97 protein-coding genes and 1 pseudogene (2 of these 98 running past the window's edge) are annotated in these 115,343 nt (G+C 59.8%); 54 read left to right on the top strand and 44 right to left on the bottom strand.

Annotated elements, in window-relative coordinates:
* A protein-coding gene (locus tag GTU76_RS05450; protein ID WP_180698205.1) for a PAS domain-containing sensor histidine kinase crosses the window boundary here: on the top strand, positions 1-1,305 show its end. 1,434 nt of this gene lie to the left of the window's left edge; 1,305 of the gene's 2,739 nt are visible here — the last part of the coding sequence; its start codon lies beyond the left edge, outside the window; it ends in the stop codon at positions 1,303-1,305.
* On the opposite strand, the gene GTU76_RS05445 is transcribed toward GTU76_RS05450, so the two are convergent.
* From GTU76_RS05445 to GTU76_RS05425, 5 genes are all read right to left on the bottom strand, one after another.
* On the bottom strand, positions 1,302-3,296 hold the full coding sequence (locus GTU76_RS05445) for a TadG family pilus assembly protein (protein WP_016987399.1): 1,995 nt from the start codon (positions 3,294-3,296) through the stop codon (positions 1,302-1,304). The genes GTU76_RS05450 and GTU76_RS05445 overlap by 4 nt on opposite strands.
* A gap of 156 nt (positions 3,297-3,452) precedes the next feature.
* Complete coding sequence (locus GTU76_RS05440; protein WP_016987400.1) at positions 3,453-4,010, bottom strand: DUF4136 domain-containing protein; 558 nt, start codon at positions 4,008-4,010, stop codon at positions 3,453-3,455.
* 54 nt (positions 4,011-4,064) lie between these two features.
* Entirely contained in the window at positions 4,065-4,679 is a 615-nt protein-coding gene (locus GTU76_RS05435; protein WP_180698204.1) for a DUF4136 domain-containing protein, read from the bottom strand.
* Positions 4,680-4,691: 12 nt separating this feature from the next.
* Entirely contained in the window at positions 4,692-5,441 is a 750-nt protein-coding gene (locus GTU76_RS05430; protein WP_016987402.1) for a methyltransferase, read from the bottom strand.
* Complete coding sequence (locus GTU76_RS05425; protein ID WP_016987403.1) at positions 5,441-5,743, bottom strand: MazG-like family protein; 303 nt, start codon at positions 5,741-5,743, stop codon at positions 5,441-5,443. Before GTU76_RS05425 ends, GTU76_RS05430 begins: the two co-directional genes overlap by 1 nt.
* A gap of 244 nt (positions 5,744-5,987) precedes the next feature.
* Between GTU76_RS05425 and GTU76_RS05420 the strand changes: the two genes are divergently transcribed.
* Both GTU76_RS05420 and GTU76_RS05415 read left to right on the top strand, forming a co-directional pair.
* Positions 5,988-6,281, top strand: coding sequence for a hypothetical protein (locus tag GTU76_RS05420; protein ID WP_007914623.1), 294 nt, complete (start codon positions 5,988-5,990; stop codon positions 6,279-6,281).
* A 201-nt stretch (positions 6,282-6,482) separates the two neighbouring features.
* Positions 6,483-7,832, top strand: a complete 1,350-nt coding sequence (locus GTU76_RS05415; RefSeq protein ID WP_180698203.1) for an MATE family efflux transporter — start codon at positions 6,483-6,485, stop codon at positions 7,830-7,832.
* Here the strand turns inward: GTU76_RS05415 and GTU76_RS05410 are convergent.
* The 7 genes from GTU76_RS05410 to GTU76_RS05380 all read right to left on the bottom strand — a co-directional run bounded on the left by GTU76_RS05410 (position 7,826) and on the right by GTU76_RS05380 (position 15,413).
* Positions 7,826-8,701 carry an alpha/beta hydrolase gene (locus tag GTU76_RS05410; protein ID WP_180698202.1) on the bottom strand — a complete coding sequence of 292 codons (876 nt, stop codon included), beginning with the start codon at positions 8,699-8,701 and terminating at the stop codon, positions 7,826-7,828. The two genes, GTU76_RS05415 and GTU76_RS05410, sit on opposite strands and share 7 nt — an antisense overlap.
* Positions 8,702-8,718: 17 nt before the next feature.
* A complete protein-coding gene (locus GTU76_RS05405; RefSeq protein WP_016984931.1) occupies positions 8,719-9,513 on the bottom strand; it encodes a DUF4123 domain-containing protein in 795 nt (264 codons plus the stop codon).
* Complete coding sequence (locus GTU76_RS05400) at positions 9,510-10,859, bottom strand: type VI secretion system Vgr family protein (RefSeq protein ID WP_016984930.1); 1,350 nt, start codon at positions 10,857-10,859, stop codon at positions 9,510-9,512. The genes GTU76_RS05405 and GTU76_RS05400 overlap by 4 nt, the downstream gene beginning before the upstream one ends.
* A gap of 234 nt (positions 10,860-11,093) precedes the next feature.
* Positions 11,094-13,007 (bottom strand): arginine decarboxylase, encoded by a 1,914-nt coding sequence (gene speA, locus GTU76_RS05395; protein ID WP_007914615.1) that lies wholly within the window; start codon positions 13,005-13,007, stop codon positions 11,094-11,096.
* Between the two features lie 219 nt (positions 13,008-13,226).
* Positions 13,227-13,598: a translation initiation factor Sui1 gene (locus GTU76_RS05390; protein ID WP_016984929.1), complete on the bottom strand. Its 372-nt coding sequence runs from the start codon at positions 13,596-13,598 to the stop codon at positions 13,227-13,229.
* A 186-nt stretch (positions 13,599-13,784) separates the two neighbouring features.
* On the bottom strand, positions 13,785-14,342 hold the full coding sequence (locus GTU76_RS05385; RefSeq protein ID WP_016984928.1) for an NUDIX hydrolase: 558 nt from the start codon (positions 14,340-14,342) through the stop codon (positions 13,785-13,787).
* A gap of 3 nt (positions 14,343-14,345) precedes the next feature.
* A complete protein-coding gene (locus GTU76_RS05380; RefSeq protein ID WP_016984927.1) occupies positions 14,346-15,413 on the bottom strand; it encodes a DUF2333 family protein in 1,068 nt (355 codons plus the stop codon).
* 424 nt (positions 15,414-15,837) lie between these two features.
* Here GTU76_RS05380 and gcbA point away from each other — a divergent pair, with 424 nt between their 5' ends.
* The 13 genes from gcbA (at position 15,838) to GTU76_RS05315 (ending at position 32,674) form a co-directional block, all read left to right on the top strand.
* A complete protein-coding gene (gene gcbA, locus GTU76_RS05375) occupies positions 15,838-17,508 on the top strand; it encodes a diguanylate cyclase GcbA (protein WP_016984926.1) in 1,671 nt (556 codons plus the stop codon).
* A gap of 51 nt (positions 17,509-17,559) precedes the next feature.
* On the top strand, positions 17,560-19,506 hold the full coding sequence (locus GTU76_RS05370; RefSeq protein WP_180698201.1) for a methyl-accepting chemotaxis protein: 1,947 nt from the start codon (positions 17,560-17,562) through the stop codon (positions 19,504-19,506).
* Positions 19,507-19,747: 241 nt separating this feature from the next.
* Entirely contained in the window at positions 19,748-20,200 is a 453-nt protein-coding gene (gene aroQ / locus GTU76_RS05365; protein WP_007914604.1) for a type II 3-dehydroquinate dehydratase, read from the top strand.
* A gap of 48 nt (positions 20,201-20,248) precedes the next feature.
* Complete coding sequence (gene accB / locus GTU76_RS05360) at positions 20,249-20,710, top strand: acetyl-CoA carboxylase biotin carboxyl carrier protein (RefSeq protein ID WP_007914603.1); 462 nt, start codon at positions 20,249-20,251, stop codon at positions 20,708-20,710.
* A 17-nt stretch (positions 20,711-20,727) separates the two neighbouring features.
* On the top strand, positions 20,728-22,086 hold the full coding sequence (gene accC / locus GTU76_RS05355; protein ID WP_016984924.1) for an acetyl-CoA carboxylase biotin carboxylase subunit: 1,359 nt from the start codon (positions 20,728-20,730) through the stop codon (positions 22,084-22,086).
* Positions 22,087-22,266: 180 nt separating this feature from the next.
* Positions 22,267-23,145 (top strand): 50S ribosomal protein L11 methyltransferase, encoded by an 879-nt coding sequence (gene prmA, locus GTU76_RS05350; protein ID WP_016984923.1) that lies wholly within the window; start codon positions 22,267-22,269, stop codon positions 23,143-23,145.
* Positions 23,146-23,175: 30 nt separating this feature from the next.
* A complete protein-coding gene (locus GTU76_RS05345; RefSeq protein WP_180698200.1) occupies positions 23,176-24,444 on the top strand; it encodes a DUF3426 domain-containing protein in 1,269 nt (422 codons plus the stop codon).
* A gap of 185 nt (positions 24,445-24,629) precedes the next feature.
* Positions 24,630-25,640 (top strand): tRNA dihydrouridine synthase DusB, encoded by a 1,011-nt coding sequence (gene dusB, locus GTU76_RS05340; RefSeq protein ID WP_016984921.1) that lies wholly within the window; start codon positions 24,630-24,632, stop codon positions 25,638-25,640.
* The gene (gene fis / locus GTU76_RS05335) at positions 25,637-25,957 is read left to right on the top strand and encodes a DNA-binding transcriptional regulator Fis (protein WP_003221275.1); all 321 of its coding nucleotides are present in this window, start codon (positions 25,637-25,639) and stop codon (positions 25,955-25,957) included. Before dusB ends, fis begins: the two co-directional genes overlap by 4 nt.
* Before the next feature lie 83 nt (positions 25,958-26,040).
* Positions 26,041-27,648, top strand: a complete 1,608-nt coding sequence (purH, locus tag GTU76_RS05330) for a bifunctional phosphoribosylaminoimidazolecarboxamide formyltransferase/IMP cyclohydrolase (RefSeq protein WP_175553054.1) — start codon at positions 26,041-26,043, stop codon at positions 27,646-27,648.
* Positions 27,649-27,801: 153 nt separating this feature from the next.
* Positions 27,802-29,097 (top strand): phosphoribosylamine--glycine ligase, encoded by a 1,296-nt coding sequence (gene purD, locus GTU76_RS05325; protein WP_016984919.1) that lies wholly within the window; start codon positions 27,802-27,804, stop codon positions 29,095-29,097.
* Between the two features lie 99 nt (positions 29,098-29,196).
* Entirely contained in the window at positions 29,197-31,971 is a 2,775-nt protein-coding gene (locus tag GTU76_RS05320; protein WP_175553053.1) for a hybrid sensor histidine kinase/response regulator, read from the top strand.
* Between the two features lie 106 nt (positions 31,972-32,077).
* Complete coding sequence (locus GTU76_RS05315; RefSeq protein ID WP_016984918.1) at positions 32,078-32,674, top strand: MarC family protein; 597 nt, start codon at positions 32,078-32,080, stop codon at positions 32,672-32,674.
* 77 nt (positions 32,675-32,751) lie between these two features.
* On the opposite strand, the gene GTU76_RS05310 is transcribed toward GTU76_RS05315, so the two are convergent.
* From GTU76_RS05310 to GTU76_RS05270, 9 genes are all read right to left on the bottom strand, one after another.
* Positions 32,752-39,813: a TcdA/TcdB pore-forming domain-containing protein gene (locus tag GTU76_RS05310; RefSeq protein ID WP_180698199.1), complete on the bottom strand. Its 7,062-nt coding sequence runs from the start codon at positions 39,811-39,813 to the stop codon at positions 32,752-32,754.
* 274 nt (positions 39,814-40,087) lie between these two features.
* Positions 40,088-47,185 (bottom strand): TcdA/TcdB pore-forming domain-containing protein, encoded by a 7,098-nt coding sequence (locus tag GTU76_RS05305; protein WP_180698198.1) that lies wholly within the window; start codon positions 47,183-47,185, stop codon positions 40,088-40,090.
* Between the two features lie 305 nt (positions 47,186-47,490).
* Entirely contained in the window at positions 47,491-49,191 is a 1,701-nt protein-coding gene (gene cobJ, locus GTU76_RS05300) for a precorrin-3B C(17)-methyltransferase (RefSeq protein WP_180698197.1), read from the bottom strand.
* Positions 49,191-49,925: a precorrin-2 C(20)-methyltransferase gene (locus GTU76_RS05295; RefSeq protein WP_016984915.1), complete on the bottom strand. Its 735-nt coding sequence runs from the start codon at positions 49,923-49,925 to the stop codon at positions 49,191-49,193. Before GTU76_RS05295 ends, cobJ begins: the two co-directional genes overlap by 1 nt.
* Entirely contained in the window at positions 49,922-50,548 is a 627-nt protein-coding gene (locus tag GTU76_RS05290) for a precorrin-8X methylmutase (RefSeq protein WP_016984914.1), read from the bottom strand. Before GTU76_RS05290 ends, GTU76_RS05295 begins: the two co-directional genes overlap by 4 nt.
* Positions 50,541-51,839, bottom strand: a complete 1,299-nt coding sequence (gene cobG / locus GTU76_RS05285) for a precorrin-3B synthase (RefSeq protein WP_016984913.1) — start codon at positions 51,837-51,839, stop codon at positions 50,541-50,543. The genes GTU76_RS05290 and cobG overlap by 8 nt, the downstream gene beginning before the upstream one ends.
* A 156-nt stretch (positions 51,840-51,995) precedes the next feature.
* Entirely contained in the window at positions 51,996-52,655 is a 660-nt protein-coding gene (locus GTU76_RS05280; RefSeq protein ID WP_016984912.1) for a hypothetical protein, read from the bottom strand.
* Positions 52,656-52,706: 51 nt separating this feature from the next.
* A complete protein-coding gene (locus GTU76_RS05275; protein ID WP_016984911.1) occupies positions 52,707-53,525 on the bottom strand; it encodes a hypothetical protein in 819 nt (272 codons plus the stop codon).
* Between the two features lie 141 nt (positions 53,526-53,666).
* Positions 53,667-54,338: a hypothetical protein gene (locus tag GTU76_RS05270; protein WP_016984910.1), complete on the bottom strand. Its 672-nt coding sequence runs from the start codon at positions 54,336-54,338 to the stop codon at positions 53,667-53,669.
* A 238-nt stretch (positions 54,339-54,576) separates the two neighbouring features.
* Here GTU76_RS05270 and GTU76_RS05265 point away from each other — a divergent pair, with 238 nt between their 5' ends.
* The 21 genes from GTU76_RS05265 (at position 54,577) to ureC (ending at position 74,746) form a co-directional block, all read left to right on the top strand.
* Positions 54,577-55,788 (top strand): bifunctional cobalt-precorrin-7 (C(5))-methyltransferase/cobalt-precorrin-6B (C(15))-methyltransferase, encoded by a 1,212-nt coding sequence (locus GTU76_RS05265; RefSeq protein WP_016984909.1) that lies wholly within the window; start codon positions 54,577-54,579, stop codon positions 55,786-55,788.
* The gene (locus GTU76_RS05260) at positions 55,781-56,878 is read left to right on the top strand and encodes a cobalt-precorrin-5B (C(1))-methyltransferase (protein WP_180698196.1); all 1,098 of its coding nucleotides are present in this window, start codon (positions 55,781-55,783) and stop codon (positions 56,876-56,878) included. The genes GTU76_RS05265 and GTU76_RS05260 overlap by 8 nt, the downstream gene beginning before the upstream one ends.
* Positions 56,875-57,603: a cobalt-precorrin-6A reductase gene (locus GTU76_RS05255; RefSeq protein WP_180698195.1), complete on the top strand. Its 729-nt coding sequence runs from the start codon at positions 56,875-56,877 to the stop codon at positions 57,601-57,603. Before GTU76_RS05260 ends, GTU76_RS05255 begins: the two co-directional genes overlap by 4 nt.
* Positions 57,604-57,762: 159 nt before the next feature.
* The gene (locus GTU76_RS05250; protein ID WP_180698194.1) at positions 57,763-58,065 is read left to right on the top strand and encodes a type II toxin-antitoxin system RelE/ParE family toxin; all 303 of its coding nucleotides are present in this window, start codon (positions 57,763-57,765) and stop codon (positions 58,063-58,065) included.
* Between the two features lie 3 nt (positions 58,066-58,068).
* Positions 58,069-58,359, top strand: coding sequence for an addiction module antidote protein (locus tag GTU76_RS05245; RefSeq protein WP_007914567.1), 291 nt, complete (start codon positions 58,069-58,071; stop codon positions 58,357-58,359).
* A gap of 97 nt (positions 58,360-58,456) precedes the next feature.
* Positions 58,457-58,855: a DUF2946 domain-containing protein gene (locus tag GTU76_RS05240; RefSeq protein WP_016984904.1), complete on the top strand. Its 399-nt coding sequence runs from the start codon at positions 58,457-58,459 to the stop codon at positions 58,853-58,855.
* A gap of 48 nt (positions 58,856-58,903) precedes the next feature.
* Positions 58,904-59,383: a copper chaperone PCu(A)C gene (locus tag GTU76_RS05235; protein ID WP_175553044.1), complete on the top strand. Its 480-nt coding sequence runs from the start codon at positions 58,904-58,906 to the stop codon at positions 59,381-59,383.
* Positions 59,384-59,404: 21 nt separating this feature from the next.
* The gene (locus GTU76_RS05230; RefSeq protein WP_180698193.1) at positions 59,405-59,851 is read left to right on the top strand and encodes a DUF2946 domain-containing protein; all 447 of its coding nucleotides are present in this window, start codon (positions 59,405-59,407) and stop codon (positions 59,849-59,851) included.
* Positions 59,852-59,935: 84 nt separating this feature from the next.
* The gene (locus GTU76_RS05225) at positions 59,936-62,056 is read left to right on the top strand and encodes a TonB-dependent copper receptor (protein WP_180698192.1); all 2,121 of its coding nucleotides are present in this window, start codon (positions 59,936-59,938) and stop codon (positions 62,054-62,056) included.
* Between the two features lie 120 nt (positions 62,057-62,176).
* Positions 62,177-63,556 carry a PepSY-associated TM helix domain-containing protein gene (locus GTU76_RS05220; RefSeq protein WP_180698191.1) on the top strand — a complete coding sequence of 460 codons (1,380 nt, stop codon included), beginning with the start codon at positions 62,177-62,179 and terminating at the stop codon, positions 63,554-63,556.
* A gap of 254 nt (positions 63,557-63,810) precedes the next feature.
* Complete coding sequence (urtA, locus tag GTU76_RS05215; RefSeq protein WP_007914554.1) at positions 63,811-65,076, top strand: urea ABC transporter substrate-binding protein; 1,266 nt, start codon at positions 63,811-63,813, stop codon at positions 65,074-65,076.
* A gap of 368 nt (positions 65,077-65,444) precedes the next feature.
* Positions 65,445-66,947 (top strand): urea ABC transporter permease subunit UrtB, encoded by a 1,503-nt coding sequence (gene urtB / locus GTU76_RS05210; RefSeq protein ID WP_180698190.1) that lies wholly within the window; start codon positions 65,445-65,447, stop codon positions 66,945-66,947.
* Positions 66,947-68,026, top strand: coding sequence for an urea ABC transporter permease subunit UrtC (urtC, locus tag GTU76_RS05205; RefSeq protein WP_175553040.1), 1,080 nt, complete (start codon positions 66,947-66,949; stop codon positions 68,024-68,026). Before urtB ends, urtC begins: the two co-directional genes overlap by 1 nt.
* Positions 68,023-68,892: an urea ABC transporter ATP-binding protein UrtD gene (urtD, locus tag GTU76_RS05200; RefSeq protein WP_008078129.1), complete on the top strand. Its 870-nt coding sequence runs from the start codon at positions 68,023-68,025 to the stop codon at positions 68,890-68,892. The genes urtC and urtD overlap by 4 nt, the downstream gene beginning before the upstream one ends.
* Before the next feature lie 137 nt (positions 68,893-69,029).
* Positions 69,030-69,728 carry an urea ABC transporter ATP-binding subunit UrtE gene (gene urtE, locus GTU76_RS05195; protein WP_016984897.1) on the top strand — a complete coding sequence of 233 codons (699 nt, stop codon included), beginning with the start codon at positions 69,030-69,032 and terminating at the stop codon, positions 69,726-69,728.
* 43 nt (positions 69,729-69,771) lie between these two features.
* Entirely contained in the window at positions 69,772-70,611 is an 840-nt protein-coding gene (locus GTU76_RS05190) for an urease accessory protein UreD (RefSeq protein WP_180698189.1), read from the top strand.
* A 542-nt stretch (positions 70,612-71,153) separates the two neighbouring features.
* Positions 71,154-71,456: an urease subunit gamma gene (gene ureA / locus GTU76_RS05185; RefSeq protein ID WP_016984788.1), complete on the top strand. Its 303-nt coding sequence runs from the start codon at positions 71,154-71,156 to the stop codon at positions 71,454-71,456.
* A gap of 9 nt (positions 71,457-71,465) precedes the next feature.
* A complete protein-coding gene (locus GTU76_RS05180; RefSeq protein WP_016984789.1) occupies positions 71,466-71,999 on the top strand; it encodes a GNAT family N-acetyltransferase in 534 nt (177 codons plus the stop codon).
* 5 nt (positions 72,000-72,004) lie between these two features.
* Positions 72,005-72,538 (top strand): GNAT family N-acetyltransferase, encoded by a 534-nt coding sequence (locus tag GTU76_RS05175; RefSeq protein ID WP_016984790.1) that lies wholly within the window; start codon positions 72,005-72,007, stop codon positions 72,536-72,538.
* Positions 72,538-72,843, top strand: a complete 306-nt coding sequence (locus GTU76_RS05170; RefSeq protein WP_016984791.1) for an urease subunit beta — start codon at positions 72,538-72,540, stop codon at positions 72,841-72,843. Before GTU76_RS05175 ends, GTU76_RS05170 begins: the two co-directional genes overlap by 1 nt.
* A gap of 202 nt (positions 72,844-73,045) precedes the next feature.
* Positions 73,046-74,746, top strand: a complete 1,701-nt coding sequence (gene ureC / locus GTU76_RS05165) for an urease subunit alpha (protein WP_175553036.1) — start codon at positions 73,046-73,048, stop codon at positions 74,744-74,746.
* Positions 74,747-74,802: 56 nt separating this feature from the next.
* Here the strand turns inward: ureC and GTU76_RS05160 are convergent, their stop codons facing one another.
* Complete coding sequence (locus GTU76_RS05160) at positions 74,803-76,209, bottom strand: hypothetical protein (RefSeq protein ID WP_180698188.1); 1,407 nt, start codon at positions 76,207-76,209, stop codon at positions 74,803-74,805.
* Positions 76,210-76,533: 324 nt separating this feature from the next.
* Between GTU76_RS05160 and GTU76_RS05155 the strand changes: the two genes are divergently transcribed.
* Entirely contained in the window at positions 76,534-77,661 is a 1,128-nt protein-coding gene (locus tag GTU76_RS05155; protein ID WP_016984794.1) for a sensor histidine kinase, read from the top strand.
* A gap of 123 nt (positions 77,662-77,784) precedes the next feature.
* On the opposite strand, the gene GTU76_RS05150 is transcribed toward GTU76_RS05155, so the two are convergent.
* A complete protein-coding gene (locus GTU76_RS05150) occupies positions 77,785-78,090 on the bottom strand; it encodes a chaperone modulator CbpM (protein ID WP_016984795.1) in 306 nt (101 codons plus the stop codon).
* A gap of 23 nt (positions 78,091-78,113) precedes the next feature.
* Positions 78,114-79,064, bottom strand: a complete 951-nt coding sequence (locus tag GTU76_RS05145; RefSeq protein WP_016984796.1) for a DnaJ C-terminal domain-containing protein — start codon at positions 79,062-79,064, stop codon at positions 78,114-78,116.
* 292 nt (positions 79,065-79,356) lie between these two features.
* On the opposite strand from GTU76_RS05145, the gene GTU76_RS05140 reads away from it, so the two are divergent.
* Positions 79,357-80,631: an Hsp70 family protein gene (locus tag GTU76_RS05140; RefSeq protein WP_016984797.1), complete on the top strand. Its 1,275-nt coding sequence runs from the start codon at positions 79,357-79,359 to the stop codon at positions 80,629-80,631.
* Between the two features lie 135 nt (positions 80,632-80,766).
* Here GTU76_RS05140 and GTU76_RS05135 read toward each other — a convergent pair whose 3' ends face one another.
* The 3 genes from GTU76_RS05135 to GTU76_RS05125 form a co-directional block, all read right to left on the bottom strand.
* Positions 80,767-81,780, bottom strand: coding sequence for an AI-2E family transporter (locus GTU76_RS05135; protein WP_016984798.1), 1,014 nt, complete (start codon positions 81,778-81,780; stop codon positions 80,767-80,769).
* A gap of 321 nt (positions 81,781-82,101) precedes the next feature.
* Positions 82,102-82,407, bottom strand: a complete 306-nt coding sequence (locus tag GTU76_RS05130; RefSeq protein WP_007950613.1) for a PsiF family protein — start codon at positions 82,405-82,407, stop codon at positions 82,102-82,104.
* Positions 82,408-82,470: 63 nt separating this feature from the next.
* On the bottom strand, positions 82,471-83,265 hold the full coding sequence (locus GTU76_RS05125; RefSeq protein ID WP_016985402.1) for an AraC family transcriptional regulator: 795 nt from the start codon (positions 83,263-83,265) through the stop codon (positions 82,471-82,473).
* 96 nt (positions 83,266-83,361) lie between these two features.
* On the opposite strand from GTU76_RS05125, the gene GTU76_RS05120 reads away from it, so the two are divergent.
* Positions 83,362-84,249 (top strand): DMT family transporter, encoded by an 888-nt coding sequence (locus GTU76_RS05120; RefSeq protein ID WP_180698187.1) that lies wholly within the window; start codon positions 83,362-83,364, stop codon positions 84,247-84,249.
* Positions 84,250-84,378: 129 nt separating this feature from the next.
* Here GTU76_RS05120 and GTU76_RS05115 read toward each other — a convergent pair.
* The 3 genes and pseudogenes from GTU76_RS05115 to GTU76_RS05105 form a co-directional block, all read right to left on the bottom strand.
* Positions 84,379-85,257 (bottom strand): annotated as a pseudogene (locus GTU76_RS05115) (alpha/beta fold hydrolase).
* A 91-nt stretch (positions 85,258-85,348) separates the two neighbouring features.
* Complete coding sequence (locus GTU76_RS05110; protein ID WP_016985399.1) at positions 85,349-85,654, bottom strand: DMT family transporter; 306 nt, start codon at positions 85,652-85,654, stop codon at positions 85,349-85,351.
* A complete protein-coding gene (locus GTU76_RS05105) occupies positions 85,655-86,293 on the bottom strand; it encodes an FMN-dependent NADH-azoreductase (RefSeq protein ID WP_180698186.1) in 639 nt (212 codons plus the stop codon). It lies immediately after the preceding gene.
* A gap of 91 nt (positions 86,294-86,384) precedes the next feature.
* Here GTU76_RS05105 and GTU76_RS05100 point away from each other — a divergent pair, with 91 nt between their 5' ends.
* Both GTU76_RS05100 and GTU76_RS05095 read left to right on the top strand, forming a co-directional pair.
* Entirely contained in the window at positions 86,385-87,332 is a 948-nt protein-coding gene (locus GTU76_RS05100; RefSeq protein ID WP_425503628.1) for a LysR substrate-binding domain-containing protein, read from the top strand.
* Between the two features lie 90 nt (positions 87,333-87,422).
* Entirely contained in the window at positions 87,423-87,956 is a 534-nt protein-coding gene (locus GTU76_RS05095) for a ferritin-like domain-containing protein (protein ID WP_016985396.1), read from the top strand.
* Between the two features lie 117 nt (positions 87,957-88,073).
* Here the strand turns inward: GTU76_RS05095 and GTU76_RS05090 are convergent, their stop codons facing one another.
* On the bottom strand, positions 88,074-90,149 hold the full coding sequence (locus tag GTU76_RS05090; protein ID WP_180698184.1) for an AsmA family protein: 2,076 nt from the start codon (positions 90,147-90,149) through the stop codon (positions 88,074-88,076).
* Positions 90,150-90,534: 385 nt separating this feature from the next.
* Here GTU76_RS05090 and GTU76_RS05085 point away from each other — a divergent pair, with 385 nt between their 5' ends.
* From GTU76_RS05085 to GTU76_RS05055, 7 genes are all read left to right on the top strand, one after another.
* Entirely contained in the window at positions 90,535-90,957 is a 423-nt protein-coding gene (locus tag GTU76_RS05085) for a hypothetical protein (protein ID WP_016985394.1), read from the top strand.
* A gap of 168 nt (positions 90,958-91,125) precedes the next feature.
* Complete coding sequence (locus GTU76_RS05080; protein ID WP_175553028.1) at positions 91,126-91,758, top strand: TetR family transcriptional regulator; 633 nt, start codon at positions 91,126-91,128, stop codon at positions 91,756-91,758.
* Between the two features lie 301 nt (positions 91,759-92,059).
* Positions 92,060-92,560, top strand: coding sequence for an urease accessory protein UreE (gene ureE, locus GTU76_RS05075; protein ID WP_095121871.1), 501 nt, complete (start codon positions 92,060-92,062; stop codon positions 92,558-92,560).
* Complete coding sequence (locus tag GTU76_RS05070) at positions 92,557-93,231, top strand: urease accessory UreF family protein (RefSeq protein WP_180698183.1); 675 nt, start codon at positions 92,557-92,559, stop codon at positions 93,229-93,231. The genes ureE and GTU76_RS05070 overlap by 4 nt, the downstream gene beginning before the upstream one ends.
* Positions 93,232-93,243: 12 nt before the next feature.
* On the top strand, positions 93,244-93,858 hold the full coding sequence (gene ureG / locus GTU76_RS05065) for an urease accessory protein UreG (protein WP_007915910.1): 615 nt from the start codon (positions 93,244-93,246) through the stop codon (positions 93,856-93,858).
* Between the two features lie 27 nt (positions 93,859-93,885).
* A complete protein-coding gene (locus GTU76_RS05060) occupies positions 93,886-94,458 on the top strand; it encodes a HupE/UreJ family protein (protein ID WP_180698182.1) in 573 nt (190 codons plus the stop codon).
* A gap of 183 nt (positions 94,459-94,641) precedes the next feature.
* A complete protein-coding gene (locus GTU76_RS05055) occupies positions 94,642-95,775 on the top strand; it encodes an AGE family epimerase/isomerase (protein ID WP_180698181.1) in 1,134 nt (377 codons plus the stop codon).
* A 123-nt stretch (positions 95,776-95,898) separates the two neighbouring features.
* On the opposite strand, the gene GTU76_RS05050 is transcribed toward GTU76_RS05055, so the two are convergent.
* The 9 genes from GTU76_RS05050 to amaB all read right to left on the bottom strand — a co-directional run bounded on the left by GTU76_RS05050 (position 95,899) and on the right by amaB (position 107,061).
* A complete protein-coding gene (locus GTU76_RS05050) occupies positions 95,899-96,804 on the bottom strand; it encodes a cation diffusion facilitator family transporter (protein ID WP_180698180.1) in 906 nt (301 codons plus the stop codon).
* A 174-nt stretch (positions 96,805-96,978) separates the two neighbouring features.
* Entirely contained in the window at positions 96,979-97,743 is a 765-nt protein-coding gene (locus GTU76_RS05045) for an SDR family oxidoreductase (RefSeq protein WP_180698179.1), read from the bottom strand.
* Positions 97,744-98,583: 840 nt separating this feature from the next.
* Positions 98,584-99,300 (bottom strand): ABC transporter ATP-binding protein, encoded by a 717-nt coding sequence (locus GTU76_RS05040; RefSeq protein ID WP_016985386.1) that lies wholly within the window; start codon positions 99,298-99,300, stop codon positions 98,584-98,586.
* Complete coding sequence (locus GTU76_RS05035) at positions 99,297-100,169, bottom strand: ABC transporter ATP-binding protein (protein WP_016985385.1); 873 nt, start codon at positions 100,167-100,169, stop codon at positions 99,297-99,299. The genes GTU76_RS05040 and GTU76_RS05035 overlap by 4 nt, the downstream gene beginning before the upstream one ends.
* A complete protein-coding gene (gene livM / locus GTU76_RS05030; RefSeq protein ID WP_016985384.1) occupies positions 100,166-101,467 on the bottom strand; it encodes a high-affinity branched-chain amino acid ABC transporter permease LivM in 1,302 nt (433 codons plus the stop codon). The genes GTU76_RS05035 and livM overlap by 4 nt, the downstream gene beginning before the upstream one ends.
* Positions 101,468-101,470: 3 nt before the next feature.
* Positions 101,471-102,385 (bottom strand): ABC transporter permease subunit, encoded by a 915-nt coding sequence (locus GTU76_RS05025; RefSeq protein WP_016985383.1) that lies wholly within the window; start codon positions 102,383-102,385, stop codon positions 101,471-101,473.
* A gap of 237 nt (positions 102,386-102,622) precedes the next feature.
* Positions 102,623-103,756, bottom strand: coding sequence for an ABC transporter substrate-binding protein (locus GTU76_RS05020; RefSeq protein WP_007915892.1), 1,134 nt, complete (start codon positions 103,754-103,756; stop codon positions 102,623-102,625).
* Positions 103,757-104,124: 368 nt separating this feature from the next.
* A complete protein-coding gene (gene amaA / locus GTU76_RS05015; protein ID WP_016985382.1) occupies positions 104,125-105,408 on the bottom strand; it encodes an L-pipecolate oxidase in 1,284 nt (427 codons plus the stop codon).
* 162 nt (positions 105,409-105,570) lie between these two features.
* On the bottom strand, positions 105,571-107,061 hold the full coding sequence (gene amaB, locus GTU76_RS05010; protein WP_180698178.1) for an L-piperidine-6-carboxylate dehydrogenase: 1,491 nt from the start codon (positions 107,059-107,061) through the stop codon (positions 105,571-105,573).
* Between the two features lie 163 nt (positions 107,062-107,224).
* Between amaB and GTU76_RS05005 the strand changes: the two genes are divergently transcribed.
* The 3 genes from GTU76_RS05005 (at position 107,225) to nadE (ending at position 110,392) form a co-directional block, all read left to right on the top strand.
* Entirely contained in the window at positions 107,225-108,124 is a 900-nt protein-coding gene (locus tag GTU76_RS05005; RefSeq protein WP_180698177.1) for a LysR family transcriptional regulator, read from the top strand.
* Between the two features lie 212 nt (positions 108,125-108,336).
* Positions 108,337-109,560: a nicotinate phosphoribosyltransferase gene (pncB, locus tag GTU76_RS05000; protein WP_016985379.1), complete on the top strand. Its 1,224-nt coding sequence runs from the start codon at positions 108,337-108,339 to the stop codon at positions 109,558-109,560.
* Positions 109,561-109,564: 4 nt separating this feature from the next.
* A complete protein-coding gene (gene nadE / locus GTU76_RS04995; RefSeq protein WP_016985378.1) occupies positions 109,565-110,392 on the top strand; it encodes an ammonia-dependent NAD(+) synthetase in 828 nt (275 codons plus the stop codon).
* A gap of 54 nt (positions 110,393-110,446) precedes the next feature.
* Here nadE and GTU76_RS04990 read toward each other — a convergent pair whose 3' ends face one another.
* Both GTU76_RS04990 and azu read right to left on the bottom strand, forming a co-directional pair.
* Positions 110,447-111,883, bottom strand: coding sequence for a hypothetical protein (locus tag GTU76_RS04990; protein WP_180698176.1), 1,437 nt, complete (start codon positions 111,881-111,883; stop codon positions 110,447-110,449).
* A gap of 185 nt (positions 111,884-112,068) precedes the next feature.
* Positions 112,069-112,512, bottom strand: coding sequence for an azurin (azu, locus tag GTU76_RS04985; protein ID WP_180698175.1), 444 nt, complete (start codon positions 112,510-112,512; stop codon positions 112,069-112,071).
* A 340-nt stretch (positions 112,513-112,852) separates the two neighbouring features.
* Here azu and GTU76_RS04980 point away from each other — a divergent pair, with 340 nt between their 5' ends.
* Both GTU76_RS04980 and GTU76_RS04975 read left to right on the top strand, forming a co-directional pair.
* Positions 112,853-113,440 (top strand): cytokinin riboside 5'-monophosphate phosphoribohydrolase, encoded by a 588-nt coding sequence (locus GTU76_RS04980; RefSeq protein ID WP_180698174.1) that lies wholly within the window; start codon positions 112,853-112,855, stop codon positions 113,438-113,440.
* 68 nt (positions 113,441-113,508) lie between these two features.
* The gene (locus GTU76_RS04975) at positions 113,509-113,706 is read left to right on the top strand and encodes a hypothetical protein (protein WP_016985374.1); all 198 of its coding nucleotides are present in this window, start codon (positions 113,509-113,511) and stop codon (positions 113,704-113,706) included.
* A gap of 206 nt (positions 113,707-113,912) precedes the next feature.
* Here GTU76_RS04975 and GTU76_RS04970 read toward each other — a convergent pair whose 3' ends face one another.
* Together GTU76_RS04970 and GTU76_RS04965 are read right to left on the bottom strand one after the other, a co-directional pair.
* Positions 113,913-114,803 carry a transglutaminase family protein gene (locus tag GTU76_RS04970; RefSeq protein ID WP_180698173.1) on the bottom strand — a complete coding sequence of 297 codons (891 nt, stop codon included), beginning with the start codon at positions 114,801-114,803 and terminating at the stop codon, positions 113,913-113,915.
* Positions 114,803-115,343: the final stretch of a circularly permuted type 2 ATP-grasp protein gene (locus GTU76_RS04965; protein ID WP_180698172.1), read on the bottom strand. The gene runs 1,946 nt beyond the window's last position; 541 of the gene's 2,487 nt are visible here — the last part of the coding sequence; its start codon lies off the right edge, out of view; the stop codon is at positions 114,803-114,805. Before GTU76_RS04965 ends, GTU76_RS04970 begins: the two co-directional genes overlap by 1 nt.

The following is a 115,343-nucleotide window of genomic DNA, read 5'->3' as shown; positions in this document are numbered from 1 at the left end:
CCGGATGACCGCCCAGGCTATTTCGAACGCACCCGCCAGTTACTGCGCGAAGGCTCGGTGAGCGCACGCTATCGGGTACTCGATCGCCAAGGCCATGCGCACTGGCTGCTCGACGAGGCCAAGTTGCTGCGCAACGATCTCGGTCTGCCCGTGGAAGTGGTGGGGTTGTGGCTGGACGTCACCGAAGCGACCCTCGCCGCCGAGCAGGTCAAGGCCAGCGAGGAACGTTACCGGATGCTGGTGGAAGATTCGCCGGCGATGATTTGTCGCTATCGTCCCGACCTGACCCTGACCTTCGGCAACCGGCCACTGGCGGATTATCTGGAGTGTACGGCCGCGCAATTGCCCGGAGTGAATCTGGGCAGCTGGATGTCCGACGAACAGCGCCAGGCATTCGTTGAGCGCTTGGCGCAACTGACCCCGGAACAGCCGGTGAGCACTGCTGAAATCAATCTGCGCCTGCCCGGTCGCGAACATGCGTGGTGGGTCTGGTCGGATCGAGGGGTGTTCGATGAACACGGGTGCCTGCTTGAGGTGCAGGCGGTGGGCCGAGATAACACGCAGGTGCGGCGCTCCCAACAACAACTGACACAAAGCGCGAAAATGGCCACCCTCGGCGAGATGGCTACAGGTCTTGCCCATGAGATCAATCAACCGCTGAACGTGATGCGCATGGCCATCGTCAATGTGCTCAAACGCTTGGGCAATGGCGATGTGCAGATCGACTATCTGACCGACAAACTCAAACGCATTGACGCCCAGGTACAACGGGCCGCTCGGGTAGTGGATCACATGCGCGTGTTCGGCCGCCGCTCGGAAGTCGAACAGCATCCATTCAATCCTCTGGATGCGATCGAAGGCACCCTGTCGCTGTTGTCGGAAGGCCTGCGCGGCAAAGGCGTCGAGCTGCGAATCAAGGAAGCCTGTTTCCAGGTGCAGGTGCGCGGTTACGTCGATCAGCTCGAGCAAGTGCTGATCAACCTGATGGTCAATGCCCGCGATGCCTTGCTCGCCAGGCGCGAGGCCGATCGCGACTTTCAGCCGTGGATCGCCGTGCATGCCGAGTGCGATGAGCACGTGGTGCGGCTGTGGGTCGAGGACAACGGGGGCGGCATTGACCCTCGCCTGCTGGAGCGTATTTTCGAGCCATTCTTCACCACCAAACCGGTCGGTGTCGGCACCGGTCTGGGCTTGTCGGTGAGCTACGGCATCATCGACAACATGGGCGGGCGCCTGAGCGTGCGCAACGGCGAGGAGGGTGCGCGGTTCTGCATCGAACTGCCGATTGCGCTGAACGCCCCCTAGATCACCAGTGTCGGTTGGCCGGCTGGCCGGCAACTGAGATTGGCACCGACATCGACTTTGTTCAGCGTGATGCCGAGGAGGTTGAGCAAGCTGTCGAGAATCGGGTCAAGCACCGGACTGAGCAGGTTATCGATGACCACGCCCAGCGTGTTGTTGACGCTGGCCAGCACGTCGGCGGTCGTAGTCAGCAGGCCACCCAACAGGCTCGAACCGGTGGGTTTGTATGCCTGGACCTGAACGCCACTCAATGTGCCTTTGAGGCTGTTGACCACGCCTTGTGTACCGAAGCTGTAGGTCAGCGGCGTTTGCTTTATTTCCGGAGGCTGGTTGTAGGTGTGGATGTTCTGGGTACTGGCCACCGAGGTGTCGACCTTCACGCCAAGGCCACCGCCGTAGAACGGTTTGCGCGAGTTGAGATCGCAGGTCGCCGCACCCAGTCCCAACAAGGGAATAGTGCAGGTGATGACCCCGACATCGATCAGCGCCAACGGCTCTACCGTGACATCCGTTGCGGATGAAAAAGCATTGGCAGGATCGATTTTGCCGACCTTGAGCTTGACCAGCGAGGAGTTGGTCTGGGTAGTCAGGCTTCGGCTGGCGTCGCTCAGGCAGTTGAAATCCGTGACGTGACTATCGGCGGCAGCGGCCTCCAGGAGGATGTCGATGCGCGACGTCGGAAGAATCTGTAAATGGGTGCGCTGACAGGTACCGCCCAGCGTGCACAACAACGAGTTCAATGTGCCGGCGATGTTCAAGTGCAGCAGGTTGTTCAGGGTATCGGTCAGCCCGCCCACCAGCGGTGTACTGACAATGGCACTGGCGAGCCCGGCCACATTGGACAGCACCGGCAGGTTCAGTGAGATCAAGGTGCGCACCTGCGCGGTCTTCACGTAGATGCGGTTGGGCCCCATGGGGTCGGCCTTGGCCAGCACAGGGTTACCGAGTGCCGAGAGTTGCGGCGGCTCGATGACTCTGGTCTTGACCGAACCATTGACCAGCCCCGGAATATTCAGCGGCGCTGACACCACCAACGCGTTCTGACTGTTGGCCACTTGCACGACGGCTTCAAGCAACTGAAACACCTGGAGATTGGCATTCAACGCTGCGGACGTCGCCCCGGTCTGCAACTGCAGCAATTGTCCAAGCGCCACTTCGGTACTGCCGACCCCGGCCTTCAACCCGAGCAAACCGTCGACCGCCACACTGGTAGTGGTGCCGCCCTTGGTCAGCACGGTAATAGCGGTGTCGATCAGTTGGCCGATCTTGATGTTCTTGCCTAGCAGTTGGGTGTAGTTGCCGGCGTCCAGGCTGATATCGAGCGCCAGTTGATTGAGGTAACCAAGCAGGTTGATATTGGAGTCCACCAGCCCCTGCCATCCGGCGACGCTGAGATTCAGGTTGCCGCCGAGCATTCCCCCCCAGATCGCGTTAAGGGCCGCGGACTTACTCGCATCGATGGTGACCAGAGTGGTACCGATGGTCAATTGGGCCTGAGGCGGCAGTATGGTGGAGGCGCCGACGGCTGTAGCGCGCAGAAGCGTGGTGGGTGACACGCTGCCCGGCGAAAACATTGCGTAAAGCGCGGCGGCCACACTGGTCGGCACCACCCGGGTGGCAACCACGCTGATGGCTTCTTTCTTGCTGGCTTGGGCGCTGAACACACGCAGGTTGTCACCGCCGGTTTGTACGGTGCCGCAGGTCACCGTCAGAGTCGTGCCCTGCTCAACGGTAAAACTGTTGCGCGCCGCACTTGCCGTGGCGTAACTGTTGGCCGTGGCGTTGCCGCCGGGCAGGCAATCGCCACCGCGCGATATGGCCTCCAGCGCGGCGACATCGACCACCCGCTGCAAGCGCCGTTGCTCCATGTACAAACGACCGCTGTCGACCACCAGTACCATGCACACCAGCGCCAGGCCGAGAGTCAGCGCGGCCGTCAAGCCGATCGCCCCGCGCTGCCGGACCCGGCCATTGAATTGCGAACGAGGCGACATCGCGCACTCCTTTGCCGGCGCACTGCCGAGCGCAACCTCCATTGGTGGTTTTGAGTGTAGACGCGGCTAGTGGCAACGCGCCATTTGGTAAGCCATAAAACAACGATGGGAGCCAGCGTGCTGGCTCCCATCGTTGGAAAGTGAGTCGACTTTGATTCAGCGCGGTGGATAGTTGGTAAGGATGCGGGCGACGGTCTCACGAATGGCGTTGCTGCGATCTTCCGGATTGGGCCTGCTGGCGAGCATCTGTTCATCGCTGCCGCGCCACACCAGTTTGCCGTCCTTGCCGTCGATCAGGTCGATCTGGATAGTCGCGACCTTGTAGGTGATGTTGCGCGTTTCGTTGTACATCGGCGCGCCCCAATAACCGTTCCACGGGCCACCCCAACCGCCGCCGTAATTGGTCGTCACTTGCTGCTGACGATCCTCGACGATCAGGTAGGTCTGCACGTTCAGATCACCCTTGGCGCCCGCCGCCGCAGGACGCAACCCGCGTTGGTCGAGCTGATCGGCCACCGCCTGGCGGATGCGTTGCTCGGTCAGGTCGCTTTTGATCCGCGGATCATCGGGGCGATATTGCAGGGCGGGGTCTTTCCAGCTCCAACTGCGATAGGCGGCAAAATCGCGGCTGGCATCAAAGTCATGATTGACCTGATTGGCGGCGCAGGCGCTGAGCAGCGCGGCCATGGCCAGTAAAGCGAGACGGCGGAACATGGTTTTTCTCCGGTTGAAGACATGAACCTGCTAGAGCTTCTCATTTGCAGGAAGCTAACCGGGAGGATACGCCGACATGGCTTTTTCCACAGCCTCCCGAATCGAATCCGTGCGGTCAATCGGGCTGCCCTTGGCGCCGGTTTCCGCGCTGGCACTCCACACCGGTTGGCCCGTGCCGGCGTCAAACAGATCGACTTGCACCACCACGACCTGCTCGGAATAGGTGCGCACGACCGGCACGCTGTTGTACATGCCGTAGCCGCGTCCATAACGATCATAGCCACTGTATCCGCCGCCGTAGTAGCCGTAATCGTCCTGCACCTGACGCAAGCGGGTTTGCAGGCTCAGATGAGCACTGACCAACAGGTCGGCTGGGCGATTGTCGTGCAACGGGCGCAAGCCGCGCTGATCCAGGGCATTGCTCACCGCTTCGGCCACTTGCGCCGAGTCCGCCCACGCGGTGCCCGGCGGCAATTGCCCGTTGAGCCAGGCCCAACTGCGGTAGCGCCCGTAATCACGCGGCGGCGCCGGGTAAGCGCTGCGATCAAAGGTGTTGGCCGCTTGCGCCGGTGCTGGCGGCAATGGCCGCGACTGCGCCACATAAGGGTTGCTGCCCTGGCAGGCGGCCAACCCCAGACACATCAGCAATAACCCGGATTGAGCTTTCATGTCGCGCTCCGATCAGATCGGCCGGCAGATCCAGTGCAAGTAGCGCCCAAGCCCGGCGAAGCTTGGGTGACGGCGGTGAGCGAGCTCCATCTCGAGCAAATCCACAAGTTCGGCGCGGGCCTGGAATTCCACCGGCATGTAGTCGTGAAAAACCCGGATCCCACTCTGGCTTTCGACCTGCCACAGGCCGTCGAGTTGCGTTGCCAATTCGCGCGGATCGAGGGGCTGCTGCGGAGTCAGACTCTGCTTTTCACCGGCCATGTCGTTCTTGCGCATTTTCTTGAAATGGCCTTTGAGCAGATTGCGATAAATCAGCGCGTCGCGGTTATAGAACGCCAGCGACAGCCAGCCGCCGGGTTTGGTCAGTTGATGCAACACAGGCAGGATCGCGTGGGGTTCGGCGAGCCATTCCAGCACGGCGTGGCAGATCACCAGATCGTACGGCTCGGTGAGTTGCCCGAGCAGTTCCTGCCATGGCGCCTGAATGAATGTCGCGGTCTGCCCGGCTTCGGCGAAACGCTGGCGCGCGCCTTCGAGCATCGGTGCGGCCGGCTCGGTGAAGGTCACCTCGTGGCCGCGCTCGGCCAGCCACAGCGACATATGGCCGAGACCGCCGCCAATGTCGAGGACGCGTAACGGTCGATCCGGCAGCGCTTCTGCGAGGTCGGCCTGCAACACCGCGAGACGGATCGCACCTTTGGCGCCACCGTAGATTTTTTCGGCGAAGCGCGTCGCCAACTGATCGAAATGCCGGTCGCTCATCAGCTGAACCGCCGTTCGCTGTCGGCGAGCTTGGCGCGCACCACTTCATTCATGTCCAACCCCAACTCGCTGCACAGCAGCAACAGGTACAGGACGATATCGCCGACTTCCTGCCCGGCGTGGGCGAGTTTGTCCGGCGGCAACTGGCGCGACTGGTCTTCCGTCAGCCACTGGAAAATCTCCACCAGTTCGGACATCTCGACGCTGGCCGCCATGGCGAGGTTTTTCGGGCTGTGAAATTGCCGCCAGTCATTGCGGTCGCGGATGGCGTGCAGGCGTTCGGTCAGTTCAACAAGGTTCATCGGGTTCTCCTGAAGGCGTATAGCTTCGGGGGGATGCGCCCTGAAGGCAAGCGGCACCGATGATCTATTGTGGGAGCGAGCCTGCTCGCGAATGCGGTGTGTCATTCAACGTTGATTTGCCTGATACCACGCTTTCGCGAGCAGGCTCGCTCCCACACAGGATTGGTGCAAACCCACTATCATGCAGGGAACTCGGCCACCCGCGTTGTGGCCCAAGGCTCAGCTCATTCATCAGGATGCACACATGCAGGTAGAAAGCTTTTTCGAATGGCTCGGGCAGGCGCTCGGTTCAGTCATCCGTTTTATCGTCGACGGGCTCAGTGGGCTTTTCAATATTTTGAGCAATGCTGGCGGCAACTTCGTCGACGGGCTGGCCAAAACCCTGGGCATGGACACCTCGATCATCAGCATCATCGCGCTGATTGTCGGGCTGATGCTGTTGTGGTCAGCGATTCGGGCATTCATGAATGCGTCGATCATTGCCGGGATCATCTGGTTGTTGCTGGGGTTGTGGTTGCTTAGCTGGATTATTCACTAACCCTTCAAGAGCCCCTCACCCTAGCCCTCTCCCGGAGGGAGAGGGGACTGACCGGGGTGTTTTCGAGAAGTACGCCGACCTGAGATACCGAGTCGAACTCGGGATAGGAATTAAACCGAGATCGGCTCCCTCTCCCTCCGGGAGAGGGCTGGGGTGAGGGCAGCTTCTACCGTTACAATGCCGCTCCCCCAAGGAGCCCGCATGTCCACTCTGATCGCCGACTGGCGCGACCGCCCGACTCACCGCAAGGTCTGGGCGCTTGCCGCGCCGATGATTCTTTCCAATATTTCCGTACCGCTGGTGGCGCTGGTCGACAGCACCGTCATCGGCCATTTGCCCCACGCCCATCAATTGGGCGCGGTGGCGGTCGGCGCCAGCCTCTATACCTTTCTCGCCTGGGCCATGGGCTTTCTGCGCATGGGCACCACCGGATTTGCCGCGCAGGCCGCCGGGCGCAGCGACGGCGCGGCGTTGCGGCAGATTCTGTTGCAAGGCTTGCTGCTGGCGATGGGGCTGGCACTGCTGCTTGGCACGCTGGGTGTGCCGCTGAGCGCAATTGCCCTGCACTTCATGCAACCGTCGGCGGAGCTGGATCAACTCACTCGTGATTTTTTCCACACCCGGCTGTTCGGCCTGCCGGCCGCGCTGGCCAGCTATGCGCTGGTCGGCTGGTTCCTCGGCACGCAAAACGCCCGGGCGCCACTGGCGATTCTGCTGACCACCAACCTGATCAATATCGCCCTCAACCTGTGGTTCGTCATCGGCCTGGACTGGGGTGTGGTCGGATCGGCGCGGGCCTCGGTGATTGCCGAATGGAGCGGTGCCCTCCTCGGCCTGTGGCTGACCCGCAAGGCGCTGCGGGCCTATCCGGGGCACATTGTCTGGGTGACATTGAGGGTTTGGCAGAGCTGGCGCCCACTGCTGGCGGTCAACCGCGACATATTCATCCGCAGTCTGGCGCTGCAATCGGTATTTTTTCTGATCACCGTGCAAGGCGCGCGACTGGGTGACGCCACGGTTGCCGCCAATGCGCTATTGCTCAATGGTTTGCTGCTGACGGCCCATGCCCTGGACGGTCTGGCCCACGCCGTCGAGGCCTTGTGCGGGCACGCCATCGGTGCCCGTGATCGCCTGGGCTTGCGCCGATCACTGGTAGTCGCCGGTGGCTGGTCACTGATCGCGAGCCTCGGCTTTGCCCTGTTGTTTGTACTGTCCGGGCATTTGTTCATCGAGATGCAGACCAACATCCAGAGCGTGCGCGATACCGCGTTCACTTACCTGCCCTACCTTGCCGTTTTGCCATTGATTGCGGTCTGGAGCTACCTGCTCGACGGCCTGTTCATCGGCGCCACCCGCGCGCGGGAAATGCGCAACGGCATGCTCATGTCGGTGGTATTGCTCATGCCTTTTGCCTGGGCACTGCAAGGTCTGGGCAATCACGGTCTGTGGATAACCTTTCTTTTATTCATGGTGCTGCGTAGCCTGACCCTCGGAGCGCAAGCCTGGTGGCTCAAACGCAATGACGGCTGGTTCAGCGGCGCCGCTCACTGAGTCGGCGTGTGCTTGATGAAACCGACCACTTGATCGAGCACTGGCGCCAGTCCCCGCAGTGGCCTCGACAGCGTCGCCACCAACGTAATGTGACTGGGCCGCGAGTAGTAAAGATCCTGCACCGACACCCCGACCTCGCGCATTTTTCGCGCCAGGCCAGCGGTGTTGCGCGCCGGGTCGACCAGATCATCCGTGCTCGCGGCGATGAGCAGCGCGGGGGGCGCACCGCGACTGACGTGGTTGATCGGCTGTGATTGCGGCGGTGAAAGGGGCCAGAAGAACACTGGACGCACGTCAGGATTCTCGATCGGCAGAAAATCGTACGGCCCGGCCAGACCGATCCAGCCGCGCAGATCCTTGGGAGACATTCCGACCGCGCCAAGCAGATTGGCGTCCAGGGCCAGCATTGCCGCGTTGTATCCACCAGAGCTGTGCCCCATCAGATACATCCGTTGTGCATTGCCGGAAAACTCGCGAATGTGCGCTCGGGTCCAGGCCACCGCTCGCGCGCTGTCCTCAAGAAACAGCGGATAACGCACCTGCGGATATAACCGGTAGTCCGCCACCACCACGACAATCCCACGAGACGCCAGCGCCTCGCCGACAAAGGTGTAGTCGTCGCGCGACCCACTGTTCCAACTGCCGCCGTAGAAAAACACCACCACCGGCGCATCGGCCAATGCGTGACGCGGTACATAGACATCAAGCTTCTGCCGGGGATCGTCGCCATAAGCGATACCCGTGGTCTTGTCGTACGTTTGACTGGGGGTCAGCGCATTGAGCACTTTCACTGGCGAACAGGCGCTCAGCGCCAACAGTAGAAGAGCGCCGGGCATCAAGCAGAGCCCCTTGCGAAAAAAACCTGCCATAGGCGCCGAACCTCACTTCAAGTTTGATCACCGCGCCACTGACGTCGCACATGCTCAAGCCGCTCCTGCTGAGTCAAGCCCTCCGGTGGCGGCACCAGCACGGCTCGCGGATGCAGCAAGCGTAGCCATAACCAGGCGTCGAGCACCGTGCGATCACTGAATCCCAACGCCAGACCTTGTTGAACATGGGAGGCCATCGCCGTGTAGTCGGTTCCCAGCGATTGACACCAGCGCCAGATATGCTGCTCCAACAGACAGGTTTGCAGGCGTTCGCGCTGACGGCGAGTGAGGCTTTCCTCGACGCTCAGGGGCTCGACAGCCAGCCCCGGATTGCGCAACTGCTGCCAGCCCTGACTGCCGATCGCACGGTCGGCCCACGTCCCGCCGAACCAGCGCAACTGGCGGATCGGCCCGAGCCAGCGACTCAGGTCCGCGGCATCACAGGCATCGAAAAAATAGCTCGCGGTCTGACGGTTGTAATAACTGAGCAAAGCCCGATGACTCAGCCCGAAAGAAACCGTGAGCATGCACTGCAAATGACTCAGCAGATCCTGCGTCGACGCCTCGCTCGCGAGCAACAAACCCCGCCAGGTGTCCGGATCGCTGTAACACAACGACGCCAGTGCCGGACAACCGCGCAAGTCGACCAGCACCGGGCCGTATTCACAAACCGGTTCAAACTCAGTGCCGTCGAACAACCAGAACCGCTGCGCCTCGGCGAATCCCTGGCGCAAAATCGTCAATGCCCGCGTCGCATCCGGGCCATCGAGCAGCAACCACTGCGCTATCGGCTCGCGCGCCGCGCCACTCATGTTGCGCCGCTCTGTTCAAGCTTGGTCACTAGCCGACAACTGCACACGGCTTGCGCGCAGTGGCTGAAACTGCCGCCGCCGGGAATCAGGCACAACAGCAATAACGGTTCGCCAGAGGTCAGCAGTTGCTGCAAGCCTTGACTCACCAGCCTGTCCGGTAACGGTGGCTCATCGCGGATGTCCGCCCCAGCGACCGACGGCTGTAGCACGCCGCTGATCATCGGCTGATCCGGATCGCCTTCAAAGAAACTCACCACCACTTCGACACCCTCGCTCAGTGCCACCAACGGCGCGTCGACCAGGGCTGGTGCAAGTGGCAGCCAACAATGACTCGGCGCCGCCCCTTCGCCCTGATAAAGCCAGTCGAACTGCACCGCCACGGGCCTGAAGCAGTCGGGCTGCGGCTCATCCACCGTCACAACCCAGGCCCGTTGCAGGCTGTGCATGCGCAGTCGTGTCGGCAAAGTGGCCGGCAGGCACGACGGCAATTGCAGTGTTGCAAACAGACGGTTGGCATAAGGACGGTCGAGCGATGGATCAGCGCTGTGCTCGATACGGGTCAGCAACCAATGGCGATTGCACTCGGCAAAAGGGTGCCCGGCCAATCGCAGCCAATAACCGCTGCGTAACGCCGCGAGATGACTGCAGCCTTCGGCACTGTGTGCCGGCCTTGCGTCTGACGGTGCGGACTGCAAGGTTTCCTGAAATTGCCAATGGCGCACGCCGGGGGACACGTTGTGACTATCGGGCTCGTCCCGATACAGCACGGTGCCAGCCAAGGGCAACTGTGTCGGATCATCACCGAATACCAGGCAATGCCGGTCGGGCCCGTGTTCGAAAAAGTAGTGAATTCGCGCCTGTGCACACAAGCGCTGGAGCAGTTGCAGATCGGATTCGCGGTATTGCGTACAGAACGTGCGGACGGGGTAATCGCCGTGCAATTCGAAGCGGCGCTGAGCGCCGATAATTCCGTGTTCCCTGAGCACCTGTTCGATGATCTGTGGCACCGAACAGCCACTGAAGATGCGTTGGCTGATACGCAATTCGAGACAGCCAAGTTTCGGCCCCAGACGGATCCGGCACAACCTTGAACCGTGCCCGTGTTCGTGCTGGACGAGGCTCTGCAATTGCCCGTGTACGCCCTCCCCCGACGCCCCGAAACACAGGAACGCCGAACGGTAAAGCAGGTCGGCAAGGTCCAGTTGCGGATCGTCGATCAACACATCGATCTCGAATGCAAAGGGCTCGCTCAGGGCTTCGCTACCGGTAAAGGCCAGAACTTCAAAAGGGTCGGACAGGCCCGCTACATCGAGACGAAACGAGGGCTCGTTGGCTTGATCGAACATAAGCGGATCTCTACAGGAGGGGCGGTCGGGGATTCTCGCCGAGAGCCATGGCCGAGTAGAGTGCCGAAGTACAACTTAGGAAATGACCTACGCGAAAAGCAGACCGGATGACTTTGCTGGCCGGGATCGGCAAGCATTTCGCGAAGATTTTGGGATGTATCCCACCGAGTCATCTGAATTTTCCACAACTGGTGGGAACATTTCAGACAACTCGGTGAAGATCGCCACCTGACGTCAGGAAGACAGGTAGGAGGAGCGGGTCAGGCCCAGACGCAAGGCATCGAGAAATTGTGTGCGCTCGCTGGCACTGATGCGGGCACTGGCGCACTTGTCGCGGTAGTGAGTCATCAGTTCTTCCGGCGACAAGTGCACGTAACGCAGCATGTCTTCAATGGTGTCGTGGGTCTCGATGCCGGCGTGGTACACGCTGCCATCGGCGTTCTGGTAGATGTTCACCGAGTCGGTGTCACCGAACAGGTTGTGCATGTCGCCGAGGATCTCCTGATAGGCGCCGACCAGGAACACGCCCAGCAGGTAGTCTTCACCTTCATTCAAACCGTGGACCGGCAGGCTGGTTTCGATGCTCTGCTCGTCGACGTACTGGTTGATCTTGCCGTCGGAGTCGCAGGTCAGATCCTGCAGCACCGCGCGGCGCAGCGGCTCTTCGTCGAGACGGTGCAGCGGGATGATCGGCAGCACCTGATCGATCGCCCAGGTGTCCGGCAGGCTCTGGAACACCGAGAAGTTACAGATGTACTTGTCGGCCAGCTTGTCGTTGAGTTCGTCGAGCACCTGACGGTGCGAACGCTGGCGCGCTTTCAGCGAGTTGTGCAGGCGACGGCACACGGCGAAGTAGCATTGCTCGGCCAAGGCTTTTTCGGCGAGGGTCAGTTTGCCGTCGGCGTACTGCGCAGCCACGTCGCTCATGTAGTGAGTCGCGCGCCAGTAGGTCTCGGTGACCATTTCGATGTCGGTCGGGCCGAGCAGGTCAACCAGCCACTGCACGGTCTCCGGCAGCGCTTCCTTGTTTTCGATCTGCGGGATTTCGTCGTTGTGCTTCTCGACGTCGGTCACCTGCACCACCAGCATCGCGTGGTGCGCAGTCAGCGAACGGCCGCTTTCGGAGAAGATGTGCGGATGCGGCAGGGCCTGCGCGTCGCAGAACTCCTTGAGCATACCGACCACGACACCGGCGTAATCGTCCATGTCGTAGTTGATCGAGCTGGCGTTGCGCGAGTGCGTACCGTCGTAGTCGACACCCAGACCGCCACCAACGTCGATGTGATCGACCGGCAGACCGAGGTTACGCAGTTCGCCGTAGTAACGGATCGCTTCCTTGAAGCCGTGCTGATAGTCAGCCAGGTTGGCAATCTGCGAGCCCATGTGGAAGTGCAGCAGGCGGATACCCTGATCGAGACCGGCGGCGCGGAAGCGCTCGACCACCGACAGCAGTTGCGCTGCCGACAGACCAAATTTGGATTTCTCACCGCCAGTGTCGGCCCACTTCGACGAGGCCAGCGACGACAGACGTACGCGCAGACCGACCTGTGGCTTGACCTTGAGCGAAGCGGCTTCTTCGATCACCAGGCCGACTTCGGATTCTTTCTCGATCACGATGAAGACGTTGTGACCGAGCTTCTGACCCATCAGCGCCAGACGGATGAACTCGCGGTCCTTGTAACCGTTGCAGACGATGGTCCCACCCTTCGGCGCCAGCGCCAGCACGGCCAGCAGCTCAGGCTTGGAACCGGCTTCCAGACCGATGGAAACATCCTGGGTGGCGATGATGTTCTCGATCACCGCTTCTTGCTGGTTGACCTTGATCGGATACAGCGCGGTGTATTTGCTCTGGTATTCCAGGCGCTCGATGTTCGCATCGAAGGCACCGGTCAACTGGCGAACACGGTCTTGCAGAATGTCGGGGAAACGAACCAGCAACGGCAAGGACAAACCGCTTTTGCGCAGTTGGTCGACTTGCTCGAACAGGTCGATAGGCGAGCTGCTCGGACCGTTCGGACGAACTTCGACGCGACCGGCGTCATTGATCGCGAAATACCCGGCCCCCCAATGGCGAATCCCGTAAACACTGCGGCTGTCCGCAACTGTCCATTGGCTGCCATCGTCTTTGCGTGTGCGTCGTACGGACATCGAAGTCCCCTATAAAGAAGTCATAGTGCGTCGCCTGATCGCAGGCCGGCGCAGTCTAAAGTATGAAAATGACGGTTCGTCAGTGCGGCGGTAGACCGCACTGACTGCGTGGAGTTTAGAAACCGGTCATGAACAGGCTCTGTGAAAACCATGGAGACGACGCCGGTTCTGAAGTGTTTCAGCGCCGGATCAAGCCGCAGATGGATTTCACAGAGGCTGCTAGCCGCCGGACTTCTTCGCTTTGAAACCGTGCTTGATCAGCTCAGCCAAGAGTAGCTCGACATGATCGCCCTGGATTTCGATGATGCCGTCTTTCAACGCCCCGCCAGTGCCGCAACGTTTCTTCAACGTTGTCGCCAACTCTTTGAGCGCGTCTTCGGCCAGCGGCACGCCGGTGATGGTGGTCACCGTCTTGCCGCCACGGCCCTTGCTCTCGCGACGCACGCGGGCAATGCCGTCGCCGGCCGGGATCACGGTTTGTTTGCAGATACAGGCGTCCACCGGCTGACTGCATTCCGGGCAATGACGACCTGCGTCGGTGGAAAATACCAGGCCACCTAAGGCGGCGAAGGATGCGGCTTTTTTGGCCACCGGCAATCCTCTTGGGAGGACAAAGACTGATCGCGACCTTGGGCAAGGTCATCGACCGCGAAGCCCCACTCAGGCAGGGGCAGCGCTACTGCACCGAAGCTTCAATAAAGCAGGACGGTGCAGCTTGAAAAGGTCGCGCAGTGTAACGGCAAAAATCCCGATTGCTAAGTGCCAATCGGCGCCAATTTATGTGTTCTTTGCGACGTCGCGCTGTTGAGCCTTGAGATAGCGCTTGAGCGCTGCCAGAGAGTCCGGGCAATAAGGCTTCTGCTGGATTTCCTGCATGACCTGCTCGACCGGAATAAACCGCGCTTCCAGCACTTCTTCAGGCTGCAGTTTCAGCGGGCCGTCCCATACGGCGGAAAACGCCGAACACCACAGGCGGTTGCCGGTGTCTTCGAAGTAGAAATGGTCATGGGCAGTCAACTCTACGCCGCTGACACCCAACTCCTCTTCCAGCTCACGGGCTGCCGACTCGGCGTAGCTCTCATCCGCCTGCACCATGCCGCCTGCCGCAACGTCCCAGAAACCGGGATAAATCGCCTTGCTCAACGTGCGCCGGTGTACGCAAAGATCACCGGCGGAATTGAACAGCATGATGTAGGTGCCACGTCCGATCAGCCCGCGCTCACGCAAATCGGCACGCACCAGCGCGCCGAGCAGGTTGTCCTGCTCGTCGACCCAGGCGATCTGTTCGGCATCCGAGGCGGCCCGATGGGCCGCCTCTTTGGCGTTCTGGCTCATGAATCAGCCCTGATTGAGCAGTTGACGCAAATCGATCACAGCGGCATTGGCCCGGGAAATATAGTTGGCCATGACCAGCGAGTGGTTGGCCAGCACACCGAAACCGCTACCGTTAAGAATCATCGGGCTCCAGACCGGCTCCTGCGAGGCTTCCAGTTCACGGATGATCTGACGCACGCTGACCGTGGCGTTCTTTTTCGCCAATACATCGGCGAAGTCGACTTCGATGGCGCGCAGCAGATGCGACAGCGCCCAGGCCTGACCGCGTGCTTCGTAGAACACGTTGTCGATCTGCATCCACGGAGTCTCGACGACTTCTTCGTCAACCTGCGGTACTTCGCCGATCGCCGGCACTTCGGTTTTCAGCGCGGTATTGAGCTTGACCCGGCCAACGCTGGCCGACAGGCGTTGCGACAGTGAGCCGAGACGAGTGCCGACATCGCCGAGCCAGTTGTTCAGGTTGTCGGCGCGGGCATAGAACAGCGCGTTTTTCTGGGTAGGATCAGACAGGCGAGCCTGATAGCGGCTCAGCGAGTTGATGCCTTCCTGATATTCCGACTCACTCGACGGCAAGATCCAGCTCTTGTTGTCGAAGTTGAAGCGCGGTTCGGCCTTGGCCAGATCGGCATCTTCCGCCGACTGCGATTGCGAACGGGCAAAGTCTTTGCGCAAAGCGCGGGTCAGGTCACGTACCTGCACCAGCACGCCGTATTCCCAGCTTGGCGTGTTGTCCATCCACAGGCCCGGCGGGAAGCGGTCGTTGGAAATGTAGCCGCCCGGCTTGTTGAGCAAGGTGCCGGCGACGGTCTTCAGGGTTTCGACCGTGGTGTAGCCGATCACCATCTGCTTGCCTTCTTTCTCGGCAGCCACTTGAGCGTTTTGCGCGACCGGAAACAGCGCCGGCTCCTGGCTCCAGTACCAGCCCAGGCCAATGGTCACCAGCAGATAAATGCCGATCAGCGTGGCCAGGGCACGACTGAAGAGCAGCCCGCCAACATAGCTGCGGGTGGCCGACTTGGGCTCGGCGGCACGTTCAGGCGCGCTGCCCGCGCGGTTTTTCCAGTCCAGCATGGCGATATCCTTTCAAATCTTGGGTTCAACGGTTCGACCACAACCATACAACAACGTGCCAGAGCCGGGCACCCGCGCGTAAAGATAAGCCGCAATTCGTATGGCCGAATGACGCTTCGACGATGACTAAGGGAATCCCCGATGCCCACGCTTAAGCCCATCGGATTGAAACCCATCGCAAAGGATATTCAGCGCATGGATAAAAGCACGACAGCCCCGTCATCCTGAACACCCTGCTTAGTCAAGGAGTGCCCGGCCTACAGAGAATTGTCAGACGCCAAGGTCAAAAACAAAACCGCTCGGTCAGAAACTGAATGGTGACGCATTGCAGATTATTGACGTACGACACTCGTCTAAGGGAAAAGAGGTGCTAGCATAGAGCCACCAGTCGATCTCAGCATGCAGCCTAACTAGTAGTCAGGATATGACCGAGCCAGAAGACCCCAGCCGCGAGCGCCTCAAGCACCATTTTGCCCAGCGGGTAATTCATCAGGCGCGTCAGATTCTTGAGATATGGCAGCGCCTGCAACGCAATGAGTGGTCCACTGTCGACCTCGCCGAACTGAGCGAGGCCAACTTGCGCCTGCTGCGATTTGCCGAGCGCTTCGAACAGCCCGAACATACTCAACTCGCGCGCCACATCAGCCAATCGCTGGAAGCGGTGGATGCCAATCGCGGACGCCTCAGCAGCGGCCTGATCACCGACCTCAATCGCTTGATGCAGCGCTTGTCGCGCACTGGCCTGCGCCACGGCGATCAACTCGACCAGACCTTCCTGCCGCCGCTGCGCAAACCGATTTACGTGATGCTGCAGGATCACGACCGCGCCGAACGCTTGGCCAAGCAACTGGAGTTTTTTGGCCTGAGCGCGCAAGCGCTGGACAGCGTCTCGGCGTTTCGCTCCTCGATGGTCGAGCGCCTACCGGCCGCGATCGTCATGGACGTGGATTTCAGCGGCGCCGGCATCGGCCTGAAACTCGCCGCCGAAGCCCAGGTCGGCCTGGAAGAACCGCTGCCGCTGCTGTTCTTCAGCCTGCACGAAACCGACACGCCAACCCGTCTCGCCGCCGTTCGCGCCGGCGGCCAGGAATTCCTCACCGGCACCCTCGAAGCGTCGAGCCTGCTGGAGAAAATCGAAGTCCTCACCTGCGTCGCCCAGTACGAACCTTATAAAGTGCTGATCATCGACGACTCACGTGCGCAGGCCTTGCACACCGAGCGCCTGCTCAACAGCGCCGGAATCGTCACCCGCACGTTGATCGAGCCGATTCAGGCGATGGCCGAACTGGCCGATTTCCAGCCCGACCTGATCATCCTCGACATGTACATGCCGGCCTGCACCGGCACCGAACTGGCCAAGGTAATTCGCCACAACGACCGTTATGTCAGCGTGCCGATCATCTATCTGTCGGCCGAGGACGATCTGGACAAGCAGCTCGACGCCATGAGCGAGGGCGGCGACGACTTCCTGACCAAACCGATCAAGCCGCGTCACCTGATCACTACCGTGCGCAACCGCGCCGCCCGCGCACGCAACCTCAAAGCACGGATGGTCCGCGACAGCCTCACCGGTCTGTACAACCACACGCATATTCTGCAATTGCTCGAAGACTGCTCGTTCCGCGCCCGCCGTGAGAACAAGCCGTTGAGCTTTGCGATGCTCGACATCGACCATTTCAAACGGGTCAACGACAGCCACGGCCACCCCATGGGTGACCGCGTGATCAAGAGCCTTGCGCTGTTTCTCAAGCAGCGCTTGCGCAAGTCCGATTTCATCGGCCGTTACGGCGGTGAAGAATTCGCCATCGTCATGCCCGACACCGATATAGAAGCCGCACACAAAGTGCTCGATGAAATTCGCCAGCGCTTCGCCGAAATCCATTACCCGGCGCAGCCGCAGGATTTGTGGTGCACCTTCAGCGCCGGCGTGGTGGAAATGCACGATGACTGCGACAGCCTGATGATGGCCAGTCAGGCCGACGAAGCGCTGTACCGCGCCAAGGGTGCCGGACGCAATCGCGTGCAGACCGCGCGCGACTCAAAGCAAAGTGCCACTTTTTCATCGGATTCCACTGATTCGGTCATAACCCTGTAACAGAACCGCAATAAATTCAGGCGCTTACCATTTCTGCCGTTGGTAGCCGTCATGCGCCTGAAGTTGCTCACCAATCTCAATACGCTGCTGCTGGTCGCCGTGTGCCTGGCACTCGGCGCCACGCTGTGGTGGTCGCAAAAAGCTCTGGAGCGCCCGTATCTGTTGATGGAGCGTTACCTGGGGCTGTCGCAGCAATTTCAGAACGAGGTGGCACGCAATGTCGAGGACTACCTCGCCAGCGGCGACGCCTTGCGCCTGAGCAGCGCCAGTCAGGCCATCGACGCCTTGCAGAAGGAACTCGGTGAATTGCCCCCGGCGCTGGCCGACACTCTGCGCCCGAGCCTGTCGGGCCTTGATGAATTCAGCAAGACCGACCTGCTCGCTGCCGGCAAACTGGCCGGTGATCCGCAGGCCTTGCTGTTGCAGGCCGAGCGCGAACTGAGCGCCAGCCTCGATCAGCTCAGCACTTATGCCAACGGTAACGCGGCTTATCTGGCACCGCTGCTCGCCGCTTCGCAGCATTTGGGCAAACTGTCGCTGGCGCGGGACAAACTGGTCAGCAGCGGGCGCAGTGAGCTGGCCGCCGATGTAGAGCGCGAGGTCAGCAACATCCGCTCGCAGGCTCAAGCGATTGATGCCCTGCCCCTGCTCGGCGTTGTGGCCAAGAGTGAATCGGGCAGCGACGATTTCGCGGCGATGATGGGCATCGAGAACACCGAAAAAACTGTCGCGGAAGATGCTGGCGTCGGTCTCAAACGTGAACTCAACAGTTTGCTTGGCCGCTACCCGGCAGAGCTTGCACGCACGCGCGATCAGATCCAGAAACGCACCGACCTGAGCACTGCCACTCACCAGAAAATCGCCGCTGTGCAACAAGCCATTGCTGGACTGGAGCCGGTCGTGCGCGCTCAGCACGGGCAGATTCAAGGCGAAGTGCGGCTGATGCAGGGCGTGATGATCGGTTTGATTCTGCTGATCGCGCTACTGATCGACACCTTGCAGCGGCGTCTCTCGCGCACCCTGACCAATCTCGCTCCGGCGCTTTCAACCTGGGCCGAGGGCGATTTCAGTCGCGACATTCATCTGGGCAAAACCAACCGAGAACTGCACGACATCGAAGCCTCGCTCAACCGCTTGCGCGCCTATCTGGTGGATCTGGTCGGGACCATTCGTGGCAATGCCGAACAAGTCGCGGGCAGCAGCCGCACGCTTGCCGAGCTGAGCAGCGACTTGCACAGCGGCGCTGAACACCAGGCCGGCGATACTGCGCTGATCCGCGATTCCCTCGGCGAACTTGAAGCGACAATCCAGCAAGTGGCCGGTGATGCACAGCAGGCAGCAGACGCCAGCCGTCATGCCGGGCTGGCGGTCGAGCATGGCCAAGCGGTGATCGGCCAAAGCCTGACCGGCCTGCATGCCTTGGTCGGTGAAGTACAAGGCAACGCGCAAATGATCGAGCATCTGGCCGAGGAGTCGGCGACCATTGGTGGCGTATTGACGGTGATTCGCTCGATTGCCGATCAAACCAACCTGCTGGCGCTGAACGCGGCGATCGAAGCGGCGCGTGCCGGGGAAATGGGTCGAGGATTTGCCGTGGTGGCTGAAGAAGTGCGCTCGCTGGCACAACGTACAGCCGGCGCAACGGCCGAGATTCAAACCTTGATTGCCGGCCTGCAAACCGCCGCCCGACAATCAGTCGAAGGCATGCGCGCGCAGGTCGAGCACGCCGAAGCCACGGCCAATCAGGCGCAAGCGGCGGACGGTGCGCTGGATAAAATTGTCGGTGCGATCCAGACCATTTCCGACACGGCCATCCGCATTGCCGACGTTACGGCGCAACAAAGTGGCGCAGTCAGCGAGATTCGCAACCACAGCGAGCGGATTCATCAGTTGGGTGGGGATAATCTGGTGCGTATCGGTCGTGGGCGTGAACAGGGTGAAAATCTGCTGGTGTTGGGCGGGCAATTGCATACGGCCGTACAAGCCTTCCGCGTCTGATAGACCGCTATCGCGATCAGGCTCGCTCCCACATTGGAATGCATCTCCCTGTGGGAGCGAGTCTGCTCGCGAAGGCGTCAGTCCAGACACCACAAGTGACCGGATCAAATCACTCGGTCACATATTTCGCGCAAACATCGGCCATCGTGCTGGCTATTGCATAGAACTGGACAGTCACAAAGTCTTTGCGGCATAGTCGCCGGGTTCTGACGATTGCTCATTCATAACAAGGACTACGCAGATGGCAACCCTACTGGTGCTGCACGGCCCCAACCTGAACCTGCTCGGCACCCGCGAACCCGGCACCTACGGTTCAACGACCCTGGCGCAGATCAATCAGGATCTGGAGCGTCGCGCCCGTGAAGCCGGCCATCATCTGCTGTATCTGCAAAGCAATGCCGAGTACGAATTGATCGACCGCATCCACGCTGCGCGTGGCGAAGGTGTCGATTTCATTCTGATCAATCCAGCAGCTTTTACACACACAAGTGTCGCATTACGTGACGCGTTGCTGGGAGTGAGCATCCCATTCATCGAAGTGCACTTGTCCAACGTGCACAAACGCGAACCTTTCCGCCATCACTCTTACTTCTCCGACGTAGCGGTGGGAGTGATCTGCGGCCTTGGCGCCAGCGGTTACCGACTGGCCCTGGAGGCTGCACTAGAACAGCTTGAAACACAGGCAACGACTTGAACTACAAGCGTTAAGCGCCCCTGACCGACCCTTGGGAGTTGATGATTCATGGATATCCGTAAAGTTAAGAAACTGATCGAATTGCTGGAAGAGTCCGGCATCGACGAGCTCGAGATCAAGGAAGGCGAAGAGTCCGTACGCATCAGCCGTCACAGCAAGACCCCGGCTCAGCAGTACTACGCACCAGCGCCGATGCAAGCGCCGGCCGCCGCACCTGTTGCAGCTGCTCCAGTTGCTGCAGCAGCCCCGGCTGCCGCTGCTGCCCCTGCGCTGAACGGCACTGTTGCCCGTTCGCCGATGGTCGGCACCTTCTACCGTAAATCTTCGCCAACCTCGCCGTCCTTCGTTGAAGTCGGCCAGACCGTGAAGAAAGGCGACACTCTGTGCATCGTCGAAGCCATGAAGATGATGAACCACATCGAAGCTGAAACCAGCGGTGTGATCGAGTCCATCCTCGTCGAAGACGGCCAGCCGGTTGAGTACGACCAACCGCTGTTCACCATCGTTTGAACTGCGGAGAGCCTTTGATGACTGCGAAGTTGGAAAAAGTTCTGATCGCTAACCGCGGTGAGATCGCCCTGCGGATTCTGCGTGCCTGCAAAGAGATGGGCATCAAGACCGTCGCCGTTTACTCCAAGGCCGACAAAGAGCTGATGCACCTGGGTCTGGCAGACGAATCCGTCTGCATCGGCCCGGCGTCTGCCGCTCAGTCCTACCTGCACATCCCGGCCATCATCGCTGCCGCTGAAGTGACTGGTGCTACCGCCATTCACCCTGGCTACGGTTTCCTTGCGGAAAACGCCGATTTTGCCGAGCAGGTCGAGAACTCCGGCTTCGCTTTCATCGGCCCGAAAGCCGAAACCATCCGCCTGATGGGCGACAAGGTTTCGGCCAAGCACGCGATGATCGAAGCAGGCGTGCCAACCGTTCCTGGTTCGGACGGCCCACTGCCGGAAGACGAAGAAACGGCGCTGCGCATTGGTCGTGAAGTCGGCTACCCGGTGATCATCAAAGCCGCTGGCGGCGGTGGTGGTCGTGGCATGCGCGTCGTGCACAAGGAAGAAGACCTGATCGCCTTCGCCAAACTGACCCGCACCGAAGCTGGCGCGGCGTTCGGCAACCCGATGGTCTATCTGGAAAAGTTCCTGACCAACCCGCGCCACGTCGAAGTGCAAGTGCTGTCCGACGGCCAGGGCCACGCCATCCATCTGGGCGACCGCGATTGCTCGCTGCAACGTCGTCACCAGAAAGTTCTCGAAGAAGCGCCGGCACCGGGCATCGACGAGAAGGCGCGCGAAGAAGTGCTGGCCCGCTGCGTCAAGGCGTGCATCGACATCGGTTACCGTGGCGCCGGTACGTTCGAGTTCCTGTACGAGAACGGTCGTTTCTACTTCATCGAAATGAACACCCGTGTTCAGGTGGAGCACCCGGTTTCGGAAATGGTCACCGGTATCGACATCGTCAAGGAGATGCTCAGCATCGCCGCTGGCAACAAGCTGTCGTTCACGCAGGATGACGTGGTAATCCGCGGTCACTCGCTGGAATGCCGGATCAACGCTGAAGACCCGAAAACCTTCATGCCGAGCCCGGGCACGGTCAAGCATTTCCACGCGCCAGGCGGTAACGGCGTTCGCGTCGATTCGCACCTGTACAGCGGGTATGCGGTTCCACCGAACTACGACTCGCTGATCGGCAAGCTGATCACTTACGGCGCGACCCGCGACGAAGCCATGGCTCGCATGCGCAATGCCCTGGACGAAATCGTGGTTGACGGGATCAAGACCAACATCCCGCTGCACCGTGATCTGGTTCGTGACGAAGGCTTCTGCAAGGGTGGTGTGAACATTCACTACCTCGAGCACAAGCTGGCTGCCGAGAAGCACTAAGCTTCGAGCCTGCACCAGACAAAGCCGCCTTCGGGCGGCTTTGTTGTTTCTGCAGGTTTCACAAATCCCTTGCGGGAATGGTGTTTCAAGTCACTCCCACAAAAGCTTTGCGCTCGCGTAAACTTGCGCGCTTCTTGCCGGCCGCTAGGCTGCAATCAATATTTTTCAAAGGTGCCCGCCATGCCTTGGCTGCAAGTACGTCTCGCCATCAGCCCGGAACAAGCCGAAACCTACGAAGACGCTTTCCTTGAAGTGGGCGCCGTATCGGTGACGTTCATGGACGCCGAAGATCAGCCGATCTTCGAGCCGGAACTCAACACCACCCCGCTGTGGGCACACACCCACCTGCTGGCGCTGTTCGAAGGCGGCACCGAACCGGCACCGGTTCTGGCCCACCTGGAACTGCTGACCGGCAGTCCGCTGCCTGAGCATCACAGCGAAGTCATCGAAGATCAGGACTGGGAACGCAGCTGGATGGATGGCTTCCAGCCGATGCGTTTCGGCCAGCGCCTGTGGATCGTACCGAGCTGGCACGCCGCACCTGAGCCAGATGCAGTCAACCTGCTGCTGGACCCGGGCCTGGCGTTCGGCACCGGCACCCACCCAACCACCGCACTGTGCCTGGAATGGCTCGACGGTCAGGACCTGAAAGACTGCAATGTGCTCGACTTCGGCTGCGGTTCGGGGATTCTGGCGATTGCCGCCCTGCTGCTCGGCGCCAAGGAAGCCGTCGGCACCGACATCGACGTGCAGGCGCTGGAAGCCTCCCGCGACAACGCCGGTCGCAATAACATTGCCGACGAACTGTTCCCGCTGTACCTGCCGGAAGATCTGCCGCAGGTTCAAGCTGATGTGCTGGTCGCCAACATTCTGGCCGGCCCGCTGGTTTCGCTGGCGCCGCAACTGTCCGGCCTGGTGAAATCCGGTGGCCGGTTGGCGCTGTCGGGCATCCTCGCTGAACAAGGTGATGAAGTCGCTGCCGCGTATGCGCAGGACTTCGATCTCGACCCGATCGCCAATCGCGATGGCTGGGTGCGCATCACCGGCCGTCGGCGTTAATATGAGCGCCTGCATAATCCGGATCGCCGCATGACCGACAGTTTCGTCACCCAGTGCCCGCATTGCCAAACCAGTTTCCGCGTCAGCCATGCTCAATTGAGCGTGGCCCGCGGGGTGGTTCGCTGCGGCTCCTGCCTGCAAGTGTTCAACGCCGCCAAACAGCTGCTGGAACAACACGCCGGCAAGGACGTGGTGACGCCGGTTGCGCCACTCATTCCCGCGTTGCCTGACGAAGTGCCGACGGCCGTTGAGCCGCCGCCCATCGTCGAGCAACCCGAGACGCGCGCCATCAGCCAAAAGCAATGGAACGCCTCGGCACTTGATCTCGACAGCCTTGATCTGGACGAAGAGCTCGCACGTCTCGAACAACGGGAAATCCAGCCTGCCACCGAACTCGGACGCGCGCGCGAAGACTCCCTGAGTGCTCGTCGCGACAGCCCGGAGCCGGACGATGCCGCGTGGCCTGACAGCCTGTTCAGCGAACCCGCCGATGAGCGGCTGCCTGAGCCGGAACATGAGCCGCAGATCGACGACATTGAACCGGTCAACCCCGAGCGCACCGAGCCTTCGCTGTCACTGGAGCCGGTGGATCTGGATGACGAACCGGCGATCCCGCATCTGCGCCTGCACGACCCGATCGACCCGAATGCCCGCCGCGAACGCTTGTCAGCCAGCGACGAAAGCGCTGACGACGACTTGCCATCGATCGAACCGCTGCGCAAAAAACGTGAGCGCGCAGAACCCGGCGTACGCGCCGAAGTCCTGCAAGACCTGACCGACGACCCGTTGCAACTGGACTGGCAGAAACGCCGCTCGCCGTGGGGTCGGCGCTTGCTTTGGCTGGTGTTGGTCTTGCTGGCGGCAGGCGGGCTCGCTGCCCAATACATCTCTTATCATTTCGATGAACTGGCCCGGCAGGATCAATACCGCCCGTGGTTCCAGCAAATCTGCCCGCAGATCGGCTGCACGGTGCCGTCCAAAGTGGACATCGCCCGGATCAAGAGCAGCAACCTGGTGGTACGCAGTCACCCGGAGTTCAACGGCGCACTGGTGGTCGACGCGATCATTTATAACCGCGCGACATTCTCTCAGCCTTTTCCATTACTGGAACTGCGCTTTGCCGACCTCAACGGACACCTGATCGCCAATCGCCGCTTTAAACCCGGCGAGTACCTCAAAGGAGACCTGGAAGGCTTGGCGGAAATGCCGCCGCAGACGCCTATCCACATTGCGCTGGACATCCTCGATCCAGGCCCGAAGGCGGTGAACTACAGCCTGAGTTTCCACTCGCCCGAGTGAGTCGCTTCATCGTTTCTGAATTGACGACGGTTTTCTGACTTTGCCACCCACAACCAAACCTGTGGCGATAACAGAATAACTGTTCAGATTTTGTTCAATTCAGCCTTTATCCAGTCATCGAGAGCGGGTATCATGCCAACCCTTTTTCGAACTCTCATGATCCGGCCCCACCTCAGGGAAGTCCTATGTCGGCGGTACGCATCGGCCCATACACATTGCAGAACGGCTTGATTCTCGCCCCGATGGCGGGGGTCACCGACCAGCCCTTTCGTCAGCTGTGCAAGCGTCTGGGCGCAGGGCTTGTAGTCTCGGAAATGGTCACCAGCGACATGAGCCTGTGGAACACCCGCAAGTCGCGCATGCGCATGATCCACGAAGGCGATCCCGAGCCACGCTCGGTACAGATTGCCGGTGGCGATGCGCAGATGCTGGCGAACGCGGCCCGGGCCAACGTCGAACTGGGCGCACAGATTATTGATATCAACATGGGTTGCCCGGCAAAGAAGGTCTGCAACAAGGCCGCCGGTTCCGCGTTGTTGAAAGATGAAGCACTGGTGACCGAGATCCTGCACGCCGTTGTGGCGGCAGTTGATGTGCCGGTGACCCTGAAGATCCGCACCGGTTGGGATCGCGACAACAAGAACGGCCTGACCGTGGCGAAGATCGCCGAGCAGGCCGGGATCACCGCGCTGGCAGTGCATGGCCGCACTCGCGCCGATCTGTACAAGGGCGAAGCCGAGTACGACACGATTGCCGCAATCAAGCAGGCCGTGTCGATCCCGGTGTTTGCCAATGGCGATATCGATTCGCCGGAAAAGGCCCGTTACGTGCTCGACGCGACCGGTGCCGATGGCCTGTTGGTTGGCCGCGCCGCCCAAGGGCGGCCATGGATTTTTCGCGAGATCGAACACTTCCTGCGTACCGGCGAGAAATTGCCGGCACCGGAGCTGATCGAGGTGGAACACATACTGCTAGAGCATCTGGCCGCACTTCACGCTTTCTATGGGGATGTGATGGGCGTGCGCATTGCGCGCAAGCATGTGGGCTGGTATCTCGCAACCTTGCCGGGCGCCAGGGAGTTTCGCGCCCACTTCAATCGTTTGGATGGTACGGAAACACAATGCGCCAACGTTCGGGAGTTCTTCGCCGAGCGTTACAAGAGCCTGACAGGGGACGAAGAAGGGGTGGCCGCATGACGATGATGACCGAGACTTTAGTGAGTGGAACAGCACCCGTGAGCGACAACGTGAATTTGAAACAGCACCTCAATACCCCGAGCGAAGAAGGTCAGACCCTTCGCGGGAGTGTCGAGAAGGCGCTGCACAATTATTTCGCCCACCTTGAGGGCGCGTCCGTCACGGATGTGTACAACCTGGTGCTCTCCGAAGTCGAGGCTCCCCTGCTCGAAAGCGTGATGAACTACGTCAAGGGCAACCAGACCAAGGCCAGTGAGCTGCTGGGACTTAACCGCGGCACGCTGCGCAAGAAACTCAAGCAGTACGATCTGCTGTAAGCATTCAATCAAACCAGAAAGGCGCCCGCGTAAAAAACGGTCGCCTTTTTTGCTGACTTCCTTTGCTTTTGATGGAAATTGAGATGACCGACCAGACTACCCGCCTGCCGATCCGCCGCGCCTTGATCAGCGTTTCCGACAAGACCGGGATCCTCGAATTCGCCAAGGAGCTTGAAGCTCTGGGCGTCGAGATCCTCTCCACCGGCGGGACGTTCAAGCTGCTGCAGGACAACGGCGTAGCCGCAGTGGAAGTCGCGGATTACACCGGTTTCGCCGAGATGATGGACGGTCGGGTGAAAACCCTGCACCCGAAAATCCACGGCGGCATCCTCGGTCGTCGCGGTATCGACGACGCGATCATGAGCGAGCACGGCATCAAGCCGATCGATCTGGTTGCCGTTAACCTCTATCCGTTCGAAGCCACTATCAACAAGCCAGGCTGCGACCTGCCGACCGCCATCGAAAACATCGACATCGGCGGCCCGACCATGGTCCGTTCGGCAGCGAAAAACCATAAAGACGTAGCGATCGTGGTGAATGCCAGCGATTACGCCAGCGTTCTGGAAGGTCTCAAGGCCGGTGGCCTGACCTACGCTCAGCGTTTCGACCTGATGCTCAAGGCGTTCGAACACACCGCTGCCTACGACGGCATGATCGCCAACTATATGGGCACCGTGAATCAGGCCGCTGAAACCCTGAGCACTGACGGCCGCAGCGAATTCCCGCGCACCTTCAACAGCCAGTTCATCAAGGCCCAGGAAATGCGCTACGGCGAGAACCCGCACCAGAGCGCGGCGTTCTACGTGGAAGCCAAGCCTGCCGAAGTCGGTATTGCCACCGCGACCCAACTGCAAGGCAAAGAGCTGTCGTACAACAACGTGGCCGACACCGACGCCGCGCTGGAATGTGTGAAAAGCTTCGTCAAGCCAGCCTGCGTCATCGTCAAACACGCCAACCCGTGCGGCGTGGCAGTCAGCCCGGACGCAGAAGGCGGCATCCGTCAGGCCTACGAACTGGCTTACGCCACCGACACCGAGTCGGCATTCGGCGGCATCATCGCCTTCAACCGTGAACTGGATGCCGAGACCGCCAAAGCGATCGTCGAGCGTCAGTTCGTTGAAGTGATCATCGCCCCGAGCGTCAGCGAAGAAGCCCGCGCCATTGTTGCGGCGAAAGCCAACGTGCGCCTGCTGGCCTGCGGCGAGTGGTCGGCTGACCGCGCCGCTGCCTGGGACTACAAGCGCGTCAACGGCGGCCTGCTGGTACAGAGCCGCGACATCGGCATGATCAGCGCCGATGACCTGAAAGTCGTGACCAAGCGCGCGCCGACCGAACAGGAAATCCACGACCTGATCTTCGCCTGGAAAGTCGCCAAATACGTTAAGTCCAACGCCATCGTCTACGCCAAGAACCGTCAGACCATCGGTGTCGGCGCTGGCCAGATGAGCCGCGTAAACTCGGCGCGTATCGCCGCGATCAAGGCTGAGCATGCCGGCCTGCAAGTTGCCGGTTCGGTGATGGCATCGGACGCGTTCTTCCCGTTCCGCGACGGCCTGGACAACGCGGCCAAGGTCGGCATCACTGCGGTGATCCAGCCGGGCGGCTCGATGCGTGATGCTGAAGTGATTGCTGCTGCCGACGAAGCAGGCATCGCGATGGTATTCACCGGCATGCGCCACTTCCGTCACTGATACACCGCTCCCTCTGTGTAGGAGCTGCCGCAGGCTGCGATCTTTTGATCTTGCTCTTGAAGGTCAAAATCAAAAGATCGCAGCCTGCGGCAGCTCCTACAGGTTCAGTCCACAGAGGTTTTGCAGCGCCCCACAGAATTTGAGGTTTTTGAAATGAATGTTTTGATCATTGGCAGCGGTGGCCGTGAACACGCCCTGGCCTGGAAAGTGGCTCAGGATCCGCGCGTGCAGAAGGTTTTTGTTGCACCGGGCAACGCCGGCACCGCCATCGAAGCCAAGTGCGAAAACGTCGCCATCGACGTGTTGGCCCTTGAGCAACTGGCCGACTTCGCCGAGAAAAACGTTGCCCTGACCATCGTCGGCCCGGAAGTGCCGCTGGTGGCTGGCGTTGTCGACCTGTTCCGTTCCCGTGGCCTGGACTGCTTCGGTCCGACCGCCGGTGCTGCGCAGCTGGAAGGCTCGAAAGCCTTCACCAAGGATTTCCTCGCGCGCCACAAGATCCCGACCGCCGACTACCAGAACTTCACCGAGATCGAGCCGGCTCTGGCTTATCTGCGTGAAAAAGGCGCGCCGATCGTAATCAAGGCCGACGGCCTGGCCGCCGGTAAAGGCGTGATCGTCGCGATGACTCTGGCTGAAGCCGAAGACGCGGTGCGCGACATGCTCGCCGGCAATGCTTTCGGCGACGCAGGTTCGCGCGTGGTCATCGAAGAATTCCTCGACGGCGAAGAAGCTTCGTTCATCGTCATGGTCGACGGCAAAAACGTTTTGCCGATGGCCACCAGCCAGGACCACAAACGTGTTGGCGACGGCGACAGCGGCCCGAACACTGGCGGCATGGGTGCTTACTCCCCTGCCCCGGTGGTCACCGCCGACGTGCACAAGCGCGTGATGGATCTGGTGATCTGGCCGACCGTGCGCGGCATGGCCGAGGAAGGCAACGTCTACACCGGTTTCCTTTATGCCGGTCTGATGATCGACAAGGCCGGTAACCCGAAGGTTATCGAGTTCAACTGCCGCTTCGGCGATCCGGAAACCCAACCGGTGATGCTGCGTCTGCAATCGAGCCTGGTGCTGCTGGTCGAAGCCGCGCTGGCGCAAGCGCTGGACAAGGTTGAAGCCCAGTGGGATCCACGCCCGAGCGTTGGTATCGTGCTGGCCGCTGGCGGTTATCCGGGCGACTATGCCAAAGGCGCCGCGATCAACGGTCTGGATGCAGCCGCCAGCCTGGAAGGCAAAGTCTTCCACGCCGGTACCGCGCTGAAGGACGGCAACGTCGTCACCGCCGGTGGTCGCGTACTGTGCGCCACCGCAATGGGCGCAAGTGTCGGAGAAGCTCAGCAGCAAGCGTACAAGCTGGCAGCGGCCATCGACTGGGAAGGCTGCTTCTATCGCAAGGACATTGGCTACCGCGCCATTGCCCGTGAACGTGGCGAAACCCAGGAATAAGCTGTCGTTGTAGCCCGGCGAGGAATGCCATTCCCTGCCGGGCTGTTCCACCGTCGCGCATCGTTATATTCTGGCATCAACCTACGAAGGGATTTCGCCGTGCGCTGGCTCAGGATTGCCATAAGCTTCACCGTCACGTTGCTGACCTTGCTCTGCATGCTCCCGGCCCAGGCCGCGCAAGGCAGTGGCTGGTCGGTATTGCTCGACGATCAGGGCAATCTGCAATTGAGCGATATCCGCTCCGCTCGCTACACCAATCAATTCAGCCCCATCGACCTTGAGCGCCTCACCGCGTCCGCACCCGATGGTGCCTTGTGGCTGCGTTTCAGGCTGGCGCCGGGCAAGCACGAGCAAGTGCTGCGCATCTTCGCGCCTGACCTGTCACAGCTCAGTCTTTACGTGCTCGACGGTGACAAACTGATCGAGCAACGCAACACCGGCACCGACCAGCCACAGGCCGAACGGCCGTTGCCGAGCAGCGACTTCATGCTGCCACTGCCGCAGAGCGAAAAATCCCTCGACGTGTATCTACGCCTGGTGTCCGACCATCAGTTGCGCCCGCACGTCACCCTGCAATCGGCAGTGATGAGCGCGGCCAATCACAATCAGACGCTGGTCTTCGGCTTACTCTTCGGCTGCCTTGGCATGCTGCTGCTGCACAACCTCGTGCGCTATGCCTATTCCCGCTCGCGCAGCAGCCTGTGGCTGGCAGTCTGCGAAGGCCTGTTGGGCCTCAGTCTGTTGCTGCTGCTCAATCTCGCCGGCCCCTGGCTGCCGAACTGGCACGCGATCCAGACACCGGGTGCCTATCTGGCCTTACTGCTGACCGCCCCCGCCGGCTTGATGTTTGCGTTGCGCTTCTTCGCCCCGCTCGGCCCGCATCCACTGAACAAGTTGCTGCTGGGCGACATTTTGCTCATCGTGATTTGCAGCCTGCTGTTGTTGTTCGTCAACACCCTGCCGCTGAACATCATCACTTACGCGCTGGTAGCTCTGGCAGGCCTGAGCATGTTGCTGGTCGCTTTCTATCACTGGCAAAAAGGCTACCGCCCGGCGCGCCTGTTCGTGGCAGCGATGGTGGTGTTCAACATCGGTACATTGATCATTCTGCCCGCCTTGTTGGGGCTGACACTGGTGTCGCCGCAAGGCTTGATCATGACCCTGATGGCATTCATCTGCATCAGCGGCCTGCTGATGAGCATCGCCCTCGGCGAGCGCCAGCGCAGCATCACCGAAAGCCGCTTCAGCGTCAGCCGCGACCTCGCCGCAAGCAATGCCGAAATCAACGCCAAGGCCGAGTTCCTCGCCAAGATCAGCCACGAAATCCGCACGCCGATGAACGGCGTGCTGGGCATGACCGAGCTGCTGCTGGGCACGCCGCTGTCGGTCAAGCAACGCGACTACGTGCAGACCATCCACAGCGCTGGTAATGAACTGCTGACCCTGATCAACGAGATCCTCGACATTTCCAAACTCGAATCCGGGCAGATCGAACTGGATGATGTGCAGTTCGACCTCAATGCCTTGATCGATGACTGCTTGAGCATCTACCGGGCCAAGGCCGAGCAGCAGAACGTCGAGCTGATCAGCTTCATCCAGCCTCAGGTTCCGCGCGTGATCAGTGGCGATCCGACGCGCCTGCGCCAGACACTGCTGAGCCTGCTGGAGAACGCCCTGAAGAAAACCGACGAGGGCGAAGTACTGATCGTCGTCGCCCTCGATGAGCGCAGCAGCAAACCGCGCCTGCGCATTGCCGTGCAGGACAGCGGTCAACCGATGGAGCAGGAAGAGCGTGATGCATTGATGCACGCCGAACTGCACAGCAAGCATTTCCTCTCGGCCAATCGCCTGGGCGGCAATCTGGGGCTGGTGATCGCACGGCAATTGATCCGTCTGATGCACGGTGAGTTCGGCATCAAGAGCGGCACCACTCAGGGCAGCACCTTGTGGCTGACCCTGCCTTTGGATCCGGATCGCCTCGAACACCCGACCTCCGATCTCGACAGTCCGCTTCAAGGGGCACGGGTGCTGGTGGTCGATGACAACGACACCTGCCGCAAAGTACTGGTGCAGCAATGCAGTGCGTGGGGGTTGAATGTCAGCGCCGTGCCTTCCGGCAAAGAGGCGTTGGCCTTGCTGCGAACCAAGGCGCATCTGCGTGATTACTTTGATGTGGTGCTGCTTGATCAGAACATGCCGGGCATGACCGGCATGCAGCTCGCGGCCAAGATCAAGGAAGATCCAAGCCTGAACCACGATATCCTGCTGATCATGCTCACCGGCATCAGCAATGCGCCGAGCAAGATCATCGCGCGCAACTCGGGGATCAAACGCATCCTCGCCAAACCGGTGGCCGGCTACACGCTCAAGACGACGCTCGCCGATGAACTGAACCAGCGCAACAAAGGCCAGGTGGTGTTCCAGCCGCAAGTGGTCAGCCCGGCCACAGCAGCGAAAGTGCCAAGCGATTTCCGCATCCTCGTTGCCGAAGACAATACGATTTCGACCAAAGTGATTCGCGGCATGCTCGGCAAGCTCAATCTGCAACCGGACACTGCCAGCAATGGCGAGGAAGCGCTGCAAGCGATGAAGGCGCAACGCTACGATCTGGTGCTGATGGACTGCGAAATGCCGATACTCGACGGTTTCTCCGCGACCCAGCAATTGCGCGCATGGGAAGTCAGTAACCAACGCATTCGCACGCCAATCGTGGCATTGACGGCGCACATTCTCGCCGAACACAAAGAGCGCGCGCGCCAGGCCGGGATGGACGGGCACATGTCCAAGCCCGTCGAGCTGTCGCAGTTGCGCGAACTGATCGAGCACTGGGTTGCACAGCGTGATCAGCAGAACCGGACAGCCTCGACGTTCTGAGTTGTCCTGGTCGCCGATTCGATCATACTTCCAGACTGCTCAAGGACTTGAGCGAGCCAGCGATTACCGGCTTTTTGACCTTTTCCTCCTGCTGCGAGCCAAGACCATGCTCCACGTGTTGTTCAGCGTTTACCTGAAGATGCTGGTGCTCTATAGCCCGTTCTTCGTGTTGTCCTGTTTTATCAGCCTGACCCGTGGTTATTCGCGCAGGGAGCAACGGCGCCTGGCCTGGAAAGTGGCGATCGCCACTCTCGTTTCCAGTGTGCTGCTGTATTTGTTCGGGCGGGTGATATTCGATGTGTTCGGCATCACGGTCGATGCCTTCCGTATCGGTGCCGGCAGCGTCTTGTTCATCTCTGCGCTGGGCATGGCGCAAGGCAAGTCCGTGGTACAAACCGACAACGTGCAGCAGGACGTGACCATCGTACCGCTGACCATTCCGTTGACCGTTGGCCCCGGCACTATCGGTGCACTGCTGGTGATGGGGGTCAGCCAGCCGCACTGGGATGACAAACTCACGGCGATCATGAGTATTGCGTTGGCCAGTTTCACCGTCGGCGTGGTGCTCTACCTGTCCAATCGCATCGAGCGGATTCTCGGCGACCAGGGTTTGCAGATTGTCAGTCGTTTGATGGGTTTGTTTGTTTGCGCACTGGCAGCGCAGATCATCTTCACCGGGGTCAAAGGCTATCTGGTGTCCTGAACCAGCGCCTCGAACCATGATCGGACAGCAGAACGCCGCGAACAGCCTTGTTCGCGGCGTTCTGTCGTGAGGCGGACTTAGCCGGCAATAACCGGCTCGGCGGTCAGTGCCCGGAATGTCACGCTGCCACGTCCTTTGCTGGTCTGCAACTGCCGCACCCACGCGGAGATCGGCAAGGATTGCCGGGCTTTGAAGGCGAGGAAGACTTCCCCGCGCAATAACGGATCGGATGAGCCCACATCACGGAATATCAGTGCATGCTCATTGGCTGGGTCAACGATGACCAAATGCTCCTGCACGATCTCGAACAACAGGTTATCCGGCGTGTCGAAGTCCCAGATCAACTTGCCCGGGATCGCCGGCGCTTGCCCCAGCGCCTGGCGACAGTCGACGACGACCGCGTCCAGTCTCGACCAGGCGGCCTTCGACAAATGACAGATCACACCGCCCTGCCCCAATCGCAAGACCAGCGTGCTGACATCGTCGGCAATCAGCGGTAGCAGATCATTTATCTTGTCGTGGCCTTCAAGGGTCATGACCTGTGCATTGCGCTGAAGATAGTCGAACGGTCCGAAGCTGTGCATGCCTGGATACGCCTGCACCGTGCCCTGCCGACGCTCGTGCAGTAATACGTTGACCTGATTGCGGGTGCCCAGCATGACGACGTCCGCAGGCAGGCGGTCGGCGGCAATGCTCACCAGCCGAGCGCTGTGCACGTCGTACCACTGCAAATGGCCAGGCGCGGACTCCACTGACACAAACGCCTCATGTTCAACCCTGGCTAACAAGGCTTGCATGTGCTCTACCAGATGCTCGCCGTGTGCCGCCACCCAACGACGGTCGACAGCGGTGACCAAGGCTGTCTGCTGATGCCCCAGCTGCAGCGTTATGCCGTCAACGGTTGTACCGCGCAACCCGGAGCCATCCACGGCGACGTCGCTAAACCGCCAGTCACGCCACGCCCGCTCGGGAACTGGCAGAACGTCGCTGTGCAGCATTTGTGTCCCCTCTCCAAATGCCCGAACGAGCTGCTGTGGTTCAACGAACCCCTGTGTCCAGATTTCACCTGTGGACATATTGAACAGCCAGGCCGCCCGATTATCGGAGGCCATGCCCAGCAAGCGCACTGGAACGTCGCGCCCCGGATCGCACAAGAGCAGGCGGCCGTTCATACACCAGGCACTGAGGTTGCCGTCACCGGCCAGGTTGCGTAAACCAACGATCGCAAAACTGTCCACCGGATAACGTTTGGCAAGCGGCTCCAGCGCCAGCCACCAGTGCGCATGATCCTTCAGCCACTGCTCACCGACACCGTACAGGGGGAACTCGCCTTGGGCAGACAGATTAAAGAGTCGTCCCTCGTCGTCCAGAATCAGATAGCCGTTCTCGACCGCCACGATTTGCTTGAGCCCTGGCGGCTGCACCCAGCGATCCGACCACTGTTCGACAGCTTGCGCCACCAGCCGCTGCCGGCGACAAAGGGTCTGGTCGAGACGGTTGTAGATGAAGTAGACATTTTCTTGCTGCACCATCGGCAACAGCACCAGGTCCGCCAGATTCTTGATCGAGTCCGGCCAGCCACGGGCGTGACGCGCCACAGGCAATGGATGAATCAACAAGCGATCGAGACTGCGAATCCAGACGATATCGCGCTTGTCCGTGTCGAATGTCCAACTGACGGAAACGTACGTCGCCGGTTGCCAGTCGACGGTCGTCTCACCGTCCCGCTCAGCGACGGGACGAAGCACTGTGTACTCGCCCAGCACCGATGACCAGTCGCCCAGGATTTCGCTGGCGAATACGGTCGCCTGCAGCTCCCGCGCCATGTCGTGGGTGACGGAACTCAGCAGCAGTTGCTGCCGGTGAATCAGGTAATTGAACCGTCGCGGCCCATGGGCGCCGGTGACAGTCTGCTCGACATGAATCACGCCATGTGCATCCATCTCGACAGGGCCAATCAGGCTTTCGCCCTCAGCCACGATCAACCGATAGCGATACCTGAGCAGCCCGCTGACGGCATCGACCTGCCAGATGTCATAGCTGTCCGGCAGATAGAAATACGCATACCCATCGGCCACCAGTGCCAGTTGTGCGTCCTCGGTATCGGCGATGTCTTCGTTGCGGATGTAGACGAAACGGTCTTCCCGGGCGTCATACCAGGCGGTGGTGGAGCGCGGTGCCTGCGGCGACTCGAACGGGATCAGCCAGTCACGCACCGGCGTATAGGGCAGTACCAGGCGATGCTCGCGCGCCAGCGCTCTGAAATGCGTCAATAACGCTTGCTCATCAAGTCCCTCCGGAGCACTTTGCTGGAGGACATCCAACTGACGCTTGCCACGGTTAACGCTGAACAATTGATGATCGCCCGTGCGAATCAGCAGCGAATGACGTCCATGACCGGTCACTTTCACGTGAACATTACCGATATACAGATCGCCCAGTTGCTCGATCCGGACATCACCTTCGCGCGCCCAACCGGCCTCCAGTACCCATCTGGAGAAGTACTGGCTCGACGACACGAGTTCTATGTGAGCGTCCGGACTGAGCGCCAGAGTGCAATGCGCGCCAACGCCGAAAATCTTGTATGACACCTGATTTTTCCAGGCGCGGGGCAGCGACGGGACCACCAGCGTGCGTTGAGTCCTGTCCAGAAGAACCTCGATAACGGTTTCGCGATACTGAGGAAGCAGACGGCTGACGATGTAGTGCGAAGGAAATGAGTAAAACGAAAACAGAAACAGCCAGTTGCCGTTTGCTTGCCGTTTTTCCAGACGGCGGGCGATGTCGAAACCGCGGTCGTGCCGCGAAGAAGCAAACGGCAGCGCCTTGTATTCATAGCCATAGCAGGTCTCGGGGGTGCACGGCAGGACGATGGCTTGTCCCTCGGCCGGTGCGAACGCAAGCTGCCCGGGCAAACCCAAGTGTTGGCGCACATTGATCGCCCGGGAGTAGTCGGCGTCGAAATCCGGCACACCGAAGTGGTCGCGTAACGGGTAAAGCCTGGGGCTGTCGAGTAACAGCGCAGTGGCTGCCAGATCGATTCTTTTGACCACCAGCGCCGGCGCCACAACCCACGCCTTCAGGGCATCGTCGAAGCGATAACCGATACCGCGGTGGGCCTCTTGCAGATCCGCAAAAAACGTCCCGACTTCCTGGGCGTTGCGTGCGATGGCGGCAAACCCTTGCGCCAGTGCCGCCACCCCCACAGCCAACCCGCCCAGAATCACCCCGGCGCCGCCCAGCACCGCAGCGGCAGTCGACGCGCCAGCGACTGCCGCTCCGACCCCGCCGGCCGTCAATGCCAGACTGGCGGAGTCAAACGCCAGCTGCGTGCCGAATTGCGCTTTTTCAACATCGTCGCCAGCGGTTACCAACTGATAAATATCAAACCCGACGTTGGCCAGTCCCAGCACGGCCCCGACACCTTCATTGGCCGCATGGCCCAACGCCTCTGAGACCACCGACGCACAAGTGCGGGCGATGATCTTTTCTTCCCCCAACGCGGTTTTGACCAACTGAACCAGACCGACCACATCCACGACATTGCCATGCAGCAACTGCGCGTAATTGAGGTAAGCGTGCAGACGTACCGCGGTGGTCAGCGTGCGGCCTTCGCCTTCACGTCCGCGCAAGGCGTTCATCAGCGCCTGGATCGCGAAACCGGCATTGAGGGTATGCACACTGCCAGCCTCGGTCGGATCCAGTACCGCCGCAGTTGCGACCGGTTTGCGGGCCAGGGTCGTAAACTGCTCGGACAACCAGTTTTTGATCCGCAGCAGTCGGTGGTCGTCGCTGACAACCTGCACCACACGTTCAGGCTGCGCCGGGTCGATCATATGCAATCGATACTGGCCCTCGGGGGTGACTTCCAGGGTGTCGAACAATGGCACCAACGGCGTGGCCGACGTATGAAGGTCTTGCAGCGCCGTCGTCGCATGAGCGATCTGCTGCCCCCACCAATGACTGTCCAGCCCGAGCAGGCTGGCCCCCAGATGAGAATTTTCCACCAGTGATCGACCATGGGCGCTGTTCAGACGCTGGCGCAACTTGCCGGCTGGCTGCCCAGGCAACGGCTCGCCCTTGAGCATCTTCGCCACCTCGAACCCGGTGGACAATGACAAGGCCGCCACTCGCTCGCCCTGCAACTCGATCAGGTCGAACGTCGGCCGGATTTCGGCACCGTAGGCCGCATAATATTTGGCCATGCCCATCTTCAGGAAAAAGTGCTCTAGCGCCCGCTTGAGCATCGCGGCACTCTCGAATTCGAACACGCCGAAGTTGGGGTCGTAAAAATGATAGAGGACCTTTTCACCCTCTACGGTTTTCGCCACCAGCATCGAGTGATTGTCCGAGTTGAGCATCAGTGTTCGGATGCCTGTATGGTTCTCCAGTGCCATGGTGACCTGCCCCAGATCAGCCCGCGAGAGCGTCGTGCCCACCTCACTCAGCCGGGTCCCTCGCAGTTCCTCCAGCGCTTGCACAAAAACAATCGAATCATTCTGCTGTGGCTCAAGAACGGCCAGGTAAAAACGTTCGCGCAGGTGATGGGAAGCCGTTTTGCCCGTCGCAATGGCAGCGGCCATCATCAAGGCCAGGGGATAGCAGCGCCCACCAATCGTTTCGCCAACGCCATCAAGCAATAGATCTTGCGGCACGGGTTTCACGCCGCTGACTTCGATCTGACTGAAGACCTGATCCATCTGCCGGGCAATCTGCAAGCGATGTTCAAGCGTGGCCACTTGTTGGATCTGTGCAACGTAGCGCCCCCACTGTTGCAGGGTGTGCGCCTTTATCAGCGCCGCTTTTTTCAGATCCAGTGCGCTGACCGATGCTGCCGCTTCAGCGATCTCGCCGGCCAGACCGCTCAGGAACGCTGCATCTTTGCGGGTATACAGATGTCGTTCAATGACGGCATAGCGACTCGAAGCACCCAGCTCACGAACACTGTTGGCCAGGTTATCCAAATCACCGCTGTACGCGTCAAAGCGTTGGCTGTGCAGCGAGTCGATTCCCAGCAACACGCCCAACGCCAAACGCTGCAGTGGCGTTGTCTCGGCCAGTGTCAGCTCACCATGGGCCATCGCGCTCAGCACTTCATCCAGCCCCAGATCGAGGAATCGCCTGTCTCGCGGAAAAACCGCAGGTCGCGCTGTGATCGGCTGATTCTTGATGAGCTGACGATCGGCAAAGCTCAGTGGCAACGGATCCCCGAAAGTCATCGTTCCGTCGAAACCCTGACGCATGGCGTCGACAAAGCGATCGCCGAGCCCGTCGACCAGACGCTGCAAGATATCGGTCAGCAGCACCGCACGCCCTTCAATCAGAGGCCAACCCTGCTCGAACTCAATGCTCGAACCTTTGAGCAATTGCACGACATCGCCCTTGTAGCGGGTTTTGTAATGGCCTTGCTTCCAGCGCGCCTGCTCATCCTCGACCCATTTCACCGGATCGGTCGCGTTGTCTTTCCAGGAGTGATCCAACTCTTCTTCGGTGGCACGGTTGACCGAGGCGTAGCGTGCAATGGCGGCCTCGGTGCGAATTTCCCTGGCCTGCTCCGGAGTGAGATGCACTCTGGCGTAATCGGCCATGGCGTCGCGTATCGCTCCCGGGCCGGTCAAATAGATGGTGCCTTCGCTCTGGCGCCGGATCCCGTCACTGAAGTAGCTCGCAGCCGCACTGGCAAGAAAGCCTGCGAGGAGTTCTTCCTGGTTCGGCAGTTCGCGGAACGGGCCGTAAGTCTGTTCCAGAATCGTCTGTGCCAGCGGCAACACACTTTCAAAGTCAGTCAGTGCGACACCACGCTGCGCCGCCTGGCGTAGCGTGTCGTCGACCAACTGATAGTTGAAGCGGATACGCTCGATCACCGCTTGCAACGTCGCCGATCCGGCATGGGCCATCAGGAATGCATTGGTCATCGAACTGCCTTCGGCGACTGCTCGCAACATGAAGGGACGAGCCAGCAAATCGGTCGGTGCCTGGAAAACCTGGCTTAGTGCCGGACGGCTCTGAGCGAACGCTTCAAATGCCGCACGGTGCTCTGCCGGAATGCTCTTGGCATAGCTGTTGGAGGGCTGACGGCCCGGCATCCAATCGGGATTGTGGTTGAGCAGCAGTTGCAAAATACCCAGGCGGGCGTCGACACCCAGTACCTCAAGATCGACCCCCGCCAACTTCGCCACCAAAGGCGGCAAGTTATCGACATCGGCATAGCTGCCACTCTCGCGATACAGCACTTCGACCCGCACGATATCCGAAGCTGCCGCCAGATTGCCGCGCAAACGCATTTCCTGCTCATAGAGGCTCTGAAGCTGCAAGGGAACAGACGCAGCGTCAAGGTCGCGCAACTGCAGATCGCCTCCGGCCATGGTTTGCAGGGTGCGACGGTTCTGCTCGCGCAGCGCCAGCAATGACGCCGCGTCCTGGCCATAGGCGCGAACCAGCAGGTCAACCCGCGCGTCATCGGCGGATTGCCCTTTGGCCACAGCCTCATTGAGGTGTGCCTGCATCTGCCGCTTCAGCACAATGGCACGCTCTTCGTAAAGGTCAGCCAGCGCATTTTCATCGACGGTTTTATCGCCGACATGGGCCAGGGCGTCAGCCTTGGCCGCCTCTACCATCAGCTTGTTGGTCTGATATGCCAGCAGCGCATCGCTGTCGTACCAGAGATTGAGCGTGTACCCCTGCCCGGCGAGCACCTGTTTCCAGACATTGAGGTAATCACGCTGAATCTCGCCAAGCCCGCCCCCGAGCCAGACGAAGTGCAGCGTTTTTGCAACGCGTGTCGGCGCGGTTTTGAGCAGTTCGACCCCCACATGCACCCGCGACTCGAAGGCTTCGACCCGCTCATAAATCCGCGCCAGATCCGCGGCGGACGCTTGCTCGGTTGGCAAAGGCGGTTCCAGCTCACGCCTCACCCGACTCGATCCCAGCAAAGGCTCCAGCGTCTGACGTAACAGCCTCAAGGGCTCAAGCAACTGCTGTGAATCCTTGGCGCCGGCACAGGCGGCGTAATAGCGCAGCAGCGCGTCGTAATGTTTGTTGTTTTTATGCAGTAATAACGCCTGTTCAAAATCACTACGCGCAAAGAGCGCTGCAAAGTTCACAAAAGCCTCGCCAACTGCAACTTCAATATCTCGCATGATGCCCTCACAACCTTCTGAAAGAATAGTAACGAGCACCACGCTAATCATCAAACCGGCAAATCTCAAACTAGAACAAACTCAATTATTTTCAGAAATCATGTGCAACTTAAAACACCTGATTCATTATCAGAACATTCGCTTTCCGTATATTTCCGCCGAGCACAAACACCTTTAAAACCTGAATACTCCAAAACAAATAAAAACAATTAAACGCATAAGGGTCGTGAACTCTCGGTCACGACCCTTTTACCTTTTAGTTTGGCTGTATATTTCAGATCAGCTGTTTTACCAACTTTTCCAGTGTTGCACTCTCTTTATCGGACTGTACGTATGCCAGCGCATCAAGCCACTGGTCGACACCTCGCCGGTAGTCCACCGCGCCGAGCCTGATGTTTATCTGCAGTGGCCTGCCTGACTCGTCATCTTCCGGCGCGGCATCACGCACGATCAGACTGTGGGCCGTATCCGGGTCCGAGAGTACCAACTGCCCGTCAACCAAAGACACCAACAGGCGCCCGGCAGCGTCCACGTCCAGTACCAAAGTACAGATAGGCGTATCGGCTGCACCTTGCGGACGCTGGCGATCGACTACGATGCAGTCCAGCCGTTGCCACGCTTGTTCCGACACCCGATAGCTCAATGCCTTGGCACCATAAGTGAGAATCAGTTTTTCGACCCCGTCAGGCAGCATTGCCATGATATCGGTGACCTCACCACTCACCTCGAGCGCCAGGAGCTCGCCTTCGCGTCGGGCGTAACTGTCTTGTGCCCAGACGCCCTGCGCCGCCCCGCGACTGTAGATCAGGCTGTCAATCGGGTCGAACAGTATGGCCACCGATGTGTCGCGCGCGCCAAGAAACACCGGCCACTGACCATCGGCCCGGCCCGAAATATCAAAGAGACGATCCAGTTCCGGCACAAAGTACGTATAGCGACCCAGGGAATCTTCGACGTGCACAACCGGTGCATGGGCTTGTCCGCTCAATAACGCCTTCAAGCGGGCCTGCAACTGCTCGGCAGTCTGCCCGGGGATGAATGACCATTGTCTTTCGACGCCGACGATGCGTGCCGGCTGTTGATCGAGCAGTTCCAGGTTAACGCCTTGGCGGGTACGCCCGAGCAACCCTTGCCCCTGCGTCAGCACCTCGGCGAATGACCATTGCCCCCAGACTTTTTCCGCCACTGGCAACAACGTGCGATCCAGTAACCGCGGGCCGTTGGCAAACGCTGCGCGCAACGTCTGGGTCTGCACCAGCGCCTGGCGGTAAAGCTGCCCCGCCGAAACGTCCAGCAGCCAGGCGGCCTGCTTGTCGGGCGTCAGTCCAAGCAAGGCCAGCTCCGTACCTTCACCGACCTCAACGAGCAACACCTTCGCGCCGATACACCACGCCGCCACTGAGTGCAGGCCGGAAACATTACTCAACCCGATGATCGAAAACGGCGCATCCCGATAAGCATCGGCCAGCGCCGGTAATGCGCTGAGCCAGTCGGCATGGCTGCGCAACCAGTGGGCGCCGATGCCAACGAATTGCAGCGCGCCTTGCTTGTCGACCTCAAACAGGCGTCCGTCTGCCCGGGTTGCGATGTAGCGCTCAGCGAATGAACTGACATCGATGACATCCTCGGCGACGACTTGCCCACCCACCGGCCCGGCTCCACGACGCAGCATTCGGGCCTGTTTGCTGTAGAACAGCGGCAGGTCGTCCACGCCGTCATCCCAGGTCAGCAGGATTGTGTCCAGCTTGAGCCCGGTGCTATGAGCCAACTGGAAATACAGCCGGTCGGCCAGACGAATCCAGCCCAGATCTCGCAGCGTTTCCTTCTCATGGCTGTGAATCTGCACGAACCCGGCGGGCCCCCATGTGCTCAGGCTCGACGCCATGCCAGACGTGCCATCGGCATAGGTCCGCGGCGTCTTGAAGCGAGCCACTAGTGAATGCCAGTAATCGGCCGGACGCCTAGGCGTGTAATCACTCCAGGCGGCTGATGTATGGATGCCGGTAAGCACTGCAGAATATTCAGTCAGCAGGTATTCGAATGCGATCTCTACCCCTCCGTTGACTTCAAGCATTTTCTGCCGCAGACGCAGGCCGTTGGCAGTCTGTTCACAGCCAATGATTCTTGCACCAAGGGCAGGGTTCATCAGTCGGTAGCGATGCTTGACCGTGCCGGTGATCGCATCAACCCGCCAGACCGTCGCGTGCCCAGGGTGATAAAACCATGCCTGCCCGGCGTTGGCTGCAGCCAATACAACGCCGTCATTGACATCCTCTGGCAGGTTGCGCGCATACAACAGCCGGGCACGCGCAACGTCGTAGTAGGCGGTGACCAGGACGGGCCGCAGCGCAGCGTCCATAGGCACCCGGAATTTGTGTAACGGCACAAAAGCCGCTGCAACGCGTCGCTCCACCACGCGTGTCCGAACGCGTGCCAGCAGCGCAGCCTGCGAATCCTCTTGCTCCTGGGTGACAGACACCAGCAGCAGACGCTGGTTTTTCCAGTCGAGACTGAACATCTCGCCATGGGTCAGCTGGATGAAGTCCACCTGACCCTCGATCCGTATTCCATCGACACTGAGAAACGACTCTTCAAATCGCACCTTGTTTTCGCTGACCCATGGCGCATGAAGTACCCACTGGGTCGCCGCGTAATTGCGCAGGAAAACGGCAACCAGACCGGGAGTCAACCAGAGCTGGCGAGCACCTGGTGTACGGCTGAAGATCTCGTAGGAAATGCATTTTTTCCATTCTGCCGGCAATGTCGGCACCAGCAACTGGCGTACCTGTTCGTCCAGCGTCACAACAATCCGTGTGGGCTTGTTGAACGGGTAGAGCTTGTAGAGGATGTGCGGGAACGGTGTGTTGGCGAAGAAATAGAAACGCTGGTTGCCATGCTCGTCGTACTCCAGCTTGTTGACGGTACTGTTGCGCAGGCTTGGATACCAGGTTTGCATGAGTGGCTGGTGGAGCTCATCAGCCAGGACGCCAAATGGCAGAAACGTGCTGAGGAAGCTCGCTGAGGCCTTTTCGCTTGCTTGCCGCGGCTCACGCGCCAACTCGCCAGGCTGTGGCTCATAGGCATAGCCGGACGTTCCGACCTGGTACTCATAACCGAAGTAACACTGCGGTGTACACGGGAGCACCACCGTCTGTACGTCACCGGGCGCCGGCCGGATGAGACTGACCACTTGCGGCAGTCCGAGCGTCTCGCGGATATCGATCGCCTGGTGCAGTCGCGACGGGTGATTGTTGAACTGCGGCAGCTCAAGTCCGCCGCGATCCATGGGGTAAAACTTCTGACTGTCGAAACGGATTCGGTTGCCTTGCAAGTCCAGCTCGGTGATGACGGCTTCGGGTTCAAAACTCAGCGCCCCGTCCTTGCGCGTGTAAACGCCAGGGCCGTAGACGTCTTGGATCTTGCGCAAGTACGCACCCACGCCTTTGGCCTTGTCGCTGATCTGTCCCAGGTTACTGGCGATCGCCGTCACACCAATGCCGACGCCGAGCAGCGGCACCGACAGAATCGCAGCGGCACCGCCCACCGCTCCGCCAACCGCCAATGCGGTGATATCCAGCGCCAGGGCCGCGACATTGAATACCAGTTGCGTGGCCAACCGTGAGCGCTGTTCCTGATTGGTCGCCACTGCCAGACCATAGAGGTCAAACCCTATATTGACGGCGGAGAAGACAATCCCGGCAGCTACGGAAGCCCGGCCCAGCAGCCGACCGGACAGCGATGACTGGCGCAGCGCCAATGCCTGCTCACTGGCTGCCACTTGACGAACCAGACTGACGATCTGTGCCGCATCGTTCAATACGCCATAACCTAACTGGGCATAACTGACATAGACCTGCACCTGCAGGGCGATCGACAACGCCGGCACCTGTTCTTCACCGGCCTGGTATTCGCGATGGCGCATCTCGGTAATCAGCGTCTGAATCGCAAAAGCGAAACTCAACCGACTACCGCCGTCGGCCTCACCCGCTGCAGTATTTTTGCCGGCCAGGGACTGCACCAGGCGCTGGATGTGCTGTTGGACTTTGCTGAAGCGCGCGTCGGTGGTGGTAACGACTCGAGCGTTTTGCGGATTGCGCGCGTCTACCAGCGTCACGCTGTAACCTGCGTCGGGGTGCTTCTGCAGCGTTTCCAGCAGCGGCAGAAACTCACCCCCCAGTTTGTTTTCGGCACGTAATTGACCGGTGGCCTGCTCGAATGCCTGCACCCAATAACGCGCATCCAGTTGCGCCAGGCTGGCGCCCATCCGGGCGTTTTCACCCAGCGATCGCTGGCGTCCAACGGCTTGTTTTTGCCAGACCGAAGCGCTGCCTGGATCGACAATCGGAGCGTTTTGCAAAAAGCTGCCCAGCGGCGTACTCGACAAAAGTGTCCGGCCCATGATCGCCGTGGTATCGAGCTCAACAACATTGAACCGCGCACGGTCGCCCTCCGCGAGACCGTATAACCGGGCCATTGCAGCGTTATCTCTGCTCAGGTAGCGCTGCACGCCCTCTTTAAGTTGCTCTACCCGGGCAAACCCGTAAATCGCGAAATTCGGCTCGTAAAACCGGTAAACCGTCTGGCTGCCCTCCACTGTTTTCGCCACCAGCAGCGCGTGATTGCCGGTGTCGAGCAGCATGACCGTCGAAGCGGTTTTCGCCTCCAGCATTTGTGCGATGGCGTCCAGGCCATGATGGCCGTGTGGCTTGCCCACGGCTGTCAGCGGCACAGCCTGCAATTCGTCCAGCGCCAATAACAAAGCCCGCGAGTCGGCGTCCTCCGGGGCATGGCTGACGTTCGCCACCCGGCCGATCAGGGCACGCTCAGCCGCCTCACCACCGGTCAGCGCTGCCGCCATCATCAGTGCCAGCGGATAGCATCGACGACCAGGATCGCCCGGCGTGGTCATGAGCAGGTCCTGCGGCACTTTCCTGGCGGACATGGCGCCAGCCTTGAACAATTCGGTACGAACCGCCTCACCGCTGCGCAGAATCTGCGCGTGATATTCACGGCGTGCCGTGCTGTTGATCCGGGCGATACGTTCACCCCACTGACGCAACGTCAATGGCTCGCCCAAGGCGCGCACCTTGAGTTCGCGGGCGGTGTACGTGGTGGAAGGTTCAGCGCTTGCCAGGCCCGCCTTGAAGGCCGGCGTCGCGTGCTGACGCAAGGCACTTTCGATAGCGTTGAAGCGGACAAACAGCCCATCTTCGGCGGTTTGCGCCGCGAGGCTGGAAAGGTCCTTCCACGCACCGGCAAAGCCATCGATATCCAGGCTCGCCGCGCCGAACATTCCGCCCAGCATCACGCGCAGCAACGGGCTGAGTTGTTCGACGGCGAGCGAGCCGCGGGCAACCCGGACCAACAGTTCGTTCAGGTTACTGGTGGATTCCGCACCGTAAGACGGCGGCAGTTCAAGGGCAGGCTGGGCGAGAATTTGCTGGCGGGCATCGAAACCGATGGCAAAAGCTTCGTTGAAAGTAACATCGCCGCTCAACTTGTCTTTCATTGCGCGAATGAACGGCTCGCCCAAGTCATCCATCAGCTGTTGCAACACCGAGGTCAACAGCACCGGTTTACCTTCGATTACCGGCCAGCCTTGTTTAAAGGTCAGGGTCTGCGGCCTCAGTAGATCCGCCAACTGACCGATGTAACGTGACTTGAGTTTGCCGTTGCGCCATTTGTCCTGCTCTTGCTCAAGCCATTTGTTTTCATCGCCATTCACGGTCCAGCCGGAGATCCGCTCCTCTTCCGTGGAAACGTTATAGCCCTCGACCAATTTCAGTCGATTGCGAACCTCATCAATATGATCGGAATGCAGACGCTGTTCGATATATTTGCCAAGTCCTGCCGCCGCCGCACCCGGCCCGGTAAGGGCAATGGTGCCGCGTGCATCGACCCGAATACCGTCCTGATAATACGTGCGAATGGCATCGATCAGCTTCGCTGACGAATAGTGTGTTTTTGAAACGGGAAACTTGCCCGCAGCCGCCGTTTCATTGACCACATTTTGAATGATGGGCAACGCCCGTCCCTCATCCGCAATATCAATGCCGGCAGCGAGCAAGCGGCTCTCCACTTCTAGCAGGCAGTCATAATTGCTTCGAATCATCTGCATGTAAGACAGCGTCATGGCACTGCCCGAATGGGCGATGAAATGCGCGTTCATTTCCCCGGTATTCGCACTGCCATGGGCAGTTCCCAAGCGAAGGGCATCCTGCGGTACAGCGTGCTCCAGCGGTGCGACGAAAATCTCGGAAATACCGGGCTTGCCACGCGCAAAAGTGGTTAATGCCTCTTTATGCCGAGCGGCAATTTCGCCGGATATCTGTGTATAGCGGTGCGGATCCCGCCCGGGCATCAACGCTTGATTGTGATCCAGTAAAAGTTTCAGTACCCCGAGTCGCTCATTGCCATCAAAACCACTGATATCCACGCCGCCCAACGTCTCGGCCAGTGGCGGCAAGTAATCCATGTCGCTGTAACGTCCCCCCTCCAGGTACTCGGCCTGCAACCGCACGACATCACTCGCCGCGGCAAAATTGCCGCGCATGGCCACTTCACGCTGATAGACATCCTGTAGAAAATGCCCGGCAAATTCGTGGCGAACGTCACGCAACTGCAAGTCCGTGCCGGCCATGGCCTGATGTGTCTCCAGGCACTGCTGACGGAAAGCCTCAAGCGTCGCGCGATCCTTGCCGTAAGCGCGAACCATCAGATCGATACGCGCCTCGTCCGCCCGACCTGTCCATTGCGGCTGGTTCAGGTAGTCGAACATCTGATGTTTCAATACCCGCGCGCGGTCTTCAATCATCTGCGACAACTGGAGGGGCCTGGTGACCTTATCGCCTTCCGATGCCATCGCATCCGCTCTTGCACTGTCGAGAATCACCCGATTCATCTCAAAGGCGAGCAGTGCATCACTGTCGTACCAGAGATTGAACCGATACCCCTGCGGCTCCAGCACCTTGCGCCAGATGTTCATGTAATCGCGCTGATTGTTGCCCACCTCACTGCCACCGACCCAGACGAAGTGCATGATGTTCGGCACGGGCCGGGCGACGCCGTTCAGCATGTCCACCGTGGCTGACAATCTCGCCACATAGCGATTCAACCGGGTTCGAATCCGATGGATGTCCATAGGCACTGGCGTCGACTTGCGATCCATCAAGGCCTCGAGTCGTTCCTGAAACAGTTTCGCCGGCAGCAGTTTTTCGACCGCTGTGAAGGTCTTGCTGGCAAGTTCATGAGACTCGGCCAGCGCCGCGTATTCGCCTGAGTCGGCAAACTCGCTCAATGCCCCTTGAAGTGTCGAATACTCTGCAGCCGAAGTGAATGAAAGTTCGCCTGCATTGTTTCCCGTAGCACTCATCCGTATTCTTCCTTGATTCAACAGTTCTAAGTCGGGCAAAACTATTGAGTAAACACGGCGCGCTCAAACTTGAAGAAGCTCAAATAATGTCGAATGAAACATCGACCCACATTCAAATGCGACAACGGTATGATTCAGCAACAACTAAGCCTGTTATTTATTTTGTCATAAACAACGAAAAGGCCACGCCCCCGGAAAGGGCGTGGCCTTGTCTTACTGTCGACATTCAACTTGGCAAGTGTTGACACGATGTCACGATGCGAGAAGTTATTTACAACTTCTCCCGGCGATCAATAACGGCAAACTCAGACAATCGGCTTTTCACCATACCAACGCGGCGTGTAAACCCAATCCCCACCGGTTGCCCGTGGAAACGTGCACGTGGTCGAAGAGCCGATCAGTACCATCGTGCGCATGTCCACCTGGTCCGCGGTCAACGCGCCCAACGTCGTGGTGCGTAAGGTCTGTCCCGGGCGACCGATGTCACGGCCCAGAACCACCGGGGTTTGCGGCGTGCGGTGCTGTGCGACGATTTCCAGTGCCCGGCCCAGTTGCCACGGACGGGCGCGAGAGATCGGGTTGTAGAACGCCAGCGCCAGATCCGCTTCCGCAGCCAGGTCCAGACGTTTCTCGATGATCGACCACGGCTTGAGGTTGTCCGATAGCGACATTACGCAGAAGTCATGACCCAGCGGCGCACCGGCCTGCGCGGCGGTGGCCAGCGAGGCCGAGACACCCGGCAGGATTTCCAGGTCAACGCTGTGCCACGCCGGATCATCGGACTCGTGCAACGCCTCCAGCACCGCCGCCGCCATGGCAAATACGCCCGGGTCGCCGGACGATACAACAATCACCGAGCGCCCCTCGGCCGCCAGCCTGAAGGCGTGACGAGCACGCTGCATTTCTTCGCGGTTGTCGGTGCAGTGCTGGATTTGATCATCACGGAAAGGCCCGGCCATGCGCACGTAGGTTTCGTAGCCGAGCACGTCGGTGGCGCGGGCCAGTTCGGCTTTTACCGCCGGCACCATCAGTTCGGCAGCGCCGGGACCGAGACCGATCACCGCCACACGCCCACGTGCTCGGCCGATTTGCGCGACGTCCAAAGGCTGTTCGGCAATAGCGATTGCCATGTCGTTGGCAATGACGACCTTCGCCTGTGGCACAGCCGCCAATGCCATCGCCTCGATATCGCTCAATGCCGAGACAAAGCGCAACGGCACACCCAATTCCATTGCCGCTTCATGCAGATTCGTCGAGGCCATTTCGGTCTCTGCCGCCAACAGACAGGCCAGCGCCTGCACTGCAAGATGCGCTTGCTGCAACGCCGCGCGGACGATGTTCGGCAAATCCGCCACTTCGGCGCTGACTGCCACCGCGACACTGCGCGGATAAATCAACAACTCATTGGCACACGCCACACGCTCGGCGCTGCCGACATGAATCGAGCGCTGCGCCTGCGGATCTTCCGGCAATTGCGCCTGATCCAGCCAGGGCGCCGCGCCTTCGATGCGTACGCTGTGCCCGGCCAAAAGATCGGAGACAAATCGCTTGCCCAGTTCCAGATCGCCCAGCGCGTAACCACTCGGTGGGTTGAGCAGGCACGTGCCAAAACGCAACTCGCCGCTGGTGGTGATCGCCGCTGCGACTTGCAGCCCGGCAGCGATGTCCCGCGCCATGACATTTACTCCGCCGAGACCACCAAGCAGCGGCACCACCGCGCTGCCGTCTTCGGCAACGGCCAGCACCGGTGGTTCGGCGCCTTTCTCCAGCAGCAGCGGCGCGAGTGTGCGGATGACAATGCCGGCCGCGCACAGGGCAATGATCGGTGTGTCCTGCTGATACAACTCGCGCACGGTCGCGCCGAATTCCTGATACGTCAGGTCGGCGCCTTCGACGCGCCCGGCGAGGCCGTGGATCTGCGCCGCCGGATAGACCTGCTGAATGCGCCGCGCGGTGGCCAGGCTGCCCTGACCGAGAATGACGATGGCTGGTGTGGATTGAGTCATCAGCCTTGCCACCGTTCGCCCGGCACAATGATCAGCGAGAAGTACGGCGACGACATCGGCTCGACCTGATCCATCGGCACAATCTTCTGATTGGCCATGGTTGCGCGCTCGACGTACAGCGCGCGTTCGGCCAGACCGAGTTCTTCCAGCACCTGACGCACCTTGGGGAAGTTGCGCCCCAGCTTCATGATCACCGCCGCGTCGGCATCGGCCAGACGTCGCTTCAGCTCTTCATGGGGCAACACGCCGGAAAGCACCGACAGGCTCTGATTGCGATACACCAACGGCGCGCCCAGCACCGAAGCGCCACCGAGCATTGAGCAAACGCCCGGCACCACTTGCGCTTCGTACCGGCTGGCGAGGCGATCGTGCAGGTACATGTAGGAGCCGTAGAAGAACGGATCGCCTTCGCAGATCACCGCGACGTCGCGCCCGGCATCCAGATGTGCCGCGACGGTTTCGGCAGCCTCATCGTAGAAATCGCTGATCACTTGTTCGTAAGACAATGGCGCCGGCAGCACTTCGGTGGTCACCGGGTACACCAGCGGCAGCAGATTCTGTGCGTCTTGCAGATGCGCTTCGATGATGCCGAACGCATTACCTTTCTTGCCTTTGGCAACGAAGTACGCCACCACCGGCGAATCGCGCAGCAGGCGCAAGGCCTTGACGGTAATCAGTTCCGGATCACCGGGGCCGACGCCCAGGCCCAGCAAACGTCCTTTGGCCTGCATCATTCGATCTCCGTGGCGAGGGCATTGACAGCCGCAGCGGCCATGGCACTGCCACCGAGGCGGCCTTGCATGATCACGAACGGCACACCACGGCTGTCGGCGGCCAGTGCGGCTTTCGACTCAGCGGCGCCGACGAAACCCACCGGGAAGCCGAGAATCAGCGCCGGTTTCGGTGCGCCGGCGTCGAGCATTTCCAGCAGATAAAACAGTGCGGTCGGCGCATTGCCGATCACCACCACACTGCCCTCAAGGTGCGGACGCCACAGTTCCAGCGCAGCAGCGGAACGGGTGTTGCCCAGTTCACGAGCCAGCTCCGGCACACTCTCGTCACGCAACGTGCAGATCACTTCATTGCTGGCCGGCAGGCGTGCGCGGGTCACGCCTTCGGAAACCATCCGCGCGTCACAGAGGATCGGCGCACCGGCGGCCAGCGCATCGCGCCCGGCCTTGCCGGCACCTTCGGAAAATTGCAGACCGTCGATGGCCTCGACCATGCCGCAGGCGTGGATAACTCGCACCGCGAGTTTTTCCAGATCGGCCGGGATGCGCGCCAGATTGGCCTCGCTGCGAATGATCGCGAAGGAGTTGCGATAGATCTCCTGACCGTCGCGGATGTAATCAAGCATCAAAGGGGCTCCGAGAGCGGGCGGCGAGCAGGGTCGCGACCGCTTCAATAGTAAGGTTGCGTGCGTGCAGCGTGCCGAAACCCGGCAGCGTGGCATCGCGGAAATAGAGGTCATAATGACCGCGGCTGACCGCGAGCAAAGTGACTGGCGCGCGGTGAGCGGCAGCGCACGAACGCGGGCAGCCGGACAGGTGCACGCTGACACCCGAGGGCAGCAGCGTCGCCAGATGGCGCGCATCCTGTTTGGTGTCGGCCAGGCCTTTGCCGCAGCCATTGGCACCGGTGCAGGCGATCAGCTGTGCCAGCGGCTCGCCGGAATCGGTCAGCAGGTTCGACTGCTCGAGTGCCTCAAGCACCACAGGTGCATCGGCCGCTTCGACATTCGGCAGCAGCAGACTTTGCCATGGTGTGAAGCGCAGGCTGCCGTCGCCGTACTGGCGAGCCAGTTGCGCAGCAGCGCGCAACATCGCCGGATCAAGACGACCGAGCGGCGGCACGGCGCCGACGTACACCCGCCCCGAGGTATGTTGCGGATGAGCGCCGATGTGCAGATCCCGCGCAACGGCAGTGCGCTGCCACTGGCTGACCGACTTGATCGGCACGCGCGTGCGCAGGGCGTCGAGAAAGGCCAGCATCGGCAGTTCATCGAGCAAATGGCGCATCCGCGTTTGCTCGGGGCGGGCCAATTGCAGGAACAATTCCAGCACAGCGACCACCAGCGCATGGCCGTTTTCTGCCGCCACGGCGCCGACTGCGCGATCCGTCGGGCACCCGGCCAGGCCGAATGCCCAGAATCGTTCCCCGTCGCGCTCAAACGCCGACAACCACAGGTCATGCGGATGTTCGAGCATCGCCAGCGCTTCGCCGCCATCGAGTTGCACGGCAAACTTGGCGCTCAATTCATGAAAGCGTGAATGGCTTTGCAAGGTGTCGAGGATCAGCTCGGCCAGTGCGCGGGTGTCGACGCGCATCTGTCGGTCGATGCCGGCGGCCGGGCTGAGCATCAGGTTGCGCACGTCATCACCGGCGGCGGTGCGCGGGCCGAGCCCGGCAGCCAGCAAACGCTCGATCAGCGCTGCGGATTGCTCACCAATCCCGCGAATCTGCAGATTGGCCCGGTTGGTCGCTTCAATGGCCCCGCCAGCAAACTGTTCGGCGGCCGCGGCCACCGCGTCAGCCTGATCGGCACTGATCGACCCGCCATTGAGCTTGATCCGGCAGATACCGCCGTCCAGTGCCTGGACGATACGCAGCAACCCCGGACAGGCCGAGGGGCGTAAGGCGGTGGACATCGGGCGTTCGTTCAAGGGGCTGACCGGCTGCGTGGTAAAGGCGCTTCGCGGGCGAAGGCGCGGTATTATGCCTGCTTTGTCCACTGGCATGAAAAGTCTGCCCGTCGGAACGGCAGTCTGGCCAAGCGAGCGAGCACATAAAGCGCCCGACACCGGTCAAGGTAAAGCAATGATTTGCTCCTGACGCCGCTCACCCAGTAACGAAATAATCGTCTGGCGGGACAACTCGTAGTCGTCCGGGTCTGCCAGCGCCCTGTAAATATCGATAGAAACGTTCCCCAGGACTTTTTCAGTACTGAAGCGGTGTTCAAGCACATGATCGACAATGGGCTCGTCAAACTCGAAAGCTATCATCACGGTCGTGATGTTCAGTTCCGGGGAAATGACAGCTAACATAAAGCGTATCCACCTTTGTTCATGCAGAACATGCTTTTGCAGCGTGTCTCTTGCCAGCGCCGCCGTCGCCCGCTCCAGTAGTGACGAGAAACTTGAGTCACCCCATATAGCGGATGAAGGCATTCTTTTATGGATAACCTGTTGTGCCAGCCCCAACAAACTGAAATGTCCGGGAGTTGCTGGCGGAAGACTGACCCCGGGATTATCCAACAGCAGTGCGCCAGTGATTCTCATCGCCATTTTGTTGGCATGACACCAGGATTCCCCTAGCGAATAATCCGCAACTTTCCTGGCGGCTGCCGTTTGTGAATAAAGCAAGGCGTCCAGGCTATCGCACTTGTCGGACCCCGACACCTCATCAGCCACGAGAACGATTGCACCCGCGCATACAAACAACTTAAATCCGAAAGCTTCGTCCATGTTTTTTACTTCCTTGAAAGCCAGAGGTTTTCACCTCCGGCCCGGGCTCAATCAGGACTTCTTGCCAAATTCAAGGCTAAGTGCTTTTTGACGCTGTTTCGCGAGTGCATCAACGATTAGCTGTTCAACATCCTTATAGTCTTGCTCCTCGATAGTCATGGTGGCTGCGCCGTTATAGATATCAACACTGGAAGTTGCCCATTCGACGAACAGGATTTTGGTGGGTTGTACCTTGGCAATATAGTGGACCGCGGCGACCGCCATGGTGATATCACCGTCAGCGTCCTCAAAGGAACTTGTCATACACAAGTTGCCACCACTAGCCTTCTTCGAGTTATTTTCAAACAGCTTCAACGCCTCCGGCTCATTCTTCAGCGCTTCCATGGTGCTGTCCGCCACAGTCGACAGCACTTTCAATGCCGCTTGCCCCTGATTGATCGCCGCACCCACAGCAGTATGGAGAATGGATAACGCCACGTTATCCATTTTCAGCGATTGCGAAGTGGCCTGATAACGATTGTAGGGCTGACTGAAAGCGAACCAGCCGGCAAGCTTCAGCAGTTTCATGAATTCCTGAAAACGCTGTTCCTTTTGGTTTGCACCAGGGAACCTCAGCAGGGAAGTGATATCGGCGTACATAAAAGTGTTTTTGACGATCCGCTTGCTGCGCTTCGACATACTGGCATCAAAGCCGGCAATGCCCGAACCCATTATTGCAGCATTCAATTCATCCTTGTCGACGGGAAGCGTGGAGACAGCCGCCGAGCGTGGAGAAATCGGCAACGGTTGCGACGCGAGAAACTCATTATTCTCCTTAATTAACGCGATACGTTGTGCGGCGGTTACTACTTGCGTGGATACTTCACTCATTATTTAAACACCTTCGATATATTGTGAACGCCAACATGGCGCAGATAAAAAATAACCCGCCACCCAAGCACATTCAAACTTAAACATTATTCAATTAATTTCAACACAGCGACAAACTGGAAATATGCAACACGACAAACATCAAGCTTGAGTCGACAGTTCTATTTCCCTGACCCGAATTTCGCGAACAGCGGCAATCAAGAACTCCCGATGTTTGTCCATCTCGCGAAACGAAGTCACGAAGCGCCTGGACTGAATATCGAGTTGAGCGCGCGTCTGGAAAATATTCCAGAACAAATAAGTTGACGACCCGTTCGATTCGATCAAACGCACGTTAGTTACCACAACCTCCAGTTCCTTGTGAAAATTGTACTGAGCCGGAGAAAATCGAAAGTCACCCTCCTTGCGAAGACCATCGGTCATCATTTCAGTGCCGGCCGTATCGTTTCGAAGTAGCTGGAAGGATTCCCTCATGCTTCTGACCGTCGCTTTGCTCAACTGTCCCGACAGCGACTTTTCCCAAGCGTCCAGCACATCGCCGGTGAAACTCTTTTCTACAACTATCACTGGAGCATGTTCCAGGCTCCAGCCGATCGACCAAAGTACTCCGGAATAATATTCGAACCAGTCCGCCGAGGACTGCTTTCTGTTGTAGCGCAGGTCTGCCCGGTATTCCGCCAGACGCATACTGTCCTTGATGAAGCGCTGATCCTGCCGAGCAACCCCGGACATAAAAGTCAGAAAGTTACTGCCCATGACGGCGGCATCGCTGCCCCCAGAGTACAACTCAGCACTCACATGTAATTCATTCATATATAAAACTCTCTCATTATTTATTTACCCGTTGACACTTGCCCACCCGCACTGCAAACACTGTGAAAACCTCATAACATGAACAAATGAAAAACAACTTACCAACAAAAAAAGCCCAACTAAAAAAACAACCTAGACATCTTGTTTCTGACAACCCATTCAAATGGAGAGCAGTCAGTTGGCTGCCGGCGAGTTATCATGCCGCCCAATAATGGCAGGCGCGGAATAGAGGAACGGCATGACCCCTTGGCTGACGGTTGTAGGTATCGCCGAAGACGGCTTTAAAGGCCTGGGCAAAAATGCCCGGCGTGCCCTGCTGGGCGCCTCGCGGATCGTCGGTGGCCAGCGCCAACTGGATCTGCTGCCGGTGTGCATTCGCGGCGAACGGCAGTTGTGGCCGAGCCCGTTTTCCCTCGCGCCGGTGCTGGCGCAGCGTGGCGAAGCGGTCTGCGTGCTGGCCAGTGGTGACCCGATGTTCTACGGCGTCGGTGCAAGTCTCGCTCGCCAGGTACCGAGCGACGAGATGCTGATCCTGCCGGCACCGTCGTCCTGCTCGCTGGCCGCCGCTCGTCTCGGCTGGCCGTTGCAGGACGTGGTGACGCTGTCGCTGGTGGCCCGACCACTGGCGGCGCTCAATGCGCAACTGTTCAGCGGCGTGCGCCTGTTGTTGCTGAGCAACGACGGCCAGAGTCCGGCAGCGGTCGCGCAGTTGCTTTGTGAACGCGGCTTCGGTTCGAGTCGCATGAGCGTGCTTGAACATCTTGGCGGTGACGCCGAGCGACGCATCGACAGCACCGCCGACGCTTGGGACGACGCACCGATAGCCGACCTCAATGTCATCGCCATCGAGTGCCAGGCCGATATCGACGCCCCGCGTCTGTCGCGCCTCGCTGGATTGCCAGACTCAGCATTCCAGCACGACGGCCAATTGACCAAACGCGACGTACGCGCCATCACCCTCGCCCGCCTCGCCCCGACCCCCGGCGAGCTGCTCTGGGATGTCGGCGCCGGCAGCGGTTCGATCGGCATCGAATGGATGCGTGCCCACCCCAGTTGCCGTGCACTGGCCATCGAAGCCGATGGCGGCCGCCAGCACCTGATCGAACACAACCGCGATGCGTTGGGTGTGCCCGGCTTGCAATTGATTCGCGGCAAGGCACCGCAGGCTCTGGCCGGACTGGAACGCCCGGATGCGATTTTCATCGGCGGCGGCGTCACCCGTGAGGGCGTCTTCGAAACCTGCTGGGAGCAACTCAAGCCCGGCGGCCGCTTGGTTGCCAACGCAGTAACCCTGCAAAGTGAAGTCGCCCTGATGAACTGGCGCGAACGCCATGGCGGCGAACTGACGCGAATTCATGTTGCGCAGGCGCAGCCGCTCGGCGAGTTTGACACCTGGCGTCAGGCGTTGCCGATCACCCTGCTCGATCTGGTCAAACCCCTCGATGCGTGACGAAACCGCCGAACAATCCGCGCCTTTGCGCAGCGGCCTGACCACCGGCAGTTGCGCCACCGCGACCAGCCTTGCCGCCGCACGTCTGTTGCTCGGCGGGGTTTCGGCCGATGCGGTGCAGATCGTCCTGCCGAAAGGTAAACAGGTACAGATGCGTCTGGAGTTCTGTCGTTTGACCGATGACGGCGCCGAGGCCGGGACGATCAAGGATGCTGGCGACGACCCTGACGTGACCCACGGCGCCCTGCTCTATTCGCGGGTACGGCTAATGGCCGAACCGGGGATTCGCTTCAATGCCGGCGCCGGGGTTGGCACCGTGACGCGGCCGGGACTGGTGCTCGGCGTCGGTGAACCGGCGATCAACCCGGTACCGCGCAAAATGATCAGCGATCACCTGACGCTGCTCGCCGCCGAGACTGGTTATGCCGGCGGCTTCGACGTCACAGTCAACGTCGAGGGCGGCGAAGCGCTGGCGCTGAAAACCATGAATCCGCGACTGGGCATTCTCGGTGGCCTGTCGATCCTCGGCACCAGCGGCATCGTCCGGCCGTTCTCTTGCGCGGCCTACATCGCCTCGATTCATCAAGGCATCGACGTGGCGAAAACCAACGGTTATCTGCACATCGCTGCCTGCACCGGTAATGCCAGCGAAGACACCATGCGCCGGGTCTACGATATGCCGGAAATCGCCCTGATCGAAATGGGCGACTTCGTCGGCGCCGTGCTCAAGCATTTGCGCAAAGTGCCTGTGGATAAGCTCAGCCTGTGCGGCGGCTTCGGCAAGATCAGCAAACTGGCGGCCGGGCACATGGATCTGCACTCGCGGCATTCAAGTATCGACTTGCCGCAACTGGCGGAATGGGCGGCGGCGATAGGCGCGGACGAAGCGTTGCAGCAAGGCATTCGCGAGGCCAATACCAGTCAGCAGGCATTGGCGATGGCCAGTGCGGCGGGAATCGCCCTCGGAGATGAAGTGTGTCGACATGCATTGAATTTCGCCCGCAGCGTGGTACCGGCGCAGGTACGGGTCGAGGTGTTTGCGATTGATCGTCAGGGCGGGATTGTCGGGCATGCCGGAGGTTTTGCATGAAGCGGATTTTACTGCTCGGCGGCGTCACCGAAGCGCTGGCGATTGCCCGCACGCTCGGGCCAGAACATATCTACAGCCTCGCCGGTGTTGGCCGGGTACCGACGGACCTGACCTGTCAGGTGCGCGTCGGTGGTTACGGTGGCGCTGAAGGACTGGCGCAGTTCATTCGCGACGAAGGCATCGATCTGCTGCTCGACGCCACGCATCCCTATGCCGCACAGATCAGCCAGAACGCCGCAACCGCCGCGCAATTGACCGGCATCCCCTGCTGGGCCTTGCGCCGCCCGGTATGGCAGCCGCAGCCCGGTGATGACTGGCGTGAAGTCAGCGACTGGGCCGAGTTGATCACTGCCCTCAAGCCGTTTCGCCGACCGCTGTTCACCCTTGGCCGCGAACCGCTGCAACACCTTGATGAAATCCCCGCCGACCAGTTCTGGACCCTGCGCGCCCTCGACGTTTACCCGGGCAATGAACACTGCGAAGTGATCGGTGCGCGTGGGCCGTTTCTGCTTGGGGATGAGCGCGCACTGTTCGAGCGGCGGCAGATCGATGTGTTGATCAGCAAGAACAGCGGCAGCACCGCGACCGAGCCGAAGCTGGAAGTGGCGCGCGAGCGTGGGGTGCCGGTGCTGGTGTTGAAGCGTCCGGGGTTGCCGGGGGTTGATCGGGAGTTTCGATCAGCGTCTGAAGTCCTTGAAGCCCTGACGACGTCAGACTTTTCCTGACTTCGAATTTATTTGCGAATTTACCTGCAATTTTTGAGGACGCAGCCGACTGTTTTTCACTACACCCTCCCCCCAATACTTCGGTTCCTTTAATCCCGACAAGTAGACAGCCAACAAAAGCGGCTTGCCAGCTTGTATCCCAAGGAATACGATCCCGACATGATCGCTTTTGAACGATCCCGCATATTTTCCGAATGGCTCGACTCCTTGAAAGACATCAAAGGTAAAGGCCGAATCATCTCCAGAATTAAAACAGCCGAACATGGCAACTTCGGCGATTGCGGGTTCGTCGGTGACACTGTTTATGAAATGCGTGTTCATTACGGCCCTGGTTACAGGATGTACTTCACACGCAAAGGCGAAGTGATTTATCTGCTGCTGATCGGGGGCGACAAATCGACACAAAAAAGAGATATCAAACGCGCCGTGCAGATGGCTCATAAAATCGGAAATGAGGAGTAAATCATGACCGAAGAATTCGCCCGTTTTGACGCCGCCGAGTACCTCAAAACTCCCGAGGACATGGCGGCATATCTAGATGCCTGTTTTGACGATGATGAAGGCGACGGCGTCCTTATCCGTGCAGCGCTCAATGACATCGCCCGGGCTCAAGGCATGACACAAGTGGCGCGGGATGCAGGTTTGGGCCGCGAAAGTCTTTATAAAGCGCTGAGTAGCACTGGCAATCCCGAATTCGCAACTATCATGAAAGTCATGAAGGCTCTGGGTTTGAGATTGCATGCCGTAACACTGTGACCGCGCTGCGACACCAAACCGCACGACGCTTTTTTACTTATCGGCCCTGATCAGGCTAAATAGCCGCGCCTGATCGCCCACCCAATGGATCTGTCCCATGAACCGACACCGGCTGGCAATTGCCTGGATCGCCTGCTTTGCAGTGCTGTTCAACATGCTTGCCATGCCGATGACCGGGGCGATGGCGCAGGCGGCCAGTTCACCGGCCGAACAGTTGCTCTGGAGCAGTTTCTGCACCGGCAGCGGGACCAAGATGGTGGCGATCAATATCGGCACCATCGATCAAAAGGCCCCGAACAACGACACGCATTCGAACATGCAGCATTGCTGGTGCTGCTCAGGCTCGGCGCCATTGGTGGCGCTGCCGGGGCATGCGCCGCAGCTGTATTTCGCCCGCTACGAAAGCAATCGCAGCGTCGCGCCCGCCTCTCTGCAAACACCCACGCCGCGCCAGCAATGGCCGAGCCTCAATCCCCGCGCCTCCCCTCTGGTTTGATTTGTTCGCGCAATTGACCTGCGTTTCAAATCGTTCTGGAGAACTGCCATGTTGAACAAACTCATCGTAATCGCTGCGCTGCTGCTGCCGGCGTGCTTTGCCCATGCTCACGAATACAAGGCCGGCGAGCTGGAAATCGCTCATCCGTGGTCGCAAGAGTTGCCGCCGAATGCACCGACGGTTGCCGCCTATTTCATCATTCACAACGGCGGCAAGACGGACGACCGCCTGCTCAGCGTCGACTCGCCCATCGCCCCCGAAGCGCAACTGCACGAACACGTCATGCAGGGCGATCTGATGAAGATGCAGCAAGTGCCGAGCGTGGAAATCCCGGCCGGCGGCAACGTGACGTTTGCGCCGATGGCCTATCACGTGATGCTGCTCAACCCGACCGATCGCAGCCTGCTCAGCGACGGCAAGCGCTTCCCGCTGACGCTGCATTTCGAGAAGGCCGGTGACGTCACCGTCGAAGTCTCGGTGCAGAAGAAACCGCCGGAAACCACGCAGGCTCACGCGCACGCTCAGTAAGCCTTCCGGCAGACTCCGCCCATGCGCCCGCTGAGCGCCAGACCTTTCCGGCAATGCCGTCAGACTCAAACTCTGACTCGCGGCAGCTGGATCGCCCTGTTCGCCATGTTGATGATCTTCATCGGCCCACTGATTTCTCAGTCGATGCCGATGGACCAACACGCCTCGACTTCGATGCCGATGAGCATGGACATGTCGATGGACATGCCCGGCATGGATCACTCGGGCCACGACGCCAAGCCTTCCGCCGAACACTGCCCACCGCAATCCTCGCACCACGTGCTGTGGGAAAAATGCGGCTATTGCAGCCTGCTGTTCAATTGCCCGGCACTGACCGGCGGTGGCGATTTCGTCGCCTTCAATATCCCGCCGCTGAACACCTTCACCCCGCCCTCGCCCCACCTGGGCCACGCCCGGCAAACCTTCTTTCCCGGCGCTCGCACCCGCGCCCCGCCCGTCACAACGTAAACACGCACCTTTGATTGCACACGGTTGAGAAGACAGCTTCAGGCTGCCGGCCGTGTCGTTTACGACTGTTTGATGGAAATTGTCATGTCCAGGTTTGCTGCTGTTCCACGCTCGGGTTCCACCCCGGGATCCTTCGCTTTGAACGAATCGCGGATTCGTTTCAGGCACGCTACCGCCGTCCTTTGCGGCGTCCTGCTGTCCCCGCTGGTGCTGGCCGATGATCACACCGCGCACAACGAAGAACTCAGCCCGACGGTGATTACTGCAATCGCCCCGAGTTCACCGCTGACCATCGTCACCAATCCAAAAGACCCGCGCCAACCGGTGCCGGCCAGTGACGGCGGCGATTATCTGAAGACCATTCCGGGCTTTGCGCTGGTGCGCAATGGCGGCACCAACGGCGATCCGGTGCTGCGCGGCATGTTCGGCTCACGCCTGAACATCCTCACCAATGGCAGCATGATGCTCGGCGCCTGCCCCGGCCGAATGGACGCGCCGACCTCGTATATCTCGCCGGAAACCTACGACAAACTCACCGTGATCAAAGGTCCGCAAACCGTGCTTTACGGTCCGGGTGCATCGGCAGGTACGGTGCTGTTTGATCGTGAACCGGAGAGCTTCGGCGAACTCGGCACACGGGTGAACGCGAGCATTCTGGCTGGCTCCCACGGACGCTTCGACAAGGTCGTCGACGCCGCTGCCGGTGGCCCGTTGGGCTATGTTCGCGTGATCGGCAACACCGCGCATTCCGACGATTACCGCGACGGCAACAACAACATCGTCGCCTCGCGCTACGACAAGTGGAACGGCGACGTCGCCGTCGGCTGGACCCCGGACGCCGACACCCTGATCGAACTCACCGTAGGCAAGGGTGACGGCGAAGCACGCTACGCCGGACGCGGCATGGACGGCTCGCAGTTTCTGCGTGAAAGCCTCGGCCTGCGTTTCGAAAAATCCAACATCACTGATGTGTTGGAGAAACTCGAAGCGCAGGTCTACTACAACTACGCCGACCACGTGATGGACAACTACACCCTGCGCACGCCGTCCGGCACCGGCATGATGGCCGGGCCCATGGCGTCCAACGTCGACCGCCGCACCCTTGGCGCACGGATCAAAGCCACTTGGCGTTGGGCTGATATCCAGTTGATCACCGGCCTCGACGCGCAGACCAACGAACACCGCCAACGCAGCGGCATGGGCATCGACACCTACAAGGATCAGCCGTACAGCAAGGACGCCGATTTCCATAACTACGGCGTGTTCAGCGAAATGACCTGGTACGCCGCCGACCGTGATCGGCTGATCACTGGCGCCCGCGTCGACCGCGCCTCGGCCAAGGATTATCGGCAAACCACCGGTTCGGGAATGATGAGCCGCCCCAACCCGACCGCCGATGACACCCGTGCCGACACCCTGCCGAGCGGTTTCCTCCGTTACGAGCATGACCTCGCTGACAGCCCGACCACGCTCTATGCAGGCCTCGGCCACGCACAACGTTTCCCGGATTACTGGGAGCTGTTTTCGCCCAAGTCCGGCCCGGCTGGCTCGGTCAACGCGTTCGATTCGATCAAACCGGAAAAGACCACGCAGTTCGACTTCGGCGTGAACTACAAGAGCGCCGGGCTCGAAGCCTGGGCCTCGGGCTACGTCGGTGTCGTGCGCGACTACATCCTCTTCGACTACACGCCCGGAATGATGGGCATGAGCACCTCGCGCGCCGAGAACATCGACGCGCGGATCATGGGCGGTGAGCTCGGTGCCGCCTACAGACTCACCGACCACTGGAAAGCCGATGCGACCCTGGCCTACGCCTGGGGCAAGAACAGCAGTGACGGCAAGGCTCTGCCGCAAATGCCGCCGCTGGATGCACGCTTCGGTCTGACCTATACCGAAGACAACTGGAGCGCTGGCGCACTGTGGAGGGTGGTTGCCGCGCAAAACCGTATCGACCAGAACAAGGGCAACGTGGTCGGCAAGGATTACGACAAGAGTTCGGGCTTCGGCGTGTTCTCGCTTAACGGTGCCTACCGGATCAACAAGAACTGGAAGGTCAGCAGCGGCGTCGACAACCTGTTCGGCAAGGCTTACGCCGAACACCTGAACCTGGCGGGCAACGCCGGGTTCGGCTACCCGGCCAACGACCCGCAAGCGATCAATGAACCGGGGCGCACGCTCTGGACCAAGGTCGACATGAGTTTCTAACAAGAAAGTCAAAAGATCGCAGGCTGCGCCAGCTCCTACAGGGGAGCGCGTACTCCCTGTAGGAGCTGCCGAAGGCTGCGATCTCTTGATCTAAAAAATTCGCCAAGCGGAGCACACGTGATGAAACAGCCCAAACCGAATTTCTACAACCTGGCCTGGCGTTGGCATTTTTACGCCGGCCTGTTCGTCGCCCCCTTTATGGTGATGCTGGCCCTGACCGGCATCATCTACCTGTTCAAACCGCAGCTCGATTCGCTGATGTACAGCAGCCTGCTCAACGTCCCCGCCGGCCATCACACCGTCCCGGCCGATGACCTGCTGCAACGAGTGAAAAGCGCCTATCCGCAAGGTCAGATCACCCAATACCTGCCGCCGGTCAACGCCGAACGCAGCGCACAGTTTGTGGTGAAGAACGCCGGCCACGAACTCAACGTGTTCGTCGATCCGTACCACGGCGATATCCTCGGCGAACAGGATGCCAAGCAGAACCTGCAAGCCATCGCCCGCGCCATCCACGGCGAATTGATGATCGGCACCGTCGGTGATCGCCTCATCGAAATGGCTGCGGGTTGGGGCGTGGTGCTGGTGGTGTCCGGTGTGTTCCTGTGGTGGCCGCGCGGTCAGGCGGCGGGGATTTTGTGGCCACGGCTGAACAGTCGCGGCCGCGTGCTGTGGCGTGATCTGCACGCTGTCACTGGGTTCTGGGGCGCCACACTGTTGCTGGTGATGCTGCTCAGCGGCATGACTTGGACCGGTTTCTGGGGCAAGCAATACGCCCAGGTGTGGAACGTGTTCCCGGCGGCGATGTGGGACAACGTGCCGACCTCCGACGTCGAAGCCCGCAGCCTTAACACCGCCACGCGCCAGACCGTGCCATGGGCGATGGAAAACACGCCGATGCCAATGTCCGGCGACCACGCCGAACACATGGCCCACGGTGCCGCCAATGCCGGCCCCGCAGCACCCACCATCAGCCTGCAAGACGTACAGAACATCGCCACCCAGCGCAAGGTCGAGCCGGGTTACAGCATCACCCTGCCGACCACTGCCACCGGCGTGTTCACCATCGCCGTGTTCGCCGATGACCCGCGTAACGACGCCACCCTGCATGTCGATCAGTACACCGGCAAGGTCCTCGCCGATGTGCGTTTCGAGCAGTACGGCAGCGTCGCCCGCGCCACGGAAATCGGCGTGATGCTTCACGAAGGCAAGATGTTCGGCACCTTCAACCAGATCGTCGTGCTGCTGATCTGCCTGATGATTCTGCTCAGCGCCGTCAGCGGTGTAGTGATCTGGTGGAAGCGTCGGCCGCAAGGCAAATTCGGCGTACCGCCGCTGCGCCATGACCTGCCGAAATGGAAAACCGGCGTGGTGATCATGTTGGCGCTGGCGGTGGTGTTTCCGCTGGTCGGCGCTTCGCTGGTGGTGGTCTGGTTGCTGGATCGATTGCTGCTGGCGCGGATGAACCGACAAACCGGATCTGCCTCGACTTCATCCTGAAACCGCACTCGATCTTCTTCAACGCCAATCCCGTGCAGGCTCCCTGCACGGGATTTTTTTGCGCCCCAATCTGGCGCGGCGGCCTGCACCAATGCGCCATGGGCGTTCCTTCGTGGTGCATGCGCCAGACAGCCAAACGCTCTAACACGACATTTTCTTGCCAAAACCCGACCGGGCACAGCCCTTGCAAAACACCCTTCAGTCGTTCGCATCTGCCAACCAAAAAAACTTCAAACGTTCATGGAGATCGCACAATGAAGCGTCGCAGTTTGATCAAGGCTTTCACACTCACGGCATCGATTGCCGCGATGGGCATGACCTGGACTGTCCAGGCCGCCGAGACCATCAAGGTCGGGATTCTGCATTCGTTGTCCGGCACCATGGCGATCTCCGAAACGTCGCTCAAAGACATGGCGCTGATGACCATCGACGAGATCAACGCCAAGGGCGGTGTGAACGGCAAGATGCTTGAACCGGTGGTGGTCGACCCGGCGTCGAACTGGCCGCTGTTCGCCGAAAAGGGCCGGCAGTTGCTGACCCAGGACAAGGTCGCCGTGGTGTTCGGCTGCTGGACCTCGGTGTCGCGCAAATCGGTATTGCCGGTGTTCGAAGAGCTCAATGGCCTGCTGTTCTATCCGGTGCAATACGAAGGCGAAGAGATGTCGCCGAACGTCTTCTACACCGGCGCCGCGCCGAACCAGCAAGCGATCCCGGCGGTTGAATACCTGATGAGCGAAGAAGGCGGCAGCGCCAAGCGCTACTTCCTGCTCGGCACTGACTACGTCTACCCGCGCACCACCAACAAGATCCTGCGCTCGTTCCTGCACTCCAAAGGTGTGGCCGACAAGGACATCGAAGAGGTCTACACGCCGTTCGGTCACAGCGACTATCAAACCATCGTTGCCAACATCAAAAAATTCTCCGCCGGTGGCAAGACTGCCGTCATCTCGACAGTCAATGGCGACTCCAACGTGCCGTTCTATAAAGAGCTGGCCAACCAGGGTCTGAAGGCCACCGACGTACCGGTTGTAGCGTTCTCGGTCGGCGAAGAAGAACTGCGCGGCATCGATACCAAACCGCTGGTGGGCAACCTTGCGGCGTGGAACTACTTCGAGTCGGTAGAGAACCCGCAGAACAAGAAATTCGTCGCCGACTGGAAAGCCTACGCGAAGAAACACAACCTGCCGGGCGCGGATAAAGCCGTGACCAACGACCCGATGGAAGCCACTTACGTCGGCATCCACATGTGGGCGCAGGCGGTTGAGAAAGCCAAATCGACAGACGTCGACAAAGTCCGCGAAGCCCTCGCCGGGCAGACCTTTGCCGCGCCGTCGGGTTACACATTGACCATGGACAAGACCAATCACCACCTGCACAAACCGGTGATGATCGGCGAGATTCAGGCCGACGGTCAGTTCAACGTGGTGTGGCAGACCGAAGGGCCGATCCGTGCGCAGCCGTGGAGCCCGTTCATTCAGGGCAACGACAAGAAGCCGGATTATGCGGTGAAGAGCAACTGAGTCTGACTTGGGTTTTGGGCTGGGGTGGAGATCTTTTCCCCCTCACCCCAACCCTCTCCCCCAGGGGGGGCGAGGGGGAAGGGAGCAGATCTCTACGGCTTTCAGAACCTGAGTTCGACGCAGGAATGTCAGGTCGATGTTGGATGCCCTGACAACTCGGTCAGTCCCCTCTCTCTCTGGGAGAGGGGGGAAGGGAGCAGATCTCTATGGCTTTCAGAACTTGAGTTCGACGCAGGAATGTCAGGTCGGTGCTGGATGACCTGACAACTCGGTCAGTCCCCTCTCCCTCTGGGAGAGGGTTAGGGTGAGGGGTGGATTCACAGCCGGACACCGCTCCTTCGGCCACCGCAAGAAAGGAAACTCCACTAATGCCCACTGCCATACACCGCTTTCTCATAGCCATCGCACTGTTGCTGCCAATGCTGGCCCACGCCGGCGATGCCGAAGACTTCGTCGCGGCCATTCCTGTGCAGCAAGCCAAACTGCTGGAAACCTGGGCCGCGCAGCCCGATCCGGCGCGTATCGAACTGATCAACGCCCTGCAACAAGGCGAGTTGACCATCGACGGCCAACCGAAAACCCTGCGCCTGAACAATCGCCTGCGGGGTCTGATCGACACCGCCATGGCCAGCCACCAATTGCTCGCCGCCGACGCCAAAATCCGTCTGACTGCCGCGCAGCAATTGCAGAAAAGCGCGAAACCCGCGCAGCTGAAATTCCTCGACCAGCAACTCGCTGGTGAAAAAGATGAAAGCGTCCACGCCGCCCTGAGCCTGGCGCTAGCCAATCTGCAACTGGTCGATACCGATCCGGCGGTGCGCCTCGCCGCAGTACGCCTGCTCGGCGAAACCGGCGATCCCTTGGCGCGCACGCGCCTTGAAGGCTTGCTCGAGCCCGGTGTCGAAAGCGATGCCAACGTACGTACCGCCGCTGAAACCAGTCTTGCTCAAGTCAAACGCAAACTGCTGATCGGCGAAATGCTCGGCCAGGCGTTCAGCGGCATGTCGCTCGGTTCGATTCTGCTGCTCGCGGCGCTCGGTCTGGCGATCACCTTCGGCCTGCTCGGCGTGATCAACATGGCCCACGGTGAGATGCTGATGCTTGGCGCCTACTCGACCTACGTGGTGCAGTTGATGTTCCAGCGCTACGCACCGCAAGCGATCGAGTTTTATCCGTTGATCGCACTGCCGGTGGCTTTCTTTGTCACGGCGGCGATTGGCATGGCGCTAGAGCGCACGGTGATTCGCCATCTCTACGGCCGGCCACTGGAAACCCTGCTCGCCACTTGGGGCATCAGCCTGATGCTGATTCAACTGGTGCGTTTGTTGTTCGGCGCGCAGAACGTGGAGGTCGCCAACCCGGCGTGGCTGTCCGGAGGCATTCAAGTGCTGCCGAATCTGGTGCTGCCGTACAACCGCATCGTGATCATCGCTTTCGCCTTGTTTGTGGTGGTGCTGACCTGGCTGCTGCTGAACAAAACGCGTCTGGGCCTCAACGTCCGCGCCGTCACCCAGAACCGCAACATGGCGGCCTGCTGTGGCGTGCCGACCGGGCGCGTCGACATGCTCGCCTTCGGCCTCGGCTCGGGCATTGCCGGCCTCGGCGGTGTGGCGCTGAGCCAGATCGGCAACGTCGGCCCGGACCTCGGTCAGAGCTACATCATCGACTCGTTCCTGGTGGTGGTGCTCGGCGGCGTCGGCCAGTTGGCCGGTAGCGTGCTCGCGGCCTTCGGCCTGGGTATCGCCAACAAGATTCTCGAACCGCAGATCGGTGCGGTGCTCGGCAAGATCCTCATCCTCGCGCTGATCATTCTGTTTATCCAGAAACGTCCGCAAGGCCTCTTCGCACTGAAAGGACGGGTGATCGACTGATGAACCAGCCTCTGTTAGTCACGGCCACACAAAAGGCCGGGCCGAAAGTCACGATTGCAGTCGGCGCGGTGATTCTCGCGCTGCTGATCGCCCTGCCGCTGCTGTCGTTGTTGCCGGCGGAAAGTGCACTGTCGGTCTCGGCATACACGCTGACGCTGGTCGGCAAAATTCTCTGCTACGCCATCGTCGCCCTCGCGCTGGATCTGGTCTGGGGTTACGCCGGTTTGCTCTCGCTGGGTCACGGTCTGTTCTTCGCCCTCGGCGGTTATGCGATGGGCATGTACCTGATGCGTCAGGCCGCTGGCGATGGTCTGCCGGCGTTCATGACCTTCCTGTCGTGGAGCGAATTACCGTGGTACTGGACCGGCACCAGCAGCTTCGTCTGGGCGATGTGTCTGGTGGTGTTGGCGCCGGGTTTGCTGGCGCTGGTGTTCGGTTTCTTCGCCTTCCGTTCGCGGATCAAGGGCGTGTATTTCTCGATCATGACCCAGGCCCTGACCTTCGCCGGCATGCTCCTGTTTTTCCGCAACGAGACTGGGTTTGGCGGCAATAACGGCTTCACCAATTTCCGCACGATTCTCGGTTTCGGCATCACTGAACCGGGCACGCGCGCGGTGTTGTTTCTGGCCACGGTGTTGCTGCTGGTGGCCAGTCTGTTCATCGGCTGGCGCCTGGCGCAGAGCAAGTTCGGCCGCGTGCTGACGGCGTTGCGTGATGCGGAAAACCGTTTGATGTTCTGCGGCTACGACCCGCGCGGTTTCAAGTTGTTTGTGTGGGTCTTGAGTGCGGTGTTGTGTGGCCTGGCCGGGGCGTTGTATGTGCCGCAAGTGGGCATCATCAACCCGAGCGAGATGTCGCCGACCAATTCAATTGAAGCAGCGGTGTGGGTGGCCCTTGGCGGGCGCGGTACCTTGATCGGGCCGCTGCTCGGCGCCGGTGTGGTCAATGGCATGAAGAGCTGGTTCACCGTGGCCTTCCCGGAATACTGGCTGTTCTTTCTCGGCGCGCTGTTCATCGTCGTGACGCTGTACCTGCCCAAAGGCGTGATCGGCCTGCTGAAGAAACGAGGTGAACAATGAGAGTCACGGCGAGCGCGGAATTCATGTTGGAGCCAGCCTTTTTTCCCGTCGAACCGAACAAGGACGCTGGCACCAGTCGCGACTCGATCGGCCTCGGCCAACGCGTCGGTCCGGGTCTCGACACCCGTCACGGCACGATCCTGACACTGGAAGACATCAGCGTCAGCTTTGATGGCTTCCGTGCGCTGAACAATCTCAATCTGTACATCGGCGTCGGCGAACTGCGCTGCATCATCGGCCCCAACGGCGCGGGCAAAACCACGCTGATGGACGTGATCACCGGCAAGACCCGACCGAGTCACGGCAAGGCGTGGTTCGGTGAAACGTTGGACCTGACGCAGATGAGCGAAGTGCAGATCGCCCAAGCCGGCATCGGTCGCAAGTTCCAGAAGCCGACGGTGTTTGAAGCGCTGAGCGTGTTTGAAAACCTGGAACTGGCACAGAAAACCGACAAGTCGGTGTGGGCCAGTTTGCGTGCGCGGTTAAGTGGTGAGCAAAAGGATCGCATCAGCGAAGTGCTGGAGACGATTCGCCTGACCACCTCGGTCAATCGCCCGGCCGGGTTGTTGTCCCACGGTCAGAAGCAGTTTCTCGAGATCGGCATGTTGCTGATGCAGGACCCGCAATTGCTCCTGCTCGATGAACCGGTGGCAGGCATGACCGATGCTGAAACCGAGTTCACGGCTGAACTGTTCAAGTCGCTGGCCGGCAAGCATTCGTTGATGGTGGTGGAGCATGACATGGGCTTTGTCGGCTCGATTGCCGACCACGTCACCGTATTGCATCAGGGCAGCGTGTTGGCGGAAGGCTCGCTTGAGCAAGTGCAGGAAAACGAGCGCGTGATCGAGGTCTACCTCGGCCGCTGAACTGCAAAAGAAGTCACTGTGGGAGCGAGCTTGCTCGCGAAGACGGCTGCAAATCCGACATCTCAGTGACAGGTCAATAGCATTCGCGAGCAAGCTCGCTCCCACAGGGATTTGGGTGAACTTTAAGGAATTTGAACATGCTGCAAGTCGACAAACTGCACCAGTACTACGGCGGTAGTCACATCCTGCGCGGTCTCTCGTTCGACGTGAAGGTCGGCGAAGTCACCTGCCTGCTCGGCCGTAACGGCGTCGGTAAAACCACCCTGCTCAAATGCCTGATGGGCCTGCTGCCGGCCAAGGAAGGCGCGGTGAATTGGGAAGGCAAAGCGATCACCACGCTCAAGCCGCACCAACGTGTCCACGCCGGGATCGCCTACGTGCCACAGGGCCGCGAGATCTTCGGACGCCTGACCGTGGAAGAGAATCTGTTGATGGGCCTGTCGCGCTTCCCCGGCAGTGAAGCCAAAGAAGTGCCAAGTTTCATCTACGAACTGTTCCCGGTGCTGCTACAAATGAAGCAGCGTCGCGGCGGTGATCTTTCCGGCGGCCAACAACAGCAGTTGGCAATTGGCCGCGCATTGGCCAGTCGCCCGCGTTTACTGATCCTCGATGAGCCGACCGAAGGCATTCAACCTTCGGTGATCAAAGAGATCGGCGCGGTGATCAAGAAACTCGCAGCACGCGGCGACATGGCGATTCTGCTGGTCGAGCAGTTCTACGATTTCGCCGCAGAACTGGCCGATCAATACCTGGTGATGTCCCGGGGCGAGATCGTGCAGCAGGGGCGCGGTGAAAATATGGAGGCCGAGGGTGTACGCGGGCTGGTAACGATCTAGTACAACGAACTAATCTGTAGCTTCCTAACGATAATTACAAACCATGAATTCGACTGTTGCACCTGCCCTGTTTACCCCGAGCTGGCACGCCGAGCTGGAACTCGCCTACGCCCGCTTCGGCGACTGCACACGCCCGGTCATGCGTCGGCACCTCGGCCCGCTGCGGGTGCAAAAGCACCTGTATGCCGAAGGCCCCGAGGTCTGTCAGCACATCATCGTCCACCCGCCGGGCGGGATTGCCGGCGGTGATCGACTGGACATCAGCGCTCGCGTCGAGCAACACGCCTGGGCGCAGATCACCAGCCCCGGCGCGGCCAAATGGTATCGCGCCGGTGGGCCGGCTTATCAGCAGCTCGACTTGAAAGTGGCGGCCGGGGCGACGCTGGAATGGCTGCCGCAGGAGACCATTGTCTACAGCGCGGCCCAGGCTGAGCTGACCACTTCGATTGATCTTGAAGGTGATGCGCGGCTGTTCTACTGGGACGTGGTGGCGCTGGGTCGCCCGGCCAGTGGCGAGCGTTTTGACCGTGGGTATTTTCAGGCGCACCTGGATATTCGCCGCGATGGCCGATTGATCTGGCATGAGCGCCAGCGCATCGTCGGTGATGACGGTTTGCTTGATTCACCGATCGGGCTGGATGGTCATCCGGTGTTTGCGACGTTGTTGGTGACCGGTGAAATTGATGCTGAGTTGCTGGAACGTTGTCGCTCGCTGGGCCATGAGGTGCGCGGGGACTTGACCCAGTTGCCCGGCCTTTTGGTCGCCCGTTGTCTGGCGTCTGAAGCACTGCTCGCCCGCGCCTGGCTGATTGATTTATGGCGTTTGCTGCGGCCGGTGCTGCTGGGCCGCGATGCGGTATCTCCCAGAATATGGAGTACCTGAAAAAGCCCCTCACCCCCCGCCCTCTCCCGGAGGGAGAGGGAGCCTGACCGAGTCGTCTGAAATGAATTTGACTGCCTGAACAAATACCGCTGACTGAACCGGTCATTGAAACAGCCGAGATCAGTCCCCTCTCCCACGCAAGAGGGAGCCTGACCGAGTCGTTTGAAATGAATTTGATTGCCTGAACGAATACTGCTGACTGAACCGGTCATTGAAACAGCCGAGATCAGTCCCCTCTCCCACGCAAGAGGGAGCCTGACCGAGTCGTTTGAAATGAATTTGATTGCCTGAACAAATACCGCTGACTGAACCGGCCATTGAAAACAACCGGGATCAGTCCCCTCTCCCTCGCAAGAGGGAGCCTGACCGAGTCGTTTGAAATGAATTTGATTGCCTGAACAAATACTGCTGACTGAACCGGCCATTGAAAACAACCGGGATCAGTCCCCTCTCCCTCGGGAGAGGGCTAGGGTGAGGGGTTGCTCCAACTGACACCCCGCGCCCGCAAGAACCTCACAAATCTGCCCTGACGGAACCCCACAATGGACCTGACCCCACGCGAAAAAGACAAGCTGCTGATCTTCACCGCCGGCCTCGTCGCCGAGCGGCGATTGGCGCGCGGCGTGAAGCTCAACTACCCGGAAGCCATGGCCTACATCTCCGCCGCACTGCTTGAAGGCGCACGTGACGGTCAGACCGTAGCCGAGTTGATGCACTTCGGCACCACCCTGCTCAGCCGCGAGCAAGTGATGGAAGGCATCGCGGAAATGATCCCGGAAATCCAAGTCGAAGCGACGTTCCCCGACGGCACCAAACTGGTCACCGTCCACCAACCGATCGTCTGAGGCCGCGCCATGACTTACTCCATTCGCGATGCCATTCATGCCGATCTGCCGGCGATCCGCGACATCTACAACGACGCCGTGCTCAACACCACGGCGATCTGGAATGAACAAGCCGTCGACCTCGGCAACCGTCAGGCGTGGTTCAGCGCGCGTCAGGCACAGGCTTATCCGATTCTGGTGATCGTCGACAGCGACAACACTGTGCTCGGCTACGCTTCATTCGGTGACTGGCGGCCGTTCGACGGCTTCCGTCACACCGTCGAACACTCGGTCTACGTGCGCAGCGATCAGCGCGGCAACGGCCTCGGCCCGCAACTGATGACTGCGCTGATCGAGCGGGCCAGAACCTGCGGCAAACACGTGATGGTCGCCGCCATTGAAAGCGGCAACGCCGCCTCGATTCGCCTGCACGAGCGCGCCGGTTTCAGCATCACCGGGCAGATGCCGCAAGTGGGCACCAAGTTCGGCCGCTGGCTCGACCTGACCTTCATGCAATTGACCCTCAACCCTGGCGCGGAGCCGCCTGACGCCAACAAGGAGTGATACCGATGAACGCCGCCCAACTGCGCCGCGTCAATGCTGAAAGTTTTGCGCATTACCGTCAGGGCCTGATCGACCTGCTGCTGGACGCCGTGGGTTACGGCGCCAGCGTCGGCTTCATGGCCGACCTCGACGCTGCGCAGGCGCGCGCGTATTTCGATGAGGTGCAGGACAACGTCAACAAGGGCAGCGTGCTGCTCTGGGTGGTGGTCAAGGACGAGCAGGTGCTGGCCAGTGTGCAACTGGGTCTGTGCCAGAAAGCCAACGGCCTCAATCGCGCCGAAGTGCAGAAACTGCTGGTGCGCGAACACGCACGGCGTCGCGGCCTCGGTCAGCAATTGATGAGTGCGCTGGAACTCGAAGCGCCCAAACACAAGCGCGGCATGCTCTACCTCGACACCGAGGCTGGCTCCCCCGCCGAAGATTTCTACAAGGCGCTGGGTTACACCCGCGCGGGCCAGATTCCCGATTACGCCTGCGACCCGCACGGCACCTATCGCCCGACCGCCCTCTATTACAAGATCCTGCAAGGAGCCCAGTGATGATTCCTGGCGAGTACCAGATCCAGCCCGGCGACATCGAACTCAACGTCGGCCGCCGCACCGTCAGCCTGAAAGTCGCCAACAGCGGCGACCGGCCGATTCAGGTCGGCTCGCACTATCACTTTTTTGAAACCAACGATGCGCTGACTTTTGATCGCGCCGCGAGCCGTGGCATGCGCCTGAATATTCCGGCTGGCACCGCCGTGCGCTTCGAACCGGGGCAGAGCCGTGAGGTTGAGCTTGTGGATTATGCCGGGCATCGGCGGGTGTTCGGGTTTGCCGGACGAATAATGGGTGACCTCTGACATCTGCGTGCACCGCTGCCCCTCACCCCAGCCCTCTCCCGAGGGAGAGGGAGCCGATCACCGATAGCCGCTCCACCGTGAACTGTCTCCTCTGCGGAGCCGATCACCGATAGCCGGCCCACCGCGTACAGTCCCCTCTCCCTCTGGGAGAGGGCTAGGGTGAGGGTCAATGGCTCACCACTATTTTCCTGAAGGACGCTGCATGAAAATCTCCAGACAAGCCTACGCCGACATGTTCGGCCCCACCGTCGGCGACAAGGTGCGCCTGGCCGACACCGAGCTGTGGATCGAAGTCGAACAAGACTTCACCACCTACGGCGAAGAAGTGAAATTCGGTGGCGGCAAAGTCATCCGTGACGGCCAAGGCCAGAGCCAGCTGCTGGCCGCCGAAGTCGTCGACACGCTGATCACCAACGCGCTGATCATCGACCACTGGGGCATCGTCAAAGCCGACGTCGGTCTCAAGGACGGCCGCATCGCCGCGATCGGCAAGGCCGGCAACCCGGATGTGCAGCCGAACGTGACCATCGCCATCGGCGCCGGCACCGAAGTGATCGCCGGCGAGGGCATGATCCTCACCGCCGGCGGCATCGACACGCACATCCACTTCATCTGCCCGCAACAGATCGAAGAAGCGTTGATGAGCGGCGTCACCACGATGATCGGCGGCGGCACGGGACCTGCCACAGGCACCAACGCCACGACGTGCACTTCGGGCCCGTGGCACTTGGCGCGGATGCTCCAGGCCGCTGACGCGTTCCCGATGAACATCGGTCTCACCGGCAAAGGCAACGCCAGCCTGCCGGAGCCGCTGATCGAACAGGTCAAGGCTGGCGCGATCGGCCTGAAACTGCACGAAGACTGGGGCACCACGCCGGCGAGCATCGATAACTGCCTGAGCGTCGCCGACCAGTTCGACGTGCAGGTGGCGATCCACACCGACACCCTCAACGAATCCGGTTTCGTCGAAACCACCCTCGGCGCGTTCAAGGGCCGCACCATTCACACCTATCACACCGAAGGTGCCGGCGGTGGTCACGCGCCGGACATCATCAAGGCTTGCGGTTTCCCTAACGTATTGCCGAGCTCGACCAACCCGACCCGGCCGTTCACCCGCAACACCATCGACGAACACCTCGACATGCTGATGGTCTGCCACCACCTCGACCCGAGCATCGCCGAAGACGTCGCATTTGCCGAAAGCCGTATCCGCCGCGAAACGATTGCCGCCGAAGACATTCTGCATGACCTCGGCGCGTTCTCGATGATCAGCTCCGACAGCCAGGCCATGGGCCGTGTCGGTGAAGTCATCACGCGCACCTGGCAGACCGCCGACAAGATGAAAAAACAGCGCGGCCCGCTGCCGCAGGACGGCGAAGGCAACGACAATTTCCGCGCCAAACGCTACATCGCCAAGTACACCATCAACCCGGCGATTACCCACGGCATCAGCCATGAAGTCGGTTCGGTGGAAGTGGGGAAATGGGCGGATCTGGTGCTGTGGCGCCCGGCTTTCTTTGGCGTGAAACCGACGCTGATTCTCAAGGGCGGCGCGATTGCCGCGAGCCTGATGGGTGATGCCAACGCCTCGATCCCGACACCGCAACCGGTGCACTACCGCCCGATGTTCGCCAGTTACGGCGGCTCGCTGCACGCCACCAGCCTGACCTTCATCAGCCAGGCGGCGCAGGCAGCCGGGTTACCCGAAACGTTAGGGCTGAAGAAGAAAATCGCCGTGGTCAAAGGTTGCCGTGACGTGCAGAAAACCGACCTGATCCACAACGACTATCTGCCGGACATCGATGTTGATCCACAGACGTACCAGGTCAAGGCGGACGGTGTGCTGCTCTGGTGTGAGCCGGCTGATGTGTTGCCGATGGCGCAACGGTATTTTCTGTTCTAACGGCGACGTTTACCAATACGGGCAATGCTGCCCGTATTGCGCCGAACAGCTTCTCGTCATGAGAAAAGCAGGCCGATGTCTTCGTCACTGTAGTTATAGTTCCAGCGCAGTTCGGTGCCGGCAGGAATGTCTTCAAGCGCAAATGCGCTATTCAGCAAGTAAGTCTTGCGGGTGACACCGTCACTGTTCGGCAGATCAGCCTCGACCTTAAACCCTATCAGGTTGATGTTGTAGCCGTCCGGCGCTTGCCGCAGGGGTTTGCCGGTATCGTCATAAATAAAGTGGGTATTGATCCTGGAAATCATGTTGTCTCCCACGACGGCGATCGGGCCAGGGCCGAGTTGACCTGACCTGAGGACCACATCCATGCCAATGGTCATCGAAAACACTTGCTCGGCGGGGAGCAGGAACCGCCCTGATCGAATGGTCCCACCATAGACGCCGACGACCTCACCTTGGGCGATCCGTCTGTTCGCCACCACCATCGACTGACCGATCAGCGCTCGTTCACCCGGCACCTGCACGTCTGCTTCGGTAAATTGGCGCAGTTGCAGCTTTTCCTCATAGAGTCTGGCAACCGTTTCATAACCTTCAAACTTTATATACGGCTTGATTTGCTCTGAGGTGTAGGTTTCTCCCGAGTCAAAAGTAACTTTGCTCTGCAATGTGCGGATACGCACGGGCCTGCCGAGACTGTCCCTGAGCGGGTACTTGCCGTTGTTGGCGCGATTGTAGGAGCCTCGTTGATTACTCAACGATGTATAGCGTACCTCTTGCCTCATGAAGCTGAGTTCCTGCGCGGTATACGGCTGGATCGGCATCGATTCGGAGGCCATTTCAAACACGTCATCCACGGTTTGCGACCGGTCCGGCAAGAACTCCAGAGCCATCTCGAACTCGTCGTCGGACAGCGGTGTTTCCACAGAACTCTTGCGGCGGTTGGAGCGCAGGATCGGCGACCCGGATTCCTCCAGCGGATGCCAGAGATCCACGTCGGGATCCCAAACGAGCACGGGGCCTTTGGGATTCAGTTGACTGGCCAGCTTGGCCCGTAATTGCCCCGTTAGAGGATCCTCCCCCACCTGTACCACGCCGTCAGGTACTTTGGCATACCGACGGCCCTTCAATGTCCACAGCCCCGGCGCCTCGGCCGGCCGCAGAAGCCGGATCGGGGCGTTGCTCAGATAATCCGCCCACGGCCGTTGATCCGCCTTGGTCGCCGTGCTTGAGGAGGATGGAGTTTGTCGCACTGCAACCGTGGGCGTGGACGATGGGGCATCCGCGTCAAGAGTCAGCGCGGATCCGCCCGGCGCAGAAGATGATCGCGAGGGCGTGGCGGTGGCAGGGCCGAAATCGGTACGTGGCGGCGTTTGCGCAGGCGACGTATGCCCATCGGGCGTGGTTGTCGGGCGTGTGTGCACATCACTGGTGACGGCACCCTTGGAAGGCGGCTTTAGCGGCATGGTTTTCATCCTTGAACGTTAAGGGCGACATTGCCCTTTTGCTTATCCGAAACCTGAATCTGTAACTTTTTGCATGGTGCCCTGAAGGGAGAGTTCCATTTCTCCACCACAGGCCCGACCAGACTATGCAGTTGGCAAAAGAAATTAAAAACCGGAATATTGTTAATAGCCGCGTACCGGGCTTACTGAGCAGCGAATTTCACAAGCAGGAAAATCAGTAGCAACGAACTCGCCATCCAGTCTGTAAGACACACCCCTGAACGGTAGTTTTTACCGTCGGGCAAAGAGACTAGTATCGCGAGACTCTCCAGAAAGGAACCAGCCATGCGTCTATCCGAATTCATCAGGCAGCACGTGGACTGTATCGTCGATGACTGGGAGGAATTTGCAGCCACCATTACCCCCGCTGCCGATTATCTGGACGCCACTGCACTGCGTGACCACGCCAAAGCTATCTTGCTGGCCGCCGCACGAGACATGAACAAACCACAGACTGCCCAGGAGCAAGCCGCCAAAGCCAAGGGTGAAGGCCCGGAAATGACCCCGAGTCTGGACCAGGCCGGCGCCAGTCATGGCGAGCTGCGCCACACTGTCGGTTTTGACCTGGTACAGATGACCTCGGAATTTCGTCACTTGCGTGCCTGTGTGATTCGGCGCTGGGTCGACAGTCTTGAATCACCGGACATGGCCTGCTTTCAGGACATGATCCGCTTCAATGAAGCCATTGATGAAGCGCTCGCCGAGTCGACGGCGGCCTACGCTGAACAGGTCAACCGTTCACGGGATATATTCCTGGCGATACTCGGCCATGACTTGCGCGCACCGTTGCAGGCGGTGGGCATGTCCAACGACCTGTTGCTGCGCAAATCCACGCTCGAGGGCGAAGCGCTGATGTGCGCTCACAACATCAAACGCAGCGTCCGGCACATGGCGGCAATGATCAGTGATTTGCTGGAGCTGGTGCGCAGTCGTCTCGGTAAAAGCCTGCCAATCGAGCCGGCCCCGATGGATCTGGCCGAGGCGGCGCAGGCGGCGATTGCCGAAGCCTGCGCTGGCAACCCGCAATGCTCGCCGGTGCTGCACATGCACGGCGATACGCGAGGTGTGTGGGACGCGGGGCGTATCGATCAATTGCTGCAGAACCTGATCGGCAATGCGTTGCAGCATGGCTCGAATACACAGCAGGTGACGTTGACGTTGCAGGAGGAAGCGGACGCGGTGTGCCTGTCGGTGCACAACTTCGGCACACCGATTCCGGAGGAGGCGCTGGGGACTATTTTCGACCCGTTGGTGCGCAGCGCCGATGAAGAACCGGGGCAGCCTTCGACCAGCCTGGGGTTGGGATTGTTTATCGTCAGGGAAGTGGTCAACGCCCATGGCGGGACGATTGAAGTCAGCTCGAATGAGGCTGACGGCACACGGTTCAGCGTGGTCTTGCCCAAGAGGGTGTAGTCAGCGATACCGCGTTATCGTTCTTCGCGAGCAAGCTCGCTCCCACATTGGAATGCGTATTCCTGTGGGAACGAGCCTGCTCGCGAAGAGGCCCGATCAACCAACCGGAAAACATCAGGCTATCTACTCAACTACCAACCGCCCCAACCGTTGCCGCAACATGCGGTTTTCGGCGCGCAATTCGCGGACTTCTTCGAGCAGATCCAGCGCCAGGGCGACACCTTCCCATTCCAGCTCCAGATCGCGCCGCAACTTGGCGGCGCGTTTGGCCAGGGCCAGTTCGTAGTCGGTGAAGCGCCATTCCCGGGGCTGCGCACCCTGAGGTTCGAGGATGCCGTGTTCGACGATTTCGATCACGTAGACGTCCGACAAATCGGCCGCCTCACAGAATTCTGCCAAGTCCAGTTGAACGATCAGGGGGCTGCTCATGATGGGCTACTCCGTCGTCGGATTCAGAAGTTCTCGCGCGGGTTGAACGCGGCTTTCTTCGCCAGTTCCTGCCACAGTGCCTTGACCTCATCGTCGGACGCTTTCGGCATCACGGCTTTGAGTTGCACGAACAGGTAACCGCGCTCGCCGGCCTTGTTTTTCAAGCCATGACCTTTGGCGCGCATGCGCTGACCGTTCTGACTGCCGGCCGGCACTTTGAGATTGATTTTGCCGGTCAGGGTCGGCACCGCCACTTCCGCTCCCAGCGCCAGCTCCCAAGGGGCCAGCGGCAAGGTGATGATGAGGTTTTCACCTTCGACATCGAATTTCGGATGCGGCGCAAAACGAATGGTCAGGTACAGATCGCCATTCGCCCCGCCACCGATGCCCGGTGCGCCCTGGCCTTTGAGGCGGATGCGCTCGCCGTCGGTCACGCCCGCCGGGATCTTCACGTTCAGACTCTTGCTGGTGTTGCTGACGTGCTGGCCGTTGGCGTTGTATTGCGGCACCTGGAAGGTGACTTTCTTCGACTCGTTCGCCAGCGTCTCCTCGAGGAAGATCGGCAGTTCCATTTCCACGTCTTGCCCTCGGCGCCCGGCACTGCGTTGTTGCCGGCCTTCGCCGCCACCGAAACCGGGGCCGCGATTGCCGAAGATCGAACTGAAGAAGTCCGAGAAGTCACCGGTGTCGCCACCGCCGCCGCCAAAGCCGCCACGGCTCTGCCAGCCCGGTGGCCCCTGGAACGGCTGACCATGCTGGCCATAACGGCGCAGCTCGTCGTATTCGGCGCGTTTGTCGGCGCTTTTCAGCGCTTCATAGGCTTCCGAGGCGTCTTTGAATTTGGCCTCGGCGTCCTTTTCCTTGCTGACATCCGGGTGGTATTTGCGCGCCAGCTTGCGATAGGCAGCCTTGATTGCCTTGTCGTCTGCTGTCGGCTCCACGCCGAGTATCTTGTAATAGTCTTTGAAGTCCATTGAAGGAATCACCATCCGTTATCGATTTCGCGCCGATGCCAGCATGCGCCGATTCGCGCGTGCCGGGTTGACCGATCTCAAGGTTGTGACCGGGTGGCGCAGCAGAAGTTTATCGGCAGTGGACGGCGGTTCTTGTGACCGCCGGTGGTTCTGCCGGCCCATGCCAGCAAGTTTGGGGCAAAGTCCGCACTTTCAACCCAGTCTAGTCGCGAAATAGCAGATGACCGGCCTTCGAATCTGGCGCGCACTGACATACACTGCGCGGCCGTTTTTTTGACCGGAACCGAAAGACATGAAAGACGCCTCTCCAGCCCGTGCCTGCGGCATCGACTTCGGCACGTCCAACTCCACCGTCGGCTGGCTGCGCCCCGGCATGGAAACGATGATCGCGCTGGAAGACGACAAGATCACCCTGCCGTCGGTGGTCTTCTTCAACATCGAGGAACGCCGCCCGGTGTACGGTCGTCTGGCGCTGCACGAGTACCTGGAAGGCTACGAAGGCCGACTGATGCGCTCGCTGAAGAGCCTGCTCGGTTCCAAGCTGATCAAGCACGACACCAGCGTGCTCGGCACGGCAATGCCGTTCAAGGACTTGCTCGGCCTGTTCATCGGCCAGCTGAAGAGCCGTGCGGAGACCGCCGCCGGTCGAGAATTCGAACAAGTGGTGCTCGGCCGCCCGGTGTTCTTCGTCGATGACGATCCGCTGGCTGACCAGGAAGCCGAAGACACCTTGGTCGATGTGGCGAAGAAGATCGGCTTCAAAGAGGTCTCGTTCCAGTACGAGCCAATCGCTGCCGCTTTCGACTACGAGTCGACCATCGAGAAAGAAGAGCTGGTGCTGATCGTCGACATCGGCGGTGGTACCTCCGACTTCTCGCTGGTGCGCCTGTCGCCCGAGCGTCGCGGTTTCGATAACCGTCACGATGACATCCTCGCCACTGGCGGCGTGCACATCGGCGGGACCGACTTCGACAAACAGTTGAGCCTGCAAGGCCTGATGCCGCTGTTCGGCTACGGCAGCCGGATGAAGAGCGGTGCCTACATGCCGACCAGCCACCACATGAACCTGGCGACCTGGCACACCATCAACTCGGTGTACTCGCAGAAATCCAGCCTGGCCCTGGGCAGCATGCGCTACGACATCGAAGACACCGGCGGCATTGATCGCCTGTTCAAGCTGATCGAACAGCGTGCCGGCCACTGGCTGGCGATGGAAGTCGAAGAAACCAAAATTCAACTGACCCACACCGACAGCCGCCATGTGCCGCTGGACCGGATCGAGGCCGGGTTGAGTGTGGAACTGACGCGAGCGCTGTTTGAATCGGCAATTGATGCGCTGCTGGAGCGGGTGCGCGGCAGTGTTACGCAGCTGTTGAACGATGCCGGTGTGGCGGTGGATCAGGTCGATACCGTGTTCTTCACCGGTGGTTCGAGCGGGATTCCGGCGCTGCGCAACAGCGTCTCGGCGATGTTGCCGAATGCGCGGCATGTTGAAGGGAATATCTTTGGCAGCATTGGCAGCGGTTTGGCGATTGAAGCCATGAAACGCTATGGCGCCATGGACTGATCTGAAATCGGCGTCGCGCCTTTCGCGAGCAAGCTCGCTCCCACATTTGACCGCATTTCTTCAGTTGAAATGCAATCCAGTGTGGGAGCGAGCTTGCTCGCGAAAGCGCCAGATCAGGCAACACAGATCCATCGGTTAGACCATCCCGCCCAGTTTCAACTCACTCTTCAGGTACGCATAATAAATCGGCCCCGCCACCACCCCCGGCAGGCCGAACGCGGCCTCGAACACCAGCATCGCCAGCAGCAACTCCCACGACTTGGCACTGATCTGCCCGCCGACAATTCGCGCGTTGAGGAAGTATTCGAGCTTGTGGATAAAAATCAGATAACCCAGCGCCGCCAATGCCACCCAGATCGACAGCGACAGGCCGACGATGGTGATCAGCGTGTTCGACATCAGGTTGCCGATCACTGGCAGCAGGCCGAGCAGGAAAGTCAGCACGATCAGGGTTTTGGTCAGCGGCAGCTTGATACCGAACATCGGCAGGATCACCGCGAGGAAGATCCCGGTGAAGAAGGTGTTGAGCAGGGAAATCTTGATCTGCGCGAACACGATGTTGCGAAACGCCTGCACCAGCAGGTGCAAACGGTCGAACAGCGCGGCGGCCAACGGTTTGCGTTTGGTCACGTCGGGGATGCGCTGCAAGGCGATGATCGCGCCGAGCACCATGCCGATCAGCAGCGTGACGAACATGTGCGCCGCGTCCTTGCCGACCAGTTGCAAGTCGGACAAGTGCTTGCTCATCCACTCGCCGATCGCCACGCGAAATTCCGCAGCACTGGCCGGGAGGTAGGCGTCGATGAACGGCGGCAATTGCCCACGCGCGCGGTCGACCACGCCCATGAATTTATCGAGGGAAGCGCCGGGGTTTTCTGCTTCGTGCAGGAGAAAACTGATCGCGCCGGCGAAGATCAGCGCCAGAACGCTGACGACCAGCGTCCCCAGCAACGCCACCGCCAGCCAGCGCGCGCGGCGGCCTTCGATCAGCCGTTGCAGTTGCGGAGTGAGCATGTTGACCAGCTCATAGACCAACAACCCGGCCAACAGACTGGGCAACAAGCGCAGCGGCAGCACCAGCAGCAAACCGCCGAAAATGATGATGCAACTGACCCAGAACACTACATGACGCTCAGAAAACGTTGGCATACAGCCTCAAAACGAACGGCGTAAAAGGATTGGCAGTCTGCCAGCGTTCCGGGGTGAGCACTAGAAATATGCGGTGCTTCAGCTTTTGGTGCCCGGCTTGAGATCCAGCCCTCACCCTAGCCCTCTCCCAAAGGGAGAGGGCTAGGGTGAGGGCTGAGCCAGTGACCTGAGACAGCGACATGGAATCCATAATCGACCGGTTTTTTCAGGTCGACGAGTTTCTCGAGACACCGCGGTCTGTCCCCTCTCCCTCTGGGAGAGGGTTAGGGTGAGGGCAAATCTCAAGCGAACGCCTCGACCCAGTCCCCCCACAGAACCGGGTTATTTTTTCTTCAGACAATCACTCATGAACGTCTTGCGCGCATCGCCGGTCAGGGCTTTGGTTTTCGCGTCGGCGTTGCAGGTTTTCATTTTTTCCTGCTGCGGGGTCAGGGCCTTGGCATCGTTGGCCGCCGGCGCTGCCTTGAGGCAGGTGCTCATGAAGGTTTTGCGCTCATCGCCTTTCAGACTCTTGGCGGTCGCATCGGCATTGCAGGTGGTCATCTTGTTCTGTTGCGCCGTAGCGGCGAAACCCTGGGAACACAGGAGCAAACCAATCATCAACAACGGCACACGCAACATCTTCATGGAGTTTTCTCCTTGTCGCCGCACCGAGGGGGGCGGCCTCTGCTGGAGTGTAGCCAAATCTTGTTACACCTTCCTGCCTTCCAGGTGGCTACGGCGATACTGCTCCGGCGTACACCCCGCCTGCCGCGCGAACATGGCGATGAATGCCGAACCGCTGCTGTAACCGAGATCGAAAGCGATTTCCTGCACGCTGCGCGATGTTTCCAGCGCCTCGATCGCGGCGAGATAGCGCAGACGCTGGCGCCACTCGCCGAAACTCATTCCCAGCTCACGAACGAATTGCCGGGCCAGCGTGCGTTCGCTGACATGCACTTGCAGCGCCCAATGCGCCAGCGGCTGATTGTTGCCCGGCTCGGCCTGCAAGGTTTCGAGGATCGCCAACAAACCCGGGCTACTCGCGTAGGGCAGATAACACTCATGCACCGGGGCCTGTTGCAGTTGATCGACCAACACTTGCGCCAGACGCTGGTCGGCATCGAGTTCGGGAATCTTCACGTCGCGGGCGGCGAAGTCTTTGAGAATCGCCTTGAGAATGTCGCTGATCGCCAGGGTGCAGGCGCGTTTCGGCAGTTCGGCACAGACCTTGGGGTCAAGGCACACCGCACGATAGTTGACCGGTTGATGGCTGTAGAAACTGTGCTCGACCTGCGGCGGCACCCACACCGCGTACTGCGGCGGCGACATGAAGCGACTGCCATCGACGTCCATGTGCAGCACGCCGTGCGCCGCGTATTCCAGCGTGCCCCACGGATGGCGATGCGGCGCAGCGTATTCATGGGCGTTGAAGTCGGCGTAGCGGAAGTACACCGCCGATGGCAGTTCGCTGAAATCCAGCAGATCGATGTGTTTGCTGTTCATGCTGTCCGGTTTCAGAGGCAGGTTGTCCGGTTCGCAGTATAGGCTTGCATCCAGACAAGGGATAATTGCCCTTCATCAACGTACTGGTTTCGACTCATGCAATACGCGTTTCCGCTGCTGGCGATTTTTATCTGGGCCGGCAATACCGTGATCAACAAACTGGCGGTCGGGGCAATTTTTCCCGCCGAGATCGGTTTCTATCGCTGGCTGCTCGCCGGTTTGCTGTTCACCCCGTTCATGCTCAAAGCGGTGATCGCGCACTGGCCGCAGATCCGCCCGAACCTGGGCAAGATTTTCATTCTCGGCGTACTCGGCATGGCGGTGTATCAGAGCCTCGCCTACTTCGCCGCGACGCTGACCACCGCCACCAACATGGGCATCATCCTGTCGCTGATGCCATTGATGTCGCTGGCCATGGCGATCATCAGCCTCGGTCAACGTCTGACGGCGGGGGCACTGGTCGGTGCCGTGTTGTCGTTTGCCGGTGTGCTGGTGGTGGTCTCGTCCGGCAGCCTCGGCGCGTTGCTGCAGCACGGCGTGAATATGGGTGATGCGATGATGTTGATCGCCACTCTGGCCTATGCGATCTACAGCACTTTGCTGAAAAAATGGCAGCTGCGCCTGCCGCCGCTGGTGTTGCTGTATTTGCAGGTGCTGGTGGCGATTGTCGTGTTGTTTCCGTTGTATGCGGCTTCGCCGAAGACCGGTTTCACCCTGCAGAACATTCCGCTGGTGCTGTATGCGTGTCTGCTGGCGTCGATGCTTGCGCCGCTGGCGTGGATGCAGGCTGTGCAGCGCCTGGGGCCGAGTCGCACGACGTTGTTTTTCAATCTGCTGCCGTTGATTACTGCGCTGATTGCGGCGGTGGTGTTGAAGGAACAACTGGCGATGTATCACCTGGTGAGCGGGTTGTTGACGTTGGGCGGGGTGATTCTGTCCGAGCGCTGGACCACCGTGTTGGGCCGCCGGGTCAGCGTTGCCTGATCCGGCCTCTTCGTCGGAACGCCGCCCGGAGACAAGCTCGCTCCCACAGGTGACCGCATTCCTTCTGTTGGAATGCATTCGAATGTGGGAGCGAGCTTGCTCGCGAAGAACGATAACGCGGTCTGACTGTTAAACCCCGGCAGCCTCAAGCCGCGCCGCATGCTCGACAAACAGTCGCACCGGATCCGCACCCTTGCCGACCAGCCCCAGCGACTGATTGACGATATCGAAGTGATCCAGCGGATAGTCGTCACCAATCACCGTACCCAGATGCGAGCTGTAGCGCCCGACCATCCCGTCGCACTGCCCCGGCTCGCGCACGAAGGTTTTCGCAAACAAGCGACAGCTGCGATTGGTCCCATCAAACAAATTCCCGCCGCGATCAGTCTTGCCCGGTTGCAACGTCCCCGACCACGAGTAGTAGCGCACGCCGTTAACCTCTTCCGGCCCATGCCCGCCTCACGTTTCCGGCAGGCCCTGTGGATAACGCTGATTGAACAGCGCCACGCCCGCAGTGGTCAGCGACTGGTGTGAGGCGTGAATATCCACCGGCAGTTTCGGCCCGCGATAACCGGTTTCCAGTAACGCCATCAGCCACCCGATAAAACGCAGCAATGCTTCAAGAAGGCGTCCCTTGGCACTGTCCGCCGGGTAATGTTTCGCCAGGTAGTCCGCCAGTTCCGAGCCATGATTCGGTCCGGCCACCGACGTGACCGACGCCACCAGATCCGGCCGTTTCGCCGCCGCATAGCGCGCCGTCAGCGAACCCTGACTGTGGCCGAACAGGTTGACCTTTTGCGCCCCGGTCTCACGCAGAATCTCATCGATCCGCGCCAGCAACTGCTCGCCGCGCACCTCTGTGGAATTGAGCGGCGATACCTGCACCGCAATCACCGTCGCACCACTCCGGCGCAATGCCTTGATGATGCCGTACCAATACGGATAGAGGACCAGCCGGATAAACCCGAGCATGCCGGGCACCAGCACCAGTGGATAACGCGTCGACATGGGCAAACATCCTTGTGGTCGGTGTGTGGATGCAAGGCGTGCAAAACGCCCGCCAAGCATCCTCCCTGATGATGACAACTCAACGACCAGCCTACTTCAGGCCCACCACCCCCGCCACAATCAGCCCTACCGAAAGCAGTTTGACCAGAGTCAGGCTCTCGCCCAGCAGAGCAAAACCGAGGAACACAGTGCCCAGTGAGCCAATCGCCGTCCAGATCGGGTAGGCGATGCTCACCGGCAGTTCGCGCATCGCCAACGTGAGGAAGTAGATCCCGCCGACCGCCGCAATCACCGTGATCAGCGAGGGCCAGAGCCGGGTGAAACCTTCGGCGTACTTCATGCCCATGGCAAAAGTTACTTCAAACCCGGCGGCGATCAGCAGGAACAGCCAGGCCACCTAAAACACCCGCGCGAGGTCGAGCAGGCGCTGCTCGGTCTCCGCCACCGACACCGCGAAAGTGCGCTCGGCGGACTCTTCGCCCTCGGCCGCGACCACCGTGACGTCGTTGATACCGATGAACCCCAGCGCCGTGCGCAACCATGGATCGGCGTGGTTCAAAGCTTCCAGTTCACCGCCCGGACCGAAGCCAAAACCGCCGCGACTGGTGACGATCAAGGCTTTCTTGCCCTGCAACAAAGGCGTGTACTGGGCGACACCGTTGTCCAGCGTGTGATCGAAGGTCAGGCCCAGACGCACGATCTGGTCGACCCAGGCCTTTAGGCCGCTGGGGACACTGAAGTTGTACATCGGTGTGGAAATCAGCAGCAGGTCATACTCGAACAACTCGCCGACCAGTTGATCGCTCAATGCCAGATCGGCCTGCATCGACAATGGACGCGCTTCGGGCTGTGGATAAAACGCTGCAGCGACAAAGGCTTCATTGACCGCCGGAATCAATGCCCGCCCGACCTCGCGGCGATTCACTTGCGCCTGCGGATGGCGCACCTGCCAGGCGCTGAGAAAATGTTCCGCCAGCCGCCGCGAATGTGAACGGTCGCCACGTGGGCTGGCATGAATCGCAAGAATTTTGCTCATCTGAAACTCCTTGAGGCTAGACTTTGATTGCTGTGTCGCTGCAGATTGCGGGCTGCACATCGTTGCCTCAAATGAGCAAAAATCAGTCCGGATGAATTCATTTCATCCGTGGAGCGTTTCAATGTTCGCCTCGCTGCCTCTCACCGCCCTGCGCGCCTTTGAATCGGCATCACGATTGCTGAGCTTCAAGGCTGCCGCCGAAGAGCTGTCGGTCACGCCGACCGCCATTTCTCATCAGATCCGCTCGCTGGAAGACTGGCTCGGCGTCGCGTTGTTCGAACGTCTGCCGCGCCAGGTGCGCCTGACCGAGGGCGGCGAACGCCTGTTTCGGAGTCTGCACGGCGCGTTGCTGGACGTGGCGCAAAGCGTCGATACCCTGCGCCCGCAGCGCAACGCCAGCACGCTGACGCTATCGACCACCGCCGCCTTCGCCGCGCTGTGGCTAGTGCCGCGCCTCGGGCGATTTTATGCCCAGCATCCGAACATCAACGTGCGCCTCGATACCCACTGTGAAGTCATCGATCTGCACCAGGACGCCAGTGTCGATCTGGTTTTGCGCTACAGCCTCGACGACTACCCGAACCTGTATGGCCTGTGCCTGTTCGATGAATCGTTCGGCGTTTACGGCTCGCCCGAGCAAGTAGCGCTGGCCGCGCGGCGTACACCGACGTTGATCAGCGTGCGTTGGCACAACTCGAAACTGTATGCCCATGGCTGGGAGGCATGGTGCGCCAAGGCCGGTGAACACTGGTTGAACCAGCAACCAGCCAACCGCGAATACGATGAAGAACACTACGCCTTGCAAGCAGCAATCGCCGGACAAGGATTGGTGCTGGCGAGCAACATTCTGGTCTCGGAAAGCGTCGCCAGTGGTTTGCTGGTGCCATACAAGGGTGAGATTCAAGTCGATGGCGCCGGCTACAGCGCGTTGTGTGTGCCGGGTCGCGAGCGGCATCCACCGGTGCGGGCTTTTTTCACCTGGTTGCGGGAGGAAGCGCAGCTCTCGGGACTGGTCCCAAGGTCGCCGCAAATCGCATAAAACTTTTTGCAACGCTCATGACTCACAGCTTAGGTAGCGACCGCGTCCGCAGAACGCGGCGACAATCGGATTAGCCTCCAGGAGATCGAAATGAGCGACGACCTGCATCTGTCAGATGTTCAAACCTTGCGCGACCGTGCGCGCCAACATGTCGAGAACGGCGCCGTCACGGAGGGCTACAGCGCCGACCGTGAAGAGGTGCTGCGCTTGCTCAATGAATCGCTGGCCACTGAACTGGTCTGCGTATTGCGCTACAAACGCCACTACTTTATGGCCAACGGCGTGAAAGCCCACGTGGCCGCCGAAGAGTTTCTCGAGCACGCCACCCAAGAAGCCCAGCACGCCGACCGCCTGGCCGAGCGCATTGTGCAATTGGGCGGCGAGCCTGAGTTCAACCCCGACATGCTGTCGAAGATGTCCCACGCCCAATACGTGGCCGGGGAAACCCTGAAAGAAATGGTTTACGAAGACCTGGTGGCCGAGCGCATCGCCATCGACAGCTACCGCGAAATCATCCAGTACATCGGCGAGAAAGACCCGACAACCCGGCGTATCTTCGAAGATATTCTGGCGCAGGAAGAAGAGCATGCCGATGACATGGCCGACATCCTGAACGACCTGTAACCCTTCCAAACCTCTTTCGCGAGCAGGCTCGCTCCCACACTCGACCGCATTCCTTCTGGTGGATGCGGTCAAATGTGGGAGCGAGCCTGCTCGCGAAGAGGCCCTTACGGGCACCGACTATTTAGTCGGTTTGACGGTGACCGGCGCCTTGCCCGACTTCATCTGCTCCAGCAACGGCGCACACTGATTCGGCTCGCCACCACTCGGCGCCACCAGCGCCAACAGCCCCGCCGCTGGTGCTGCAATCACACCCAACGCAACCATCCCTGCCCCGCGCAACATCAGCGGCACAGCCTTCACGCCAGCATCCGGCTTGATGAACTTGCCACGCACATACAGCGGCGAGCGCAGGGAAATCAACCGCCAGCCCTTGGATTCCGGCGTCACCGTCAGATCCAGTTGCTCGGTGGCCATGTTCGCGGTGCCGTCGATATAAATGATCGCGTTCTCGGTATCGAAGACAAACAGCTGCGTCGTTGCCAGGCCGGTCTTGATGTCGAAGTCCGCCGCTGCGCAGTTGATCTTCACTTCCTTGTCGCCAAAGATCTTGCCGACCACATAGTTACCGACGTTGAGCCCGGCCAGTTCCATCAGCTCACGACTGATCGCGCCATCGTTGATCAGCATCTTCAATTTGCCGTTGGCACCGCCCAGCAGCTTGGCGACCGAGTTGCCGCGCCCGCTGATATCGGCGTCGCCATTGAGCTCACCGAAACTGGTCTTCATTGGCTCAAAGGTCGGGAACAACTCCTTGAGCTTGAAGCGGCGCGCGGTCAGTTTGGCGCGGCCCTCCAGCGGTTCGGTGCGACCGTTGAGGCGAATCTGTGCATCGAGATTGCCGCCGGCCACACCGAAGCGCAGAGGCTCCAGGCTCAGTTCGCCGTCGTTGAGTTTCAGGTGGGTATAGAGGTCGTTGAACGGCAGTTTTTCGCTGTGGACGATGCGCTTGCCGGTGAACTCGACGTCGGCATCCATCGCGCGCCAGCGGTCAGTCTTGAACTCCTCTACCGGCAGCACTTTGTCCGCCGGTTGCTTGCTCTCGCCGCCGCGGGCCTTTTGCTTGTCATTGGAGTCGGCGCCGATCAGCGGTGCGAGGTCAGCGAACAGCAGTTGATTGGAGAGCAACGCGCCGCTGAGCTTTGGCCGTGGCTGGCTGGCAACGTAGGTCAGGTCGCCATGAATGTCACTGCTGCCGATCTTGCCGTTGAACTGCTCGTAGGTGAATTTCGCCCCGGCCGCGTCATGCAGCTTGGCGATCAAATGGCCGTCGGTAGCGTACGGCGGCGTGTCCGGCAGGGTCACGCCGGTTAAAGGATAGAGATTGCCGAGGCTGGCCCCGGCCAGTTTCAAGCGCAGATCGAGCGCGCCAAGATTCAGTGGATCGGTCAGCGTGCCAGCCAGTTCGATGCTGGTGTCGCCGATCTTTGCCTGAGCCTGCAACGGGAATGGCTTGCTCGCGTCCTGCAACGCCAGCAGCCCGCCAATCTTGCCTTGGCCGGTGAGGTTCTGGCCGTGATATTGGCCTTTGACCTTTAGGGCAAACGCATAATCCTGCGGTGCGCCGCCCTTGTCCTGCGCGGTTTTCGCCGCTTTGGCACCGACGATGTCGCTGTACGGGATCGGCTTGCCCAACGGATCGATCAGCACATCGAGATTGGTCTTGAGCGTTTGATCGTCGAGGGTGACATGACCCTTGTCGAAACCGATGGAGCCGATGTCGACGACCCAATTCGACGGCTCAGCGTTCGGGTCTTTCGGATCGAACTTGAACGTCCAGTTGGCGCGGCCATCGGCCAGGCGCTGCAACTGGGCATTGGGTTCGGTCAGGTCGATGCGCGGAATCACCACCCGTTGCGCCAGCAATGCCAGCGGCGAGATACGCAGCTCAACGCGTTTGAGCGTGACCATTTGCGCTTTCTTCGACCAGTCCGGGTTGCCCAGGCTCAAGTCCTCGGCGACCACATGCGGCCACGGCACCCACGCACGCCAGCCGCCCTCGTCGGGTTCGCGCTGCCAGATCACCGCGAGGTTGCCGTTAATAGCAAACGGTCGGTGCAGTTCTTCCGAGACTTTGGCGTTGAGCGGCGGTTTGATCCGGTTCCAGTCGAAGAACACGATGATCAACACCAGCACGGCCAGTAGCAGCACGAGGATGGCGAAGGTCCAGCTGAAGATTTTTCCAGTGCGCGTCATGCACAAAGCTCCTGATCACGACCGCACGCACAAACTGCGGCGTACGGCTGAAACGGCGGGCCAAAGCGGCCCTCATGAAATCTACGACTGGCAAACCAGCCGCAGGTTTAATCGAAAGGTCGATTAAGGCGCAAAAAGTCGCGCGAAATCTGACCGATCAGTCGAACAGTGTTACCGCGACCCGCACTTTTGCGAGGCGCGAGTGAGTCGGAAATACCCACCCCGGTGCAAAACCGCTGCTCTGAAAGGCCCGATCTAGAGCCTCCCGGCAGAACAATCAATTCTGTTGATTATTACCATTGCGTTTATGAACTTTTATATCGACTTATCGAGAGTAGCATTGCCCTCGTACCCACTTTATCGCCCTCCCAAGGAGCAACCCATCATGAAACGCCAATTACTGCTTAGTCTTACCCTCTCGATGCTGGCCAGCACGGCGTTCGCCCTGCCGGCTGCCGACCAGGCCACTCCACAAGTAAAAGACAGCCACTCGGTGTTCAGCCAAACCCTCGCCGAAGATGGCTATGACAAAACGCCACAAGGTCAGACCCTGGCTGAAGATGGTTACGACAAAACCCCACAGGGTCAGTCGGTAGCAGAAAACGGTCGCAATCGTCTGGAAGAAAAAGGTCTGGTCGAAGACGGCTACGACAAAACTCCACAAGGTCAGGCTGTCGCTGAAAACGGTCGCAACCGCCTCGAAGAAAAAGGTCTGGTTGAAGACGGCTACGACAAAACCCCACAAGGCCAGGCGGTTGCCGAAGGTGGTGGTGACCGTGTGATCGAACGCAACAGCGCTGTGAGCTGAGCCCATGGTGGCCCAGAAAAAAAGCCCAATCGACGGATTGGGCTTTTGACTTTTCAGGTTTTGGTAAACGCCCCGTAAAAACCCTCGCTTTACTGCCCCGCCGTTCGACGCCGATAAAGCCGATTTGCTAGAGTGCGGCGCTTGTCTTGCCGAAGAAACCACCTTGCGATGCTGCCCCGCGCCGAACAGAAACAACAGACCCGCAACGCCCTGATGGACGCTGCCCGCCACCTGATGGAAAGCGGCCGAGGATTCGGCAGCCTGAGCCTGCGCGAAGTGACCAAAACCGCCGGGATCGTGCCCACCGGTTTTTACCGGCATTTTGCCGATATGGATGAGCTCGGTTTGGTGCTCGTCAGCGAAGTCGGCCAGACCTTCCGCGAAACCATTCGCCTGGTGCGGCACAACGAATTCGTCATGGGCGGCATTATTGATGCTTCGGTGCGGATCTTCCTCGACGTGGTCAGCGCCAATCGCTCGCAATTCCTGTTTCTGGCGCGTGAGCAGTACGGCGGTTCGCTGCCGGTGCGTCAGGCGATCGGTCGCTTGCGCGAGAACATCAGTTCCGACCTGGCTGCTGACCTGAAGCTGATGCCCAAGCTGCAGCACCTGGATGCCGCCGGCCTGAGCGTAATCGCAGACTTGATCGTCAAGTCGGTGTTTGCCACCCTCCCGGACATCATCGACCCAACCGCTGAAGCCCTGCCGGAGCATCTGACGCCGCAGGCGAAGATCACCCAGCAGTTGCGCTTCATCTTTATCGGGCTCAAGCACTGGCAAGGGCTGGGCAGTACCGAGTAACTCCCTTTTATGACTGACACACCAGATTCCCCTGTGGGAGCGAGCTTGCTCGCGAAGGCGTCGTGTCAGTCAACATCTATATTTCTGATCCACTGCATTCGCGAGCAAGCTCGCTCCCACATTTGGTTCGGCGCATCGGCCTCCATTTGGTGCATTAAAAAATCTTCACGCACCAAAACCTTCCATATTCCCGCAACATCTTGAAACATCCACTACGCTCCGACAGGGATTTCCTACATCTCGTCCGATTGGCAAGGCCCTTGCTCTAGCCAGAGTATTGTCCATAGCTGGAAGCTTTCCGATGCTGGTGATTCACCGCAGAATCGACCCTCAACCCGTCTGGGCCGCCGAGTTGCACCTGACCTTCGAAGCTCGGAGCAAAAGCCGTCTGCGCTGTTTCAGTGCCGAAGGCGAAGACGTCGGGTTGTTTTTGGAGCGCGGTCAGCCGCCGCTGTTCGATGGCGAATGTCTGCAAGCCGAAGACGGGCGCATCGTCCGCGTCTGCGCCCGCCCCGAGCAACTGCTGCACGTCACCTGCGCCAATGCTTTCGAGCTGACTCGTGCTGCTTATCACTTGGGTAATCGCCACGTTGCGTTGCAGGTAGGCGATGGGTGGCTGCGTCTGCTCGACGATTACGTGCTCAAAGCCATGCTCGAACAACTCGGCGCACAGGTTGAAGCCATTGAGGCACCGTTCCAGCCGGAACACGGTGCCTATGGCGGCGGCCATCACCATTCACGCCACGGCGACGAAGACTTCAATTACGCGCCGAAACTCCATCAGTTCGGCGTACGCCTGTGAATCCGGCCTGGGCGCTGCTGCGCCTGGCCAGTCCGCAATTGCCGATTGGCGGCTACAGCTATTCGCAAGGCCTGGAAATGGCGGTGGATAACGGCCGGGTGAAAAACCCGGACGACGCCCGCCGCTGGATCAGTGATCAGTTGCTGCTGAATCTGTCGCGCTTTGAGGCGCCGTTGTTGCTTGCGCATTGCCAAGCGGCGGCGGATGAAAACTGGAGCGAGTTGCTGACCCACTGTGAGAGCCACCGCGCCAGTCGCGAGACCCGCGAGTTGCATCTGGAGAGTCGGCAGATGGGCTATTCGTTGCAGCAGTTGCTCAACGGCTTGCCGGAACTCGACGCGCCGGCCCGCGATTTTCTCGATCAATGCACTGAACCGCATCTGGCCCTGTGCTGGGCACTGGCCGCGCGCGCCTGGGGCATCAGCCCGCAGGACGCCCTCGCCGCGTGGCTGTGGAGCTGGCTGGAAAACCAGCTCGCTGTATTGATGAAAACCCTGCCGCTGGGCCAGCAGGCCGCCCAGCGCCTGACCAGCGAGCTGCTGCCGCTGCTGCAACAAGCACAGCAGGACGCCAGCCGAATCAACCCCGAACACATGGGCAGCGCCGCGTTCGGTCTGTCCCTGGCGTGCATGGCCCATGAGCGCCAGTACAGCCGCCTCTTCCGTTCTTAGGAGAAACACTCGATGAACACACAACCTCTGCGCGTCGGCATCGGCGGCCCGGTCGGTTCCGGCAAAACCGCGTTGACCCTGGCTCTGTGCCTGGCCTTGCGCGAGCGCTACAACCTTGCCGTGGTCACCAACGACATCTACACCCGCGAAGACGCCGATTTTCTGGTGCGCAACGAAGCCCTCGCACCGGAGCGGATCATCGGTGTGGAAACCGGTGGCTGCCCGCACACGGCGATCCGTGAAGACGCCTCGATCAACCTGGAAGCGGTCGATCAACTGAACCGGCGTTTTCCGGGGCTCGATCTGATTCTGGTGGAATCCGGCGGCGACAACCTGTCGGCGACCTTCAGCCCGGAACTGTCCGATCTGACCATCTATGTGATCGACGTCTCGGCCGGCGACAAGCTGCCGCGCAAGGGCGGGCCGGGGATCTGCAAATCCGACCTGCTGGTGATCAACAAGATCGACCTGGCGCCGCTGGTTGGCGCCTCGCTGGAGATGATGGACAGCGACACAAAACGCATGCGCAACGGCAAGCCGTTCGTCTTCAGCAACCAGAAAACCGGTCAGGGCCTTGAGCAAATCATCGCCTTCATCGAACGCCAGGGCCTGCTGACCGCAGCCTGATTCACTGATCAACAAGGAAGCTTATCCATGACACTCAAACGTATTCTTGGCGCCGTGGCGCTGTTGCTGACCCCGGCATTGGCCTTCGCACACCCGGGGCATGGCGACAGTGGTTTGATCGCCGGTATCAGCCACCCGATCGGTGGCCTCGACCATTTGTTGGCGATGATTGCTGTTGGGTTGTGGGCAGCGCAGCAGCAAGGCGCTGCGCGTTGGGCGCTGCCCTGCACGTTTGTCGGCACCATGTTGATTGGCGGCCTGCTCGGGTTTGAAGGGCTGGAACTGCCGGCGCTGGAAAGCGGGATTGCCGCGTCGGTGCTGGCGTTGGGTCTGGCGGTAGCGCTGGCGGTGCGTCCACCGTTGGTCATGGCGGTGGTGGCGACGGCGGTGTTTGCGTTGTTCCACGGTGTGGCGCATGGCTTGGAGCTGCCGGACATGAGCAGTCCATGGGCGTATGCGGCGGGTTTCGTGGCTGCGACAGCAGCGCTGCATGCAGCGGGTTATGGCGTGGTGCGTTTTCTGCCTCAGGCGGCTGCACCGTTGGTGCGCTTGGCCGGAGCGGCTTCGGCAGTGACTGGGGCCTGGTTGCTGGCCGGCTGATCTTTTAGCGCCTGCACTGGCCTCTTCGCGAGCAGGCTCGCTCCCACAGGTTTTGTGTACGCTGCAAATCCACTGTGGGAGCGAGCCTGCTCGCGAAGGCGGTCTGACAGACACCACATCGCTCAGGCCGGTCTCTCTGCTACCATGTCGCGCAATCGCCCCAGCCCGTGACGACGTCCGCCCATGCCCCACGCTTCCCGCTCCACCTCCCTGCCTGAATTGACCGCCCTGTTCGGCGACGTGCAACAGCACTTCGTCAACGTGATCGTGCCGCTATGGCAAGGCCCGGGCTGGAATGCCGACATGGCATTGCCCTACGAGGCGCTGGACGCCGCGCATCAGCCGCTGCCACCGCAGCGCTATCGGGCGATGGCCTGCGCGCGGCAGCTGTATCTGTTTTCAAGCCTGATCGGGGTTGTGGATAACGCTGAGGTTCGTGCCGCGGCGCTGTTCCGCTCCTTGCAACAGCACTTTCATGACGCCGAGCATGGTGGCTGGTTCTACAGCATCGATGCGCAGGGCAAGCCGCTGGATCAGCGCAAGGATCTCTACACCCACGCCTTTATCCTGTTTGCCTGCGCGCATTACTGGGCAAAGTCCCGCGACCCGCTGGTCGAGTCGACGTTGAATGCAGCACTGGAAATCATCGGCCGACGCTTTGCCACCGGCGATGGCTTGTACGAAGCCTGTCTGGAACGCGACTGGATGACCCTGCAAACCGGGCCACTACAGAACCCGTTGATGCACCTGGCCGAAGCTTTCCTCGCTACGCTTGCCGTTCGTGAAGATGCCCAGACGCAGAAGGCATTGCTGGAGTTATGCACAGCCATGCACAAGCAGTTCGTCGATCCGCAATATGGTGTGTTGATGGAAAAGCCGCTTGGCGCTGTGGATAACTGGTATGAGCCGGGGCACCAGTTCGAATGGTATTTCCTGCTGGAGTCGTCGCCGTTGCTGCGTGGTTCGAAACTGCACGCAGCGCTCGGCCGGGCGTTTGCCTTCACCGAGCAATACGGTGTGGTGCAGCCATCCGGTGCGGTGCGGGCGATGCTTGATCTGGAAACGGATGGACGCCCGCGAGACTCGACTCAGCGGATCTGGGCTCAGGCGGAATATCTGCGCGCGCTGACGTTGCGTCAGGGCAGTGAGGCGGTGGTGCTGCGCCAGTTGCAGGCGTTGCAGCAGCGATTCCTGCATGCCGGTGGCTGGCATGAGTGCCGGGATGAGTTGGGCGAGGTTAGCCGTAAGGACATGCCTTCAACTACGCCGTATCACTTGGCGACTTGCTATAGCGGCATTGCTGAATATCTCCGCTGACTTATAGATCGCTTTCGCGAGCAGGCTCGCTCCCACAGTTGATTTTGTGCTGCTCACAAATAGTGTGTTCAGCGCAATTCAATGTGGGAGCGAGCCTGCTCGTGAATGGCCGTTATGCGGTCGCTAGGCGATCCACTTCTTGTCGCCGGTAAAGCTGATGGTCAGCCAGCGCGCCGCATCCGGCTTGCCCAGCTTCGCCGAAATCTCTTCGCGCAGCGCATCCAGCTGGCCGACATTGCTCAGCGCATAATCCGCCGGCAATACCACATGAATCTCGATAAACCGAGCCCGCCCGTGCTTCTGCACGTACGACACGTAATCGTCGAAACCATGCTCGGTTTTCGCCGCGTCCATCACTTGGCGCACCTGATCATCCAGCGTGTCCGGGGCAATCCCGAGCACATCGCGTAAGGCCGGGCCAAGGATCTTGAACGCCGGTGGCAACATGGTCAGCGCCAGCACGATCAGGATCAACGGGTCGACATACACCGCCCACTGGCCATAGCCCTGAGACTTGAGCAGCAGCGCCGCGAGAAAACTGATCAGCAGGCCCACGGACAGCATCGCGTCCACCAGCCAGCTGATATTGTCGAACTGGATCAGGCTGGATTTGAGCTTGCGATTACGCTGCCGTACGTAGAAGAAGTAGGCGAATTCGACGACGGTAAACACCGCGGCATAAATGATCACCAGCCCCAACTCGATGTCGCGGCCACCGTTGATGATGCCGAACACGCCGTTGAGGAACGCGTAGATCGCGATCAACATCAGGAAGCTGCCTTCGATCAGCAGCACCATCGGCTCCAGATGCCAGAAACCGAACTGGAAACGGTGATTGCTTTGCTTGGCGATCAGCTTGGCGGTGATCAGCATCAGAACTTTGATGAACGTTGCGATCAGCGAGAAAAAACCATCAAACAGGATGGATTGCGAACCTGAAACAAAACCGGTGACGATCCCGGCAATCGCCACGGCAAACATCAGAATGGTCGATTGTTTGAGCAGTGCCTGCTCACCTCGGTTACTCACTTTGACTCCTCGAAAACCTTGAAAACCGCAGGGTGCGGTGGGGTTGTTGCGAGGGGAGTTTACCTTATCGCCCTGTTTTGGCCGTTTTGGCCTCTTCGCGAGCAGGCTCGCTCCCACTTTGAAATGCATTCCAATGTGGGAGCGAGCCTGCTCGCGAATGGCTTCAGCGCGGTCTTAAACCTTGTTCCGCTCGATCGCAAAACCCGCCCAGGTCTGGCTCACCGGCATCAATTCCAGGCTGTTGATGTTGATGTGCGCCGGCGCATTCATCACCCAGAAAATCGTCTCGGCGATGTCCTGCGGCTGGATCGGCTCGGCACCGGCGTAGGTCGCGTTGTAACGCTCCTGATCACCGGCGAAGCGCACCAGCGAGAACTCGCTTTCGCACAGACCCGGCTCGATGTTGCTGACGCGCACGCCGGTGCCCTGCAAGTCGCAGCGCAGGTTCAGCGAAAACTGTTTAACGAACGCCTTGGTCGCGCCATACACATGGCTGCCCGGATACGGATAATTACCGGCGATGGAGCCCAGGTTGACGATACCGGCGCCACGGCCATGGGAGATCAGGCGTGGCAGCAGCAAGCGCGTGGCGTACATCAGGCCTTTGACGTTGGTGTCGACCATGGTGTCCCAATCGTCCAGATCGCACTTCGGCGCCGGGTCCACGCCCAGCGCCAGGCCAGCGTTGTTGATCAGGCCACGCAGTTTGGCGAACGATGGCGGCAAGTTGGCAATCGCCTCCTCCATCGCCTTGCGATCACGCACATCGAGGACCAGACCGTGCACTTCGGTTTGCTTCGACAATTCGGCGCACAGGGCGCTCAGGCGTTCCTCACGACGGCCGGTCAGCACCAGTTTCCAGCCTGCCTCGGCAAAACGGCGGGCACAGGCTTCACCAAATCCGGACGTCGCGCCGGTGATAAACAGGGTGTTGGACATCGTGTTCTCCTTGCTTCGGCCGCCGGGGCAGCCCTTGGAATAGAAAATCAGCAGGCAGCATGCCCGCCCGCGCATTCACGGGCAACACCCACAAGCTGTACAAGAAACAACCAACCGCACCAACGCCATAGCCACCGTGGCCTGTAGCCATGTGCACGCATGTTATCCACAGTCCCTTCCACAGTTTCCGGGGGCAAGTACAAACGCGCAAAGCCGCGCCACACAAGGCTTTGCGGGCGAAATAGAAAGTTTTTTGCTTGACCCTGAAGTGGCAGGTGTGCCGAACATGGCATTTTGCACGACTGACGCGTCAACGCAGCGATTGCGCGAGGCCAGTAATTACGGCCCTCAGCGCAGTCTTTCCAGAGTTTAATCACAGACTTATCCACAGGCTTGATCCCATCGAATTGCCTAAGAGACGATGCCCAGAAAAGGGTTGACAACGACGCCTTCAGCTTCCGTAAAAACGCTTGATCAAAAAACAACCACACACTTGAAGGCCACGTTTTACAAGGCCTGCAGCCAGATACACCCACGTTATTCACAGCCAGCTCCACAGTAACCGGGGACAAGTCAAAACTGTGGAAAAACAGCCATTTGCAGCGTCTATATGTCGCGCTTTGGCAGCTTCGGGAATTTGTTTTCCACAATTCTGGGATCTGGCGCAGAACAACTGTAGGAGTGAGCCTGCTCGCGATAGCGGTGTATCAGTCATCGGTAATGGCGAATGGGAAACCGCGATCGCGAGCTGGCTCACTCCTACAGGGGTTTGCGGTGGATTCAAGAGATAAAAAAACCCCGACATTTGCGTGTCGGGGTTTGTGGACAACTTGTGATTAATCAGTGCCCGCCCAGATAGGCGTTACGCACCTCCTCGTTCACCAACAGCTCTTTACCTGTACCGGTAAGGCGAATCTCTCCGTTGACCATCACATACGCGCGGTCCGACAGCTTCAGCGCATGGTTGGCGTTCTGCTCGACCAGAAAAATGGTCATGCCGGTTTTCGCCAATTCGCGCAGGGTCGCAAAGATCTGCTTCACCACAATCGGCGCCAACCCGAGGCTCGGCTCATCTAGCAGCAACAACTTCGGACGGCTCATCAACGCCCGGGCAATGGCGAGCATCTGCTGCTCACCACCGGACATGGTCATCGCTCGCTGGGTACGCCGCTCTTCAAGCCGTGGGAACAGCGTAAACATGCGCTGCATGTCCTCTTTGGCGTACTTGTCGCCAATCGGGATGGTGCCCATCAGCAGGTTTTCCTCGACGGTCATGTCGGGGAACACCCGCCGCCCTTCCGGCGACTGCGCAATGCCGTTGGAGGCGATGTAGTGCGAAGACTTGTGGGTAATGTCGACGCCTTGATAGAGAATCTGCCCGCTCGCCGCCCGTGGCTGACCGAAGATCGACATCAGCAACGTCGATTTACCGGCACCGTTGGAGCCGATCAGGCTGACGGTTTCCCCTTCGTTGATCTGCAGCGAAACACCTTTGAGTGCCTGGATCGGGCCATAGAACACGTCGAGGTCTTTGAGTTCGAGGATCGGTTGCGTCATACCAGCTCCTCTTCGTCGGCGCCCAGGTAGGCGGCAATCACTTTCGGGTCGTTGCGAATGGCTTCAGGTCCGCCTTCGGCAATGACGATGCCGTGGTCCAGCACCACGATGTGGTCGGAAATACTCATAACCATGCCCATGTCGTGTTCGATCAGTACCACGGTCAGATCGTGCTCGTCGCGCAGCAGCCGGATCATCGCGCTCAGCGCTTCGGTTTCCTGAGGGTTGAGGCCGGCGGCCGGTTCGTCGAGGCAGATGATCTGCGGCCGCGTGCACATGGCTCGGGCAATCTCCAGACGGCGTTGCTGACCGTACGAGAGCTCACCGGCGAGACGGTTGGCGCAGTCGACCAGATCGACCACTTCCAGCCAATAGAACGCGCAGTCCAGCGCATCGCTTTCGGCCTTGCGATAGCCCTTGGTATTGAGGATGCCGGCAAGCATGTTGCGGTTGACCCACATGTGCTGGGCCACCAGCAGGTTTTCCAGCACCGACATCTCTTTGAACAGGCGAATGTTCTGGAAGGTACGGGCCAGACCTGCACGGTTTACCAGGTGCGTACCGCCGAACATCTTGTAGTACATGCGGCTGAGGAAAGATTTCGGCGAGACAAAATCCGTCGGTTTGAACGACTCGCCCAGCAACTGGATGACGTTGGTCTGCTGGCCGCGCACGTTGAGTTCGATCTTGCCGCCGGAGGCTTTGTAGAACCCGGTCAGGCAGTTGAACACCGTGGTCTTGCCGGCGCCGTTGGGGCCGATCAGGGCGAAGATCGAGTTGCGTTTGACCTTCAGGCTGACATCACTCAGCGCCTTGATGCCACCGAAATGCATCATCAGTTTTTCGACAGAGAGTACGACTTCACTCATGGCGCAGTCCTCTCATAGTGAATGGCACCTTTGCGTGGAGTGACCCCGGTACGGCTGATACGAATCAGCCCGCGTGGTCGCCAGATCATCATCAATACCATCAGGATGCCGAACAGCAGCACGCGATATTCGGCGAAGCCGCGCAGCAATTCCGGAGCGACGGTGAGTACGAATGCCGCAATCACCACGCCGATGGTCGAGCCCATCCCGCCGAGCACAACGATGGCGAGGATCAGTGCCGATTCGAAGAAGGTGAACGAGGTCGGGTTGACGAAGCCTTGGTAGGTCGCGAAAAACACCCCGGCGAGACCTGCGGTCGACGCACCGATGGTGAACGCCGAGAGCTTGACCAGCACGTGGTTGAGCCCCATCGAACGGCAAGCGATTTCATCTTCACGCAGAGCTTCCCAAGCGCGGCCGACCGGCATTTTCACCAGACGATGCTTGATGTACAGCACGGCCAGTACCACCAGGAACAACACCGCGTAGATGAAGTAGTACTTCACGTCCGGGTTGTAGGCGATACCGAAGAACTCATGAAACGGCACCCCGCCATCCTTCGCCCGCTTGCCGAACTCCAGACCGAAGAACGTCGGCAGCGGCGCCGGCATGCCGTTCGGGCCACCAGTCAGCGACAACCAGTTGTTGAGGATCAGGCGAATGATTTCACCGAAGCCCAGGGTCACGATCGCCAGGTAATCGCCATGCAGACGCAACACCGGGAAACCGAGGATGCACCCGGCCAGCCCGGCAGTGATCGCCGCCAGCGGGAGTACGGTCCAGAAACCCAGACCGAGGTATTGATAACCCAGCGCCAGACCGTAGGCACCAATGGCGTAGAACGCCACGTAACCGAGGTCGAGCAGACCGGCCAGACCGACCACGATGTTCAGCCCCAGCCCCAGCAGCACGTAGATCAACCCGAGGATGACCACGCCCAGCAGATAGGAGTTGGAGACAAACGGCACGATGATCGCCAGCACAATCAGCAGCGGGATGATCCAGCGCAGCGAGGATTTGTGATCGGCAGGCAACACATGCACACCGGAACCGGTGCTCTCGAATCCGTCGAGAATTTTCAGGCCCTTGGGCGTTTGCAGGAACAGGCTGAGGGCAAAGCGGCCAATCATGACAATGCCGATGATCCAGGCCACGCGGGTCGGTTCGAGGTTGAAGCTGTAACCCTCGAGCACAACGCCGACAATCGGTCCGAAAACGATCAGGGCAATCAGGCCGGCAAGAATCGCCTCAACCAGGCTTTTTTTGATATCGATGGATTTTTGAGTGGTTGAAGACATCGCTTACACCTTCGACACAAGAGGACGGCCCAACAGGCCCTGCGGCCGGAAGACCAGAACAAGTACGAGCAGCGAGAAGCTGAACACGTCTTTGTAGTCGGAGTTGACCAGACCGGAGAACAGCGACTCGGAAATGCCGAGGATGATCCCGCCGAGCATTGCCCCAGGCAATGAACCGATTCCGCCGAGTACCGCTGCGGTAAACGCCTTGATGCCGATAATGAAGCCGGCATAGAAGTCGAAGGTGCCGTAGTTCATGGTGATCAACACGCCGGCCAGCGCCGCCATGGCTGCACCGATGATGAACACATAGGAAATGACCCGATCGGTATTGATACCAAGGATCGAAGCCATCTTGCGGTCTTGCTGGGTCGCACGGCACATGCGTCCGAGCTTGGTGTACTTGATGACGTAGGTCAGCAGGCCCATGCCGACGAATGCGGCCACCAGAATGAAGACTTTGGTGTAGGTCAGTTGCACGAAACCGGTACCGATGTCGACACGCCACGCCCCGCTCAGCAGGGTTGGCACGCCCTGTTGTTTGGCGCCTTGAGCGATCTGTGCGTAGTTTTGCAGAATCAGGGAGATACCGATGGCGCTGATCAACGGAGCCAGTCGGGTGGAGTTGCGCAGGGGTTTGTAAGCGACTCGCTCGATGACCCAGCCATACACCGCCGTGATCACGATGGTGAAAATCAGGGTGCCGAGCATCAGCAGCGGGAAGGATTCAATACCGAAGTACGCCAGCAGAGCGAGACTGATTGCCGCCAGGTAAGCGGAAATCATGTAAACCTCGCCGTGGGCGAAGTTGATCATGCCGATGATGCCGTAGACCATTGTGTAGCCGATGGCGATCAGGCCATAGACCGACCCGAGGGTCAGGCCGTTGACCAGTTGCTGCAGGAAAATACCATCCATAACGCAATCTCACGCAGTGAGAACCTGCACACCCGAGGTGTGCGGTTCTTCTAGGAAAAATACAGATTTACGTCGGAGCAATGTCAGAGCGCGTCCAGAAAAACCAACCGGCCCTTGTGGGAGCGAGCTTGCTCGCGAAAGCGGTGTATCAGCTACCGTTTATGGCGACTGACACCCCGTATTCGCGAGCAAGCTCGCTCCCACAGGGGATCGTGGGTTAACTGATCGCGTCAGCCCTTACTTCTGTTTTTCCAACTGGTGATATTTGCCGTCCTTGTCCCACTGGTAAACCACGTAGTCGGAGACTTTCAGGTCGCCCTTGGAGTCCCAGGTTTTTTCACCCATGACGGTTTTCACCGGATTTTTCTTCAGCCAGGCTGCAGCCTCTTCGCCCTTGTTGGACTTGGCGCCGTTGAATGCGGCAGCCAGGGTCTGCACCGAAGCGTAGGCGTACAGGGTGTAGCCCTCAGGCTCGGTACCGGCCTTGCGGAAAGCGTCTACCACGGTCTTGCTGTCTGGCAGCAGGCGTGGGTCGGCGCCAAAGGTCATCAGCACGCCGTCGACGAATTGCGGGCCACCGGCGGTGGTCACCAGTTCGTCAGTCACGATGCCGTCATCGGACATGAACTTGACGTCTTTCAGGCCTTGTTCACGCAGTTGGCGAACCAGCGGGCCGGCCTCCGGGTGCAGACCGCCGAAGTAGACGACGTCGGCGCCAGCGCCACGGATCTTGGTGACGATGGTGCTGAAGTCTTTTTCGCCACGGGTCAGGCCTTCGTACAACACGGGCGTCACGCCGCGCTTGACCAGTTGTGCCTTGGTGGCATCCGCCAGGCCTTGGCCGTAGGTGTCCTTGTCGTGCAGCACGACGACTTTCTTGCCCTTGAGCACATCAACGATGTAGTCGCCGGCCACAATGCCTTGCTGGTCGTCACGCCCGCACATACGGAACATGGCGCTGAGGCCACGCTCGGTGACTTGTGGGTTGGTCGAACCCGGGGTGATCGCGATGATCCCGGCTTCGTCGTAGATTTCCGAGGCGGGAATGGTCGAAGAGGAGCAGAAGTGCCCGACCACACCAGCGACTTTCTGGTTGGTGAGGTCCTTGGCGACCGTCACGGCCTGCTTCGGCTCGCAGGCGTCATCGCCTTTAACCAGAACGATTTTCTCCCCGTTGACGCCGCCCGCCGCGTTGACCGCGTCAGCCGCCGCCTGTGCACCCTTCATGTACTGCTCGCCAAATGCCGCGTTGGCGCCCGTCATTGGACCCGCTACACCGATTTTCACATCAGCTTGAGCAAACGCAGAAACACCCAACGCAGTAGCCACTGCGAGGGCCAGAAAGCCTTTCTTGTAAAACGTCTGGGACATGAGGTGGTGCTCCAAGGTTTTTTTTAGTTGGCACTGCGACTTCACTTCAATGAATGCTCTGAGCAAGGGCCGTGCCATCGGTTTTTTATTCTTCAAAAAGTCGCTGCTTTCTTGTTATTTCGACTGTTTCGTTCCCATTTTCATTGGGCGTGCAACCGTCTAAACCGCGGAAGGTGAAACCATTTATTTTTTCAGGCGCAACCCACACGCGCCATCATTGCAACCGCGGCGCCAAACGACGTGCAACCAGCCTGTAACAGCCCGCGTCACCGAACTGCACACTGTTGGTGCGGGACTGCTACAACCCGCACCATTACAGGCTAGTCGCTGCATCGAAAAGCGCCGCTTCCGGCAACATATTTCAACACTCAAATCACGATGCGCAGGCACTGGCCCGCGTGATACAGCGAGAATCCGGCCTCATACAAACAACTGCGCAAGCCCACGCCGGCCAGGGGCTGCATCGGTGCGAAGGGAATCGGCAGGGCTTGCGGGTCGCCGTTGCACAGATAGTCGGCGAAGGCTTTGCCGACCACGGTGCCAGTGGTGACGCCGCGACCGTTGTAACCGGTGACGGCCACCAGTCCCGGCGCCGGCTCGAACAGGCGCATGAGGTGATCAGGCGTGAACGCGATGCGCCCGGTCCAGGTGCATTCCCACTCGACGGGTTTCAGATTGGGGAAGTAATGCTGCTGCACGCGGTCGGCCCAGGCCTTGAGAAACCAGGTCGGTTTCTGATTGCCATTGCCGAGGCTGCCGAGCAACAAGCGCCCTTCCTTGTCACGGCGGATGCTGCTCAAGACTTGACGGGTATCCCACGAGCCCTGCCCGCCCGGGAGGATTTCCTGCGCGGCATCTTCGCTCAGCGGCACCGAGGCGACCTGATAGTAATAACCGGGGAAGAAGTTGCGCTTGAGTTCGGTCCAGTCGCCTTCGGTGTAGGCATTGGAGGCGATGACCACTTGCTCGGCCAGCACTGAACCGTGCTCGGTCTGCACTGACCAGTTCGAGCCCTGACGCTCAAGGCGAGTGACCGGGGAATGATCGAACATTTGCCCGCCGAGACCTTTCACCGCGTTGGCCAGCCCGGTGACATACGCCATCGGGTTGAGCGTGCCGGCGCGACGATCGAGCAAAGCCGCGGCGATCTTCTGCGTACCGGTGGCTTGCTCGCACGCCTTGCCGGTGAGCAGTTCGACCGGCGCACCTCGGCGTTTCCATTGCTGTTCACGACTGCGCAGATCCGCCTCGCCCTTGGCGTTGTGCGCCATGTGCAACGTGCCTTCGCGGCGTAACTGGCAATCGATGTTGTACTTGTCCACAAGGCTGAACACCAGTGCAGGTGCGGCCCCGAGCATGCGATTGAGCTGACTGCCGACCGCTTCGCCGAAACCGGCTTCGATCTCGTCCGGCGGGATCCACATGCCGGCGTTGACCAGCCCGACGTTGCGTCCGGAACCACCGTGACCGGCGCGATGAGCTTCCAGCACGCAGACGCTTTTGCCTTTTTCCAACAGATGCAGCGCCGCCGACAACCCGGTAAACCCGGCGCCGATCACGCAGACATCGACTTTGACTTCGCCTTTGAGCGCGGTGTTATCCGGCCTTTGCGGCGTGAGCTTTTCCCACAGGCATTCTTCGCGTAACGGCATTGCCAGACTCCAACAGAAACCTAACAAACACTGCATACCCTGTGGGAGCGAGCCTGCTCCGGGCGGCGTTCCGACGAAAGCGGTATATCAGCCAACATCTATGTCGACTGACCCACCGTATTCGCGAGCAGGCTCGCTCCCACAAGGAGGGATCTCCACCAATCAGTCGAAGGTGATGCCCTGCGCCAGCGGCAACTCCAGCGAATAATTCACGGTGTTGGTCTGACGGCGCATGTACGCGCGCCATGCGTCCGAGCCGGACTCACGACCACCACCGGTCTCTTTCTCACCACCAAACGCGCCACCAATTTCCGCACCGCTCGGGCCGATGTTGACGTTGGCGATGCCGCAATCACTGCCGACCGCCGACATGAACTGCTCGGCCTCGCGCACATCGGTGGTGAAGATGCACGACGACAAGCCTTGCGGCACGGCATTGTTCAGGCGCAGTGCTTCCTGGAAATCGCTGTAGCCAACCACGTACAGAATCGGCGCGAAGGTTTCGCTGCAGACCACGTCGCTCTGCTCAGGCATTTCAACGATGGCCGGCGAAACGTAATAGGCATTGGGGAATTGGTCTTCCAGTTGACGCTTGCCGCCGAACACCCGACCACCCTCGCTCAACGCCTGCTCCAGTGCGTCCTGCATGTTTTCGAAGCTGTGTTTGTCGATCAACGGGCCAACCAGATTGCCTTCCAGCGGGTTGCCGATGCGCACTTTCGAGTAAGCAGCCTTGAGGCGGGTGACGATTTCTTCTTTCACAGACTCGTGGGCAATCAGTCGACGCAGAGTGGTGCAACGCTGACCGGCCGTGCCGACGGCGCTGAACAGAATCGCGCGCACCGCCATGTCGAGATCGGCGCTTGGGCCGAGGATCATCGCGTTGTTACCGCCCAGTTCGAGAATGCTGCGGGCGAAACGCGCAGCGACTTTCGGCGCCACTTCGCGGCCCATGCGTGTGCTGCCAGTGGCGCTGATCAGTGCGACACGCGGGTCATCAACCAGCGCTTCGCCAGCATCGCGACCACCGATGATCACCTGGCACAGGTTCGCCGGCGCATCGGTGAAGTTCTTCACCACGCGGTCGAACAGCGCCTGACAGGCCAACGCGGTCAGCGGAGTTTTCTCCGACGGTTTCCACACCACCGGGTTGCCGCAGACCAGCGCCAGCGTGGTATTCCACGCCCACACCGCCACCGGGAAGTTGAACGCACTGATCACGCCAACCACGCCCAGCGGATGCCAGGTTTCACGCATGTGGTGGCCCGGACGTTCGGAGGCGATGGTCAAACCGTAGAGTTGGCGAGACAGACCGACAGCGAAGTCGCAGATGTCGATCATCTCCTGCACTTCACCCAGACCTTCCTGAGTGATCTTGCCGGCCTCCCACGACACCAATTCACCGAGATCGGCCTTGTATTCACGCAATACCTCACCAAATTGACGCACCAGTTCGCCACGACGCGGAGCCGGTACTTTGCGCCATAGCTCGAATGCATGATCTGCGCGACTGATGTGCTGCTCGACTTCGGCCGGGCCTTCCCAGTTGACCGCAGCGATACGGCTGCCGTCGATCGGCGAATGCACCGGCACTTTGCCGTTCTGATAAAGGGCCGGGTTCACACCTAGACGATCAAGCAATGCGGCAACCATGGGTCACTCCTCAAGCAAAAAACTGAATGTGTGCGGGCGCTTTTTCGCGACCGGGCAGGCCTTTAGTTGTAGCGTCACAATGGCAAGGCAACAAACGACCTTTACGCGAGATATCATTCCGTTTATTCATGCTGGGCATAGAAAGACAAGAAAAGGATCAGCCATGCTGAACAAACGCCACTTGCCGTCGATTACCGCCCTGCAGTGTTTCGAGGCCGTGACCCGGCACTTGAGCTTCACCCGCGCCGCCGAGGAACTGAACCTTACCCAAAGTGCGGTGAGCAAACAGGTCGCGCAGCTGGAAGAACTGTTGCAGCACTTGTTGTTCCGCCGCGTGCGTCGGCGCTTGCAGATGACCCCGGCCGGGGATTTGTACCTGGTTGAAGTACGAAAAATCCTCTCGCAGGTGGAGATGTCGACGCATTACCTGCGTTCCTACGGCGGTGAGACTGAAGTCCTGCGCGTGTCTACGCCATCGACCTTCGGCGCGCGCTGGCTGGTCCCGCGCCTGAAAGGCTGGCGTCTGCGCCATCCGTCGATCCATCTGGATCTGTGCAATGAGCAGGAAGCGGATGATCTGCTGCAAGGGCGCAGTGATCTGGCCTTCTATTTCGGTCAGGGCTCACGGCCCGGCACTGAATGCCTGAAGCTGTTCGGCGAAGAGCTGGTGCCGGTCTGCGCGCCGGGCAGCCTGCCGGACACGCCGTTCACTGATCCGACGCAACTCACCGATCTGGTGCTGTTGCAAAATGCCTCGCGCCCGCAGGCGTGGCACGACTGGTTCGACAGTCAGGGTTACCAGACCGAGCACAGCTATCACGGGCCGCGTTTCGAAACCTTTTATATGTGCATTCGTGCCGCGCAGGTCGGCTGTGGTGTGGCGCTGTTGCCGCGATTTCTGGTGGAAGAGGAATTGGCCGACGGCAAACTGGTCATTCCTTTTGAGCATGCCATGCCCAGCACTGATGCCTATTACCTGGCGTACCCGGAGCACGCGGCGGAAGTGCCAAAGGTGCGGGATTTTGTGAAATGGATGCTGGAGCAGATCGACAGCCCAGCATGAGCTGCCTTGACTCCCTGTGGGAGCGAGCTTGCTCGCGAAGAGGCCGACACATTCAATCAATGTCGGCAGAAATGACGCCTTCGCGAGCAAGCTCGCTCCCACAAGGTTCTGCGGTGATCTAAAAAACTGCTGGCAATCTTCGTCCCTGATATGCGCCACTAGCGCCATTGTTTGAGACCGCGCACAGGCGCGGCGCACCTGGAGACCCCGTTATGAGCGAGAGTGTGTTTGCCGATCGCATCGTGCAGAACCTGCTCGACACCGACTTCTACAAACTGACGATGATGCAGGCGGTGCTGCACAACTACCCCAACGTTGAAGTCGAATGGGAGTTCCGTTGCCGTAACAGCGAGGATCTGCGCCCGTATCTGGCCGAGATCCGTTTTCAGATCGAACGTCTGGCCGAGCTGAGCCTGAGCGCCGATCAACTGAGTTTTCTTGAGCGCATCAGCTTCCTCAAGCCGGATTTCCTGCGCTTTCTCGGCCTGTTCCGCTTCAACCTGCGCTATCTGCACACCGGTATCGAGAACGGCGAGCTGTTCATCCGCCTGCGCGGGCCGTGGCTGCATGTGATTCTCTACGAAGTGCCATTGCTGGCGATCGTCAGCGAAGTGCGCAACCGCTATCGCTACCGCGAAACAGTGCTGGAACAGGCGCGCGAACAGCTCTATCGCAAGTTCGACTGGCTGACCGCCAACGCTTCGGCCGACGAGTTATCGCAACTGCAGGTCGCCGATTTCGGTACCCGCCGCCGCTTTTCGTACGGCGTGCAGGCAGAAGTGGTGAACGTGCTCAAGCACGACTTCCCCGGACGTTTCGTCGGCACCAGTAACGTGCACCTGTCGCGCGAACTCGATATGAAACCTCTAGGCACCATGGCCCACGAATGGATCATGGCCCACCAGCAACTCGGCCCGCGCCTGATCGACAGCCAGATCGCCGCGCTCGATTGCTGGGTTCGCGAATACCGTGGCCTGCTCGGGATCGCGCTCACCGATTGCATCACCACCGATGCATTCCTCGGTGACTTCGACCTGTTCTTCGCCAAGCTGTTTGACGGCCTGCGCCATGACTCCGGCGATCCTGTGGCTTGGGGCGAAAAATGCATTGCGCATTACCACAAGCTCGGCATCGACCCGATGAGCAAGACCCTGGTGTTTTCCGACAGCCTGACCCTGCCCAAATCGCTGGAGATCTTCCGCGCGCTGCACGGCAGGATCAACGTCAGCTTCGGCATCGGTACCAACCTCACCTGTGACATTCCGGGTGTCGAACCGATGAGTATCGTGCTTAAAATGACCGCCTGCAACGGCCAACCGGTGGCGAAGATCTCCGACGAGCCAGGCAAGACACATTGTAAAGACCCGAATTTTGTCGCCTATTTGCGACACGTTTTCCAGGTTCCTGCCGATCCCCGTCTATCTAGCAAGGAGTAAATTCATGCAAGCCGTACAGCGTGAGATTGCTGAACAGCTCAAGGTGCAACCGCCGTTCGCCGACTACCCGGCCCTGCAGGCCGAAGTCGCCCGGCGCATTACCTTTATTCAGGATTGCCTGGTCAATTCCGGGCTCAAGACGCTCGTGCTGGGCATCAGCGGCGGTGTCGACTCGTTGACCGCCGGCCTGCTCGCCCAGCGGGCGATGCGCGAGTTGCGTGACCAGACCGGCGACAACGGCTACAAATTCATCGCCGTGCGCCTGCCTTACGAAACCCAGTTTGACGAACACGACGCCCAGGCCTCGGTGGATTTCATTGCTCCGGACGAGCGCCACACGGTCAACATCGGCCCGGCCGTGAAGTCGCTTGCCAGCGAAGTGGCAGCGTTTGAAGGCAAGCACGCGGTGTCGGTGGATTTCGTCCTTGGCAACACCAAGGCGCGGATGCGCATGGTCGCCCAGTACACCATCGCTGGCGCGGCGCACGGTCTGGTGATCGGCACCGATCACGCGGCGGAAGCGGTGATGGGTTTCTTCACCAAGTTCGGTGACGGCGCTTGCGATCTGGCACCGCTCAGCGGTCTGGTGAAAAATCAGGTCCGGGCGATTGCGCGCAGCTTTGGCGCGCCGGAGTCGCTGGTCGAGAAAGTGCCGACGGCGGACCTTGAAGATCTGTCGCCGGGGAAACCGGACGAAGCCTCCCACGGTGTGACCTATGCCGAAATCGACGCCTTCCTGCATGGCGAGCCCGTGCGCCAGGAAGCGTTCGACATCATCGTTGCGACCTACAACAAGACCCATCACAAACGGGTCATGCCGTTCGCGCCTTGACTTGCAACGCGCATCAGGTCTTCCAGCCTGGTGCGCGTGTGACACAGACTAATGCTATTGCGGGAGGATACGGATAACCCATGATTTGGACTCACGGCCCGTCGAGGACTTCGCGATGAAACGGTATTCGCGCCGCTCCAGATGAGGAATATCGACCTGCCAGTGATTGTCCTTGTCGGCCTGGAACGGGAACAGATCCTGTGGAGGGGTGACGGATCCGTCAACGATATAACCGTGCTCTCCCCGCTCGGCTCGACCGATCAGCTTCAAAGTAGTGAACGGGGTCTCACCGGGATTTCCAATAGGAACCAGATCATCGCCTCTGACTGATTGTATAAAGAGCGTAGTTTTTTCTCGGACCTGGATTTTCCAAGCGTTGGAGGACTGCCCGGAATCTGCCGTTTTGGCATAGAACACATAGTCTTTGATCGCTGACAATGAAACGCTGGCGGCCCAGTTCCCTTTATCGAGAATCGTTGCTTCAGTCAGGTAATCATCACCGTCATAAATTTTCAGCCCCAAGGCGTTTTCTGGTGCTCTGCCACGAAGTTGAAGTTGCATTTCACCCGTGTCACCACCGTCAGCGATTTCGCCCTGACTGTCTCTCACGCTATCGATCGTCAACAACAATGCCGGTTTCACAGTAATACGCCACGCAGCGGACTGCTGCTCACCGTCCGGCGTTTTTACCAAGAACTCATGATCCTTCTCCGCAAACACGTGAGAGGGCTTCTCCCAGCGCCCTTCCCGAACTTCGAGACCTTTGCAAACAAGCTCTTCACCATCGTAAAGATCTACTTCTCCCGCTCCACGGGAATACCAGCCAAACAAGCTCAACTCGGGGTCATACGTACTGCCACCGTTTTCAATGGGCCGCAGCGAGTCCCTGACCTGATCTATTCCCAGATCGACTTTCGGATTGACGGTGAAACTCCATCTATCCGAAGGAACCGCCGAATCAGCGGCCTTGGCGTGAATTACATGACTTGTGGGGCTCAAATTCAGTAGTTGCGCAATCCAGGTACCCGATTGCGATGCAATCACGTGCACCCCATAGAGTCCCCCGAAAACCGCTCCGACATAAACGGACGTAAAGGGGGACGCACGTCCATTGACAGTTATTTGTGTGTCGTAGGTAGTACCACCGTTTCGAATCTCTCCTTTGGAGTCTCTGACCCCGTCAATCAACACGGGACTTGGGGGGATTACCTTGACCCTCCACTCCTCCGAGGGCAGCTCATCCCCACCGGTTGCCGTGAGAATAAGCACCTTTACTTCGTAATTGAAAATTTCCTTTTTCCAGTTTCCTGCACCGTCCACGGAGCTCGTTTCAAGCTGTCGCCCCTCGTCCTTGATCACGACTTGATCGAAAGGCTTACCTGTACCGCTTAAGATCAGTGTCGAGTCAGTGGTTTCAGCCCCTTGCTCCAGGAACCGTCCGTTCGTGTCTTCAATCCTGACAATTGCTGTCTGAGCTTTCTGGTTTTGCATGAGAAGTTCCTTTTTCGCAAACAAGTGAACCCTCATTCAGCATCCGATCGATAAAGCCGTCTACTGTCAGAAATTACAGGTCAAGGCTCCTTTCTGACCAACGGTTGCGGTGAGGCCTATGCAAAAAAAAACGCCGCTGCGGTCATCCCGCAGCGGCGTTTTTTATCAAGTAATCCAGGGAAAGATTACTTGACGGTAATGGTGCCTTTCATCATCGAGATGTGGCCTGGGAACGAGCAGAAGAAGCCGTAGCCGCCATCGGCAATCTTGGCCACGTCAAAGGTCACCGAATCGGTTTCCTTGGCGCCGATGATCTTGGTGTGAGCGATGATGCGTGCGTCACCTTCCGGCAGGTAGTTCTTGTCGATACCGGCGCCCAGGCCAGCGGTAGCGATCGGCTGCATGTCAGCTTCTTTGCTGATCACCAGGTTATGACCCATGACGTTCTTCGGCAGGTTGCCGGAGTGGGTGAGTTCGACGGTGAAGGTCTTGCAGCTCTTGTCGATCACGATTTCCTTGGTGTTGAAGGACATCTGATCGGTGGAGTCAACGGTGGTTTTGCACTCGGCAGCCATCAATTGGCTGCTGGCCAGCGCCAGCAGGGATACCGCAACAACTTTGGAAAACATGGTGAATCTCCAAGGCAGGGTTAACAAAAACACGAATGGTGGAAAGACTGCCTGAAATCTTCGCAAGTTCCTATGACTTGAGTCAAAAATTGTATACAACTTTCAGGCTATGACACTCATCGAGACAATCTAACGGCCAGATTCACCGGCCGGCCCTATGATCGGCGCATCTACTGAGACGGAGTGCCTGTCATGTTCTTTAACGGTCTGTTGTGCAGTTTGCTCGCCGCCTACGCCTGTGGTGCCAGCGGCACCTTTGAATCGCCGGAACGCGAAGTTTAGCCCTTGGATCGAGGCGTGCCAGCCATTACCCTGTGTCGAATTGACCCAGGAGGAAGGCATGTCTCTGAAATCCGTTTGTGTATTTTGCGGTGCCAACGCCGGCACTGTTCCGGCTTACACCGCAGCTGCAGTCGCTCTTGGCCAGGCATTGGCCGAACGTAAGCTGACTCTGGTCTATGGCGGCGGAGCCGTGGGTTTGATGGGCATCGTTGCTGATGCGGCACTGGCTGCCGGTGGCGAAGTGATCGGCATCATTCCGCAGAGCCTGATGGACAAGGAAATCGGCCACAAAAGCCTGACGCGCCTGGAAGTGGTCGACGGCATGCACGCGCGCAAGGCACGCATGGCTGAGCTGAGTGATGCGTTTATCGCTCTGCCCGGTGGTCTCGGTACGCTGGAAGAGCTGTTCGAAGTCTGGACCTGGGGCCAGCTCGGCTACCACGGCAAACCGTTGGGTCTGCTCGAAGTGAACGGTTTCTACAGCAAACTCACTGCATTTCTTGACCATATCGTCGGCGAAGGCTTCGTTCGCGCGCCACACCGTGACATGCTGCAAGTGAGCGAATCGCCGCAAACACTGCTCGATGCCCTGGATAACTGGAAGCCGACCGTCACGCCAAAATGGGTCGAGCAAAAACCCGGTTAACCGCAAGGCACCGATACAGGGCAGAATATGCGCCGCTCAACCTCACCTTCGACCCAAGAGGATCGCCCATGGCCAAACCCAATTACTCCTTCGCCAAACGTCAACGAGACCTGGCAAAGGAACAGAAGAAAGAGGAAAAGCTTCAGCGCAAGAAACAAACCGCTGAAGAAGCAGCACTGAACCCTGAGGGTGAAGTGGCAACGGAAGATGATGTTGATGCAACCGAAGCAACTGAAACACCGAAAGATCAGGCGCCCGACGCCTGAACCCCACCGGGTTTGATCATCGAATCAGACCCTGCGGATTTGTGACGGGGCTGGCAGTTTCACTGCCGGCCCTCACAGCCCTTCCAGAAACACCCCAATTCCCCCTGTAGGAGTGAGCCTGCTCGCGATAGCGGTGTGTCAGCAGCAAATATTTCCACTGACACACCGCTATCGCGAGCAGGCTCACTCCTACAGTTTGATCTGCGTTAATCCAGTGGCATTACCGTGACGCGCACTTCCGGGTCGTGATTGCCGCCACCCAGAATCACCCCACGCAACGGCGACACATCGGAAAAATCCCGCCCCCACGCCAGCGTGATGTGTTCCAGCGCCGGCTGCACATTGTTGGTCGGATCAAAATCCACCCAGCCCAGTACCGGGCAAAACACCGACACCCAGGCATGCGAAGCATCGGCGCCGATCAAGCGCGGCTGCCCTGGTGGTGGCTGGGTCAGCAAATAACCACTGATGTAGCGCGCTGCCAGCCCTCGCGAGCGCACGCACGCCAGCATCAAGTGCGCGAAGTCCTGACAGACCCCGCGCCGCCGCTCCAGCACTTCCACCAGCGGGGTCGCCACCTGAGTCGCCTCGGCATCAAAAGTGAATTCGCTGAAGATCTTCTGCATCAAGTCCTGCACGCCCAACAGCAACGGACTGCCCGGCGGAAAACAGCTTTGCGAGAACTCGACGAAGCTGCGCTTCAAATGCACGTACGGTGACTGGAACCGGTAGCGACAGGCCTCGAGCAACTCAGCGGACAACGGCTGGCTGCTGTAGGTGAGTGCATCGCGGGTCAATTCCCAGGCCGGCGACTGATTGAAATCCAGCGCCGGCCGCGCCAGCACCTCAACGGTGAGCCGGGCGTTGACCTGCAATTCATCGTGAGGCCGTTCGAAGGCCAGCCGGGTCAACGGATTGCCGAACACATCCAGCTCATCGCGGCGTGCTGTCGGATCCGGGCTGATCAGCAACTGCTGTTCGGTGCAGCGCTGCCATTCGCATTCACGCGGCCACAAGTGCGCCAGTTGCTGCGCCAGGGACACCGGGCTGTCGTAGTGATAACAGGTGTCGTGGAGGATCTGGTAGCGAGCATTCATCAAACGGACACCGTGCGCTGGCTGACGTCATCGACATGGGCGAAATGGCGCAGGGCCAGACGATCCGACACCTGCCCGCTGGCCTCGGCAATGTCTTGCAGCAGATCGGCCAGACCATTCAGAGCGGCTCGTACGCTGGACTCACCGAATAGTGGATTCTCCAGACATCCCAGATCGAACCGCGCCAGACGCTCGACCAATTGCGGTAGTCCGGCCTCCCGTGGCGCAGCAAAATCATCGTTCAAACGTTTCAAGGTGCGGGTCACCAGTTTCAACTGAAACAACACCGCGTGCGGGTTCTGCTCATCGAGCAGCAACAGGTCGAGCACCGGAATCAATTGCGCCACCGCCAGATAACGCGAACGGTAGGTGATGCTGCTGTTGCCCAGTTCCAGCAACCACTCCAGGCCCGCCTGATCGAACGCCCCGGCGCCGCGCAGAAAGGCCGCCAGACTGCTGCTGAGAAATTGCAGACGCTCGATACGCCGGCCAATCATCAGAAAGCGCCAGCCTTCGTCGCGGGTCATGTCGTCCAGGGCA

Origin of the sequence: Pseudomonas crudilactis (genome assembly GCF_013433315.1) — a bacterium.
In the GTDB taxonomy this organism is placed as follows: Bacteria; Pseudomonadota; Gammaproteobacteria; order Pseudomonadales; family Pseudomonadaceae; genus Aquipseudomonas; species Aquipseudomonas crudilactis.
The sequence above is the reverse complement of the archived record's forward strand: the minus strand, read 5'-3'. Positions and strand labels throughout refer to the sequence as shown.

What these genes read in the sequence shown, in the direction of transcription:
- GTU76_RS05445 (WP_016987399.1), bottom strand. Translation starts at nt 3,296, where the DNA reads ATGTCGCCTCGTTCGCAATTCAATGGCCGGGTCCGGCAGCGCGGGGCG.
- GTU76_RS05440 (WP_016987400.1), bottom strand. Translation starts at nt 4,010, where the DNA reads ATGTTCCGCCGTCTCGCTTTACTGGCCATGGCCGCGCTGCTCAGCGCC.
- GTU76_RS05435 (WP_180698204.1), bottom strand. Translation starts at nt 4,679, where the DNA reads ATGAAAGCTCAATCCGGGTTATTGCTGATGTGTCTGGGGTTGGCCGCC.
- GTU76_RS05430 (WP_016987402.1), bottom strand. Translation starts at nt 5,441, where the DNA reads ATGAGCGACCGGCATTTCGATCAGTTGGCGACGCGCTTCGCCGAAAAA.
- GTU76_RS05425 (WP_016987403.1), bottom strand. Translation starts at nt 5,743, where the DNA reads ATGAACCTTGTTGAACTGACCGAACGCCTGCACGCCATCCGCGACCGC.
- GTU76_RS05420 (WP_007914623.1), top strand. Translation starts at nt 5,988, where the DNA reads ATGCAGGTAGAAAGCTTTTTCGAATGGCTCGGGCAGGCGCTCGGTTCA.
- GTU76_RS05415 (WP_180698203.1), top strand. Translation starts at nt 6,483, where the DNA reads ATGTCCACTCTGATCGCCGACTGGCGCGACCGCCCGACTCACCGCAAG.
- GTU76_RS05410 (WP_180698202.1), bottom strand. Translation starts at nt 8,701, where the DNA reads ATGGCAGGTTTTTTTCGCAAGGGGCTCTGCTTGATGCCCGGCGCTCTT.
- GTU76_RS05405 (WP_016984931.1), bottom strand. Translation starts at nt 9,513, where the DNA reads ATGAGTGGCGCGGCGCGCGAGCCGATAGCGCAGTGGTTGCTGCTCGAT.
- GTU76_RS05400 (WP_016984930.1), bottom strand. Translation starts at nt 10,859, where the DNA reads ATGTTCGATCAAGCCAACGAGCCCTCGTTTCGTCTCGATGTAGCGGGC.
- speA (WP_007914615.1), bottom strand. Translation starts at nt 13,007, where the DNA reads ATGTCCGTACGACGCACACGCAAAGACGATGGCAGCCAATGGACAGTT.
- GTU76_RS05385 (WP_016984928.1), bottom strand. Translation starts at nt 14,342, where the DNA reads ATGAGCCAGAACGCCAAAGAGGCGGCCCATCGGGCCGCCTCGGATGCC.
- GTU76_RS05380 (WP_016984927.1), bottom strand. Translation starts at nt 15,413, where the DNA reads ATGCTGGACTGGAAAAACCGCGCGGGCAGCGCGCCTGAACGTGCCGCC.
- gcbA (WP_016984926.1), top strand. Translation starts at nt 15,838, where the DNA reads ATGACCGAGCCAGAAGACCCCAGCCGCGAGCGCCTCAAGCACCATTTT.
- GTU76_RS05370 (WP_180698201.1), top strand. Translation starts at nt 17,560, where the DNA reads ATGCGCCTGAAGTTGCTCACCAATCTCAATACGCTGCTGCTGGTCGCC.
- aroQ (WP_007914604.1), top strand. Translation starts at nt 19,748, where the DNA reads ATGGCAACCCTACTGGTGCTGCACGGCCCCAACCTGAACCTGCTCGGC.
- accB (WP_007914603.1), top strand. Translation starts at nt 20,249, where the DNA reads ATGGATATCCGTAAAGTTAAGAAACTGATCGAATTGCTGGAAGAGTCC.
- accC (WP_016984924.1), top strand. Translation starts at nt 20,728, where the DNA reads ATGACTGCGAAGTTGGAAAAAGTTCTGATCGCTAACCGCGGTGAGATC.
- prmA (WP_016984923.1), top strand. Translation starts at nt 22,267, where the DNA reads ATGCCTTGGCTGCAAGTACGTCTCGCCATCAGCCCGGAACAAGCCGAA.
- GTU76_RS05345 (WP_180698200.1), top strand. Translation starts at nt 23,176, where the DNA reads ATGACCGACAGTTTCGTCACCCAGTGCCCGCATTGCCAAACCAGTTTC.
- dusB (WP_016984921.1), top strand. Translation starts at nt 24,630, where the DNA reads ATGTCGGCGGTACGCATCGGCCCATACACATTGCAGAACGGCTTGATT.
- fis (WP_003221275.1), top strand. Translation starts at nt 25,637, where the DNA reads ATGACGATGATGACCGAGACTTTAGTGAGTGGAACAGCACCCGTGAGC.
- purH (WP_175553054.1), top strand. Translation starts at nt 26,041, where the DNA reads ATGACCGACCAGACTACCCGCCTGCCGATCCGCCGCGCCTTGATCAGC.
- purD (WP_016984919.1), top strand. Translation starts at nt 27,802, where the DNA reads ATGAATGTTTTGATCATTGGCAGCGGTGGCCGTGAACACGCCCTGGCC.
- GTU76_RS05315 (WP_016984918.1), top strand. Translation starts at nt 32,078, where the DNA reads ATGCTCCACGTGTTGTTCAGCGTTTACCTGAAGATGCTGGTGCTCTAT.
- GTU76_RS05310 (WP_180698199.1), bottom strand. Translation starts at nt 39,813, where the DNA reads ATGCGAGATATTGAAGTTGCAGTTGGCGAGGCTTTTGTGAACTTTGCA.
- GTU76_RS05305 (WP_180698198.1), bottom strand. Translation starts at nt 47,185, where the DNA reads ATGAGTGCTACGGGAAACAATGCAGGCGAACTTTCATTCACTTCGGCT.
- cobJ (WP_180698197.1), bottom strand. Translation starts at nt 49,191, where the DNA reads ATGACTCAATCCACACCAGCCATCGTCATTCTCGGTCAGGGCAGCCTG.
- GTU76_RS05295 (WP_016984915.1), bottom strand. Translation starts at nt 49,925, where the DNA reads ATGATGCAGGCCAAAGGACGTTTGCTGGGCCTGGGCGTCGGCCCCGGT.
- GTU76_RS05290 (WP_016984914.1), bottom strand. Translation starts at nt 50,548, where the DNA reads ATGCTTGATTACATCCGCGACGGTCAGGAGATCTATCGCAACTCCTTC.
- cobG (WP_016984913.1), bottom strand. Translation starts at nt 51,839, where the DNA reads ATGTCCACCGCCTTACGCCCCTCGGCCTGTCCGGGGTTGCTGCGTATC.
- GTU76_RS05280 (WP_016984912.1), bottom strand. Translation starts at nt 52,655, where the DNA reads ATGGACGAAGCTTTCGGATTTAAGTTGTTTGTATGCGCGGGTGCAATC.
- GTU76_RS05275 (WP_016984911.1), bottom strand. Translation starts at nt 53,525, where the DNA reads ATGAGTGAAGTATCCACGCAAGTAGTAACCGCCGCACAACGTATCGCG.
- GTU76_RS05270 (WP_016984910.1), bottom strand. Translation starts at nt 54,338, where the DNA reads ATGAATGAATTACATGTGAGTGCTGAGTTGTACTCTGGGGGCAGCGAT.
- GTU76_RS05265 (WP_016984909.1), top strand. Translation starts at nt 54,577, where the DNA reads ATGACCCCTTGGCTGACGGTTGTAGGTATCGCCGAAGACGGCTTTAAA.
- GTU76_RS05260 (WP_180698196.1), top strand. Translation starts at nt 55,781, where the DNA reads ATGCGTGACGAAACCGCCGAACAATCCGCGCCTTTGCGCAGCGGCCTG.
- GTU76_RS05255 (WP_180698195.1), top strand. Translation starts at nt 56,875, where the DNA reads ATGAAGCGGATTTTACTGCTCGGCGGCGTCACCGAAGCGCTGGCGATT.
- GTU76_RS05250 (WP_180698194.1), top strand. Translation starts at nt 57,763, where the DNA reads ATGATCGCTTTTGAACGATCCCGCATATTTTCCGAATGGCTCGACTCC.
- GTU76_RS05245 (WP_007914567.1), top strand. Translation starts at nt 58,069, where the DNA reads ATGACCGAAGAATTCGCCCGTTTTGACGCCGCCGAGTACCTCAAAACT.
- GTU76_RS05240 (WP_016984904.1), top strand. Translation starts at nt 58,457, where the DNA reads ATGAACCGACACCGGCTGGCAATTGCCTGGATCGCCTGCTTTGCAGTG.
- GTU76_RS05235 (WP_175553044.1), top strand. Translation starts at nt 58,904, where the DNA reads ATGTTGAACAAACTCATCGTAATCGCTGCGCTGCTGCTGCCGGCGTGC.
- GTU76_RS05230 (WP_180698193.1), top strand. Translation starts at nt 59,405, where the DNA reads ATGCGCCCGCTGAGCGCCAGACCTTTCCGGCAATGCCGTCAGACTCAA.
- GTU76_RS05225 (WP_180698192.1), top strand. Translation starts at nt 59,936, where the DNA reads ATGTCCAGGTTTGCTGCTGTTCCACGCTCGGGTTCCACCCCGGGATCC.
- GTU76_RS05220 (WP_180698191.1), top strand. Translation starts at nt 62,177, where the DNA reads ATGAAACAGCCCAAACCGAATTTCTACAACCTGGCCTGGCGTTGGCAT.
- urtA (WP_007914554.1), top strand. Translation starts at nt 63,811, where the DNA reads ATGAAGCGTCGCAGTTTGATCAAGGCTTTCACACTCACGGCATCGATT.
- urtB (WP_180698190.1), top strand. Translation starts at nt 65,445, where the DNA reads ATGCCCACTGCCATACACCGCTTTCTCATAGCCATCGCACTGTTGCTG.
- urtC (WP_175553040.1), top strand. Translation starts at nt 66,947, where the DNA reads ATGAACCAGCCTCTGTTAGTCACGGCCACACAAAAGGCCGGGCCGAAA.
- urtD (WP_008078129.1), top strand. Translation starts at nt 68,023, where the DNA reads ATGAGAGTCACGGCGAGCGCGGAATTCATGTTGGAGCCAGCCTTTTTT.
- urtE (WP_016984897.1), top strand. Translation starts at nt 69,030, where the DNA reads ATGCTGCAAGTCGACAAACTGCACCAGTACTACGGCGGTAGTCACATC.
- GTU76_RS05190 (WP_180698189.1), top strand. Translation starts at nt 69,772, where the DNA reads ATGAATTCGACTGTTGCACCTGCCCTGTTTACCCCGAGCTGGCACGCC.
- ureA (WP_016984788.1), top strand. Translation starts at nt 71,154, where the DNA reads ATGGACCTGACCCCACGCGAAAAAGACAAGCTGCTGATCTTCACCGCC.
- GTU76_RS05180 (WP_016984789.1), top strand. Translation starts at nt 71,466, where the DNA reads ATGACTTACTCCATTCGCGATGCCATTCATGCCGATCTGCCGGCGATC.
- GTU76_RS05175 (WP_016984790.1), top strand. Translation starts at nt 72,005, where the DNA reads ATGAACGCCGCCCAACTGCGCCGCGTCAATGCTGAAAGTTTTGCGCAT.
- GTU76_RS05170 (WP_016984791.1), top strand. Translation starts at nt 72,538, where the DNA reads ATGATTCCTGGCGAGTACCAGATCCAGCCCGGCGACATCGAACTCAAC.
- ureC (WP_175553036.1), top strand. Translation starts at nt 73,046, where the DNA reads ATGAAAATCTCCAGACAAGCCTACGCCGACATGTTCGGCCCCACCGTC.
- GTU76_RS05160 (WP_180698188.1), bottom strand. Translation starts at nt 76,209, where the DNA reads ATGCCGCTAAAGCCGCCTTCCAAGGGTGCCGTCACCAGTGATGTGCAC.
- GTU76_RS05155 (WP_016984794.1), top strand. Translation starts at nt 76,534, where the DNA reads ATGCGTCTATCCGAATTCATCAGGCAGCACGTGGACTGTATCGTCGAT.
- GTU76_RS05150 (WP_016984795.1), bottom strand. Translation starts at nt 78,090, where the DNA reads ATGAGCAGCCCCCTGATCGTTCAACTGGACTTGGCAGAATTCTGTGAG.
- GTU76_RS05145 (WP_016984796.1), bottom strand. Translation starts at nt 79,064, where the DNA reads ATGGACTTCAAAGACTATTACAAGATACTCGGCGTGGAGCCGACAGCA.
- GTU76_RS05140 (WP_016984797.1), top strand. Translation starts at nt 79,357, where the DNA reads ATGAAAGACGCCTCTCCAGCCCGTGCCTGCGGCATCGACTTCGGCACG.
- GTU76_RS05135 (WP_016984798.1), bottom strand. Translation starts at nt 81,780, where the DNA reads ATGCCAACGTTTTCTGAGCGTCATGTAGTGTTCTGGGTCAGTTGCATC.
- GTU76_RS05130 (WP_007950613.1), bottom strand. Translation starts at nt 82,407, where the DNA reads ATGAAGATGTTGCGTGTGCCGTTGTTGATGATTGGTTTGCTCCTGTGT.
- GTU76_RS05125 (WP_016985402.1), bottom strand. Translation starts at nt 83,265, where the DNA reads ATGAACAGCAAACACATCGATCTGCTGGATTTCAGCGAACTGCCATCG.
- GTU76_RS05120 (WP_180698187.1), top strand. Translation starts at nt 83,362, where the DNA reads ATGCAATACGCGTTTCCGCTGCTGGCGATTTTTATCTGGGCCGGCAAT.
- GTU76_RS05105 (WP_180698186.1), bottom strand. Translation starts at nt 86,293, where the DNA reads ATGAGCAAAATTCTTGCGATTCATGCCAGCCCACGTGGCGACCGTTCA.
- GTU76_RS05100 (WP_425503628.1), top strand. Translation starts at nt 86,385, where the DNA reads ATGAATTCATTTCATCCGTGGAGCGTTTCAATGTTCGCCTCGCTGCCT.
- GTU76_RS05095 (WP_016985396.1), top strand. Translation starts at nt 87,423, where the DNA reads ATGAGCGACGACCTGCATCTGTCAGATGTTCAAACCTTGCGCGACCGT.
- GTU76_RS05090 (WP_180698184.1), bottom strand. Translation starts at nt 90,149, where the DNA reads ATGACGCGCACTGGAAAAATCTTCAGCTGGACCTTCGCCATCCTCGTG.
- GTU76_RS05085 (WP_016985394.1), top strand. Translation starts at nt 90,535, where the DNA reads ATGAAACGCCAATTACTGCTTAGTCTTACCCTCTCGATGCTGGCCAGC.
- GTU76_RS05080 (WP_175553028.1), top strand. Translation starts at nt 91,126, where the DNA reads ATGCTGCCCCGCGCCGAACAGAAACAACAGACCCGCAACGCCCTGATG.
- ureE (WP_095121871.1), top strand. Translation starts at nt 92,060, where the DNA reads ATGCTGGTGATTCACCGCAGAATCGACCCTCAACCCGTCTGGGCCGCC.
- ureG (WP_007915910.1), top strand. Translation starts at nt 93,244, where the DNA reads ATGAACACACAACCTCTGCGCGTCGGCATCGGCGGCCCGGTCGGTTCC.
- GTU76_RS05060 (WP_180698182.1), top strand. Translation starts at nt 93,886, where the DNA reads ATGACACTCAAACGTATTCTTGGCGCCGTGGCGCTGTTGCTGACCCCG.
- GTU76_RS05055 (WP_180698181.1), top strand. Translation starts at nt 94,642, where the DNA reads ATGCCCCACGCTTCCCGCTCCACCTCCCTGCCTGAATTGACCGCCCTG.
- GTU76_RS05045 (WP_180698179.1), bottom strand. Translation starts at nt 97,743, where the DNA reads ATGTCCAACACCCTGTTTATCACCGGCGCGACGTCCGGATTTGGTGAA.
- GTU76_RS05040 (WP_016985386.1), bottom strand. Translation starts at nt 99,300, where the DNA reads ATGACGCAACCGATCCTCGAACTCAAAGACCTCGACGTGTTCTATGGC.
- GTU76_RS05035 (WP_016985385.1), bottom strand. Translation starts at nt 100,169, where the DNA reads ATGAGTGAAGTCGTACTCTCTGTCGAAAAACTGATGATGCATTTCGGT.
- livM (WP_016985384.1), bottom strand. Translation starts at nt 101,467, where the DNA reads ATGTCTTCAACCACTCAAAAATCCATCGATATCAAAAAAAGCCTGGTT.
- GTU76_RS05025 (WP_016985383.1), bottom strand. Translation starts at nt 102,385, where the DNA reads ATGGATGGTATTTTCCTGCAGCAACTGGTCAACGGCCTGACCCTCGGG.
- GTU76_RS05020 (WP_007915892.1), bottom strand. Translation starts at nt 103,756, where the DNA reads ATGTCCCAGACGTTTTACAAGAAAGGCTTTCTGGCCCTCGCAGTGGCT.
- amaA (WP_016985382.1), bottom strand. Translation starts at nt 105,408, where the DNA reads ATGCCGTTACGCGAAGAATGCCTGTGGGAAAAGCTCACGCCGCAAAGG.
- amaB (WP_180698178.1), bottom strand. Translation starts at nt 107,061, where the DNA reads ATGGTTGCCGCATTGCTTGATCGTCTAGGTGTGAACCCGGCCCTTTAT.
- GTU76_RS05005 (WP_180698177.1), top strand. Translation starts at nt 107,225, where the DNA reads ATGCTGAACAAACGCCACTTGCCGTCGATTACCGCCCTGCAGTGTTTC.
- pncB (WP_016985379.1), top strand. Translation starts at nt 108,337, where the DNA reads ATGAGCGAGAGTGTGTTTGCCGATCGCATCGTGCAGAACCTGCTCGAC.
- nadE (WP_016985378.1), top strand. Translation starts at nt 109,565, where the DNA reads ATGCAAGCCGTACAGCGTGAGATTGCTGAACAGCTCAAGGTGCAACCG.
- GTU76_RS04990 (WP_180698176.1), bottom strand. Translation starts at nt 111,883, where the DNA reads ATGCAAAACCAGAAAGCTCAGACAGCAATTGTCAGGATTGAAGACACG.
- azu (WP_180698175.1), bottom strand. Translation starts at nt 112,512, where the DNA reads ATGTTTTCCAAAGTTGTTGCGGTATCCCTGCTGGCGCTGGCCAGCAGC.
- GTU76_RS04980 (WP_180698174.1), top strand. Translation starts at nt 112,853, where the DNA reads ATGTCTCTGAAATCCGTTTGTGTATTTTGCGGTGCCAACGCCGGCACT.
- GTU76_RS04975 (WP_016985374.1), top strand. Translation starts at nt 113,509, where the DNA reads ATGGCCAAACCCAATTACTCCTTCGCCAAACGTCAACGAGACCTGGCA.
- GTU76_RS04970 (WP_180698173.1), bottom strand. Translation starts at nt 114,803, where the DNA reads ATGAATGCTCGCTACCAGATCCTCCACGACACCTGTTATCACTACGAC.